We start from the raw sequence: 112,719 nt of genomic DNA on the forward strand, positions 1-112,719 counted from the left end.
AGGATACCTTGAACAATCCCAATAAAACCACCTAGGATTCCGCCTAAATAAGTAATCATTTTTAATTCTCTTCCAGAAATTTCGATAACTAATTTTTCGATTTCAGGTAAAGAGAATGTGGCAATTTGTTTTTCTACAAGCTGGGCTAAATTAAGTCTCCCAACCATTTCCGAGCTATGTTTTGCCACAAAATCAAGTGATCGTTCTACTGTAAAAGGAATGATTTTTTCATTGATGATACTTTCATAATTATGCAAGAATTTTTGGACTGGTTGGTTAAATAATTTTCCAAACGGAATCACTTGAATTATATCTGTTGTAAGCTGCTCTGCTAAATCAGCTTGCTTTTCTACAGGCACAAGTTCTTGTAATTCTTTTGATTTAAAGTTTTGCCACTCTGTCGCTAGCAATTGGTTAAGCATATTTTTAGTCTCTTCTTGGCTAATCAACCTTAGTCCTTCTTGTTGAATTTTTTCTGAAAAAGTATCGGTATTAATAAACATTCTTGCCATACTCCCCATTTTGCCATGTTCTGCAAAAAAATTCTGGAGCATTTGTTTTATTTGAATTTTACCATTTTCACTTGTAATAAAATCACTCATTTTAATTACTATTCTTTCTGTCACATGTGGCAATTTGGCTTGAAGTTCTGATTCCAGCATTGTTGGAATTATATTATCAATGCGAGTATCTTGGTGTTTATAAAAAAATTGATTTAGCTGGTTTTCTAAATTATTTTTCAGCCATGCAACGGAGCGAACTTCTGCATTTTGGTAGCCTAAAATTTCTAGTAACTCATTCGGGGTAGTTTCAAGTGTCATTTTTTCTTGAAACATTTTAATAAAAGTTTCAGTCACTTCTTTTTGTAATTTCGTGTCTAATAAACGACTACGAATAGCATCTTCTGTGAGTAAATGACTAACAACTACGCTTCCGATATGCTCTGCTAATTCATCGCGACGTTTAGGAATAAGCCCTGGTGTAAATGGTAGCCGTTTGTTAAAAAGATAAATGGCTTTATATGGACGAAAAAGCATTCTGATAGCAATAAAATTTGTCATTGCTCCAATAAATCCGCCAATTATAGCCATTAGAATGATAGTAAATAACACAGGCATGGTTTGCATCTCCTCATATTTATCTAGTAAAAGTGTTTTCATTATACGTGAAAAATCCCTAGACAACAATTGTTTCTAGGGAAGTTCATTCTAAAGTATGAGATTACAAATTCGTCATTTTAAGTGGGTCAACCCATAAATCAAATTCTTCTTCGGTTACAAAACCAGTTTTTATAGCTGCTATTTTTAAGGTTGAATTATCGGTAAACGCTAATTTAGCAATCTGTGCTGCTTTTTCATAACCAATATGAGGATTTAAGGCTGTCACTAACATAAGAGAATCATTTACTTTTGCTTCAATCACTGCTTCATTTGCTTCAAGACCTTCTAAGCAGTGAATTCTGAATGAACGCATGCTATCGGAAAGTAATTGAACAGATTCTAGAAAATTAAAAATGATAACTGGTTTATACACATTTAATTCAAAGTTTCCTTGGCTTGCAGCAACATTGATAGTTGTATCGTTTCCCATAACTTGTGCGGCAACCATTGTAATTGCCTCACACTGCGTCGGATTTACTTTTCCAGGCATAATAGAACTACCTGGTTCATTTGCTGGAATTGTTAGTTCGCCAATTCCGCTACGAGGTCCACTTGCTAAGAAACGAATATCATTTGCAATTTTCATTAAATCGGCAGCAAGACTGCGAATTGCTCCATGTACGAAATTAATCGGGCTATGACTTGTTAATGCAAAGTATTTATTAGCATCCGAAGTAAAATTGTAGCCGGTTTGTTTCATTAATTCTTGGGCCACTTTATCACCAAAATCTCGTGATGCATTTAATCCCGTTCCGACAGCTGTTCCACCAATTGCGAGTGGTAAAATTGCTTTCATACTTGTTTCTATATAATTTTTATTGTTTGTAATACTAGCTTCCCAACCACTAATTTCTTGACCAAGCGTCAGTGGAGTCGCATCTTGTAAATGTGTTCGACCAATTTTAACAAGATTCATATATTTTTCTTTTTTAGCCGTTAATACTTGATGCATTTCATTTAACTCTGGTAAAAGTTTGGTCACTAATGCTTGATACGCTGCGATATGCATGGCTGTTGGAAAAGTATCATTTGAACTTTGTGACATATTTACATCATCATTTGGATGAATCACACTTCCTGTTAACTGCTGATTCGCTACATGCGCAATAACTTCATTTACATTCATATTGCTTTGCGTTCCACTTCCAGTTTGCCATACAACTAATGGAAAATGCTCATCTAAATGTCCTTGAATTATTTGATCGCATACTTGAGCAATTGCAACTGCTTTTTCTTGTGATAGTTTCCCTTCCATTGCATTTACTTTAGCCGCAGCTTTTTTCAATTCTGCAAAAGCCCGGATAATTTCTTTTGGCATTTGATTTTCACCAATCGCAAAATTTCTTCTGCTACGTTCGGTTTGCGCCCCCCAAAATTTAGTCGCATCTACGGAAATTTCTCCCAATGTATCTCGTTCTATTCGTTCCACTTCGCCACCCCTTTTTTTCTATTTTATTATACGAAGGCTATTTTCGCAAAGTACTTATAAATTATTTGTTATTCTGTTTTTTGAAGTGGTTTTATTTTCACCATAAAAATAGTTAATATTACTAAAAGGACAATCCATGCTATAGTAATGAAAATGGTTGGCAAATAATAATCCATTGATTGACCTGGCATAATAAGCGCCGTCGCATTTTTACTTAAATATGCTGGATTAAACATTTGTACCCAGCCTCCAAATCCACTAATAACGCCTAGTAATATCGCAATAAATACGCTCACCATTGCAACAATTGCACTACTATCAAAAGCAGCACTGGCAAAAACTACCAAACTAATCACAAAAACAAACCATAATGCGTATACAAAAAAACTTTCTATTAATGTATTTATAGATAATTCTCCAAAAAGGAAATAAGTATAATATGCTGCTAAGATGTAGCCTATTAATAAAGAACCCAGTCCCATGAGACATTGCATTACCCACTTGGATAAAACATATTCTATGGTGTTTACTGGTCTTGTCATAATAAAAGCAAGCATTCCTTTTGTTCTATCACTTTGAATACAAGCCATTAGCGCAACGACAATGATAATTATTCCAAGTTGATCGAACTGAGAACCTAATGTTTGAGCCATTACTGCCTGTGCAGATTGATTTCCCATTAAGTTAATAACTTGTTCAGCCTCATTTCCCGTCCCAAAAGCTTTTAGTATATCTGGTAAGAAATACATCATCATTGGTTGAGTTAGCCCCAGAAGCGCAAAAACAATTGGTAACCAAATGATTTTCAAACTACGCCGTTGCTCTAGCCATTCTTTTCCTATGAGTGCACTAAAATGCGTCATTTACCCACCTGCTCCATAAAGATTTCTTCTAAGTTTTGATGTCTATTCTCCACTCGAATAATTTCACCATTTATATCTAATAACGCTTTTAAAATTGCTTCTGAACAAGCTTTTCTGTTGTTCGAATGTACTTGATATACCATCCCCATTTTTTCGATTTTTTCAATAAAATCATTTTGTATAAGTATTTGTTGCCATGCAGTTGCATCTCCAATAAATTCTACATCAAAAATAGAGGAGCTTTCTTCTTGGATGAGTTGATTTACCGTTTTATCAATTATTAACTCCCCATTTTTTATAATCGCAATACGGTCACAGATTTCCTCTGCATCTTTCAATATATGTGTTGAAAATAAAATGGTGATTTCTTTTTTTAATTCCTCTAACAATAAAATGATTTCACGACGTCCAATTGGATCCAGTGCAGAAACTGGTTCATCTAATATTAGTAATTCTGGTCGATGTAAAATGGCCTGTGCAATCCCTAAACGTTGCCGCATTCCTCCTGAATATGTACTAATTTTCTTTTTAGCACTATCGCTTAATCCTACTTGTAGTAAAACTTCTTGAATACGCGTTTCTAAGTCATGTTTCTCCATATTGGATAACCTTCCCATAAAGCGAAGACATTCTTGTGCATTCATCCAACCATAAAATTCTGGATATTGTGGTAAAAAACCAATTTTTTGACGAACCAATTTTGCTTCTTTTCCATCAAGTGTGATATGCCCTCCATCAGGGGGTAAAGTTTGTACAATCATATTAATAATGGTTGATTTCCCAGCACCATTTGGTCCAATAAGCGCTACACATTCCTTATTATAAATCGTTAAATTAATTTCTTTAACAACCAACTTACCATTGTATTTCTTTTTCAATCCTTGAATTTCTAGTTTTTCCATTAGTTTCCAGCCTCTTTTCGACCAAAAACAAAATAAATTACTGGTCCTAAAATGTTAATAAAGAGAATGACAAATAACCAAATAAGTGGGTTTTTTCGAATTTGCCAATTTTTTCCTAAATCAATAATAGCTGTTAATAATAATGCTAGATACAAAATAATTATTGGAATAATTAATGCTATTTGTGTTTTATCCATTATTTCACCTCGTTTTATTGTTATACATATTGTATAACAGTTATAATAATATAGCAATATAAAAAAGCACTTCACTGAAATTTTCAATGAAGTGTCTTTTTATTAATTCCCGATCGAGTCTAGCATGTTTCCAATGCCATCTGATACTTTACCACCGAATTCTTTTACTTTATCTGCACCTTTTTTAATAGTTTTACCAGCTTCATCTGCTTTTTCTTTGACGCCTCCCCAGAAATCGCCCTCTTCTTCTTCTTTTTCTGCGGCTTCTTTTTTCGCTGCGGTTTCTTGAGCGGCACTTTTCGTATCAAAATCTGTTGCTTTTTGATATTTCAGCCCGCTATTCATCACATAATGTGCGAGGCTAGATACGCCGGATGAACTTGTTGTTGTGAGATAGTGGTCTTTATCAGTCTTATCAAATCCCATCCAAACAGCTCCAACTAAATTAGGTGTATAACCAACAAACCATTGATCTTTTGTACCACTTGTATCATCGAACGGAACTTGTGTTGATCCAGTTTTACCTGCCATTTCGTGTCCTGAAACAGCCGCACTTTGTCCTGTTCCTGTATTGATTACATCTAGTAACATGGACGTCATATCATTTGAAACTGTCTCAGATATAATTTGTTTTGTTTTTGGAACATTTTCATAAACCGTATTACCTGATGGATCAACTATCTTAGTAATAATATGTGATTCAGGTTTTGCTCCATTATTAGCAAATGTAGAATAGGCTGTAGCCATTTGGACTGGAGAGGCTCCTTTACTCATTCCACCTAGAGCAAGTCCGAGTGTACGATCTTCTTCAGGAACTTCAATGCCAAATTTTTCTACTGATTTAACACCTTTATCTATACCAATTTGATCGAGCAACCAAACGGCTGGTGCATTTATAGAATTTGCAACTGCTGTATACATTGGTACTTCTCCACTATAAACCCCACCAACATTGGTCGGTGTGTAGTTGCCTTTATAGGTTGTTTTTTCGTCTTTTAACATTGAATCGACTTCATAACCTGATTGAAGTGCTGGCGTATAGACAGCTAGCGGTTTCATAGTCGAACCAGGTTGGGCTTTCATTTGTGTCGCTCGGTTAAATCCTCGGAAAACATGTTCTCCTCGTCCACCAACTAACGCTCGAATCCCACCAGTTGCCGGATCCATTAGAACTGCACCTGATTGAACTAATGTGCCGTCACTTGCATTAGAAGGGAATAAATAGTCATTTTCATATACGTTTTCTAAAGATGTTTGATAATTTTGGTCTAACTCAGTATAAATTTTATAGCCTTTTTGCATTATTTCGTCTTGCGTTATATCTGCTTCATTTACAGCTTCATTAATTACTGCATCCACATACCATGGATATTTATTTGCTAGCGGATCTTTTGATTGGTCATTTAATACAATTTTAGTTGCTTTGTATTTATCACCTTCTGCTTTTGTGATGTCCCCTGTTTCAACCATAGCGTTTAATACCATATTTCGCCGATTTGTTGCCTTATCAATATGCTCGTATGGATCATATGCGCTCGGTGCTTGGAGTAATCCCGCAATTGTTGCTGCTTCAGGTACATTTAAGTCCGCTGCAGATTTACCAAAATATTTTAAGGAGGCATTCTCAACACCCCACTCCCCATTTCCAAAATAGGAACGATTTAAGTACATTTCCATAATTTCATCTTTAGAATAGGTTTTTTCGATTTCTCTAGCCATGAAAATTTCTTTTGCTTTTCGTGTAAAAGTTTGTTCTTGTGTTAGTAAAGCGTTTTTGGCGAGCTGTTGTGTGATAGTACTTCCGCCACCAGAAATTCCGCCATTTGTAATCAAATTAACACCAGCACGAGCAATTCCTTTTAAATCAAAACCTTTGTGTTCATAAAATCTTCTATCTTCAATTGAAACGACCGCATTTTGAAGATTATCTGAAATTTTATCGATGGAAACAAAGGTAGCATCCGTCGAGGATAATTCTCCTGCTTTATCTCCGTCTTTGTCATAAATAATTGTTGCCGATTCTAACCCTTTCTTTAAGGCATCAATATCGGCAGACTTAGCTACAACTACGAGATAAATAATAAAAGTTAATAAAAATACCAGTCCCGCAAGTAAAAATATCTTTCCAACATGTTTATTTTTACAAAAGCGTCTAAATTTTCGCCAGCCAATACCAATCCATTTACCAATAAATCCAAAAAATAATTTAAGGTATTTTATGAGTTGTTGTTTAAATTTATCCATGTAACTCTCCTATCTTTCTACACGGTATTCAATAACTGAAAACACAGTTATACCCGTATTTTACGTTAAAACACAATTTTATGCCACCAACTTTAGACCGATTTTTGTAATAAATTTGTAATAATCCATATTTCCTACATATTTATTAACCTCTTTTTTACAATTTCTTTATTTTCATGTTTCTAGTGGTTTAAAAAGGGTACATATAACTGTTACCATCACTTATCTTTTTGGTAATAAGAATCACCTTTATGCTGTGTACAACAAGTAAAGGCATCATGTTTTACATGGGTAGCATTATTAAGCCGGAAAGGATTTGGAATATGACGCAAAAGCTAATTTATTTTTTATCACAAACGCATATTCGAAGTGCCATAGCAGAGGCATGGGCGAGACGACTTTCAGTTAGCAATGTTAAATTCATTAGTGGTTCTTGGCTTAAATCAAAAGCAACACCATTTATTGCCGAAGCGCTTAATGAGTTTGCTATTGAAGCGCCTAAAAGCTTATCGTATTCCCCTAGCTCAAAATTACTGGCAGATGCTGATCTCATTGTAACAATTTATGATTCTGCACATGAAATTGCTCCAAATTTCCCTACGGACATCCAAGAAAAAATTATATATTGGGACATTGATGATCCAGAACAGGAATTAGCGTTACCTCAAAAATGGGCGAGTTATCAAGAAGTTTGTGATAACATTGCCTTATCAGTTAAAAATTTAGAGCACGTATTGATAGAGGCTTAAATTTCGTTGTCCCGCCACTCGTAGGCGGGATTTTTATATTAAAAAAAGAGAGGAGTTTACATAGTGGACGGATATAATGATTTAAAAAAAGCAGAGCAAGCTGCATTTTTGAGCATATTTGCTTATATATTTCTTTCCATTTTAAAAATAGTAGCTGGTCATTTCGGTAACTCAGATGCATTACTCGCAGATGGATTAAATAATACGACGGATATTATTGCTTCAGTTGCCTTATTAATTGGCCTTAGAATATCAAGGATTCCTCCTGACGCTGACCATTCTTATGGCCATCGCCGCACAGAAACCATCAGTTCTTTAATTGCTTCTATTATTATGTTTTTAGTGGGTGTTCAAGTAATTTGGAGTTCCATTGTTCATATAATTGAAAAAGACTTTACTTCTCCTTCGATGTTGACAGCAGTTGTTGCACTTTTTTCCGGTGTGTTTATGTATGGTATTTATCTATATAATCATCGTTTGGCAAAAAAACTTGATAGCCAGGCTGTTCGAGCAGCGGCCTATGATAATCGTTCAGATGCATTTGTTAGTTTTGGCGCGTTTATTGGTATTATTGGTGCTGTTTTTGGTGTACCTTGGCTTGATTTAGTTACAGCATTTTTAGTAGGTGTGTTAATCATTTATACCGCAATTAAAATTTTCTATGATGCGGCACATACACTAACAGATGGTTTTGATGTTTCAAAACTAGAAACGATTCATGATTTAATTGCTTCGGTTCCTGATGTTAAAAAAGTGATTGATATTAAAGCACGAATGAACGGAAATCGTATCTGGATTGATGCTACTATTGCTGTTGATCCGGAATTAAATGTAATAAAGAGCCATGAAATCACGGAAATAGTCGAACAAAAAATCCGAAATGAATATAAAGGTGCATTTACTTTAGTCCATATCGAACCATTTTTTGAATAATATTCGTTGTCAATATTCAGAAAGTCCACTATAATTTAGATTAAGTATCATTTGTTGGGAGGGAATATTCGATGGGGCAGAGAAACTAATTCAGTCAAATTATCTAACTAGAATGGAAAATAACATCCTAACCTTGGAGGAGTTCTCTTCCAAAACGTTTTTTCTTCTATTATAGATAGTTTTATCATAAGCTTATTTATATTAAATTAGGAGGTGTTTGCCTTAGCAGAATAATTTCTGTCAAGGCGATTTATTGATATTAACCATTAAATTTTTAATTATAGCTTTACTTATTGCTATATCTGCATTTTTTGTGGCAACAGAATTTGCGATTGTAAAAATGCGACCGAGCCGATTAGATCAACTAATTGCGGAAAAAGATAAGCGAGCGGCACTTGCTAGATACATTTATAACCATTTAAATGCGTATTTATCTGCTTGCCAGTTGGGGATTACAATTAGTTCCCTTGGGCTTGGTTGGTTAGGTGAATCTACCGTAGAAGCTGCGTTACATCCATTGTTTAGCATGATGGATCTACCTCAGTCTGCGATTACAATTCTTTCTTTCACCATTGCTTTTCTTTTTATCACGTTTTTACATGTTGTTGTTGGAGAACTTGTACCAAAAACGCTGGCAATTGATAAAACGGAAACAGTCGCACTTGCTGTAGCGCGTCCGTTGCATATTTTTTACAAAGTCATGTTCCCATTTATTTGGATTTTAAATGGTTCAGCAGTATTTATTGCACGTCTTTTTGGTTTAGAGCCAGCTTCTGAACATGAAATTGCTCATACAGAAGATGAACTAAAAATCATTGTTGGAGAAAGTTATAAAAGTGGCGAAATCAATCAATCGGAATTTCGCTATGTAAATAAAATTTTCGACTTTGATGAACGGATGGCCAAAGAAGTGATGATTCCACGTACAGAAATTGTTACTGTTGATACTGGTTCGACTATCGGTGAGTTATCCGATATTATGCGAAACGAACGTTATACTCGTTATCCAGTAATTGATGGCGATAAAGACCATGTGATTGGGGTACTTAATTTAAAAGAAATTTTGTCAGCCTATGTAGAACACGGTTCGAATCCAAGTTTTAGTATTGATCCATATGTGAAACCAATCATACGGGTTATTGAAACGATACCGATTAAAGAACTTCTTTTCCGGATGCAGCGGGAACGCTCTCATATCGCAATTTTACTTGATGAATATGGTGGTACTTCTGGACTTGTAACTGTAGAAGATATTGTGGAAGAAATCGTTGGAGATATTCGCGATGAATTTGATGCTGATGAAATTCCTGAAATCCGCAAAATCAAGGATGGTCATTATATTGTTGATGCTAAATTATTAATTGATGAAGTAAACAATATTTTAGGTACCGATATTGAAGAAGAAGAAGTGGATACGATTGGCGGTTGGTTCCTCACTCAAAATTATGAAGTAGAAGTTGGGGATGAAATTGACTATGATGGATTCATTTTCCGAGTCAAGCAAGGCGAACCGCACCATATTGAATATATTGAAATTACAAAGAAAAACGACTAATAAAAAGCTATCTGCAGTTTTAGCGCCCTTTGATTACGACACTTTAGAGGGTGCTAAAACAGATTGCTTTTTTTATTTAAGCAAAAAATGAATATTATCCATCTTTTCTGATTCTATCTATATTAAATAAATGCGAGATTTTTGCTTCTATTTTCACAAAGAAATGGTCCAATTAAATTCAGTTAATCAAGTGCCCTACTCCATTTAGACTTGCTGAATAAAACAATAAAAAATGCTTAATCGCTTAATTTTTCTCATCACCAAATAGAATCTATGCATATTTTCTATTAATTAATAGAAAAATACCAATTTGTTTTTATGGAACAGTCATACTACAATTAATATGTAAAGTGTGGTAGTGAAATTAATGCCTAATGAAGTATGTGATAAATTTTACAATCGTTTTTTAGAATACAATACTTGGATGGATTATCACATCTGAAATTTCCTTTAGACGCATAGTTTTATTTTTTTGCGCACACTTGTGAAAATATTATCAAAGTTTTTCAATTTTAATCTAGGGAGGAGAATAAAACCTTACAAGAATACCTTCACTGCACCGACAGCTAGTTAGACGAAAAGGGATATAGAATGGATTTTGAAAAATTTTCAAAACTAAGTAACAAGCGTTGCATACATAATGTCCTGAAACGCATATTTGACACTACGTAAGGTAAGACACCTCGTTTCAGAAAAAAATTATTTTAGTTTAAAAAAATTCATCAGGATTTCGAGAGGAGAAAAAAATGAACGCAAAAAGATTTTATCCAACAGCTATTGCACTTTATTTTACTTATTTTATTCATGGTATTGGGGTTTCTATTATTGGCCAATACAAACAAGATTTCGCCGGAGTTTGGGGCGCTGATACGCTTTCTGATGGTACTTTTGATGTTAGCGCAGTTATCGCAGTTATTGCTGCGTTAGGATTGGGGCGCTTACTTACATTACCTATATCTGGACCTTTTTCAGATAAATTTGGTCGTAAACCTTCTGCGTTGATTGGTGTCGCTTTATATGCGGTTTACTTTATCGGAATTGCTTTTGCACCAAATATGTATATCGCCTATGCCTTTGCTTTTATCGGAGGAGCAGCAAACTCATTCTTGGACACCGCAGTAACACCTTCTGTTTTAGAAATTTTCACTAAAAATGGTGCAATTGCTAACATGTTTACGAAGTTCTCCATTTCTATTGGACAATTTGTTTTGCCCTTTGCAATCGGGATTGTAGCGGCAGCAAACATGTCATTCCGCACACTCTTCATTGTTTCAATGGCCTTAATTGTAATTGATGGTTTAATTATCGCCTTTATGCCATTTCCTCCACTAAACAATAATGTCGGCGGTGAAAAAGCTAAAACTGAAAAAATGAAATTCACTGCAACGAGTTGGGCCATTATTGGTATCGGATTTACTTGTACCGCGACTTTCCAACTTTGGCTAACTTGCAACCAAGAACTCGGAAAATTGTACGGGATGACTGATCCAAGTAAAATTCAATCATTCTATTCTCTTGGAACAATATGTGCGATTTTAATTACAGCTGTTCTTGTGAAAAAATTTATTTTACCAGTTCGTATTCTAATTATTTACCCAGCTATTGCAACTTTGATGTTACTAATTATCTATATTGTTCAAACACCTGCAATTTGTTTGATTGGTGGATTTGTCATTGGATATTCTGCAGCAGGTGGTGTTTTACAACTAGCCGTATCAACTGCCAACGAATTTTTCCCAACCAACAAAGGAAAAATCACATCAATAGTCATGATTTCTTCTAGCCTTGCTAATTATATTGTTTTAAATATTGCCAGTTACATTACTAAAACAGGTGGTATCGAAGGACCAAAATATGTGCTATTATTTAATGTAGTAATAACAATTATTGGTATCTTACTTGCAATCTTTGTTAATATGCGTTATAAAAAAGAAGCTAATCTTGCAATCAAATAAGCTATCCAACCAACTGAGTAGCTAGCTGCTCAGTTGAACTTATATTCGCATTGTGAATAAAAACACAATTATGCACAAGCTGTTTATCTATAAAGAAGATGCATCTAATAACCACCAAAGCACCTGCATAAAGGAGAGCAAACTATGAAAAATAAATATTTATCTACATCACTTGGACTTTATATGAATTATTTCGTTCATGGGATGGCATTAATCATCATTGCACAAAATATTGATTTTTTATCTCAGAAATGGAATACAGATATTGCTGGAGCTGCTGGTGTGGTATCCTCGTTTGGGATTGGGAAATTATTAGCCGTTTTTGTTTCTGGTAAACTATCAGATAAGTTTGGTCGTAAATTATCTGTCATTCTTGGGGTATTCTTTTATATCGTCTTTTTAGGCGGGATTTTGCTAAGTCCGAATACGATAGTTGCTTATGCATTTGGGATTTCTGCTGGTATCGCTAACTCGTTTTTAGATACTGGTACTTATCCAGCTCTTATGGAAGCCTATCCGAAAAAAGCAGCATCTGCAAATATTGTAGTGAAAGCATTCGTTCAAGCCGGACAATTCCTTTTACCATTTATGATTGCTTTTATTTTAGCAAATAACTTGTGGTATGGTTGGAGTTTTATTGTGTTAATTGCTATTTTGCTAATTAACTTACTATATACATTGACTCGACACTTTCCACCAATGACTGTTGGAAAGCCGCTAGATTTGGAAAAAGAAGTAGCCCAAGAAAAATGGTCAAAAATTCATTTTAGTATTGATGAGCTTTGCCTGATTCTATTTGGTTTTGTAGCACAAACTTTGCTTTATATTATAAGCCAATGGATTGCAAAATACGGCTCTGAGGTAATTCATATGACAGATAATGCTTCAAGGTTACTTGTTAGTTATGCAAGTGTTGGCGCAATTTTATGTGTCTGCGTTACTTTTATTCTTGGAAATCGTGGCGTTAAGACGTTATACATATTGATAACATATGTCACTATGACCATGCTAATCTCCTTTGTACTATTCGCCTTCCCAAATGAAATTATCTGTCTCGTCGGGGCTTTCTTGCTTGGTTACTTCTCAGCAGGCGGCATTATTCAACTAGGTCTAACATTACTTGCAGAAGTTTCTGCTCGAGGAAAAGGTTTTGTTACCAGCCTCTATACTATCGCTGAAGGAATTGCCGTATTTAGTATTCCGTTGATTGCAGCAGCTATTTCTCGAATTGATATTGCGGCGATATTTTTATTAAATTCAGGCATAGCACTATTTGGATTGATATTGCTAATGATCGTTTTTGTTCGAAAAAGAAAATTTAGACGCGATACTATTTAATTAAAAAAGTCGTGGCAAAAATAGTACTAAATCGAAGAACAAGCAAGAATCTTGTCTATTCCATTTTTTGAAATGGTTCTATACAATAATTCTTGCTTGTTCTTTTTTCAATTATTTTTCCAGCATTAATAACGCTTCTTTCATTAATAAACCACCACTATAACCAGTTAATTTTCCGTTTTTACCGATGACGCGATGACATGGGATAATGAGCAATAATGGATTTTTGCCAATCGCTGTCCCAATAGCTCGGACTGCTTTTGGACGATTGATTTGTTCAGCAATTTCTGTATAGGTTCTTGTTTCTCCATATGGTATCGTTTTTAATGCTTTATAAACTGCTATTTGTAATTCACTGCCTGTTAGTTCAATTGGAAAATCGAAAACTTTCAATTCTTTGTTTCCATAAGCAACAAGCGCATCTTTATATTTGGTCAATTTGTTACTATTAAATACTGCATCAGCCAGCCATTTTTTATCAGTACCAACATAAATAATCCCCTTATCTGTCGCAACAAGATATAATTCTACATCCATAAACAACATTGAGTCATAATATCTTTTCTCCATTATTTCCACCTCTTTCTATCATTAATTATACGTCATATAATGTTTATTTCCTATTTGTTATTGTTAAAAAAGCAAGATTAGAAAAGTTTTCCTCGCAATTTCCACCAAGAACGTTTATGATTAATAAGAAGTTGAGGTGATAACAGTGTCGGATTATTACTTAACCCAAAAACGTTGGCTAGCGATTACTAACAATGATAAAACTGCAGATGGTAGATTTTTTTATGGAGTAACTTCCACTAAAATATTTTGCTATCCTTCTTGTAAATCCCGTTTACCAAAAAAAGAGAATATCGTTATTTTTAAAAATGCGGAAGAAGCTATTTCACAGGGATACCGGGCTTGTAAAAGATGTAAATCAGGCGGCGCAACACTTCCAGATACAGAATGGGTCGAAAATATCCAAGCTTATATTAAAGATAACTTTGCAAAACCTTTAACACTACAAATAATTGCTGAGGATTGTCACGGTAGCCCTTATCACTTACACCGGACATTTAAACGAATCACTCAAGTTACTCCAATTACTTATTTAGAAAATATCCGGATTGCTTATGCAAAAAAACTATTAGCTCACTCTATCCAATCAATTGAACAAATTGGAAAACTATCTGGCTTTCCAAACCCCGCTCATTTTTCAACAACATTTAAAAGGCACACCGGTTTATCACCATCTCATTTCCGAAAAACTTATCAATAAACTATAGAATGGATGAAATTTATATGACTCATATAACGTTACCAATTATCGAAGACTGGGAAGGCTTAACACTTACCAATATTTTGCAAGAAAAATTCCACTTAGGAAAAAAAGCACGCCATGAAATTAGAATGTCTCATGATGTTTTACTTAACAATAAACCACTAGATGATTGGAACACACCACTTTTTGTTGGCGCTAGTTTATCTTTGCCAATTATTTTACATGAGAAAATTGCTACTTTTGCATATGATTTAGAGATTATTTATGAAGATGATTTTTTACTAGTAGTTAATAAACCAGTGGGCATGAAAACACATCCCAATGATGCTTATGAAACGGATACTTGCGCAAATGCGGTACAATATTATTTAGAGAAAACGAACCAAGAAGCAAATGCGCTTGCCGTTCATCGCTTGGATCAAACAACTTCTGGATTAGTGCTTTTTGCTAAAAATAAACTAGCTATCGCTGGCCTTTCTTGGCAAATGGAAAACAGAACTATTCACCGAACGTATCTTGCAGCAGTTGATGGTACTTGGGGGCTTGTGATGCAAACTATTAATAAACCTATTGGCGAGGATCGACATCATGGTTCTAGACGTCAAATCAGTCCATATGGTCAACCCGCAGTCACTCATGTCACCGTTTTAGAAAATGATACAGAAAAAAACACCTCCCTTGTTGAATGCCAAATTGAAACGGGACGTACCCATCAAATTCGCGTTCATTTAAGTGGTATTGGTCATCCGATTATTGGCGATACGCTTTATGGTGGCACCCCTCGTGCTAATCGAATTATGTTACATGCTGAAAAATTACATTTAAATCATCCGTTTAAAGGCAAAGAAATGAACTTTTCTGCACCAGCTGGAGATGATTGGACATATTAAAAAGCCACAACATTATGTCGTGACTTCTATACAAATTTCTACTTTTATTTTGTCTGGATCTTCAAAAAAGACGGCGTAGTGATTTTCGCCACCAGCAAAGGGGTAACGATTTTCATAAAGAAGCTTTACCCCTTCTGCTTTTAACTTATCTCGAAAAAAATCTATCCGTTCCTTGGATCCACCGTGAAAAGCCAAGTGATTAAGACCAATTCGCTTGCGATGATAACCTTCTTTCAAAAAAGCTTCCTCCGTTTGCACAAAAACTAAATAAGTATCTTCGTATTTATAACTAAATCCTTCATTCCAAGTCTGGTATAACTCATAAGAAAGTAATTCTAGCAATTCTGACCAAAATAGGCGACTTTTTTCTATATCTGTTACATTGAATTCCATATGATGTAACATTTTACCCCTCCCCGATATGCTTTATTGTTTCCCTACGACTAAGTGGCGCAAGTGTATGGCTATTGATAAACTCCCGAACTTCTTCTGGGTTTACTTTTGCGTACTGACGAAGTGCCCATCCAATAGCCTTTTGAATAAAGAATTCTTTGGATTCTAACCATTTTTCGCAATTGGAAAATAATAGTTCCGAATCCGTCTTTTCTTTATATTTGAGTTGAAATAAAATCGCTGTTCGCGCTAACCAAATGTTATCGCCATTAATCCATTGTGCATTATAGTGCGGAATAAGTTCAGGGTAAAGGTTAAAATGTGTGCTTATTACTGTGCCAGCTAGTCCATCCACCGTATCCCACCATGATTTCGTTATAACTAATTTCTCGTATATTTGAATAGCTTCACTTGACTGTTTTTTTCCATAACGACTTAATAAATCAATCGCGATATATTGGAATTCACGTTCTTCTTCATTAAATAATTCGATAACAAGCCGTAACAAATCATTAGGCTCTCCTTGTTCTTTTAAAAAAGTAGTTAGGAGTTTTTTTCGTTTGTCTGCTCTAATCCCTAAAAAAGGGTATTGATTTTTCATATATGCTTCCATTTGGGGAGCATCCGCAGTAGAACGATTTGTGCGAAAAACAACTTGTATTTCTGTCATTCTGTTTTACCATCAGTTAAATACGCCCGTTCTCTTTCAATGCTACTTAAAAAGTACTCTAAGTCATCTGGATCTGGTCCAACCCGTTTGCCAGTTGCTAAACGATCGATTTTTTCCATATCACTTTCATCTAAACGGAAATAAGACAATCTTGAGTTTTCTTCAATTCGGCTAGAAGTAATTGATTTTGGAAAAATAATTGTATTCCGATTCAAATGCCACTGTAGAATAACTTGGTCAACAAATGCCCCATGTTTTTTCGCAATGGCATTAATTACTGGGTTTTGCATTAATATTCCTTTCGCAAGCGGGGACCAAGCGGCATGGGCAATATTTTGTTCTTCTAGATATTTTCTTAAGTCATTTTGTGGTAAAAGCGGATGTGTTTCTACCTGATTAAGGACTGGTTTATGATTTGCAGCAACTAATAAATCACTTAAATGATGTTGCTTAAAGTTAGCCACCCCAATGGATTTAATTAATTTTTCATCATGCAATCGTTCCATTGCTCGCCAAGAATCACGGTACTTACCCGCAATCGGCCAATGAATTAAATATAAATCCAAATACTCCAACTTCAAATTTTTCAGTGTTCGTTCAAAAGCAAATAGCGTTTCATCATAGCCGAGGTCTCCGTTCCAAACTTTCGAACTAATAAATAGCTCTTCCCGCGAAATAGCACTATCCACAATAGCTTGTCCTACAATTGTTTCATTATTATAAACTTGTGCTGTATCAAATAACCGATAACCAACTTCAATTGCCTTTTCTACAGCACCAGCGATAAATTCTTGCTCTGTAACTTGAAACACACCAAGTCCGATATAAGGAATTGATACATTTCCAGGTAGAATCATTCTATCTTGTAATGTTTTTGTCAAACCAAAAACCTCCTCACGAAAATCATTTGTGAACTTTTTCTCTTAAATGAATTATACACTATTTTTACAAATTTATATTTTAAAACCAGTATACCGAAATGAGCCTTACTCTCCTAATAAAAAGTCATAAAAAACCAACTTTTTTTATTCATTTTCTTAAATACCTAAAAACAGCCATTGGAAACGCTGTCAGGACAATTATTTTACTAACTATTAAAAAAAAGTTTCCTATTTATTCCCATCCTATGTTAGTATTAATTTGTGATAAAAATCAATCATATTTTTATTTCTTTTTGTTAACTTATCGTTAAGAAGAAAGCTCCCTTTTCTAAGTAAAAGCGAGCTGATTATTAATGACCAAAAATGATCGGGGGAATTAAGGAAATGGCTTTTAAAAATAAAAAAGACCGTTTTGCTTCGTTGTTACATGACATTGCAGTAAATTTACATGAAGGTGCAAATTTCTTTGCAACGTATAACATCAATTCGGTAGAGGATTTACATACTTTCTCGAATAAAATCAAAGAATATGAGACTGCTGGAGACTCCATGGTTCACAAAATGATTTTGGAATTAAACGACGCTTTCATTACACCAATCGAGCGTGAGGATATGTTAGAACTTACCAACCGCCTAGATGACGTAATGGATGCACTCGATGAAACAGCTTTTTCACTAGAAATCTGCCAAATCACCCATTACGATGAATATATGACTAAATTTATCCAAGCAATTCAAGCAAGCACTGTAGAAATCGAAAAAGCAGTAGACCTTGTTTTTGATAAAAAATTAAAAGATGTTCGTAAACTTGCAATTCAAATTAAAGATTATGAATCTCAATGTGATGATGTTTACCGCGAATCACTTATCCAACTTTTCCAAAACGAAAAAGATCCAATTAAACTTATTCGTTTAAAAGAAGTTTATGAAAAATTAGAAGACATTGCTGATAGTTGTCAAAGTGTGGCTAATACACTTGAATCAATTGTCATGAAAAATGCGTAAGGGGCCTAGATAGATGGAAGGAATGTTTCTTATCACCCTCGTCATCGTTCTTGCAGCTCTGGCATTTGACCTAATTAATGGGTTTCATGATACAGCAAATGCAATCGCGACTAGTGTTTCTACAAAAGCCTTAAAGCCAAGACATGCAATCATTCTTGCTGCAGTTATGAACTTTGTCGGTGCCGTTTCATTTACTGGCGTAGCTAAAACTATTACAAAAGATATTGTTGATCCCTTTAGCTTGGACCACGGAGAGCTTGTCATTTTAGCAGCACTATTATCTGCTATCGCGTGGAATTTAATCACTTGGTACTTTGGAATTCCGAGTAGTTCCTCTCATGCACTAATTGGTTCTATCGCTGGAGCAGCTATTGCCTCTGCTGGTTTTGCAGCTCTCGAATATGGCGGATTTTCAAAAATCATTATCGGTTTACTTGTTTCTCCAGTTCTTGCTTTCGTTGTCGGATATACCATTTATTCTCTCTTTAAGATTTTCTTAAAGAACTTGAATTTAGCGACGACGAATAGAAGATTTAGAATGCTTCAAGTCGGAACTGCTGCTTTACAATCTTATACACATGGTACAAATGATGCACAAAAATCAATGGGTATTATCACCATGGCTTTAATCGCCGGCGGTTTTCAAACTACAGACGATGTTCAATTGTGGGTTCAAGTATCTTGTGCGATTGCAATGGCAGTTGGTACAAGTATCGGTGGTTGGAAAATCATCAAAACAGTCGGTGGTAAAATTATGAAAATCAAGCCTGTTAATGGTGTAGCAGCTGACTTAAGTTCTGTTATCATTATTTTTGGCGCAACATTTATCCACTTACCAGTTAGTACAACACACGTAATTAGTTCTTCTATTCTTGGTGTTGGTACAGCTCACCGTGTTAAAGGTGTAAAATGGGATACTGCGCAGCGGATGATTATTACATGGGTAATCACTTTACCTATTTCTGCAACAATTGCTGCACTTATCTTCTATGTACTTAACTTTTTCTTATAAACAACTAGGAACCTTGCTTAGGCGGGTTCCTTTTTTATGCATATTTTTGAATAAACAAACAAATTTCAGCATAAAAAGAGAATTATTTAAAAACATATTGCATATTTAATCATATTAATGTATTATAATAAGCATCGATAATAACCGTTTATTTATCATAGACAAAAGGGAGTTGTATCCATGCAGAAAAATTTATTACAAAAGCTCATAGCTATCGCACTAATTTTTATATTTGTATTTTCTGGCTTTACTACAGCATTTGCTGCTGATAAACAAGATGAAACATTGACCAAAATTCAAGAAAAAGGTGTATTAACAGTTGGCCTTTCTGCTGACTATCCGCCATATGAATTTCATCAAACCATTGACGGAAAAGATGAAATTGTTGGTTTTGATGTAAGTATTGCCAAAAAAATTGCTAAAGATTTAGATGTTAAATTAGATATTAAAGAAATGAACTTTGATAGTTTATTAGGATCCTTAAAAACGGGCAAAATCGACATGATTATTTCTGGCATGTCCCCAACTCCGGAACGACAAAAAGAAGTGGACTTTTCCGCCCCTTATATGCTAGTCCAACAGCGAGTAGTTGTGCGAAAAGCAGACACAGATAAGTTCACAACTGTTAATGATTTTAGCGGTGTAAAAGTAGGTGCTCAAAAACAATCCACTCAAGAAGAATTAGCGCAAAAAGAGTTAATTGGATCTGATGTTGTTTCCTTACAAAAAGTACCTGATTTAATTCTTAATCTAAAAAGCAATAAAATAGATGCGATTGTTTTAGAAGGCCCTGTTGCAGAAGCATACTTAAGCCAAGATAAAACACTTGCATTAGCTGATGTTAAATTCCAAAATGGTAGTAAAGAAACTGCTATTGCTCTACCAAAAGGTTCTACAGCCCTACAAGAAAAAGTCAATACTTCTATCAAAGAAATTCAAGATACCGGCGCACTAAAAAATTACAAAAAAGAAGCGAATAAACTTATGTTCCAAGACGGTAGCTTCTATGAAAAATACGGTAACTATTTTGTTAAAGGTACTTTAATCACGATTGCACTTGCTGCTATTGGTGTACTTTGCGGGGCTATATTCGGCTCCTTACTAGCACTAATGAAACTAGCGAAAACAAGATGGTTACGCTGGCCAGCATCTTGCTATATTGAATTTGTTCGCGGGACACCACTTCTTATTCAAATTTTCATTGTCTTTTTTGGGACTCAAATTATCGGACTTGATGTATCAGCGTTCGTTTCTGGCTGTATCGCCTTATCGCTGAATAGTGCAGCGTATGTTGCTGAAATTATTCGTGCAGGTATTTCTGCTGTAAACAAAGGCCAAATGGAAGCAGCACGTTCGCTTGGAATGACACAATCAGCTAGTATGCGTTACATTATTTTACCGCAAGCTGTCAAAAATATTCTTCCGGCACTTGGAAATGAATTCGTTACCGTTATCAAAGAATCTTCCATCGTTTCCGTTATCGGTGTGACAGAATTAATGTTTATGACTGGTGTGGTTCAAGGTGCTAGCTTCAAACCGTTTATCCCGCTTGTCATCACTTCATTAATATACTTTGTACTAACATTTAGCTTGTCCAGACTACTAGGTGTTGCTGAAAGGAGAATGAGAACAAGTGATTAATATTAAAAATTTACACAAACATTTTGGCAAATTGGAAGTTTTAAAAGGAATTGATCTTGAAATCTCTTCTGGTGAAGTTGTCGTAGTCATCGGACCTTCCGGAAGTGGAAAAAGTACTTTCTTACGTTGCCTTAACTTATTAGAACAACCAACAGCTGGAAATATTTTATTTGAAAATAATGATTTAATGGCAAAACAAACGAATGTAAACCAGCTTCGTCAAAAAATGGGCATGGTTTTTCAAAACTTCAACCTTTTTCCACATAAAAATGTCCTTGAAAATTTAATGCTTGCACCAATGAAGGTGAAAAATGAAAATACCGCTGCTGCCAAAAAACATGCACTCGCATTACTTGAAAAAGTTGGCTTAGCTAATAAAGCAACCAGCTATCCTTCCCAATTATCTGGTGGTCAACAACAACGGGTTGCTATTGCTCGTGCGCTTGCAATGAATCCAGATGTTATGCTTTTTGATGAACCAACTTCTGCTCTTGATCCGGAAATGGTTGGCGAAGTTCTTAATGTTATGAAATCATTAGCTAAAGAAGGAATGACGATGGTAGTCGTAACACACGAAATGGGCTTTGCAAGAGAAGTGGCTGACCGTGTTGTGTTTATGGATGCAGGAGTTATTCAAGAACAAGGGACTCCAGAAGAAATTTTTGGCAATCCGCAAAATGATCGTACAAAAGATTTTTTAGGAAAAGTATTAGCATAAAGCATATTTGTGTCTTGCCAACTTTTGGTGAGGCATTTATCTGCACTTATAGAAAATGAACAAAAAAGGAGACTACTAAATATGATGAATAATTCAAAAATCGCCAAAAAACATCAACAAATGCCAGTTAATATCCTCGCTGACATAGGAACACTCGCAAAAACTATGCCAGATATCCTTGATTTATCTATTGGAGATCCTGATTTAATTACAGATGAATCCATTATTAATGCGGCATTTAATGATGTTCGTGCGGGACACACAAAATATACCGAATCTGGCGGAGATGTGGAACTTATCGATGCCATTCGTAGCTATTTCAGCCGGAATTATGACTTAGCTTTTGAACGGTCTCAAATTCGTGCAACTGTCGGAGCGCTTCATGGTATGTTTTTAACACTTCAAACAATCCTTGATCCAGGCGATGAAGTCATTATTCATGAACCCTACTTTTCTCCTTACAAAGATCAAGTCTTAAATTCTGGTGGTACACCTATTATCATTCCTACCTACGAAAAAGATGGTTTTGCTATCAATGTAGATATTCTAGAAGCAGCTATTACAGATAAAACCAAAGCATTAATACTCAATTCACCAAACAATCCAACTGGTGCCGTTTTCTCGCCGGAAACATTTGAAAAAATAGCACATCTAGCCAAAAAATACGATTTCTTTATATTATCTGATGAAGTATATGATGGTTTTAGTTTTTATGAACCTTTTATTCCTATGGCAAAATTTGCACCAGATCACACAATTACTTTTGGAAGTATGTCTAAAAACTTTGCAATGACTGGTTGGCGATTGGGTTATATGATTGCACCAACTTATTTAAACGAAGCTGCGAAGATAATTAACGAAGGAATTACTTATTCAGCTCCTACACCTTCTCAAAGGGCAGCTATTTACGCGTTGAATCATTCAGAAGAACTTATTCCTTTAGTAACAGAAACCTTCCAAAAACGGCTAGAATACATCTCAAAACGAGTGAAAGAAATTCCGTATCTCTCTCTTCATCCATTAAAAGGTTCTATTTATGCTTTTATTAATATTACTGGCTCAGGAATGAATTCCGTTTCATTTACAGAATATGTTTTAAAAGAAACACAAGTACTTGTTATTCCCGGACTAGCATTTGGCGAATCCGGCGATAATTATGTACGCCTTGCTGCAACACAAGATATTGGCATATTAGAAGAAGCCTTTAACCGCCTAGCTAAATTAACATTCTAAAAAAAGAGTAAACTTAGAGAAAAAGCAATTTGCCTCCAAGTTTACTCTTTTTATGATAAATTAATTTCAGCAAAAGAAGAAACAACTGTAGCTTCTTTTGGAAATGCAATTGTTTTTGTAGCTTCATTAGGAACAATATAGACTTTTAAACCAGCTTCTATTGCCGATAAAGCACCATTATTTGAGTCTTCAATCGCGATTGCTTCTTCTGGTTTAACTCCTAAAGCTTCTACCGCTTGCATGTAAAGGGCCGGATGTGGCTTAATTTCCTCCACATGATCTGCGGTTTGAATTGTTTCAAAGTCGTCTAAAATCCCCAATCGTTCTAACGTTGATTCAATCCATTGATAACCAGAACTCGTAGCAAGTCCAATCTTGTATCCTTTTGCTTTAACTTCTTGGAAAAAAGCTTCAAATCCAGCTCTAAAACCAAGCAACTCTTGTCCAGTATGACAAGCTTCCGCAACGGTAGTCAAAAATGCTTCTTTATCAAAAGTTCCATTTGTCGCTTCCATCATATATGTAATAATCGGTTCTTCACTCGTTCCAATAATTTGTTGATAAATTTCGTCTGGCAAATCAATTTGATAATTTTTCTTTATATAATTCATTGTTTCGCTATACCATAAATTCTCTGTATCCAGCATAGTGCCATCAAAATCAAAAACTACCGCCTTCATAAGCATCCTCCTAGTATAAATGATAGTTTTATTTTAACATAGAAAAACTATTTAACAAATCTTTCAAAAGGGGTTGCTTTTTTAGCAAAAAACGAATAATATTGAAGTTGTGGTTTTTAATGTTCGTTATTTACCATTTAGTAAGATTTAAAAAAAGGAGTGAAACACACGCATGTTTCAATTAAAAGAAAACGGTACAGATGTTAAAACTGAAGTTATCTCTGGTTTTACTACATTCTTAACGATGGTATATATCGTTGTAGTTAACCCAGCAATCCTTTCTGCAGCTGGTGTGCCTTTCAACACTGTCTTCATGGCAACTATTATTTCCGCAGTTATCGGTACATTATGGATGGCGATTTTCGCTAATTATCCTATCGCTATTGCACCAGGGCTTGGAATGAACGCTTACTTTGTCACAGTGGTTACAACACAAAAACTAGATTATTCGGTCGCATTTGCTGCGGTCTTTGTAGCAGGTATTATTTTCTTATTACTTTCCTTAACACCGCTTCGTGAAAAAATCATTGAAGCTATCCCGCATAATTTAAAAGCTGGTATCACAGCTGGTATTGGTCTATTTATTGCTTTCTTAGGTTTTAGAATGACTGGTATTATCGTTTCTAATGATTCTAATTTAGTAGGCTTAGGTGATTTACATTCTCAAGAAGCGCTTCTTGCAATTGTTGGGCTGCTGATTACTTTAATACTTCTAGCTTTAAACGTAAAAGGTGCTTTATTTATCGGAATGATTGCAACAGGTATTATTGCATTCTTTACTGGCGAACTTAAATTTACAGATGGAATTGTTAAAATGCCGCCAATGCCAGAATTTGTTTTCACCAATCCGCTTCACGCTTTTGGTGATGTGATCAGTTACGGTCTATACGCGGTTGTCCTATCTTTCCTTCTTATAACTATTTTTGATACAACTGGTACAATGATCGGTGTTGCAAAAAAAGCTGGTCTAATGAAGGGCGAATCTTTGCCAAATGCTAAACAAGCTCTAATGGCGGATGCTGTTGCAACTAGTGTTGGTTCGATGTTTGGTACTACACCAACAAGTGCTTATATTGAATCATCTGCCGGAGTTGCAACTGGTGGTCGTACCGGGCTTACAACACTGACTGTCGCAATTTTATTTATGGTTTCCGCTTTCTTTGCTCCACTAGTTGGTGCGGTATCAGGGATTTCAGCCATTACTGCCCCTGCGCTTATTATTGTTGGTAGCATGATGATTGGTGCTGTAAAAGAAATTGATTGGGATACATTAGACGAAGCTTTCCCTGCTTTCTTAGTTATTCTAGCTATGCCACTTACTTCAAGTATTGCAATCGGACTAGCATTTGGATTTATCTCTTACCCAGTATTAAAAGTTTTCACTGGTAAATGGCGTGAACTTAACTGGTTCTTAATTGTTATCGCGATTTTATTCTTTATCCTTGTCGCCTTTTTACCTCATTAACAAACAAGCGTCTGCTCCATTCTGGCAGGCGCTTTTAATTGGACAAAAAACAACTCTTTTGCTATAAAGAAGAGAGAAACTATTTAGAAATGAGTTGAACTTGTTGTGTTTTTAAAATCTTTTTTAGCTGGGATAGGTCTTGCTATCGTTGTTTTTCTAGCAAGCTTTCTAACGTCAAATTATACCTTATCCAGCTTATTTTCCATTGTGACAACCATCCTTGTTTTCGCATCCATCATCTTATCGGCTTTCGTTTCTTTTGGAGGTCGTAGTGGAAATCCTAGTCGAAAGAGCCAATTGCGTTGGAGTATCCTGCTTTTAGTTGTAGCAATTCCTAGTTTTATTGGTTTTATCGTCACATTTTACTTTTAAATAGAAGAAGCATTCCCCAATTGACCGGAGAATGCTTCTTTTATTATTTTTCAAAAGCGGCAATAAGTGCTGGGAGATACTCAGGTAAATCTGGTGGCCGACGACTTGAAATAATATGACCATCCGTTACAACTGGTTGATTATGCCAGATTGCACCAGCGTTCATCATATCGTCTTTAATTCCTGGAGTACTAGTAACATTGATACCTTCCAAAATCCCTGCCGAAATAAGTACCCAACCAGCATGACAAATTTGACCAATTGGTTTTTTGGCTGTATCAAACGAACGAATCAAATTTAAGACACTATCAAATCGGCGTAACTTGTCTGGAGACCAACCACCTGGTACGATAATTCCGTCATAATCTTCTGCACGTACCGAATCAAAATCATAGTCAGAAGTGACAGGAACACCATATTTTCCGTGATAAACTTTCTTCGCTTCTTCTGCTACTAAATGTACAGAAGCGCCTTCTTCTCGCAGTCTAAGCACCGGATACCAAAGTTCTAAATCCTCAAAGTCATCGCTTACTAATGCAATTATTTTTTTGCCTTTCAAAGTCATCTGAATCTCCTCCTATTCTCTACTACAGTATACCAGTAACTATAGGCTTATTAAAATCATTCCGCTTAAAAGAAGACAAAAAAATACGCTGAAAATAAACATTTCCAGCGTTGCCATCATGTTCGGTCGTCTATGCATAACGGGATGAGGCATAAACATAAACTACACGGCTAATGAGATGAATGAAAACAAATAATGATTTTGGTGTCTAAACAGATGTCTGACTAGTTGTTACTCTATTGGAAGATGGATACACCAAAAGTCATTATAACCATGATAGGGTCTTATCCCCATGAAAATCACATTTTTTTAAAGGTAACTTTCATCGAGATAAAACCTTTTCCTATACCTTATTTTACTATTGTTCTTGAAAAAAGCAAGTAAATAAATATAGATTTTTTGTGACAACTTCAAAAACAACTCAAAAGTCTCCGTCCTGCGCTATTTGTGTATAAAATAGATTAAAAAGAAACCAACAAAGGTTCCTTTTAATCCATAATTTCTACAATCATCCAAGAAAGAATAGCAATTAGCGGAATTAATACCCATACATTATGACCAAGTAAACTAGGACGAGCGTTTGGTTTATCTTCTAATAGCTGAATTCTTCCACGTAAATCATGTACTTCTAGTTCTAAATCTTGTACTTTATCTTCAAGTTCATATAAACGTTCTTCCACTTTTTATCCCTCCACACTTTTCTTCTTAATTATACGTGAGAAAAAATGAAAAACATCCTTCCATAGGCTGATTTATTGCTAATTTATTGTCATATCCTTCTAGCTTTTGCTACAATAAAAGAAATAAACTATCAACTGTTGGGGTGGAAAAATGGAAATTCAAGTAGAGGAAGCTGTTGTGAAACTTATTTTGCATGGTGGAAATACACGTAAAGAAGCATATGAAGCAATTGATTACGCTGAAAAATACCAATTTGATGAGGCAGATAAACATTTACAATCCGCTCAAGAGCAATTTCAAGAAGGTCATGTTTGGCAAACAAAATTAGTGTCTATTCGTGATACAGAATCTGTAGCGCATCCATCTTTTTTACTAATTCATGGACAAGATCACTTAATGACTGCTCAAGCTGAACTACAATTAGCTAAAAGAATTGTAAAGCAATATAAACATCAACAGCGATTAGAAGAACGCTTAGCCAAAATAGAGCAACAACCCACTCAAGCATGAGAAGTAGATGGAAATAAAAAATAAGGATTTTCTACAAATATATTCGGACGCATAAATAACATATCTTCTGTCTCGATAATATATGCAGCATCAATAAGTTTATCTTTTTCCGGTGTAAAAGATAAATGAATAGTCTCAATTTCTTTGGTTACTAAATATCTTAAAACATCCACTACATCTAGTTTTTTTGTACTAATAATATCCAATACATATAAATCCGTCTCCTCCTGCTCAAAAAGGACAATTGCATCTAATTCCTCCACATAGTAAGTAGCATCCTTTAAAGCAATTAACAAATAAAACATCAGTAAATCTTCGTTATTTTTTACATCCAAAACTGTAGACAATGGCATTCTATTGGAAACAATTCGATTTATAAGCTGAAAATCCATTTTATTTTTTGGATTCAGCTTTTTTACTTTTGAAAATTGTTTTTTCAAGCTAGTTGCATCTATGGTAAAACTACTTTCATCCACTCGTTCAAATCCAAACTTCGGATAAAAATCAAGCACCGAATCATTCGCAAAAAGATAGAAAAAATCATATTGGTCTTCATATTTGCTTATTACTTGATTGATTAACTTAGTCGCTAGTCCTTGTTTTCTATAATTGGGATGGGTCATAACAGTCCCTATCTGTATAGCTTGGTATTCTTTCCCCTGATATTTTAGTTCCATTTTGTTAATCGAAACATTCGCGATAATGCTCTCATTATGTAAATAAGAATAGCACATATATTTGTCGTTCCAGAAACCTTGTTGATACCATTCTTCCAGATTAATATCAAATGTACTTTCTGCTAGACGGTTAAAACTTGCTCGATATTTATCATTGTCTTTATAATCACTTATCAATTGGTAATCCATCACGTTATCCTCTATTCTGTCCTATAAAAATAACAGGTATGACTAAAAATGTCCTACCTGTTTACTTTTATTTAATTTTAGCGAATGCCTAGCGCTATTTTTGCGTAGCGTGACATACGATCCTTTGTCCAAGGTGGGTTCCAAACAAGGTTAACATTTGTATCCTTCACTTCCGGGATATCACTTAATGCCATTTGTACTTGCTCAGTTAAAATTCCAGCAAGTGGACAACCCATCGTTGTAAGTGTCATTGAAACGGTGCAAAGTCCATCATCATCCAATTCAACATCGTACACAAGACCAATGTTAACAATATCAATACCAAGCTCTGGGTCAATCACTTGTTCCAGTGCGCCCATAAGATTTTCTTTTAGTTGCTCATCCATGAAGTACATGCCTCCTTTTTGCCATTTTGTACATTCATTGTATCATATATGAGAATGATTTTCATTATAAGAATTTCTCGAAAAAACTAACTCCTTCAAGCATCCCTTCTACCGATACTTTATGTTTTGCATTGTCATCAATCACAAATTTAACATTATCTGCCAAACTCTCTTCTACAAGTGTTTGATAAAGTTTTTCACTATACGCAAAAGGCACCACATCGTCCTTTTTACCATGCCACAATAGTAGCGGGCGATCATTAATTTTTGTGAGATTTTGCGTTAAATCGTATTTTTGCAAAGCAAGTATTCGTTCATTCACATCATACGGAAAAGCCATTCCTTGTGCTGTAGCATACTTTGATAATTCTTTTGCAAAATCGACATAGTAGGCACTTCCCATCAAACTAACTGCCACTTTTATTTCATCATACTTACCTAGAAGGCCAAGCGATGTAATAGCCCCCATCGAAACACCACCAACACCAATACGACTAGCATCTGTTTTCCCAGCGTTTATTAATTCTTTCGTAATCAGCGGAAATTCATTGATATTTGCTTCAATAACATCCCAAAAATAAGTTGCTTGATCTTCTGGATTCGCATCCAAAAGCCGCTCTCCATGTAATTTAGCATCTGGCAAAATCACTCGAAATCCTCGTTGTGCTAGTAAATATCCATAATGCAGATACAACTCTTTTTGAGAAGTAAAACCATGATAGAAAATAATAGTCGGCAATATTTCATGTGTATTTTCACTGTTACTAATATGTAATACTGGAATATTCGCAATTTGTTCACTTTCAACATGAATCATTGTAGCGCCTCGTTTCTATAAGAATTATTAAGACTTGGTAAAGGACAGAATCATTTACAAAACAACAGTAAACGTCTATCATTGACTTGTGCCCTTATTTTAGCATGAAGGGCAGTTTTGAACTAAACATATGAATTAAAGGAGCAAACTATGTCTAAAAAATTAATCGTACTAGACCTTGATGGAACAACTCTTAGAGATGACTCAACCATCTCTTCCCATACGAAAAAAACTCTAGAAAAAGCTCGGATGGCAGGTCACGAAGTAATGATTGCTACAGGACGACCATACCGAATTAGCAATTTATATTATGAAGAACTCGAACTAACTACACCTATAGTAAACTTTAATGGCGCTGTCTATCATCACCCAAAGCTAACAACATTTGCTGATGGCTATCATCATGCAATTGATCTACAAGTTGTACGAGAATTACTTGATTTCACCAATGATTTTTCACTTGATAATATTGCAGCAGAAGTGCAGGATAGTGTCTTTTTAAAAGAACGAAATAATAGCATTCCTGAGACATTCCATTTAGGTACTGAAAATGTGGTTTTTGGAAATATTCGCGATACCATTCAGTCAGATGCTACTTCATTATTGTTTTTCGGTAAGCTAGACCAACTTGGCTTAATTAGCAAACATTTAGATGAGTCACTTGCCGATGTTATCTCACATCATACCTGGGGTGCATCCCAATGGCCAGCAGTCGAAATCATCAAATTCGGTATTCATAAAGCAATTGGCGTAAAAGCCGCCGCGAAAACACTTGGATTCGACCAAAAAGACATTATTGCATTTGGCGATGAAAATAACGACTTACAAATGCTAGATTATGCAGGGGTTGGTGTCGCAATGGGAAATGCGACTGATTCTGTCAAAAATGTGGCTAATGTTATTACAGCATCCAATCAAGATGATGGGATAGCTGTATATTTGGAAGAAAACTTGAATTTATAATAGAAGTTTTCAAAAATGGCGTTACAAAAGTTAGAAACTCTAATTTTTTGTGACGCCATTTTTTTGTAGTTTTTTTACATCATTTTATTTTTGTACATCGCCATCGCTAGTTTTTGGTCAGCTTCTGAACGAAAATCTCCAAACACACTTGACGTTTCCATTACATTAATAAATGCCTTCGAATCAAACTCCCCAACAATATGCGTGATATCATACAATTCATATCGAGTAATGACCATGATTAACATTGATACATCTTCTTTAGAATAACCACCCATCGCATCTACAACCGTTATACCACGTACCATATTATCATGGATTGCTTGAATAACAGTGTCAGCATGTTGTGTCATAATCATTACCGTCAGTTTTTGATGTCTTGTATGAATGATATCAATGACTCTACTTTGAACGTATAAAGAGATAAGCGTATAAAGTGCAAATGTCCAATCATAGGCAAAACCTGCTACAATAATAATTACACCATTTAGCAGTAAAAAATACTTTCCAAATGAGCGCCCAGTCTTAATCGTAATGTACATCGCAACAATATCCAGTCCACCTGTAGAAATACCAAACTTCAAAGCTAAACCAATTCCGACAGATGCTATTAATGCTCCAAAAATTGCGTTAAGCAAAATATCATTTGACACCTGTACTTCTGGTATAACAATTAAGAAAAAAGACATAAATGCAACTGTTAAAAAACTAAAAACCGTAAATGATTTTCCTACTTTTAACCAGCCTAAAATTGCAACTGGAATATTTAACAATAGAACAAGTAGCCCTGTTGATATAGAAATATTCATTGAATCTCGCAACATATCCGAACCTAATTGCGCAACCCCATTTAATCCAGCCGCATATACTTGTGCTGGTATTAAAAAGAAGTTCATGCCAATCGCATTTAAAAGTGCTGCTATGATGGCTATAGCAGTTTTTTTAGCATACTCTTTATATACTATATTTGAACTCATTTTCTTCTCTCCTTTTTTTGCCCTCACATAACATACCAACTTTCTGGAGAAAAGAGAAGTCTTTTTGTTTAATTTTTTTATTTTTAATTAAATAATGGATAACCACCTGATAAATAGAACCCTAATGATACTGTAAGAACAACCACGATAACAAAAATCATTAAAAACATTCCTGTTGGCTTTTGTTGTTTTCGATAACTAAGTAACATCTCGACAACCCCAATAACAATAATTCCCATTAAAATTTTAAATATCGCTAAAATCCAACTTTGTTCTATGCTGTATTGAACCATCATAATTCCACTTAAAATAACTAAAATATAAAAAACTCGATTAATCATTTGTATGATTGTAAAGCTTTTGGTTGATTTTGGATAGATGACCAAAGCCACTATCGTCAGTATTACAATTGCTACCCAAGAAATTAAATGAATATATCCCCACATCTGAATCTCCGCCTCTCTCCTTTAAGATTTTCTTACTTTATTTCGCAATGTACCAATTCGATTAATTGTGATTTCAACCATATCTCCTTCTTTTAGAAAACTAGGAGGCTTCATACCACTTCCAACACCACTTGGCGTTCCAGTTGCTATTATATCACCGGGAAGCAGCGTATGTCCTTTTGATAAACTAGAAATAATTTCGGCTAAACTAAAAATAAATTTCTCTGTAGAATCAGATTGCCTTATTTCATCATTTACTTTTGTTTCAATGTGGAAAGTTATATCTTCTTTCGTATCATAAGTTAATACACAAGGACCCATAGGACAGCTTGCATCTAAGCTTTTCCCTAGATAAAATTGTTTATGTCTCTTCTGAATATCTCTAGCGGTAATATCATTAATGATTGTAAATCCAAAGATAGCAGATAAAGCTTCATCTTCTGATACATCTCTGATTTCTTTGCCAATTATTACTGCAAGCTCTCCTTCATAATCAAGTTGACTCGTTATATTTTGATGTAATTCTATTTCACCATTATGGGGTAATAAACTATTTTTACTTTTTGTAAATACTAATATATCATCTGGAACATCTTCTTTTGTCCCCATTTCTAATACATGTTTATAATAGTTTTTGCCAACTGCCATTATATTGTTTGGTGGTAATAACGGAATTTGAATTTCTACTTGCTCGATGGAAATCCTTTCTTTAGTAGCATTTATATCCTGAATAGCTGGTCTTTTTTTTATAAAATCAAGTAACGTTTTAGGGGGATTTACTAAAATAGCTTGTACTGGAACAATTTCATTTTCATCTGTTAAAACGCCATAATTAGCTTGCCCCTTATAATGATAGCTTATCCATTTCATTTAAAAACCTTCCTTTGTGTTTATTTGGCACATATGTTGTCCATCAAAAAAGTATAAATATGCTTGAGATACTTGTTTTCCACTTATTGCTTGGATAGCTTCTGCATAAAGTTTGATTTGTATTTGATAGCGTTCTTTCATTACTTTTTCAGCCACTTCCCAGTTAGCATATCTTCCTGTTATTTTATCTGTTTTATAATCGATTAAGATGATTGAATCCTCTTGTTCAATCATACTATCAACAACACCTTGGATAAGAACATGTTCATCAATATTCGCTTCTTTGTATAGTTTAACTACAGGTAGCAAATAACTAAAAGGAACTTCACGCTTCACATAATCTTTTTCCTTAAGTACTTTTTCACCTAATTCTGATTCAAAGAAACCAATAATTTGTTCTATATTGATAGCCTTGACTTGCGCTTCTGTCAGAATATCTTTTTCTCTCATTGATTGTAAAAGGCGCTTCACATCTTCCTCACTAGGTTTAGCTTCTAAGGAGACTGCCTGCATTAATGTATGCATGGCTGTGCCTATTTCGGTTGCGGATAATTTGTTTTGTTGTAAAAATTTAGGTCGATCTAGTGATACTTTTTGGAAGTCTTTTAAAAGAGTCGTATCACTCCAACTGTCTTGCAAAGTAAATTGTCGTTTTAATTCCGTTACAGACTGTTTGGCGCGAATTTCAGTTGCGGCTTCGTCTTTATACCGATAGTTCATAAATCGCTCAATTTCGTCCTTATACGGGCTTTGAACTGGTACTGGTTGATGAGACCTCACATTTTCGAGCCAATTGCCTTGTTTACTTTCTGTTATTTCACTGGATAGAAACATGTCTTTCATCTTAATTTCTATTTGGAGCAACATATTAGTTGGAAGAGGTTCAATGATTTCTTCGCATAATAGCTCTTTAAAACTAGGGTGGCGAATTAATGTGTGTCCAATCCAATCTAAATAGCATTTTGCTTTAGCCCTTATCGCTGCAGGTAAAATGGTCTTTTTTTCTTTTCCAACTTGCAACCATAGCTTGCTTGTTTTTTCAAAATCAGGAACCGTAGCAGCTAAAATTAGTTTTTCTTCTGCACGAGTGAGCGCTACATATAAAACACGCATTTCTTCTGCAATCATTTCACGCATTTTCTTTTGTTTCATTGCTTGCTGCATAATAGTTGGATATACAACCATTTTTTCTACATCTCTGTAGGCAGATGCAAAGCCATAATCTTTATCTAATAATCTTTTACTATAAATATCTCGCATATTAAATTTTCTACTTAAGCCTGAGACTATTACCACAGGAAATTCTAGTCCTTTGCTTGCATGAATTGTCATCATTCGAACAACATCTTCTTTTTCGCCTAAAGTTTTAGCAGTACCAAGATCATCACCACGAATTTCTAAACGCTCTACAAATCGGACAAATCGAAATAGACCTCGGAATGAAGTTTTTTCATACTGATTAGCTCTATCATATAAAGCTCTCAAATTCGCTTGACGTTGCTTACCACCTGGTAAACCACCAACAAATTCATAAAAATTGGTTTCTTGATAGATTTGCCAAATTAATGAAGTCAGATTCTCACGAATAGATAGTTCACGCCAGTTATTTAATTGATCAATAAACGCACTAATTTTATCTGCTGCTTCCGAAATAACAGTATCTTTAAAAGCTAACATTGCATCAAAGAAATAACCTTTTTTCTTTGCCATCCGAGTTTGTCCTAGTTCTTCTTCTGTTAAGCCAATAATCGGTGACCTTAATACGGCCGCTAGCGGAATATCTTGGTAAGGATTATCAATAACTTTCAAAAGCGCAATCATTGTAGCCACTTCTGTTGTTTCAAAATAACCAGAATTATTATTTGCGTAAAATGGAATGTCTTGAATCTTCATTGCTTCCTCAATATCCGGTGCACCAGTCATTGCTCGTGCTAAAATAACAATATCCCGATATTGAATCGGTCTATTTTGTTGCATTTTTTTATCATAAATCGGGAACTTATTATCTATCATTTCTCTTACTTTCAGCGCAATTGCTCTAGCTTCTACTTGATTTTTCTGGAGTTCTTGTGGTGATAATGCGTCATCTTCCACTTCTTTTTCTTCTGCTTTCATATCAATTAACAACAGCTCTGTCGCCATATCTTTAGACTCTGGAAAATGGGCACCTAATGTTAATTCGGCAGCATTATCATAATCAATTTCCGCTACTTTTTTGTCCATTAACTGATGGAAAATAAAGTTCGTAACATCTAACACTTCTTTCCTACTCCTGAAATTACGGGATAAATCTATCCGTATCCCTCCACCTGATCCATCTTGTTGATATGCTTGATATTTTGTCATAAATAAAGTGGGTTCTGCTAAACGAAAGCGATAAATAGATTGTTTTACATCACCAACCATAAACAAGTTCCCTTGTGCTCCACTCATTGTGCTCACCAACATTAAGATGGTTTCTTGCACCATATTTGTATCTTGATATTCATCAATAAGCACTTCTTTAAATTGTTTTTGATAGCTCTTTGCAACTTCAGAAGGAACACCATCTTTTTGTAAAATTTTTAAAGCCAAGTGTTCTAAATCATTAAAATCTAAGACACCTCGTTTTTGTTTTTCTTCAAAAAAGTTTTGTGCAAATTTTTTCACTAATTCACTTAAAGTTTTAATATCTGGTTTCATTTTTTCTAAATCAGTTAAATAATTAACTTCCATTCTGGAAAACCAGTCAACTAAAATATTTTTGATTTCTTTTTTTGCTGCATCCCGATACTTTTTCGTTTGTTCAACATATTCCTCATCGTAATCACTTTTATTTTTAAGGGTAGGTATCCTCTTAAAATCAACATTTTCGATACTTAGTTTTACGTTTTCCCAACTATCCCAATTCATTTGAGTCAACATACTAAATTGCTCTAAATCTCCTTCTAACGTGCTAAGATATGGCTCTGGTCCGCCAATTTCACTTGCATAATCTATTGCAGTTAATAAGTTGTTTTTAGCTTGGCCAATTCGAAGCTCAATATCTTCTTTAATTATTGGGAAGTAGGGTAGTTCGGTGATAGATGTGATATTTTTCGCATCATATAATTCCACCATTTTTTCTAGCCATATATCTGGAGTAGGGTTAGCTCTTGAAAAATCATACAGTTTGGATATTAGCATATGCAATTCGTTATCAGTTCTGTCTCCTGTAAACGAGTCTACTAGATGGAAGAATGCATCATTATTTTTAGTACCATAAGCTTTTTCTAAAAGGTCTTCAAGCACTTCATCTCTAATCATACTGCTCTCAATGGGTTCAATTAAACGAAAATTAGGATCAATATCTGCTTCAAAATAATGTTTTCGAATGACTTCTAGACAAAATGAATGAAGTGTTGAAATAGATGCATAATTTAGTAGTGCCACTTGTTTTTTCAAATGCTCTGAATCCGGATTTTGGGTAAGTGCTTCTTCTAAAGCTTTACCAATTCTAAATTTCATCTCTGCTGCGGATGCATTTGTAAATGTTACTATCAACAATTCATCCACATTCCAGTTGGTTGTTTCATCAATCAGTTTTTCAATAATTCTTGTAACAAGGACGGCTGTTTTCCCAGAGCCCGCAGCAGCAGCTACTAAAATGTTCTGCCCATCTGCTTGAATAGCTTTCCATTGATCGTCTGTCCATGTTGAATCATTCGGCTTGTCAGGTATATTTAGACTCATGCTACTGCGTTCCTCCTTCTATATCCATTTTCTTTAATATAGTTTCTGTCTTCTCATTTGTTAAATGTCTATATTGATTACTTGTTAATGACGGGTCAAAACTACAAAATGAACGAAATCCACAAAATTGACAAGGTGTTCTTTCTTTTAATTTATATGGATTGATTGAAACTGAACCATCCAAAATTTTATTGCCAGCTTCTTGATATTTATTGCGTACAAATTGACGCATCTTGTCAAAATCACTTCTTGTTGCAGTTCTTGATCTAGCACTAAGTTCTCCGTTTTGCTTAATCTCAGCTGGGATAATAGTTGATGATTTTCCTTTTTCAAGCGTTGTATCCATTAAAGAAACCGCAACTGGGTCAGAGAGAATTAATCCTTTCATTTTAGAACTTTTTTGTATTTCTTTAGCAAGCTGATCTTCCGTTAATTCTTTGTCCGATTCAACAAACTGATTATGCATATGGAAATAAAGCACCCCAGCTGGTTCTGCTTCTTTCCCAAGCATTTTCTGTGCGTTCATTACCACAATATCTAAATATGTGAGCATCTGTAACGCCAGTCCATAATAAACTTCTGTAAGTGCTAAATCATGTGAGCTTGATTTATAATCGATGATACGTAAAAAAGTACGATTATCTTGCTCTGCCACATCAATCCTGTCAATTCGACCTTGTAAAAGTAGCTCACTATTTGATTGTAATGGTATTTTTAATGGTGGAATATCACCTTTTAATCCAAAATCAACCTCTAATCCAACTGGTCTAAAGGCACTACTTTTTGCCTGCTCATTTAAAACGGTTGTTGCTCTCGTGATTATTTGGAGTAATTTGTATTGGATATATTCCATTCGCTTAGAGCTAAGTAAAATTTCATGTTGAATTTTAGGTGCTAAAAATGTCATTGCAAGTTTTGCCAAGTGCTTACAATCTTCTACCTTTAAACTTCCCCAGTCCATATTATTACGTTTCAATTCAGCTGATATCCATTCCATTGCCGCATGAAAAATTTCTCCCATATCTACAGCTTGAAGTTGGAAATGAGCTCGTTCTTCTAATTTTAAGCCATATTGAGCAAAATGCTGAAATTCACAACTAAAAAACTTCTCCATTCTAGAGACGCTTGCATGGATACTATCTCCAAATAAACCTTTTGCAGTCGTTTCTTGCAATGATGCCGTTTTATTTTCATAATATAAACTTGATAATACTTGTTTTGCAGTTGTAGATTCCTTCTTGTCCTTAAAATAACTATTGTATGCATCCCACCAAACATTTGAAATGGGATAGCCACGTTTATACATTTGTAGTTGGCTTGTAAGCAATCCTAATGCGGCTTGTTTCGATCGAATATAACTGCTTTGTTCTTCATCATTTAATAAACTTGGATCTGTTAAATATACAGCTTCACTCAAGTTTTTAAGTTGTCCCTTTATTTTGCGAAGATAATTAGATTCGCTTAATACTTTTCCTTCCTCGTCAGCTGCCGGATAGCTAAGAAACAACTTATCACTTGGCAAACTAATTACTTTATAAGCTAATAAATCTTCCTCCCCAATATTATTTTTAGCGGATGGTTTTAAATTACTATTTTGTTCTCTCAAAAAATCCCTATCTTGATCCGACAGAATTCCTTTGTCTTTTTGACGAAGAGGCATCACACCATCATTCATTCCAATTGCAAAAATAACTTTCATATCTAGCAACATAGCATTTTCCATATCAGATAAAACTACTTGATCTAGTGCTGGTGGTAATAGTGAAAATTCTAGGGCATCAAGTCCTGTAACAACTATTTCTATAAAGCTTGGTAAGTCAAGAGATTCTTCTCCCAAAACCTCGACAAACTCATCCAAAAGTGATGAAACAGAATTCCACGCTTGTTCATGTTCTCGCGCAAGTTCCAAATAACCACTAGCTTCTGCCACTCTTCTCCATGCCTCTAAATGCTCTACAACTTGGACTTGCTCTATATAATGGTATAGTGCTAATGCAAATTCTTGTCCTGTTTTCGCTTTAGTTAAATTTACTTCTAATGTTGAAAGTGGTATTAAAATACGATTTCGCATCTCATTAATAATATTTTGTGTGCTTAACTCTTCATCTGTTTGAGGCAAAACGTTGGTAGAAAGGCCCCGAATTTTCCGATAAACCCAGTCACCTTCTTTTTCCCATTTCCATTTATTTTGAATTCCATTTTCGAGTACATAGTTTTCCAGAATATCTGATTTTCGGCGCATATCTGCTGCATCTTCCGTAACATCAAAGAAGAATTCTGTTTTTACTGCTTGGAAAATCGGCTCATATTTCCAATTAAACTGGATTGCATCTAGGCTGGAGCGAATAAATTCAATAAATGGGTGTTTAGCCATCACACGCTTCTTATCTATAAATATAGGAATATCATACGATTGCATTACTGTTTCAGCTAAAACATCATAGTCTTCTAGATTTCTGGTTAAAATTGCAATATCTTTATACCTGAAACCATTTGAGGTGAGCTTCCGAATTTCACGAGCGATTCCTTCTAATTCAGATCGTCTATTATTAGCTTGATGGATGTTTAAATTGGTTACTTTTCCTTCAAAAACCGCAAATTTATTTTGACCCCAAGTATTAGCTAAAAACTCTAGCGAAGGCGTCCTAGCTCGCTTATTTTCACTCAGCAACTTAGCTTCTTCCACATCAATATTATTTAATTTAGCTATCTCTAATAAAGCAAGATACATTTCTGTACTCGCTTTAAACATACTGTACTCTTCCAACCCTTCTCGAATATTAGGGACATTCAATGTAAGTGAAACAGTCACTTTATCGCATTTTTTCATTAATTTTTCTATAACAGCCAATTCCTGCTTAGAAAATGAATTAAATCCATCAATAATTATTTCTGTATTATTTAAATACTCACTCTCCATAATTTTTTCAGCTAAAAGTCGCAAGTAATCTTCATTTTCAAGAAATTTACCAGCTAAGAGCTCTTCATATTTTTGGTAGATAAGTGAAATATCATGCACTTTATTTGTTATACTCGTTGGTAATGTTCTTGCGCTATCTTCTAAATCATGCATTGAAATTTTTTCTTGCTTCATTTCTTTAAATAAATTGGCCAGCTCTGAATAAAAACCTTTTCTAGAAGTGGCTTTGGAGAAAACTTTTAACTCTTCTTTTTTTTCCAAAGCAGCTTTTCGAATAACCATTTCAATACCAGTCTTACTAAGAAAAGTTTTAGATAATCCACCTGTTTCTTGAAGGATTTTCCACGCTAGCCTACTAAAACTAAAAATTTGTGTTCCCATCATTCCCGCGAGATTTTCTTTATTTAAAAAATTGGTTTCCATTTGAAAAGTCATTTGATCCGGAACAATAAATATATATGTTTTCGAATTTTTTCTTATTTTTGCTCCAACTTCATTCATTAGATATGTTGTTTTACCTGTTCCTGATCTTCCTGCAATTATTTGAAATGTCATACCCTCACCACCGAACATATGTTTTTATTTAGTTTACCACATTTACGCTATCTGTACAGAACTTTTTTCAAAGGATTTTTTCTATGAAAATTTAAAAAACAGCTCAAAAAAACTAAGATAGCACTACTATCTTAGTTTTTCATATATTCTACTCAAAAGCCAGCATTTCCTGTTGGATTTTATTCATTTTTTCTGTAAGTTGGATGAATTTCGCTTCGTTCCTATTATCGAGAGCTTTATCAATTTCAGCTCTAAGTTGTTCTAATTTTCTCTCTTCTAGGAGCATCGTCAGGAAGCATTCAATAAAAACATTTGTTAATTCTTTTTCCCCTTTAAGGACGCCCACCTGATTCATCAATGAATTAGAAAAATCACGCATTTCCACGACTACCACTCCTTCACTTATATTTATTACAATTAAAAAACTGTAATATGGCAAGAAAAAACAGAAAACAGCTAAAAAATACAACTTTACGAAAATCTAATGACTTGTAAATTACCATGTGCTATAATGACAAAAAATAAACTCATAACTAACTTTGATGCTTAGTTGTTACTTAAAATTATTATTTTTGATGGTAATTTTAGGTTTCTTCTTAGACATAAATACAAACATAGGAGAGTTGAATGAAATGAAAAAAGAACCAATTAGTACTCAGTTTTATGAAGTAAACCCGCACACGATGATTATTTTTCCGAAAAAATCAGGAAGTACAGTCTATTCAGAAATTTATGAAGTTGATTCATACTATACTTCTAAATTTACCCCTTTTGAGCTAATTAAAACCAGTTGTAATTTTTTCGGTTCTAGCTATGATGGACGGAGAATAAACGAGATACTAATCCATAATAATAAACAACCTGCCAAATAGGAGGTTGTTTATTATTTATCGAATTTTTACTAATAAGTTACCTTAATATTTCTTCATTGTATACAAATAGCTTTGATTAGCTATTAGCAATTTGATTACCAGTCTTGTGATAAAGTGTCTTTTTATTTTTTGATTATTCGTATTCAATATAGATTTTACTCAAACGATTATTTTCTAAAAATGAAATAATCGCTTGAACTACTTCTTCTAAATCATCTTTCATTGAAGTCTGATTAATTTTGTTAATATCAAAACGTTTTAATTGATCAATAGTAAGAGAATTATCTTTTATCAACCATGGTGAATCATCATACCATCCTTCATGATTAAAGTATTCTTTCACAATTCCCTCTTTTTCTACATTACAATCTAATAAGTTATCTAAAATAGTCTCGAAATAACCGTTCCAAATTACAAGTTTATTACCATCAGCAACAAAGGTAAGCTCTGCTTCGCCCTCAAAACCTTCATAAAACCTACTATCAATCATTTAATTCATTCCTTCCAATGACCCTTATCTAAAATTTTTATTTGTTCTGGAGTAGCATTTCCTGCTTTTCTGGCATTTATAGCATCATACCATTTATATCCTTCTATCCACTCATTATCACCAATTTTAAAGAAAGTTTGTGGCTTGTTCCCTCCATTTCCAGGTACTGTTCTTTGAACAACCCATGTATTACCTTGTTCTATAGGTGCTCCTGGAGTTCTTGTATGCCATCTAACTTCATACTTAAATTGACCATCATTCCACTTATAAGTAATTTGTTCATAGCCAGCATTCATTGTTTTGGCATTGATTTTTGCGCTGTCAGGAATACCTATAGGTGCTGTTTGTTTATATTGATTAGCAATTTTAAGTTTTTCTGCTTCGGATAACGTAGAAAGTTTCGGAACATCAGCCCCACTAGCTTTCTTCGTACTCTTTTCAACATCCTTCACCTTGTCTGCTTTTTTATGGAGCTTATTTAGGTCTTCTACGCCTTCTGTTACAAATTTAAACCCTTTGGCCCCATATTTTCCTATCTTAGCAAGTGGAATGATAAATAACAAGGACAGCCCCCGTTCGCCCCACGATAGCTTGTCTCCGGTTATCGGGTCTTCTCCCGTCACCACTCTAGCACCGTCTCCGAGCGGTGTAAAGAGGTCGGCTATTTCTTTCATTGCTTTCACTGGGTCAAAGTCTTTTGCTTCAGCTTTCATTGCTTCTGCTTGGGCTAGTATTTTCCCTAATCCACCATCTTTTCCTGCCCATTTATCATGTTTTACGGTGAATTGAATATCGTCTTGGGTCAGTGTACGGCCATCTTTGGACCACGCCCATATGTATGTCCCGTTCCCTAAGTCTATTCGTGTATAGGTTCGGCCCGTCGTGTCTGGTTCTTCTTGTGCCTCTTTTTTCTGTTGAAAAGCTCGAATGGTATTGGTCCACCCTAGTTTTTCTTGACTTGGAATCATAAAGGTACCCGATGTTGGATTCCATGCGGTCTTTGTTTGAGCCAAGCCTTGATCAATCGCCTGTTTCAAACTCGCGATTTCGGAAAAAATACTGGGCGAACTTGCGTGAAAGGCGATTAATTTTTGAAGTTTCTCTTCTAATTCTTGTTTGCTTGTCTGATAGGCTTCCAATAGGGCTTGATTAAGTTGCAACTGCATGTGCTGATCTGTTTCGGATAACGGGGATTCCCTCACTTGATTCTCAAGGTCATTCGCTTGGTGGATGAGTTCATTGACTCGTCGTATTTGTTCTTCCAGTTCGGACTGTTTGAGATCCCCACTGTCTACTTCACTTTGATAACGTTCTGGGAATTTTTTAACAGCTGCTTCGGTCGCTTCGGTTAATAAAATCCCTCCCTGCACAAGGGGGTAAAGCACGGTGCTGTAATAAGCTTTGGCCGAGTCATATGCTTGTCCTTTTAAAGACGGCTCTAAGGTAAACTGACTAATCGCTTGTTGGAGTGCTTCATAACCCTCTAAATGTTGTTGGCAAACTTGGCTCGTACTCGTCGCTTGGGCTTTGGATTTTGATACATGCATATCGATACTCATTGTTTTTCCTCCCGTTCCATGTATTCGCATCCTCTCTTCTTTTGTTAGGAGTCCATTCTCCTGTTCTTATTATATCATTCACAAATGGAAATACTAGAAAAAACATGGAGCAAAAAAACTAAATATGTATTTGAACTTTTGTATTCTCTATGCAATAATAAACATGTAGATATTGTCAGTTATCTACATATTAATATTTTCGTTTATCTCTCTTTCTGCTTGATACTATTTCCTTCAATCCCGTTAAAAAGGTTAGTAAATATAGCAGTAACGTCATGTACTTGCATGGCGTATTTTTTATGCAAAAAAAAGCCCTAACGGTGAGGTTAGGACTCTACTTTATAAGATACGCCAATTCCAACGTTTTCAACCTTGCTAATAACTCCATTTTCTAACATTTTATCAATATAAGATTGAGCTATATCATAACTAATTCTGAATTTTCGCGTGATGTGAAAAATACTAAAATATCTTTCTTCTAGTATTTCTGTTGTATGTTCTACAATTTCATCATATGTTACACAATTATTAGATTTCGGAGTCAACGTGTAACCAGCTTGAGAAAAAATATGAATTGCTTCCTCTGGTGTAAGCCAATCTTCCACATTTGTAATATTATCATCTAATATAATACTTCTATTTTCAAATATTTCCAATTTTGACTACCTCCTAAAAAAATACCCCCGCAAAATGCGAGGGCGTTAAGAATTATTTAATTCGAATTTTTTGGCCAGCAAATATTTTATTTGCGTTCTTAATATTATTCCATGCTTGTAACTGCTTCACGGTTGTTTTGTACTTTTTGGCAATGCTACTTAAATTGTCGCCTGATTTTATCGTATAATATTGTTTTGTAGTTTTAACAGGTTTAGCAACAACTTTGCTTTTGCTTAAATATTTTGATGAAACAAAGACTGTTTTTGAACCAGATTTCAACTTAGACCATCCGCCTGCAGAAGAAATTACCTGAACACGATCGTTTTTATTCAATACGCCTAAAATTCTACTATTAGCACTTGCTTTTTCACGAATATTTAAATGTGCTGTATTGACATACATAGAAGTGGTTTTAATTGCCGCAGGTTTTTTAGGAGCTGGCTTGGGCGCCGGTTTAGGCGCAATTGCTGGTTTGGAGTTTGCACCAAAGAACCAATCGATCTTCTTGTTTCCGTTTAAATCAGATAGATCAAGTGGCTTAGCTCCTCCTGCTGTTCCGGCGCTCGTGTACTGCCACAAGTCACAAGATATTGCTGGTTTGTAATTCGTTTGCTTTCTTCCGTCATTTGTTCCGTAGCGTGGCATCCAGCGAAAATCAGCTTTTACATTGTCTAAACCGTATTTTCCGATGTATCTGTGTTCGTAGTAAAATCCAGTTTTCTTCCCTGCTGCCTTTAATGTATCTATAAACGCTTGAGAAGCACTAGATAAATTTTTTGTCCCGCAAGATTCGATTGTGTCCGATTCAACATCCAATACCCAAAATTTAGCAGCGGAATCTCCTCGCTTTAAAAAGTCCTTTGCTTCCACTTTCGCATCAGCTACTGAAACAAATACACCATAAGCGTATAATCCAAATGGTATTTTATACTGTTTCGCTTTTGCAATAAAGTTTTTGTATTGTTTGTCAACAAGATTACTTCCATATTGAACCCGAATGATTATACCATCAATTTCGTTTTTTAATTTATTCCAATCAAAACTATTCGGGCTTTGATGATGAGAAACATCTAAAATTTTAGCCATTTTTTTCATCTCCATCTTTTTTATTTTTTAAACCCTCTTCGATAAGCTCGGCTTGTTCCTTGCCTTTTTGGAACAAAAATGTGTTTTTGAATGTAGCGTATAATGTTCCTGAAAATGCAACTAAAGCAACAATCACAGCTACAATAGCATTAATACTATCTACTGTTAGCCACTCAAAATGTAGATTTAGCGATGCAAATAATGTATAAATTGCCATCAACAATCCTGTAAGTTGTATTGCCCATTGTTTTTTCTTGCTATCCATTTTTATCATCCTTTCCTATAAGCTTAATTTTTGTCCTGTTTTTAATTTAAATGAGGTTAATTTGTTTTTTTCTACTAACTCGCCAACGGACAACTTATTTTCTGTAGCTACTTTTGAAATCCGGTCCTTTTCTTTTACAACATACGTTTTAGCAGTAGATTCTTTTGATTTTTCTTGCACCTCTACAAAATTTTCTGTCTTCATATTTTTTTGTTTTTTTTGTTCTGACATATTTCACAGCTCCTTAATATTTTTATTTGAAAAACGATGGTAATATGCTAATAACAGCAACTATAATCGCTCCTAAGACGGGCAAAACTATTCCCCAAAACGACAATTTTCTTGCTGCTTCTGATTTTTCTTCTCCTTTTTTTACCGACACTGCTTTACTTTCATAACCCATATCAGCAAATTTCACTTCATGCTCCTGCACTTTTTCTTCTGTTGACTCAAACTTACTAATGAAACGTTCCATCTGTTTGTCTATAGATTTTAACGTAGGATTCATGCCAGCGATCGCTACCTCTGTTTGGTGTTGCCTAGTTTTCACTTCTTCAGCGGTCAGAAGAGCTTTGCTCGCTTTATCCTCTGTACTGTTGACTTTTTCATATATCTTTCTTTTATGTTTTTCAAATTCTGTACGATTTACGTACTCTTCTTTTTCACTGACCGCCACAGCTCCACACCTCCAACGAACGCCGTTAATAAATTAAAAACTCCAATGACATAAGAACGCCCATAGCTTGTTGAAGCGCGAATGGCTTCATAACCAGCCGTAGCAAACAAAAACCACAACACTGTTCCAATTGCGCCCGCAACTATGAATAACACTAGCTTTGCTTGCACCTCGTCATTAATGAGCATGGCAATAACATATAAAATCCCGTTAAGTATGAATAACCACGCCCATATTTCTACAGGAATTAACTGTGATAAATAATTATATGTGTGCGAATGCAGTACTACGAAATCAGGCGTAGATAACATCATTAGACCAGTTACGATAGCTAAAGCTGCTAAAAACATCAAAATAGCTTGCTCTGCAAAAGCATATCTATCGAATTTTTCCATGCATCTCACTTCTTTCTATGTGTTGCGAAGTGCATTATAAGACGCACTTCGCAACTCGTTATTTAACGTACTAACTCCTCGCAACCTAACTGAGTTAACAACTCTTTGACTTGATCTTGCAACATTTTCGGAACTTGACTGAACGTCTTAACGCCGTTCAAAATTAAATTTGCATAAATTGCAGCCATCGTTTTCACCTCCTCTCAAATCAATAAAAAAAGAAGGCTATAAACCGCCTTCAAATATTTCTGTAATTGCTACTTGGGTTTCGAGCAGTTGCTGCTGCAAATTATTATTTTGCTCGTGCACGTCCCCTAGTTGTTGTTGCAAATTATTATTTTGTTCATACATATCTGCTAAGGCCATCTGAGTAGTTATTAATTGTTCTGTAGTAGAAGGCATAGCGTCTTTAATTTGTTTTTCCTGAATTATCTCGTTTTCTTTTTCTGCATCATAAGTTATTTTTCCACTATCGAATTTATAGCAAGTAAACATACGCTGAAAGAATAAATCATCTTCACTAATTTGTATTTTTTGTCCCGGGCTAACCTCACTGAAAGAATAGCCATCCACATACCCTGCGCTATCAATTGAAATATAAATTTCCATTTTGTTCACACTCCTACGATGTAGCGCAAAATCGCATCAGTCGCATTTACGCCTGTCCTGTTAGAATCATTTCCTGAAAATGTTGTATCAGTCAAATACATTGTCTTTATTGTGATAGACGCCGTTGTACTATTTATATTTGTTGCTACGGGAACATTTAAATTTGCTCCTGGATGTTTCTCAATGAAAAATTTAGGAATGAATGTGAAATCAAAGTTATAGTTATTTGCTACGCTTGGGTTGCCGTTTGCAAACACATCGTAATCGCTCCAAATCATTACTATTCCTAAATTTTGGTCCGAAATTTTTTGACCTTTTGCAAAAGTGTATGTGCTTGGCGCTGGCCAAGCCGCTCCTTCGAACAAGATGTTTTGTGTTTTAAATTGTTCCTTTATAGAATCTAGAACATTTGCAGGAGTCATTAACTTATCTGTCGCTACTCCTGCAATTGCCTCTGCTACAGTTGCAACTCCGTAGTTTTCCACATCGCTTAAACCCAACTGAGTTTTTGTTACTCCGTGCGGATTTTCAAAACTTGCAACATGTGTTTCAAAATCAATCAAAGACGCTTGCTTTATATTATCTACTTGACTTAGTCCAAGCTGTGATTTTGTCACTTTATGTGGATTCGAAATATTTCCTGTATGACTAACTAAGTCTGCATTTAATGCCGCTAGTTCTTGAATTTCTTTTAGAGCTTGATAGGTGCTGTTGAAATACCAGTTAAACCAGTCAGCGGGCGGTTTTGTGCCAGCAATCCATCCGCTATTTATTGTGCTATCTGGCGGTTTTGTGCCTGCTGCTTCCCATCGTGCTAGGATACTATTAAATCGAGCCATTTTTATTCCTTCTTCCTTGTTAAATTGGTAATTTATAGTCATTTTCAGGTGTAAATAAACCACCGAGTGTTCCGCCAATCCCCTGATTAATGTCTGAAAATCCTGTTTGGCTTGTTTCTACTTCGTTCGCTTTTGCAAAAGAAAAAGAACCTTCTAGTGAAACATATGCGACACGAACGCCAGCAGGCTTTAGAGTTGTTACTAGCTGTAAAAATTGACTTGTGCTTAGCCCTACAGAATTCAAAGCCGACAAAGGTATTTTCTTAATAATGATTGCAGCAGGTTCATGTTCATCTGTAGAAACGGAATCATTCGCATTCACGATTTGAATATCTGAATAAGCACAGTTAAGAGATTTTGCAATAGCATGAATCATCTTGTTAATAGTTCCATCACTTGCATTTCTTGCTACCTTTCCGCGAATTAACACACGATATACCTCATCAGAAGCTTGTCCACGATTCTGACCAACATTTTCACCTAATGAATTCAATGTTTTTCCTTCTGCATAGTCTATATCTCGCCATTCCTCTGCTTTTTCTAAAGTACTTGTTAAGTCAGTAATCTGTTTATCTACTATGATAAACAGATTCCCAATATTGCTTTTTTCTGATTTAGTAAATGCATCTGTTAATTTTTTGATGAAATTTTTAGCTGGCATTTATAATCACCTCAACATCTTCCCACCTGATAGAAGCCGCTTCATCTGTATTAACTACAATATCAGCCGATTCCATACTTCCTAGCTCTTTACCGATTTTTACATTTGCTATTGTAATTCCTGCTATTTTATATAATTCCGGATAGATATATGAATGTACCACCATTTCTCCCATGTTCAGAGAATTTATATAATCTAGTACAGCTTGTTTGATTAGATCAGATCCGTTGCCTTCAAATTTAGAATCTACTGTAACGGTAATTTTTGCATAAATAGCCAACGGAGTCGCTTGATCAAAATATACTGTGTGTTCAAATCCTGATAAATCTTTAACATTAACTGCAATCTCCCCAACGGTTTGTATACCAGCAGCCACGCTGTTAAATACTGCTTCTCCTACTTCTTCATCAATCCCGCCTAAACAATATATGTGAACGGACTTCGCAGGATTATTATATGAATCTGGAATTAAACTATTATTCTCTATAACTGAAACACTTCTTACGCCTGCCACTTGATTTAGTGCTGTGATAATTCCGTTCACAGGAGGACCAGGGCTTGCTTGTGCTGCTACTTTTATTCGTGCTCGATATGTTGTATCGTTTTCTTTTTCTGAGCCACCATCAGCCTTAGCAGGATTATTTACTGTCAAAATATCCTCGCTCGGTTCTGCTACTACAGTAATGGAATTCGCCGGCACATTTGCTTTATCTGAATATATTTGTGATATAGCTTGCCCCGTTCCGTAACCCTCGCTGTCGAGAGTTACTACGTCTACCATTTCAAAAATGATATCGTTCTTTGTTTTAAATTGAACTCCCTCTTCAACCGTGTAGCCAGGATTACCAGTGAGTTCTAAAGTCACCACTGCGGGCATTGCTGGTTCTCGCAAAACACTGATATTACTTCCTAAGCGATCAAGCTGAATTCCATCAGCAGTGCTTATAAACCCACTGCTGTATACTCTTTCAGCTAATTCATGTATAAGTGACATGAACCAAGCAATTATTCTTAAAAATACGCCTAGAGCGGAGTGAGAGCTTAAATTAATATCTTCACCGTATAGCTCTTTTGCTTTTGATTCCATATCAGTCAATAATTCGTCATATGTTTTTCTTTTAAATCCGTGTTCATCAAGCATTTAACGCCACCTCTTCTACACTCACAGGACCATCGATTCCTGTCATTTTTAGACTTACATATAACTTTCTATTATCTTTATCGAAATCAAAAAGAACGCTATCTACGCTAGATATACGTTCTTCTTGTTCTGCTATAGCTACTGTTATATCTTGCTTGATGTAATCAAAATTAGGTTGCTTCACGAAAAGATTTTCGTGATTCATTCCAGAATTCTCGTCAAAGTAAAATTCCCCTTCGCGTGTTTGTAATATCATTCTGACTGACTGAACGATATCACTTACACCGTCAGTCATTAATATGTCATTATCTGAAATAACTATATCTCCGTTGCTGTCTATCAGTAAATCTTTCATACGTCCCACACTCCTACCACAACCGCATCATTAACGCTATGCTGGCGATAACTATCTGGTTTGAAGTCAGATGGTCCTTGAATATTATCCAGCTCGCAATCAGCGAAAACAACAGCAACTACTTTTCCTTGCGCCATATCTTCCTCTACATGTTTTAGCACCAAGGCATCTAGTATCATTCCACGTTTTATGCCGTTTCGCTTTAAATTCAGCGGTTGAACATCCGCGCACTTATTTGCCGCATCATAATTTACAACGCGACACATAAGTAATACTGAAATACTTGAATTTACCAACTGTATGAATGAATCAAAGAACTTAGTATCTTGAGCCATTTAAATAACCTCACATTCTGTTATAAAAGTAGAACCATCGTAGTTGTGAGAACCGTTTTTTACTCGATATGTTCCATTTGCGGTTTTAGATTTCAACGTAATAATAGAAGCTGTTGCAATTCTATGTTGCAATAGAGATTGAAAGCTCCATCCGCTATAATCATCGTTTTCTAAGCGCTCCGGAGATGAAATTAATCCTGTGCTGGTATTTAATGTGAATCGTTCGTCATCACCAGATTTAATAGACCTAATAATTAGATTGCCCCTGCGGTAATATATAGCAGCTTTACAATCTTTTACAACTTCTTCAATTACGGATAGTGCATCGCTATCAGCTGTATATCCAGACTTATAAATTTTATTTGTAGGTAATGAAATTTGATATATTTTAATACCTGCACTTGATGCAATTCGTTGAATAATCGACTTTGCCGAAGTGCCTTTTTTAAAAGTGATGTTCACATCTTTTTTATCTGCATAATCTACACCCTCGGAAAAGTGAATTGTAGTTATTTTGTCTACACCGGACGGTACAGTAGACACTTTTGTAATCTTACCTTGCGACAACAGACCTTTATCTCCTTGATATCCCGCTGTTACTGCGATGGTAGACCCTTTTTTTATTTTATTCGATGAACTACGAGACAAATTATAAATGACAACTTCACATTCCGATGGCTTAGGTTCGTCAGAAAAAGGGATGTTAAAGTTGATTTTTAAACTTCCAGAAGCTTCATTTTTCTCATGTATGGTAGCATACTCACTTCCATTATTTATATGCACATAAATTTCTCTCATCCACTGCATTTGTGTCATACTATATTCACCTCATTGTCTAAAGATGGTAAATCCATTTCGGGTGCCAGATCATCAAAGTATAAAAATACTGTTTTCGTGAAATTTTCTTTTGTGATATGCGTTTCTTTACCAGACTCATCTAGCGGTACTAAATCTACTGAAGGCAACCTATCATCTATAACATCCGCCCAAAGACGTTCGTTTAATACTAGCCGTTCACCAAGGACAATGGGCTCCCCTTCAATATCATATAAATCAACAGAAAATAAGTCTTGCGATTCAGCATAATTAATGCCGAACAAAAAACTTCTATCATCATCAAAATCAAATTCGAATATTTCCGGAATGTTGTCTAGTTCAATCGGTATATAGTTTCTAATAGCCATCTTATTTCACTCTCGCCCTCTTGCCGATAGGTATTCGCCTATCTGGCCATTTATTCCATTTTCTTAACTGAGCGATACTTGTACCATATCGCTTCCACCATTTCCAGTAACAATCCCCTTTTTTCACTGTGATGTAGGTCCCAGCTGATTTTTTAGTTTTAGAAGATTGCTTCTTACCTGAACTTTTCTTCTTTTTCCTCACCCATGGCGTCGATGCGCGCCTTAAATCTCTGAGCGAAACTGTAATCTCGAAACCGTTTTTAACCGTGTTATAACTTTTTGATAAGTTACTGATTAGTACATTTTTAAAATATACACGACCTTTAAACGTTACTATAGTGCCTTTTTCTGCATAACCTTTTAAAGTAGCGTAATCTTTTTCAGCACTAGAACCGAGCAAAAAACCGGATATTTCGAGTGTTTTAGTTTCACGTTGAACGTGATCAGCAACAGGAGAACCCGTTTCAACGGGATTATCTGTGATAGTGAAAGGGGAGGTCTCACTTTCATTTGTGTTTACTAATTTTACTGAACCGATAGTTGCCACCATGTAATTACACCTCCCCAGGATTGTAGATACCTACGAGTTTTTCAAATAGTTTGTCCATCTCTGCTCTAACTGTTTTACGGATTGTTGATTCACTATCGCTTGAACCACCTTCGACAGTAATATTAATCGTAGGATTGAAGTTTATTGTTGCTCCACCTTGACGATTCTTGTTAAGCATTTGTTTTGTTTTTTCAGCTGTATGGATTGTACCTGGCGAATCCGTTTCAAATAGTTCAGGTCCTTCTTCGCCAACAAGGACCGTTTCGGACACGTTTGGACGTCCACCTTTTGCAAATCTTCGCTTACCGCGAGGACCCCAACCACGTTTTCCATATGGCAAATCTCTTTGCCATGTCGAGTTGTTGAAAAACGCGAGCAGTTGGTCATAACCGCTTAGTATATTCCCATGACCTTTGACAGCATAAGATTTGAATGTTTGCGGAATATATTGTAATAGACCTCTCGCTGGATTTCCGCTTAAAGTGTTGACATCAACTACTGCAGATGACTGAATAATTTTTTGATTCCCACCAGATTCGCGCTGTATTTGAGCGATAATCCCGCCTAATTCACCACCGCTTAAGTTAACTCTCATTGCTTTTGCAGCCTTTTGAATTGTTCCAGCCCACGCCTTTGCGCTAGCTCCCGACGGTCCCGCAACGTCTCCGCCAAAGCCAGCGTCTTCAAGTTTGTTTTTCGCAAATTTTGTAAGACCTTTACCAAAGTGATTGAACATGCCTCCAGCTATTCCTTGTAAGTTAGAACCAGAACCGGTTATTCCTTGTTTATCTAGCAAGCTTTTTACTTTTCCGACAGGATCAGATACCCAATCCCACATTGCAGAAGCTCCATCTGCAACTTTTCCACTTACCGATTTCACAGTATCTATTGCACTAGAAGCAATATCGGAAATTGAGCTTGTCCCTTTTGCGAAACCGGGAAGCACCTTACCAGCGCCCATCCCGCCAGCCATCATTTTTTTAGATTCATTATGATTGAGTATTTTCGTTCCCGGCTCTACTGTCGTAATCTCCGGTCCGTTCTTTCCTAGAATTCTTGCTTGCGATAAATTTTTGTTATAAGCAATCTCAAATCCTTCTTCACCAGCCATAATTTGACCAGAAGCATTATCTGAACCTGTATAGTACCCGTTTATAGCTTGATTACCTGATTGAGAAGTAGAATGGTATTTCTTTTTATCCTTTGCAGATAGTTTGTCTTCTTGACTTGCACCTATTTTCCCGTCTCCGATTAGAGGAATTAGAGGAATGTCAAAAAATGATAGAACCTTGTTAACACCTGTTATAACAGTGTTTATCCCTTTATTTAAACTTGTTTTAAAATTATCAAAAACATACAATGACATATCTTTCAAAGTACTAAAGCTATTTATTGTCGCATTTTTCATATCGCCGAATTTAGAGAATGCTGCATCTTTTATATTTGTGAACTTCTCAATAGCTCCATTTTTGAATTGCTCCCATTTGCTAAGACTTTCGCCGGTTTCCCAGTCCGCTTCTCTCAAATGTCCTTTTGCTTGTTTTTGTGCTTGTTTAACCACTTCTTGTTGTGTTTTTTCAGCTTGATCAATTGTGCCGTCTTTTTTCTTTTTCGCTTTTTTTAGCGCTTCTTTATATTCCTTTTCGCTAATTTCACCAGTGACGAATCGTTTTTCATCGAGTATTTTTTTCGTTTGCTTATACTCTTTTTTCGCTTCTTTAACGGTTGCATCACGTTGTTTAGCCGAGTTTTTCACGACTTTTGCAGCAGCTTTCGCTGACATTTTACTTTTAGAGTTTTCTAGATTTCCGAGAATTATTTGCTGTTCTTTAGCAGATTTTGACAGCGCAATAGTAGCTTCTTTGCGCTGATTCTTCTGAATCCTAGCGGTTTTCTTTGAATACACTTCTTCACTCACTTGTATCGCATTCGCTTTATCTTTGTTAATTTGCTCTATTTCTTTTTTCTCTTCTTTAGAAAGTTTGACACCTTTCTTTTTTGCGTTGTTCTTGATTTTAAAAATAGCATCCGCAGCATTTTTTTCTATTTTTTTCTGCTCTTCAAATTTTTCTTCTTCTATTTTCTTTAATTCTTTAGCGTTTTTCTTTATATCAGCAGTATTAATAGAAGCCGTTTCCTTGTTTACATTTTTCTTATTACTAGCAAGAGAATTAGATACAACACCAGCCTTTAATAATTTATCCCAATCTTTGTTACTAGCAGAGGTTTTGTTATTAGTCGCTGAAACAAGTTGATTTTCCATTTTTTCGTATGTTTTTATGTTAGTTTCATACTCTTTAGCTGACATCGCTTTTCCATCTATTTTTCTCGTTGTACTGTCATTTTGAAGTTGTTGCTCAGAAGCCAAGTAGCTATTCATTGCTGTTGCTGTTTGTTTAGATACACCCTTACCGCTAACTTTAGTTGATAACACATCATCGTTAAAGACTTGTTTTGTCGTTTCCCACGCCTTTTTTGACGTGTTAACTACTGAGTTTATTCCTTTTTTCGTCAAATCAATAGTCTTATTAATTGCGTTTACATTAGCGCCAATAAATGGATGTTTTTCTGCAAATTTGCTTAGGCCTTTCCATCCTGTTTTAAATTTATCTAAGAGCTTTGGTCCTTCCTTTTGAAGGTACTTCCCTAAAGATTTCCCTAGTGATGTACCAGCGAACGCCCCAATCGCTCCGCCAATTGCTGTTCCAATGCCCGGAGCTATAAGCGTACCTAACGCTGCGCCTCCAGCCATTCCACCAACAGAACCACCGAATCCACCGACTTTTTCACCGGCATTATTTTTGTTCATGCCGATTAGCTCAGTAGCACTTAATCCAACGCCTACGACACCCGCTCCACTTGCTAACTTACCGAATTTCCCCATCCCTTTAAGACCTGTGCTAGCTTTTTTAAAGAGTGTCATATTTCGCCCTACTCGAGTTTCTTGCGACACATTAAACGCCGCTCTGCTTTTACCAAATGACAACTTAGAGCCTTTTCGTTGTGTTCTGCTAGTTCCTGAATAATTAAGATTATCTGCTCTTGAATTATTAGCTGTAGTTCCGATACTCGACATCGCTACATTAGCTTCTGTAGCTCCCGTAGTTGCGCTTGGTCCAATGTTCAATAGCTTTTTATTCATGTTCCCGATAGCGTCTGTTACCCTATCAATCGTTTTCTTAACCAACTTAAAGCCAACAAATCCAGCGACACCGACCGTTGCGTATTTAGCAAGTTTTCGCATACTGTCCGGATTGTCACGAGTGAATTTTGTAACGGCTTTAAACGCAGGAATTACCGTTGCGTTCAATACTCCACCTAGCGCTTTAAAAGCTAATACTCCGCCTTCCATAAAACCAGGTCCCATATTTTTTGCTAATTCTTTTGCACTCGGAATCAGGTCGTTTTCAAAGAAATCTTTAACGCTCTCAAAAACTTCAAAAGCGGGCTTGAATTTTTCTTTCATTCCTTTTACAGAGCTAGGAATATCGGAAAGTTTTTTAGTAAAATCACTTGCTTTTGTAATTAAAGGTGTGATAACAGGTAACAAGAATTGCCCAGCGTTTGAAGCTAGTTCTTTTAGTGATTCTGAAAACACACGACTAGCATTTGCTGCTTGATCACTTGTGTTTTTAAAATCTCCGTGAGCATTTTTAGTCTGTTTCATCACATAGTTGTAACGTAGTCGAACAAGTTCTTCTTGCGACATATCTTTTAAATTAACTTTTGCTGTCTCGTGTGACTTCGCTTGAACTTCTTGTAATTTATTTTGCGCTTCTCTTGCTTCAAGTGAGTTTTTTCCGTGTTCTTTTATCGCTTCATTTAATTTTTTGTGTGCTTTCTCACGGGCTATGTTTTGTTTTGTCACTTCCGTACTGCTTTTAGCAACCTTCCCAGCTCCGGTTTCTAAAGCAAACTGTTCTAAGTTAGTCTGTGTCATGACAATACCTAAACTTTTTAGTGCCTCTGTTTCGCCTGTAAAAACACCATTTAGAGCGGTATTCGCACGGTCAATATCAATATTTTTAAAAGAAGCCAAGTTACCAGCCAAGTCTACCATCGAAGTGGACATTTTCTCCGCTTCTTTAGTATTTAATCCCATCGAAGTGGACATATCGCCGTAAGTTGCAGCTAAGTCTAGCGCCGTTCCTTGTGCGAGGCCTATATTATCCAGTGTTGATTTGGACCATTTTTTAACACTTTTCGCATTATCTTTAAATGCTACTTCTACTTTGTTTAACGATTCGTTTGTATCTGAGGCGTAGTTAAACATTGCTTTCCCAGCAGCAACTGTTAGCGCTCCTCCCACGGCAACTACAGTGGTTTTTAACGCACTGAATCGAGAATTTGCGTTTTTCGTTGTTTTGTCAATTTCATTATCTAATTTTCTTACGCTGTTATTAGCTGAATCTACAGCACGTCCTGTCTTGTCTACTGCACTTTTTGAGTTATTTCCAAACCTACGCGCCGAGCTATCCGCTTCTTTGAAATTTCTTTCTAACTTATCTACCTGTGTCGCGCTTTCTCGCACACCACTTGCTTGTTTATGTATAGAGCGAGTGGTGCCATCAACAGCTCTAGCAGATTGATTGAAATTACGTTCCATCTTGTCCGCAGAACGAACAATGCGGTCCGTTTCTTCGTCTGCACGTTCTAGCATTCGATTATTTATTTTCCAGTCAATTTCGATAGTTGTTTTTCTCAATGCGCCTGCCATGTCAGACACCACCTCTCATTAGTTCTATTTTTTGCCTAGCTACCTCACACCAGATTGCTAATTCGTATGATGTAGCAGCTTCTACTTCTTCTTTTGTCGCTATGCCAGCGATTACAGGAAGCCAGATATTAAAATGTCTCTCCACTTCCCGTTCTGCTTGCCGAGGCGTTGGGAATTTAGTTAAGCAATCTTCCAAGAAAGTTGTCGGCCGCGTTCATAACCTCGCGATACCCTTCGTGCTCATCCCAATAATCCAAATTCAACCCTTTGGGCTCAACAATTACCTCTCTCATAATTCGTTCATAATAAGCAGAGTCTACTACTACACCATAGCCATTTTTAGATTCGTCTAAGATTTCTTGCGCTCTACGAGTCCCCGGAAATTGGAATGTATATTCAGTGTCATCATTAGCAATAAATACTTCTTGTTTCCCAAATTTATCTAAAGTTTTTTTTACTGATTTTGGGATTTTTTGTGCCGTTTGTGCCGCTTCTACATCATTTTTAGTTGCGTTATTTTTCTTTTCTGCCATGTTAATTTCCTCCTAAAAAAGCGGTCTCTATGGACCGCTTAGTATAATTTTTTTACGCTGTGTGAGAGTAATCTAGCACTTTAAGCGTGAACGAACGAGTGCCAACGCTCTTACCAAATCCAGCGTTCGGTAATTTTTCGATAAATGCTCTTGATCCACCAATTTTTTCATTTCCGTTAATAACATATACAGAAACCTCTAATTGGCGATTAGCGAAATCTATCAATTTTGCATAGCAAGGTGATGTTTGCGCTAGATCAATTTGTACCGTTCCGGATTTGTCATTGCTAACAGCTGCAGAAGCATTTCCTTGCGCGTCTGACTTGATTTCAATATTATTAGCATCTTTAGAACAAGTCACCATATCCCCGTCAGCAAATCCGAATAAAGAAATTCCGTTTACAATAATAGACACATCTGCAGCATCATAAGTTTCCATCTGATTCATGTTTTTTCCTCCTCCTCTTAAACTTCTACTTCGCCGTAAACGTCAACGGAATGAATAGCTCCAGAGCGTTTGTAGCGGAACGAAAGTCCTTTATAATTTCTTTTTGCAATATCGTCTTCACTTAAATCCGCACGTTGAAGCGCTGTAATAGAATAATTTGCTTCTCCTGTTTCGTCGTTGCGGTCGATAATTCCGTTTGCAAATCCTTCGTTTAACACGGTAGTTAGCTCGCCTTGCAGTAAAGCGATACCCTGCGCGTCAAAAGTAAGTTTGTCGGTTTCAGTGAGAAGTTTTTGTAAACGCGTTTCAATTGTGGATTTAATCCAATCATCACCGTGGATCGCGTCAATAAATTCACCGGAAACAGTTTTACCGTCAGATGTTTGTGCAATTCCAGCTTTCTCGATGTAGCAAAGACCTCCCGCTTGTTGAATAGCGTCGATTTCTGTCGCCTTTAAGTCTGCTGCTGTCACACCTTTTAAGTCGTAGCGACCTTTCCAAGTTACAGAACCGACTGGAAGGTTAGCTACATTGCCAAGCAGTGCAGCATCGACCTTTTCATCTACTTTGCTATGAACAATCACGATAGTTCTAGTATTTTTCACCAGTGGTGTAATTTCAGTAGCAGTAGCTACTTGGAACACCGCAAACTTGAATTGTTGTTCCTCAACAAAGTTAGATAGTGCTAATGCGTCAGTAGCATTATATTCTGCTAAAATAGCAAAATGCCATGATTTCAAGAAATACGCTTCTGCAGCATCTAACATTTTTCCTTCCTCATACGTAACAACAGCAACTAGATCCGGTGCATTCTTTTGCAAGAATACCGCTTTTGCTTTTGCATAAACTGCTGTTGTTTCGTCAAATGTTCCCTTTAATGCTTCAATGCTTGTATACTCTTTGTAATCCATCGCCGTACCTTGAACAAAAATCGCAGGGCGACCTAATCCAATCCGTGGCGATGGATATAGTACAGAGATATGAACTCTTACATCCGAAATAGTTTCAACCATTTTCTTATCCTCCTAATTTTCATTTTCATTTGTAAAGCTAATATTTTCGATTTCTTGTATTTCACTTGAATACGAATCAGTTACGCGCAGTCGCAAGTCAATGCCTGCCGAACGTTCATATTCTATGCTAATGAAAGTATCACGCAGTCCGCTATTTTGCACACTAACAACGACAATACCCCCATTTTCTTGCATGAAAAAACGCCCCTTTTGGGAGCGGAAATACTTATTCGTTATGTTGGCTAAGTTTAAAACTTGATGACCGGATAATCCGCGCCAAGTTAGAGATACGACAATTTCAAACTGTTCTCCTTCAACCACATCCGGACTAATAGTAATATAAGGTGACGTAATAGTATACTGGCAAAATGGATATTCCGGCTGTTCTCCTCCACTTGCGCTTTCAATAAGTTGCAAGCCACCTGACAATTCACTAATAGCTTTTATTAATGTATTAACTAGGTTCCCATAGTCATAACCTGGATTACTTGTCATTAATACTCACCGCCTTGCAAGCGTATTGCGTAACATCCGAGTAATCTGTGTAAGGTATTGCATCCTCTACAGAATACGTAATGCCTCTATGGACCACTTTACTTTTCAATGGTAATACTTGACTAGAAAACCAAATCATTTCGTATTTTTCTAACCGGGCTGCCATATAAGCAGATGTTTGAGGCATTTGGGTCATTAGCGATGATGGGATAAACGGCTCATTCACTTCCACTTTAGTAGTTTCGTCAACTTGTGCCGATACCCACTCACCGTTAACATACTGCCCACCCTTTTCTTGCCGGGGATAGACTACCAAATGAACTCCGAAGCTATCCAGCAATGATTGAAATATCATTTTTTCCATCGTTATTTCCTCATCACCTTCCACGTAACGCTGTTTTTCATTCTTCCCGATACGACTAACGGATTATTTTTTTGAGGGTTCATAGCTAATGTTGCCCCTGATTTGGCCGGGGTTTGTATTTCTACTATTTTCATTTGAATATCGTCCACAATCTTAGCGCCGAGCCTGTTATACACTTGTTCAGCAGTAAGTTCCCCTTGAACAATATTATCAATCCAACCCTCAAATAACTCTCCCCATTTATTACTTTTTTCGTCGAACGTAGAACGTAGAAAAGACCGCTCAGGAATATTAACTTCAGTTTTTAAATAAAACATGACAGTCAATTTTCCGTCCGGCCCTGCTACAGCAAGAATATTTTTGCCCTTAGGCTTAAACAATCCTGGTATATCTCTAGCTCTACGTTCTCCTGCTTCCGGCGTTGGAATGGTTAGGTATTTGCCTTTAGGTCGGATTGTCAAACCAAACTCATGAACGCCAGCAATCATTTGAATAAATGAATCATCTTCACCAAATAAGCCAATTTGCAGACTATAACGGTCTAATTGATCTAACTCCCTAATAGCTTTATTCATGACTGATTTATCAGTAGTTACCTTCATCAGACCACCACCAAATTTAGACCAGACCCACCATTCGCCTCTTTTAACAATCGAGCATATTCTTGTCCGTATTCTGTAGATAAAAGCCCAGTTTCACCTTTGACCTCGTAATACTCACGTTTTAACGAACCTACCGCTTCGGATTTAACGTCCTTATTTGCCAAAGTCGCAAGATGTGCAGCAAGATACCTATTTGCTCGTTCTTCGAGGTTTTCGGGAAAACCTTTTGCTTGTACTTCTGAATAAGCGTCATCAATATGCAGTTTCAAAGAATCATTTGACACATTTACTAGTTCTGGCGCCGTCAACTTCAATCTTTCAACGTCTGTTTTCATGAGTTACCCTCCTACTTGCCAGAGTCCTCTTCCGGATTGTATCTGTCTTCTTGCGGTGGGTTACTAATAGATTCAATTTGTTTATTAATCGCGTCTATTACAGTTTTTCGATTTGTTCCACCTGTTTCTTGTTCGAGAAATTGATTCAAGGTTTCAAGACTAAATGTATCCTTGATTAAAATACCTGCTTTTGTAGCATTAACATCACAAATACCGTCTTGCTCAAACAACGCATCCGGAACAATAATCTCGTGAGAGTCCGTTAAATATTGATTGAGTGGATGTTTCAAAGCTTCCGTTATTTCTTCCTCATGCTCTTTAGAAATATCGTTTGTTCCTGGAATTAGTCTCACGTTTCCTAAAAAACGTACATAATCACCTTTGTTTTCAATTATCATCGGTTATTCCTCCTAATTATTCTTAGATACCATCCACACGAACAATAGCAGCTGGGAATCGAACAACAACGCCCGCCGTGCGCTCTTCAAACGGTACTTTAGTGCGAGGGAAAGCATATTCCTCTGGATGACGAGTGATGTCCATCGGAATAATTAATTCCGCTGTTTCGTTAGAATCGTGAATAACCGCAAAGCTATCAGAGTCAGCTGTTCCAATGCCTACTAGGTCGGGAACTCGAACGATAGCAGAGAACCATGCGTTGTCTTGAAGAACTTTCAAAACAGAGCGAGAATCTTCGTTACTGTAACGTTTTTTGTTGATTAGTTCGTATTGCTTAGGTGGTAAGCATAGTTTAAGTGAAGCTGTGCCGTAACCCGGAAGTACGGTGATTTTTGTATGCGCTTCTCCGATTTCATCGATGATTTGTTCAGCTGTTTTTTTAGCCCAGCTAGAAGCGCCTCCTTCACCAGTAGTAGGTGAAGTATCAACTTGAATGCCTGTCGCTTCAAACGCGCCTTTGATAGCATGTTTTTTCTCACCTCTGAAAGCAATGGAGTTTTCTTTTTCTGCAATAGCTCTGCGGACAGTTGCAGCTTTCGCGGCATCTACTGTAGTCCCTTGCATACGTGCAGCACGAAGGTCTTGAACAGTGTAAGATAGACCAACAGCGATAGAATAAATAGGTACTGACTTACGCACCATATCAACATCAACAAGTTCTAAATCATCCGCTCCATTTGCAATGATTTTGGCAGCTCCTGAGCGTGTCATTACGTCATAGGAATAAGATTCTGCTCCTTCGTTTACGTCGTATTTTTGCGGGAATACACTTCGCGCAGTTAGTTCTTCTGTCTTCGGTTCATAGATAATATTATCAATTGCTTCTAAATCTCTTGATTCAATTGTTGCTGTAATTTGTCCTGTCATCATTTTTTCCTCCTCTTAGCCTTTAAGGCAAATTGATTTCTAGTTTCGCTAGTCCTTCTGCAGCTGTTGTTGACTTAAACACGCCGACTACATCGGTTTTAGTAGTTAATGCTGTTGTCGATGGCAAAAAGTTAGCCGTATCAGTATTTACTACCGCTTTTTCTCCTGATTTTACATCTTCATCAACAATAACTGTAATAGTCCCTTGACGTAGCACCGGAACCGCCTCAGAAGGTTTATAAATTCCTTCTTTGTTACTGCTGTATTCTCGTACATAGTTTTTAGCAACAGCCACACCATAAAAATCACCTGTTGTTAGCGGGCTTGCTTCATCATCTAATACTTGAACAGCTTGTCCGAAACGAATGTCCGTTTTAACTGCTGCACTATCCACTTGTGAACGTTGATAAGAAGCTATTTTTCCTAGACCTAACTCTGGCATCATATACTCTTGACCTACTGGAATACTCATTTTTCGTTAACCCCTTTCTTAGTGAAATTTTGTCGAGCAGCTTTTTTCTTTTCAATTTCTTCTAATTCTTTTGCTGTAGGTTTCCCCTTGCTAAAATTAGCATCTGCTGTATATCCTTTTGCATCTGCTGTAACGGTCATTGCGTCGTAAAAAGCATTAACATATTCATCTGATTTATCTTTTGAATCAAAAGAATCATTTGAGCTTTTAATCGCAGCTTCTTTGATTTCACGAGCTGTTTTCCCTTTAAAATCAAACGAATCGCCTAGCATAACTTTAGCTGAATCTAGTAATGCAGCTCGTTCTGTTACCGCATTTTCAATTTCTTCTTCTGTCATCGCTTTTTTATTAGCTTCTGCAAGATCGCTTTCTGCTTTATCCAACTTTGTTTTTAATCCGTCCCGCTCTCCCTCTAATGTATCAACTTGTGCTGCTTTAGCGTTCGCAGCGTCCAGTTTTGCTTCTAATGCTTCAAAACGTGACTTAACAACGGAATCTACTTCATATTCTTTGCTATCAATTTTTAGTGTTGTCATATTCATATTTCCTCCTTCTTCTTGAGTGTTTTTTGTATCAATCATAAAAGCAGCAGAGTCCCCTCGTATAGCAATTTCGGGACCCACTCGCCCTTCATCTACTATTGCTAGATGATTGATTAATACAGATTTTTGAACCGCATCGTAACGTTCTCCTGCGTACGTGCCACTTTCTTTTACCACTTCTGATTCAAACCCTAGCGACAGCTCACGCTTGCCATCTTGAACCGCTTTGATTGTCTTAGAGTCTGTAATGGTAAAAGATACGAATAACTTGTTATCACTTACGCATGCATCTGTATGAGTCGTTCCTTTTGCATATTTTTGATGATTGCTTGCATTAACTGGTTCGGCGGGATGGTCATTAGTAACTGGCTTTGCGTTCAGCGATTGAATAGTTTCGCTAGAAAAAAGATTTTCTGGCAACTTTGCTTCTAGCTGTATACCGCCGTCTGCTCGTTGATACGGAAAAACCCCCGGACGAGTAACCGGCGCCTTAACAGTTAAGTAACCTTCGTCACTTAACTGCATATTTGAATCTGTGATAAATGATTTATCAAATCGTTGCACTTTCATTTCATATTCTCACCACCTTTCAGTTTTCGGCGTAAAAAAAGACGCTGAATTATTTTTCAGCATCTCTAATTAATTGTTTAATTTCGTTCCATTGTTCTTTCTCAGTACTATCTAGTAAGAATGGCGGATACTTACCATAGAGTTCTTTGTATCTTTCAAAAATCTGCTTTCCGGTCGGTGTGCTCATCATACTTTCAAGCCACGTTTTATAATCAATCACTTCAGTTCCCCCTCTAGCATATTAATAAATGAACCGTAAATCATCGGGAATTGTTTTCGGACCATGTCTAGTGATTCTTGCTTGTTCATTGCTAGCATAGCAAATAAATTAGCGAAAATCTCTTTTTCCACGCTTCCTTTTTGTTTCCAATAAGAGGCAGCATGACCAGCGTTTCCTTTTATTTTATTCCCTGTCAACCCTGAACAAATATCACTGAAATAGTCATCGTCTGCCCATTTTTCATGTTTAAATAGTTCTTCTATTTCATCCCATTTCGCTACCTTTTTTTCTATTTGTGTAGCTACTTTAAATCTATGATTTTCCCACGATTTGTATTTTGCAAAATCAATTAGATGTCCAGATTCATGAAGTAATACTTCTTGCTTATTATAATACTTCATAGCTTTATTTTGTGGATTGATTATGATTCTTTTGGAGGATGGTCGATAAGCATAAGCAATATTAACATCTCTTGCAATTTCAAATGAATCTGCTGTTACGTTGTTACTTAAAAGTTTCTTAATGTTGTTAGGTGCTTCTTGAGCAGCCTTTGCAACTTCTTTAAACGCTCCTTTTAAAGTAGCATTGTCTTCTGCTTCTTGTTTCTTTCTCTTATTAGTAGAAGCTTTAATTACTGACTCGTCAAATTCAGGTCCTGCTGTACATCTACATCTATAATCAGTACCTGGGATTGGAGCATTTGGATCATCATAAGAATAAATATTCCCATTTCGTGCATGGTGTGCCGGTCTAACTGAAGCATCTCCTGAATCTCTCCAAATAAAACCAGGTATCCCTGCTTTCTTGTGTCTCTCGGCTGTCATTTGTCCGAAAATAGTTCCTGTTTGGTCATTAGCAATAAATTCCGCCTTATTCTTAGATGTTCCAACTTGCTTGACAAGCTCATCTCTCATATCTTTAGCAGATTGCCCACTTTTGACCCCACGCATGATTATTTGCTCTGTTTTTGCGTTAAAATCATCGGAAATAGAGCCAATATAGCTAACATTCTCAGCGATGGACGCGTCCATAAATTCACTTAGCCACGGCTCGGACTGAGTGGGGTCAATACCTTGTGACCGCAATTGATTACCTATTTGTGCTTTATTTGTTGTATTCACCGCTCTAACGTGTTTGCTAGCGATAGAATATTTCTCCGATGGATTGAATAATCCAAAACTTAAAGCTTTCACTTTGTTTAACACCGCTTGAACTGCGTCACTTATTCCGTCTTCTCTGAGGTCGTCAGCGCGATTCTGAGAGGTTTTTAGTATTACATTAATATTCGTATCAAATTCATGTAAAAGCATGTCAGAAAGCGCTGTGGTAAGTTTTACTAGCTGTTTTTTGTAACTCTTTTCTAAATTATGTGGATAGCGAGTTATAGGAACACGTCTTTTAGCCATCCGCGTTCATCTTCACGTATGCGTCATATAAATGCTTAGCTAATTTATCAAGTTCTGTGCTATCACCACTAAATTTAGAAGAATTCTCTAATCCGAAACGGCCAAAACGTGTTTCTTGGACTTCTTCCGGGTCTAGAACACCATTCACAATGTAAATCTGGTCTGCTTCTGCTGTTAATTTCCTTACTTCCGCATCTGTTTTTCCGTCTAGATTCCACAGTGGGTTAAATTCAATAGCCCATTCAAATGAATCGGGGTCAATACTTGGTCCACAGTCATCACTTGCCCACATGAGCAATCTAGTTAGATACTCTAGTTGCGGTCTTAACCTATTTTCTTGGATAGAAGATACACGAGCATAGTAGTTCATAACGTCATATTGTGCGCCTGTCAGTGTGCCTGCTTCTTGTCCTTTTAGAACCGTCTTAGGCATTCGTACAGCACCAGCTAAGTAATCCCATCCGTAATCAAGCAAATCCTTCATTCCGCTAACGTTAGTCGATTCTTTAGAAAGCTCTTCATCAGACTTAATAATGGCTAGTGCCTCCGTGCGGAACATGAAGTCTAGCATTGCCGTTAGGTTAGCTTTATCGTCCTTATCTAGCCCGTCCACTCCGTCAGTCTTGTATACCTTAAATGCGAAGTCATAAAGAATTTGACCCACGCTCCAAAGCGACGTATCCATGACTGTGATAATGTCATACAGCGACTCAAATATGGACCTTCCTTTTGTCTCTCCCTCAAAGCGCAAACCTTGCTCATGAATTATCCTAGAACGATGAATTTGTTCAGAAGTAGAAGCTGTTGTTCCAGATAATATTTCTTCACCAAGTTGCGACACTCTATTAACCCCGAAAAACTCGACTTCACCAAAATGTTCACTGAACATATCTTGATTAAAGTAGAGTTGTGTTACTTTCTGTGTGTTAAAAGTGTTAATGTATGGAATACTCCTTATTTTCCTTATATCAATAGGTGTATTTAAATATGCTTGGTCGGGACTATTTGATACAACGCCGATGCTTAAAAATCCGTCACCGTAAAGCCTTTGGTCTGCATATAATTTTTGAAAACGGTCTTTTGTTTTTAACTTGCGCCATTTTGATTCAATAGCTTTTTTTATTTCTTTGTTTTCCGTTTTCAAAGTCCATCCGGCACGTACCATATCTTCCGCGATAATGTCTACTATATTCATTGCAACGCTGTTAGTAGCATATAAGTTCTCACAAGCTTTAATATCTAACTTTTGCCCATTTCCTGGCGTCTGCCTTGTGAGTTTATCGCGGGAATTTGCTTTTCCGTGGCCACTCATGAAATCGTTCCTATTTACTATTTTGCTGTCAATCTTTGCTTGCTTCGCTTTGTCAATTGAGTACATTCACTCACCACCTCACATCATTTTTTTGTATCTATCTAATAACGATTGTTGCCCTACCATCAGCTTAACAAGCGCTTGTGTTAGCGCATCTACATCATCATCATGACTAGTATTCGGAAATGCCACCAATTCTTCTACAACATCATCTGACCATGATTTGTATAATGGGTGTGGAAAATATACATTTCCAGCTTCAAAAAGCGGAGAAACCGCATTCGCTCTTGCTTCTTTTCCACCTTCTGGATCAACTGGAATCATACCAGTTAACCTGCCCTTTAACACCTGCATTACAGCTGGACCATTTGCTTTATCTTCAATGTACTTAGCAATTACATCTGGGTGTTTTGTTGTCATTCTGTTAATAGCGTTTATACTCGCAGGTAAGTCCATTCTGTCGTGTTCTCTGTCAATGAAAAAGAACTCTCCTTGCTTTCGTTTCCACACGTGACCAGCAACGAAATCGCTGTTTTTTGTGTCCTTGAATGTTAAGTCCCAAGATTGTGCTGATTTATCGAAAAGACGTGGTAATATTTTCACCTCATCACCTAAGCCATATTTCTTTTTAAAATCATTATCAGGTACATAGTACTTAATCCACTGTCGCTTGAATATATTCCCGTCAGCTGGGCTTGGCCTTTGTTGATACAATGCTGTCCAACCTCGGGATCCAGTAACTTCTTTAGTCTGTGCTGCCCATTTTTCATCTTTGCCGATTTCAGGAGCTAACGCTTCGCCAATTTCTCTACCCAGCAAATCATTTTCCTCTGCGATAGCGGGTATTTTTATTTCTTCCCACGGTAATGACATTTTCTTTAGTAGCCTTCCCGCCAAATCATCCTCATGCCAACGAGTCATAATTATAATTACGCTCCCACTAGCGGATAGTCTAGAATAAAAAGTATCTTGCCATTCTGAATACACCTTATCTCTCATCGTTTTACTGTCAGCATCTGCCCTATTTTTAACCGGGTCATCTACAATTAACAAATCACTTCCGCGCCCAGTTGCACCACCTAAAATTGAGGTACTATATAGTTCGCCTAAATGGTCCTCAATTCCCCAGTTACTCACACTAGATGACATAGAACTTATATTTAATCCAAATAAATTATTTGCGTACATTCTAAACTTTTCTCTGTTTTTTCTCCCGAATTTCTTGAAAAGTTCTTCTGAATAAGAAACAACCATAGCCAACTTATCCGGATTCCTCATTAAGAAATAAGCGGGAAAGGTCTCAGTGATTACTGTCGATTTACCATGCTGTGGTGGGATTTCAATAATATAATGTTTTTGCTCTCCATCGATTATTTTCTGAAGTTTTTCCGCAATCAATTTTTGATGCCTTAACAAGTTATATCTTTTCCCGTGCGACAAGTAAAAGAATTCTGCAAATTCCCTTCTTGCTATTTCTCTGATAGCTTCGTCGTAAAGATATTCTCTGTCCAATTCCTTGTTATTTGAGGCTAGCAGCATACTCCTTCAACTCCTCCGTAGACATTTGCGAGAAATCAGGGGAAGTACTAGCAGCTTCCGGTTTGATAATTCGTTCTTTATTTAAGCTCGTTTGAGAACGTATAAGACTTTTTTTAATTTCCGCTTGTTCTAAGTCGCTTTGCTGCTTAATCGCCCTAATAAGCTGATTGGTTATGTTGTTCAATGAATTCTCAATGCTTAGTATTCGATCTATCTTAGCAGTTACCTTCTCGCGTTCCTCGACCGTTACAAGCTCTTGTTTAAACAGGCGAACCTTTTTACCATCTTTTTCACCTATATATTCCTTGTCCCGCAACTGTTTAAGTGTGCTTTTCTCGACATCTGACATGGATTTTTCAATGTTTGCGATGCGCTCCATCATCCGGCGCTTTCTGATTTCCAGTTCTCGGATGGTTTGGTTAATGTGTGTTACTAAATTACCGTCCATGCTTTCGTATAGTTGCCGTTCCCTTTCAGTCATAAACTCCCAAGACAGAGTTTCGTATTCGCCAGTAGTGACAGCGTTTTTATTGCCAGGCGGGGCGCTACCTCCTACGTTGCCCACTGCATTGCTATTGCCAGGCGGGGCGCCTCCACGATTTCCTATAGCGTTACCGTTTCCTTTAAGTTTATGGTAACGTTCCTTTTCATTAGTAACGTTACTATTCGATTTAGGAACGCTTTCCACTTCATCGTCAATGGACCATTTTTCTGTCGATTTCCATTTTCGTATCTGATTAGAGGAACAACCTAATTTATTTGCAATATCAACCAGTTTCATTTTTCCAGCTGACTCTATCCACATATTTTTTGCTTCAATCCTACGTGGGTCACGTTTTCTTGCCATATCACTGTCACCACCTGTCTGTGTTGAGTTTGTTTTCTAGTTTCTTAGTATTTTATCCGCTTCAATTAAAATCTTTAAATCACTGACTGACACGCTCAGTTTTTCCGGATTTCCCTCGAGTAAAATTTTAAATCGCTGATGGCCACCGACTAAATTCCCTGTTTGCTTGTTCCAGATAAGTGGGTCGATGTATCCAAATTCTTCAATCGACTTTTTCAGCTTTTCGTATTCATGATCTCCAGCCTGCAAATCTATGCGAGGATTGTATGCTGCTGGATTAATTTTACTTACTTCTATTTCTTGAATATTCATTGTCTCGACTCCTTATACAAGTTGCTAAGTCTTTCACGCATTAAAAAAAACCTCCATTCTTATACGGAGGTTTTGTGTTTTTCTTATTTTCTCAACAATAACATCTTACCATGTAAATATTGCTATTTTTCTCGCAATTATTCCCGAAATATACCACTAATATTCCTAATTTATTCCACCCATATTCCACTTTTTCTTTTTGAACTTTGGTGAGAAATAGCAAAACAGTCCATCCTTACAGCAAACTGCTTAATTGCTTCTTGTTCCTCTTTATAATATAGCGTTTCGCTTATAGCTAGCTTGTAACAAATCGCATGGCGTGTCATACCTTTTAAAAATGTCATTTTAAATATTTCTCGTCTTCTTGATCTAACTTCTGCATTTGTAGTTTTGTAGTTAGTTAACGCATCAATAGCTTCATCAAATTCTTCAATATATAATTTTGCTTCTTCTAGTTCGGTCTGCGCAGTTATAATTGCTCTTTCCACATCAGATTGAAATTCTTTAAAACCGCCTCCAGGCATATCACTTATAGAAGTCGCCTGCAGTCCAGCTACGGCACGGCCATTTTTTTTGACAACAAATTTAGCGTACTGATATTTTTCTAATTCAATCCAAATGTTGCGTCTAGTAGAAGTAATATCAATTTCGAAATTAGTAGATTTAAATAATGAAAGTTGTTTCACCTGAGCGCCCTCCCGTGCTATAATTCAATTAACCACAATTGATTAGTAGCACGGGCTGGAGCAAACGCTCTGGTCTTTTTTTATATATTCAATTCTTTTACAGTTTCTGGACTTAAATAGATTCCGTCAACATGATACTTGTTTTTGAATGTTATCCATCCATTTTGGTGGGCTTCTGTGTGCATTTCTCTTGTTAAACAAATTAATCTTGATTTGCTATGATCATAATTCCGTCTATCTCTTCCAGCTCCGACACTATCAACGTGGTGTATTTCGCCTCTGCGACCTGTTACAGCGCATTTTCTGTATTTGATACATAAGAACAGGTAACGGTTAATATCGTCCGTCATTTGTAATCCTGGGAGCGACAGCGGTACGTCAAATTGAAAGCAGAACTCTATAATGGAACTTATGAAGTCACGAGCTTGTACTTTCGACATCTTCGCAGTACTGAAATCCGCTGGCAAATTTGCTTCTGCAGCATAGGCTACTTTCAAGGTGTCCTTTACTACTTTGCAATCATTTTTGAAGCTCTGAGGTCTTGTAGCCTCTGAATCATTGTACGTATGACGGACTATATCGCTAATCAAAGCATGAATCATTTTATTTTGACGTAATGTCCTGCTTTCTGTTTTATACATATCTATCACTCCTAAAAAGGAAATTCTCGCTCGTTTGGTTGCGTTCCTAATACCACAACACCATCTTTTTGAAGATAATCAGTAATATAAACAACATCTTCCCAGTACTCACGACCAGTATATGTTCCATTCTTATATTCTTGTAATACAAGCGTGTCTCCCACTTCAAAATTTCGATCGTTATTTCTTATTTCAAAGTTTTTCTTAAGAGCCCATTTTTCTTGAAAAAATTCTGGTAAGATTTTCAATTTATGCACCGTCATTTTGAAATCACCCGCTTATTCCCAGTTTCACGATGAATGATTTCCATTGTGTTGTTGAGATTTTTCACAACTAGCCAGTTTTCCGGGTTTAAGTTACTTTTTTTAAGTAATTTCGCTTGATTACGCGTTAACTTTTTACCATTTTTCAATATTACGACCTCCTAAATCTTTGTTATTTCTATTTTTAATATCCATTTTGCTTGACCAAAAATATTTCTCTTAAGCATCAATTCATGCTCAAATTCAATTGCTGGATTCTCTAAAATAAATCGATAAACAGCATTATCAAGCGCTTGTTTAGATTTTTCTTTTATGATTATTTTTCTCCCAATCTTAAGTTTCATTCCTCATCCTCCCATTTATAAGCAATTTCCTTCATAAATTCATCTGCATTTTGATAGCCAACTTCAATAAGCCAATTTTTTATTTCTGCGTAAGTGGAACAACAAGGTCCTAACAAATATATAGCATTTTCAAACTCATAACCATGTTTTAAAAACCATCCTTCTGATGATTGATCGCGGTAATCATATTTGCATGTTTCACTTAAATAATCATCTAATTCTTCGCGAGTCATGTTATAATCTGTTGGCGCTTCTATTACTGTAGAAATACGACAGAATAAACCGTTTGGTTGTTTTGAAATCATTCCTGGCATTTTTGTTCTACTCCCTGACATTTCGGACATTTTACATATTGTTCTTTTTTCAGTGAATTGGCATCGTATCTTGCGTAACTAACGAACATTTTTACAATTCCAGTTCCGTGACATAACTCGCACGTATTTATATTTGTAAGTTCTATTTTTGTATTTATTTTGAATGTCATTCTACCATCTCTAAATCTCTTACAAAGTAACAAACCGCCGAATGTCTAAAATCTACTAATGCTGTAACTGGAATGTTTTCAACGTCATAGATTTCTTTCACTGTTCCATACTCGCCCTTTTTAACAAGCTTTGTTTTGTATGTTGTTTTTACTTTGCTTCCTAATTGTATGTTCATTCTGACACCTCTCAAACTTCCTCAAAATCTCTTATATCAATTGCTTCCGTTCGAGATATTGTGAAATAATTTGGTAAATAATCATGTCGTTCAGCCCATTCCACAATTAACTCTTGCAATTCTAATTGGTGTCCCTCGTCTACATAATCCAAATAGTCCTCTGCCCAATCCCCGACTTCATCGCATACATCTTCTGCTATTCTTTCTAACAAATCGTTTGTTCGGTCTGGGATTGAAACATCTGATCTTTGCTGTGTATTTTAGTCATTCCGCTACCTCTTTCACCTTTTATTTTTGCTTACACCTAATGCATAAGCTCGACTTTTTATACCGTTATAACTTCTGTTCAATCGCTCAGTCATAACTTTTAATGTCAAAGAGTTATAATATTTTTTAATAAATTCGTCTTCTTGTTTTGTCCATTTGGATATTAGCGTCATTACATGAAACAAAATGAGCTAAATAGTCGTCTTCATCTTCTGTCCAGTTTCTATATTTACTTTTCACCTTTTTTAATTCGCGATTTGTTTTTTCGTATAATTTAAGCGCTTCTTTCAAGTCGCTTTCTGTTATTTCTTCGTCGTTTTTTAGTTTGTTACGTAATTCTTTATATGTTTCGTCAATTGTGTTTCGCGTCTTTGTTTGTGTCATTTTTAATCCTCCTTAATTAAGCTGATTGCAATTCCTTCACTTTAATTTTTAATGATTTGACCCATTTGTCTGCTGCTTTTTTTACTTTTTCAGGTGGTGTGCAATTGTGTTTCCCTCGCAATTGCACAATGTATCCATTTTTGTATTCCAGTGTGTAAAATGATTTCTCAATATTATTTTTTTCTCTAATGAAAATAATTGTGCTCTTGCCTTCGATATGCTGTTTAACGTAAGTACTACCACCAACGCAATGACTTAATGCCTTACCTTCTTTTATTAATTCTGATGCGAGTTTAGGAACAACGAACGCATAATCATCAATCACTTTTTCAAATGATTTTATTTTTTCAAAACGTGCTTTATACTTTTGTTCTTCAATTTCATGTTTCATTTGATATAGTAATTTAACTGCATTATCATGTGCTTTCACTAGATTTTTGGGCATTATAATGTTCTCGCTATCAATTGCTATATTTAAATCTCGCATTAAATTTAAGTAATCTAAGTAAAAAGAGAAGTCCACTTTGTTTTTAATAACCCAATTTTGAAAACGAACTATTCCAACGCCTTCCGGAATTTTGTTTATATCTCGATAATCAAGATATTCTTCGATCCCATGAACAACCTTTCCACGCCGTTGTTTAACTCTTCTTGCAAGCTCGAATTCCATAAAACCTTTATCTGAGTTCTTGAAAAATGGTTTGTTTTCTTTTAACCATCTTGCGTTAATTGTTCGCATGTCTACGGTTTTTCTGAAAGAGCCATTTGTATATTTCGTAACGGGGTACATAACTTCTTTGGCCAGCTGTCTAGCTTTTATTTTCTGCAAAAATTCGATTTCTACACGATACTTATACATAGTTTCGATTTCTCCAAATTCTAAGCGAGGGATTTCTAAGTACTTAAGTTCTGATTTTGTTCTTATTTTTTCTTTCCAATCATTCGAAAAAAATTCAATTGTTGAGTAAGGACCCCCATTCAAGCCACCATGAATTGCTGTTAAGCCAAACCAGTATTTATTATTGTGCCTCGTAACCTTCACATGTTCTCCTTCAGCGAATTGTTCCAAATTGACAAGTTCGAATTCAATTTTTTCTTTGCCTTCCTCTACGCTGTTCCAAAAAGCAAAACTTTGAATCTCGATTCGCTTGCTTGTAACTAATATAATTCCGAACACTCGAAGCTTTTCAAAAAATGTCAACCTTGAATTTTTTCTTAGTTTCTGCTCGAAAATTGGACAGTCCTTGCGATTAGACGATAGTATTGTTTCATTTTTGTTTGACCATTTAAAAATCGGTATTTGTGAGAAGCACCAGTTGAAAAAAGATTTCGGAGGCGTTAATTTATTAGCTATATAATAACTAGGTTCTTTCATCATCATAGGAAGTCCAGCAAATCTAATTGCTCAAATCCTTCTTGTAATTTTTCGTCTTTCTTTTTTTGCTTTGGTTTTGGCTTCTCAGCTGTAGTTTTAACAGTCGCTTTTGTGCTGCTTTTTGGCACTTTATCAGCTATAAAATACTTCCTTACCCACGAAAAAACCGTTTCATCATCAATCATGGCCACGCCTTCATGCTGTTGTTTTGAAGCTCTTGAGGAGCAGTATTTAACCGCCCCTTTGATACTTCTGCCCTCTTTTAAGACTCCTTCAAATATCGCTGATTCTTCTTGATCACAAAGCCAGTTATGAATAACGTCCTCAGCTCCCGAATGTATACCATTCATTTCATCCAACATTTTCTCTAGTGCCTTTTCTTTGAAATTTACTGTTTCAATTGTTGTCATGGTTATCCTCCTAACTGTCTAACTCCATTCTCATTTCGTTATATTCTGCCTCAACTTCTTCATCCGTCATATTGAGTGTTTCTTGCAAATTGAACTTTTCCGTATGCACAAGGGAAGCGATTTGATGCTGTGTCCCTATTCTCCGCTTACTCAACTGTTCCAATAGATTTTTTTCTTTCGTCTGCATTGTAAAAAACCTCCTCATGTACTTTTCCTCTGTATTGGAAACTCCTTAGACCTGGTTGCATTTCATATAATTCGCACTTGTCATTGATATAGCAAAAACCTGTTTCAAAATTAAATATCCAACGAATTTCTTTATTTAAAATGTGATTATAAAAACCGCAAACGTGTGTCACTTTCTTGCCGATTATCCTTTCTATTTCAGCGATAGCAACGGGATAATCCAACCTATCATTCTCATGAGTTTTAATAGGTTTTAGCTTCTCTTCTCTCCGCTTTTTTTCTTCTTGTTGCGTCGGGTAATAGTCCATTAAGTCGAATAAACTCAGCTCTTCATAATCCATTTTTCCACCTGCCATCATCATCTATAGGTTTCACAACTTCCAGCGCCTCTTTAGGGATTTGGTAAATACTATGTTGGAATCTAACCCTCGCATTAGCTGAACCCATTCGTTCAAGTTCGTAAATGTTTCCAACGCTAAAAGGTGCCCCCGGTATTTTTTTAGTAATTTCAACGTAATTTACTTTGTCCAAATTTTTCTACTCCTCTCACTGATGGATCATAGATATAGCCAATAACATTGGCTTGCAAGCGTTTTACTTTCTCGACTTTGCTTTTTGGCAACATTTTCTCAGCTTTTTTAAAAGCTTCATGAAACGTTCTAGCCTCCACTTCCAAACTGACATTTTTGCAAAGTCCTGATTTCCATGTGACTTTTAACCAGATTTTAAATGTCTTCCGCATTTGCAATAACCTCGTATCCATCAAATTTCCACGAATGCAGTTTTAATTGCTCCTCTAAATCTGTTTCTGAATAGCAGATTGTTTTGCTCATGTTTCCGCCTGGAAGCAACTTCCACAAAATAATAAACTTTGGAGTTGGACCATTAAATCCAATTTCTTGTACTCTTCCTTTAGTCGCCATTACCATTTCGTAATCCTCCTATCCCTTCCTGTCAGTACTATCGGTCTCGCATTCTTACTCATTCGGGAAACTATCCTCTGACCATTCAATTTCCCATATTTCGCCTCTATTTCTTTTGCTTTTAGATTCGTAGTAAATATAGTTGGCTTATCCGTACGACCGTTAGTAATATTGAATACTATTTCAGAAACCCACTCCCTATTTTTTTCGTTAACTGTTTCGACACCAAAATCATCAAGTATTAATAAATCTGCTTTGATATACCAGTTAATTAATTCCGATTTGCTAACTTCGCTATCTCTTGCAAAAGTTTCTCTTACGCTGTCTAACATTTGAGATACTGTTACAAACAAAACTAGATGACCTTGCTTAAGTAATTCTCTAGCAGCTGCATATGCCAAGTGAGTTTTTCCAGAGCCTGTTTTTCCTTGAAAAATAATTTTTTCGTTTGATGGGAAATTTTTTATAAATTCTTTTGTTTCAGCTAGCGCCTTTCGCTCTTCGTTCGTCTCTGGATCAAACGTTTCAAATGATTCGCTTTTTATTTCATCAGGAACATATGAATAACGTTCAATAATTCTAAATACGCGCTTTTTTTCTGTTTCATCATGTCGCTTCTGCATTTCTTGACGTATCTGTTTGTTATCACAATGAATGCAGATACTTGTTTCTTTTCCTTTGCGTTCGTAAACCGGAAATATATTTCCGCATTGATTACATGTTCTGTTTTCAACAAAACGAATATCGTTAAAGTTCACTTTTTCAAAATCACCAGCTGTACTCTTGCCCTTCTCTTGCAAACTCATTCTCAGCACCTCCGCTTTGGAACTTATTTGTAGGTTTCCTTTGCTCCTCATAATTTTTAGCTTTGTCTACTGTGTCGATATTGTGCTTAGTCCAATCCTTGAGAAGGTTTTGAACAAATCCATAGTATTTTGCGCTTTTTATTGCTGCATGTTCAACAGCAAATATAACAAGCTCTTTTCCTACTTCGTCTTGCCACTTAAATAAATCGTCAATTTGAAGTGGGGTTAAGTTTCCAATATTGGATTCAAAAATTCCAATTACATTTTTCTCCGCAGCCTCATCTGCTACTGCTATTTCTTTTTCTATTTCTTTTTCTTTTTCTAGTTCTTTTTGCGTTTCTGTATCTATACTGTATAGATACTCTATGGATAGCTTATCTATTTTGCATCCTTGTGATTTTGCTTGTTCGATATATTCCTTTGCGAACTCAGTGTTTTTCACACCTTTAAGTTCCTTATTCACAAGAGAAACCACCTTAGGACTCCCCGACCAGTTGTATTTACACCAATTTAGTAACATTAATTCTTTAGTCGACTCAGAATAGAGTATTTTTTCATATTCTATAAACTTTTTTAACAGTTTAGATACAGTATCCATACTGTATCCTGATTCTATTTCCATGATTTTTTTGGATATTTCGTATATACCGATTTGATTTGTTTTACTGTTAGTCATTAAATATAAGTAAAAATATTTTTCTTCTGCCGTTAAATCTAAGACAAAAGAATCTTGCCAAAAACTAACATGTATTTGCCTATAAACTGCCAAAAACGCTACCTCCTTTCACACGTACACAGGTATTCCAGTCATTGCTTGAATTTCTTTTTTAAATCGTTCTTTATCTCCGTTTTTATCAGAGATGTGCAACAAATGAATTTCTCTAAGTTGTGATAAATCGTTCGCTTTTAAAAAGTCTTTTACGTTTTCTAAGCTAAAATGTGATTGTAAAACACGCTTTTTTTGTACCGGATGTACAACTTTATTTATTACATTTTCTTCTAAAATATCTGCTGAATAGTTACACTCAATCATTAGATAATTGATGTTTTTGAACTTATATCTGACATAATAGCTATCTGTAATAAAAAGCAGTCTTTCGTTTTTTTGTTGAATCATAAAACCCAAAGGCTCTTCTGCGTCGTGTTCCGTTCTGAAAGGTAATACTGTCCAATCTCCGACGTTTTGAGCTTGCTTTTCTTTTAAAATGAACTGTCGGCTGTCTGGAACATTTAAAGCGGACAAGGTGCCTTCTGATGCATATATTTTAATATTTGAAGTTCGTAACATCTTTTTAACTCCTGCTGAGTGATCTCCATGTTCATGACTAATTAAACAACCTTCTACTGTTGATAAATCAAAGTTTAGTGCTTTTCTTATTTTGTCGAAGTTTATACCACATTCAATTAGCAATCGGGAGCGCCCGCTACTGATTACGTAGGCGTTCCCTTTGCTTCCACTTGCAATTGTCTTAATATTCATCAGTAAGGCCTTGCTGGCGGTTCTTCGTATGGTGCGTCCGCAGGTTCTGGTTCCAATTCATCCGGCTCTTTTACTTCTTCAAATTTAGGCATTTCATTTTTTTGTGTAGGCATATCTAGCACTTCTGAATTGGCATTTGCTGAAATTTCTTCTTGAACATTTCTTTCGATAGATGGCGTTGTACCTTGTTCTTCTTCTGTATACATAGCACCCAGATTATCCGGGAAAGCTTCGCGCATTGCGTTAACAATTGCTGTTTTACGAATCATTGTAAGGGGCATAGAGTTCCAAGTTGATTGTCGTTTGTTAAACTCTTTTTCACTTATTCTTACGCATACAGGTCTGGATCTATCTTTTCTAAAAATCTTTGCCCAGCCACCTAATAATTTGTCCTTATCTAGAGAAACCGCTCCTTCTATTTCAACAACTTCACCATTACGCTCGACAATAATTCCCGCTTCAAAACCGTCGTACTGTTCATGTGTTTCAGCACGTTTCATAAATGCCTCTTTCGAAACGATAATTTGTGCAGATGATCCTTTGAATTTTACCAAGTATGCCTCGTTTAAAAATGGGTTTAATTTTTGATACCTACAGAGTTGTAAAAACATTACTATTTCTTGGTCAGTAACTTCAGCTTCGCCGCTTACAAGATATTTTTTTATAATATTGCCAGAAAGTTTTACCTCCTCACCATTTACTTCAAAAACTGTCGATTTATTAAGCAAATCTACATTTGCAATATTGCTTACTTCATTAGTCATTACTTATGCCTCCACTCTCAAATTTTTATCGGATTCAGAAACAATTAAGCTTACTAATTGTGATTCTGTGTCGATTAGTTCCGTTATCGATTCCCGATTATCTACAAAAATCGGTGCTATTACTTGAACATGTTCGGTTAGCGCGTTGATGATGTCCAAACCGCCATTTACCCTTGCTGCATTGTTCAATCCAGAATTGTAAGGAACTCCGTTGTAAATCGTCTCGCAGCACTCATCAATACCACCGTTGATTTGAGTTTTAAATAGTTTAAATGAAACGTATTTGAATTTGCTGTTTATCTTGTCTTCAAGCAAATTGCATTTTGCTTTGTTGAATTTCTCGATTAGATATAAACCTTTTTCTAACTCGTTGTACATAGCGCTCTTCTCTGCTGATTCTTCTTCTAATTCTTGAATGCGTTTGTCTTGTTTTTTATTGCTATCAAATTTCGATAAATCCGCTTTTAAGTCGTTCGCTTCTGCTTGTAGTTCATCAATTTTTAATTGAATTTCTGCTACTGCAGTTACAGAAGAACCTTTTTCGTCACGCAATTTTTCTTCAATCATTTCCAGTTCTGCCTGTTTTTCGATGTAAGTAGTTGAATTTTCGACTTGCTGTAGCAGTTGATCAAGCTCTATTCTTTGTTGTTCTAACAATTCTAAGTTAGTTTGAAATACTTCTTGTTCTTTTCTGCAATTTGTAATGTCCGTTTCCAGACCTTCTATTTCTGTTTCAAGTTCATTTATTTTTACTTTAGTGTCCTTACCAAGTTGTTCATTTTCTTTGATTTTTTCAGCTTTTTCTTGATTAAACTTTGCAATCATTTCATTTATACGGTCTACTGGAAATTCTTGCGAACAGGTTGGACATGTTTTTCTATGCTCGTCAAAGTGCTCTAGTTGTAGAGAGTCCCATTCTGTTCCTAATTTATTTAGTTCTTGCTGTTTTGTAGCAATTTCACCTTTATTGTGCGTGACACAATTAGTTATCCTAGTAATTTCGTTTTCGACATCAGCTAACTTATTCTTTTCGTTAAAAATTTCTTCTCTTTTGTTCGCTAGTTTTTCTTGAACTTCTTTCTGCTCATTAGATTTAATTTTCGTGAGTTCGAGTTCAATGTTTACTTTTTGTTTATTAAGTTCTGTTTGCAATCCACCAGTTTTCAATACTGCTTTTTCATCTTCATACACGTATATTTGATCTTCAATAACATAAATTTCTCCTGAAAGGTCACTAGGACTCAAACCAGTTACATCTTGTTTTGCTTTAGTAGCTTCGTTTACCAGCTCGGGTATAAGTTCTAATCTTTTTCGTAAGTTCTTGCGTTGCTCATTAATCTGAATTAACTTATCTTCAATCGAATGCTTTCCAAGAAAAGCACTTAAATCATTTAATGATTTGTCTGAGTTAATAACATCTGCGTCGGTTACATCGCCGGCTACCTTAATTAACATTTCACGACGTTTCTTCCAGTCGAATTGCTCGTTAAAATACAATGGGTTTGTAATCAACTTAAAAAGTTCTTCGTCTAGTAACTCACTTATGAAAGTTTTGTATTCATTCGCTTTCTTTTTGATCTCGTCGATATAATATTCTGTTGTATGACTAGTTAATTCATGCTCTAACTTTCCTTTTGATTTGGTCCATTTTTCCATATATTTTTTCGATAATTCGATTTGTTCACCATCAATATTTAACTGTGCCGTTACGACATGATTTAATTTATGAATCACATTGCCTGATGTATCTAACGTTTTAATTGCGAAGTCTTTTTTATTCGTGCTGTCCTTGTCGAATAATAACCATGTGAAAGCATCCAAAATGGTTGTTTTACCCGAGGCATTAGCCCCGTAGATGGATGTGTTATCTTGAAAATCAATTTCTAACTCCTTAATTCCTTTGAAATTTTCGAGTTGCAATCTCAGTAATTTAATTGTTTTCATCTGCTTGCTCCTTTGCTTCCGTCTTAAATTTGTTATAGCCTTCTACAGACCCTCGAATGGCACTTTTAACCATTGCATCAATTTGACAATCGCAATCATGCTCATGCATAAATTCATATACAAGCGCTCTTGCTATATCATGGAACATTTCTAGTAATTCCTCTCTACTTCCTACTGCTGATGTTTCGCTAATCAGCCTTTCATCACGCTTAAAACCAAGCACTACAGTACAAGTTATATGTTCATTACAGAATGCTAGGTGATTTAATTTGGCCACAAGCTCCCTGGCTTCTTTTGATGCTTGTTGTTCTATATATTCTCTCGTCATTTCATTTCCTCCAGTTTTTAAATTCTCCATGAATTTCTATTAGAATTTTTTATTTCATTTTCAAGTTCATTCAGTTCTTGCAATTTATTTGTATGATTTTCTATACGGCTCAATAATTGTGCAGGCGGTTTAGAATTTGCTTGCTTATACTTGTGCAGGTTTATTCCTAGTGCTTTAATACGTTCTTCTGAATGTATTCTTGCGCTTTTTACTAGATCAAGTAATACTTCTCTTCCCAAGAGCATAATAAAAACCCTCCATTCCTTGTAAATTCGGGGCTAATCGCATATAATATAAGTAACTTAACTCTTATATTTAGCGAATAGCTATATAGATTAGACTCGTGTTAGCGCACGAGTTTATTTTTTTGTCGCGATTACCAATACTCATTTAATTCGCCATCCCATTCTGAAAATGCTGTCATTGTGTTCTGTACTTTCTTACTTGCGTTATGCATGTTAGCAATCCACGTTTGAATAATCCCTGGACTAACAGTTGATGCAAATGTATCTTGTGCAAAATGTTCCCAGTTTTCGTGAAGCATATTTACTTTTATGCCCTTAAATGTCTTTCTGCCACTTGAATCGTCCACTGGTGTAATTCGTACGATATATGACTTCTCATTATTAACATTTACAAGTTTTTGAACTGGTCTTATTTCTTCCATTTTCGAAATCCTCCTTCTTCGCTTTTAAAAGCTACTATTAATGCTACGAATATTCCAAACCCTACGAAAAGTAGTCCTACACTCATTTGTACATCCAACTTTCATACCAATTAGAAAATCCAACTTTTTTTATCTTCTTATACCAGTTTTTAACGTTTGTTATTACGGACATTATTCCGAGCAACACGAGTATCCAGATTATTACTATCCAAATCGGTATTGACATCTTCTTTTTCACTCCTTTTTTGACACGCATATATTGAAAGATTTAATATTATTCCTAGCACGATAGCTATATTTACAACTGTTAACATTTACTCACCACCTATTCTTCGTGGCACGATAATTTCACGTAAGTGCCCATCTACTATATTTTTAGTCACTTCAAATTTTTGATTAAACTTATCTGCTCTTTTTTTCTGTTCTTCTTGATTAATGTTTTTAAATCGTTCTTTAACAACATTATTTAGTTCTGTAAAATTAATATTTTTCGATTCGTAACCTTCGTAGTTAGCAGATACAAGAACTTTATTCATTTTTATCACTCCTTATTAAATCCATTTTTTTTGCTTCCACTTCTTGTCTTGCTCACTAATCAATTGATATGCATCAATATTTAAATGATCACTTGCATAAAACAAAAGATTGTAGCCCCAACCTAGCACGTCTATAAGCTCTTTTAAGTTATTCCTTGCCGTCAATCTCTCATTGCTAGTTAACTGATTAGCTGGCTTTACAAAGACTTTCATTACTTCATCAATACTTGCATTAAACTCGTTAGCTTCTTGCTCGTACATCACTAGAAAGCTCAATGGATTATGATTGACCGCTTGTCCTGCGAAAACATCCGGAATAAGTTCACTAAATTCGTGTGATAACGCTAATTTAAATAAATTACTTTCTACGTTCTTTAATGCTGTTGTAGCAACATCTTTTTGCATTTTTCGTCTTCCTGTCATCATGTGGCTAACATTTGCCCGGCTTGTTAAAAATTTATCTGCTAATTGTTTTTGTGGTATGTTGCCTGTATACCTCATCACTTTTGAGGCATTTATTGATTCTTTTATTACCGTTGCCACTTTTTCACTCCTTTCAAATTTTATTTTTATTTGTGATATAATCACTGCATTAGGAGGAATTCAAATGAACATAATCATTTTATTTATAACTACATTTCTATCATTTTGTGCAGGTCTTGGATTAAATATATTTAAAGAAAGGCAAACACTTAAAATGAAGGCTACTCGTCTTAAACATGAGGAGCTTTACCTACCCTTATCTCTTTTCTTGGATGAACTTTTTTATAAATATGGCGCGTATAATTTCAATGACTTAACTTCCAATGAACAAACAGAAATCATCAATTTTCTAAGACATAATGCACAGTATATGAATTCTAAAATAATGACTGCATATTACGAGTTTCGTTCATCATTAGCACATCAAAAAAATGAGGATGATATCGAATTGACCAATAAAATTTTTGAAATATTGAGCGGAAGAATTTTTACATACTTTTTAAAACTTCAACGAAAACTAGGTTTGCCAAAACCAGTAATTAATCCCAACTATTCCTCACTTGATAAAATAGAAAATAGTACAAATAATCCAGCCAATTAAACTTATTAAACTAACAATTTGATACTTAATTCTTTTGCGATATTGAAAATTTGCTTCTGCTAAACCAGCGAATACTACTGGGTTTCTCAGCACAAAATGTTTGCAGGTTCGCATGGCAGAAGTTTTCTCAGCAGTTGATGCTTTGACATACCACTCTTCAAGTTCGGTGGTTCTTTTTATTCTTTCTTCTCTATTTAGTGTCGGTGAGTAACCACATGTTTTTAACATCCAAATAAATTCTCTAGATGTTATAGGTTCAACCTCGAAATATTCTCGCCTTTTTATTATTTTCATTTTCTCACCTCTAATTCTTGTTTTTATTTGTGATATACTTCCCGTGAAGGGAGGTATATACATGGACCTTGATAAAGAATTAAATAAGTTAGCCTTAACAAATCTTGAAAATTTGAAAGAAGAAATATATAAAGCAGTTTCTGAAGCAGTTAAAGATGTTAAAACTTCAGAAGATAAGGAAAACGAAATATTTGCTTTAATCGCTAAACTTTCAGTGTTATCTGCTCACCATAGTATTTCTTTTACAAAAGAAGCTATAAATGTTGTTAAAAACGTAAATCAATAGCTTTCTTAACCGTTTCAAGTATTTTTTCCTTTGAAACGATTTCATATTGTCGTAACAAGCTATTTCGTGTTGCCTCACGGGTAGCTTGTTTTCGCATTTTTGCTTTATATCTCGTTGGTTGCATCTCCTTCACTCCTTTCCGATGTAGAATTTATCGGGTTTATCAAAGAGTCGTAATTAATTTTGCTGTGGATTCAACAAGTTTTGAAAGGGTCTCAATCTCTTTATCACTTGTTGAATTCTTTTCTATTCCAATTGATAGTCTTGTGATTGCTAAAAGCAGTTCCTTTTGTGTAAGTACTATTAGTTCTTGATTTTCTATCAACTTTCCTCAACCCCTAATTCTTATTTTCATTTGTGATATACTTCCCATGAAGGGAGGTGAAAATAATGGACAAAGAACACCTTGAACTTCTTATTGAAATAGCAGCGGCTAACGCAACAGCCGATGTGTCTGAAATGACGCTAGACGCTCTGAAACAACAGCAAGAATCCGGTAATAGTCAAGACTTGAACGATATTCTCGCTCTGCGAGATCAGTTATTTGTTCAAAGACTTCTCTATCATGTTCTAGTTGATATTGGAGTAACAAAAGAGTAATTTTTTCTTTCACTTTTTTATTGGAAACTTCAAGAATGCTAGCCTCCTGACTTAGCTCTAAACTACTCACAATAGTTTGGAGCATTTTGTTTTGTTGAATTAATAGCTTTTCAAGTTCATTTACTAAATGATTTAGATTTTCCATTTCCTCACCCCTCTCGATGTATCATTTTCGTTGAGCAGGCTACCATTCAAATAGCTATACTTACTTAAGTCGTCTGAGCCTCTCGTAATAAGTCATCTGTTGTTACTCCTAAGGCGTCTGCTAATTTTTTAGCGATAATTAAGCTTGGCATAACATTTTTATTTTCAATCCCACTAATCGTTGTTTGTGGAACACCGCTTTTGTCACAAAGCATCGATTGAGACCACCGTTTTTGAATCCTATACATTTTCACTGTTTTCCCAATGGACAAGTCACTCACCACCTAACTATATATCGTTAATATATTTATATAATAAACGATATATTGTTAATTGTCAACTATATATCGTTATTTACCGTTTCTTTTTAATTTTCTGTCCTATACTAGAATTAACTATATTTCGCTAGGAGTTGTTTTTGATGAAAACTGATGCTGATTTAATTTCGGAAAAATTATTAATTCTAATAGAAGAGAAAAACTTAACAATTAATCGCCTTGCTACTTTAGCTGGATTAAAACAATCAACACTGAACTCCATTTTTACTGGCGCTAGCAAGCGTCCTACCATCACGACCGTTCGTAAACTGTGTCAAGCCTTAGAAATTTCTGTACATGAATTCTTCGACTTCCCACCATACAATGAGGTGGAGAAATGAAAGGAGGTGGTACATATGGCTAAAATTCCTTATGTTGATTCTAATGGTAGTATTTCGGTTGAAGTCGAATTGCAACATGCTTCTGATGTGTTCTTAGTAGATTCTTATAACTATCAAAAAATGAATTCCGGGAAGAAGTTCAACTATTTCGGTGGTCACTTTAAAAGAAACCCTGTTAGAATCTCAGTAGAAGGCACTGGCAGATGGTATTTGATTGTTCGTGGTGGCGGACAATACAAATATCGTTTCTACTAATTTATAGAGAGGGCTTCTTAGTCCTCTTTATACACGGCGTTATCTTCTAATACTTCAATCACTTCCTCCACAATCTCTTTTAAATTTGAGATTGTAAGCCCTCCTTTTTTACAATGATCAAGAATCATTATCTTTAGACTCGTTTTATCACTTTCTAGTGCTGCCTTTTTTATATTAATTTCCATTCTCTTCACCTCATTCTTTTGTATATTCTTTTGCGACTAATTAACCCAATATATGTTTTTACAATCTTGACTCATTTCCTTCAAATAATAAGTAAGTAATTCTGCAATTTCCGATGTATCATTTTCGTTGAGCATGATACACAAATGTAAATTAATATTGATTCATTAAGTTACATGTTTCTTTTCGTTACATTCATTGCCAAAAAAAAGAGTCCAATTAAATCCAAGTTCTTTACCTATTTTTTTAGCAACTTCTACACTTGGATTACGACTACCTAATTCATACGAAGTATATGTTACTCTGCTAATGCCAACTTTGTTTGCTACATCCTTTTGACTTTTATTATTTTTGGTTCGTATTTCTTGTAACCATATACGCATTACATCACCTCCAAAAAGTTACGATTCGTTACTATTACAGTATATGTCACAATTAGTAACTTGTCAACAGTTATTTGTTACAAAAAGAAACTTTTTTATTTGTTACTATATGTTACCATATCATTAAGAATAGAGGTGTGCATATGTTCGCAGAAAGATTACGAGAACTTAGAAAAGTTGATAGTAAAACGCAACAACAAATGGCTGATCTCCTAGGAGTATCCAGACCTGCATATACTGCGTATGAGCTCGGAAGAAGAGAACCGGATTTTGAAACATTGAATAAGCTAGCTCTTATATTTGGAGTGACTGTAGATTATTTACTTGGAAGAAGTGATTTAAAAGACATTAGTGCAGATGGCTTTACAGCTAAAGAGGAAATGGATATGAAAAAGCGCATGGATGCGCTTAGAAAAGATTTAAAAAATGGAGATGGATTACTGTACGACGGAGAGCCGATTTCTGAGGAAGCAATGGAAAGCATATTGGAAGCAATGGAATTTGCTGAAAAACAAGCGACTCGTATTAATAGAAAATACGCACCTAAGAATAAAAAAAATAATATAGAGTAAAGCGAGGTATTCTATATGTGGGTAAATGAGATGGTGAAAACGCTCAAAAATAAACATAATACATCTGATCCATTTGAATTGTGTGGATTACTTAATATAATTGTTACGCCTTGGAATCTGTCTGAGGATACTAACGGTTTCTATAAATATGTACGAAGAAACAGATTTATCTTCTATAACAGTAACCTTCTAGAACATCAAATCAAATATGTTGTAGCTCACGAACTAGGGCATGCATTGATGCACACTAGATTAAATGCAACTTTTACTAAATCAATCCATTGGTCTAGTTTAAGCAAAATAGAATTGGAAGCGCATCAATTTGCTGTAAATTTGTTATTATCTGATTTAGATATTGAAAATTTTAATACAAAAAAAGAAATATGCCTATATGCTGGCATACCATTAGAGATGGAAAAATATATAAAGGTATAAACGCATTGCGATTATATAAATAACACAATAAGGGAGAAGATGGCATGAAGAAGTTGTTTATACTGATTTTTATTTTTTTGTTATCTGGCGTTCTTGCGTCTTGCGGGGGAAACAATAATGACACGAAGGACAATGATAAAACGAATAAAAATGAAGTGGCTGCGAAGAAAAAGAAACCAGACTCAACAAAGATAAACGAAAAATACCAGGAGCTTTCAAAACCAATTGAACTTGAAGGAATAGGAACAGCTACATTAATTAAAGCTGGATATTCCGATACATTTAATTTAGATGGAACTGATAAACCTATTAAAGCTTATAAATTCTCTGAACTAGACTTCACTGTGTTAGAAACTCACATTTTTAACTTAGACTTAAGCGAAGAGGGGAAAATATCTTTTAATGAAAACGGTCCTTTGCAGTGGATTAGCTTTAAAGTCAGATACTATAATCACTCTAACTCTGATGTAGTAATCGATAATTCTTACACCAGTTTAACAACAACGGGATTTAAAGACCTGGCATACTACTCTACAATGAGTGATGATTTCGGAGGAGTGGAAGATCCTATTAAACCAAATGAAACAAGAGAGGGTCTTATTAATTTTATAGATGATGGGTACAATGATTTTTCAAAAGCTACACTTAATGTGGCTATAAAGTACAAAGAACGAAAAGCCTTTGAGTTTGAATATTTACCCTTGAAAGAATCTATTCAAAAAGATATGCAGAATTAATTAGAACCGCCCTACGGGGCTTTTCTTTTACAAACAAGGAAGAACATACGTACGAAAGGGGAACAAAAATGAAAGCAGCTATATATATAAGAGTATCTACACAAGAACAAGTAGAAAACTACTCTATTCAAGCGCAAACTGAAAAGCTAACAGCTTTGTGTCGTTCGAAGGATTGGGATGTATATGACACGTTTATTGACGGTGGATACAGCGGTTCAAATATGAATCGTCCTGCTTTAAATGAAATGTTAAGCAAATTGCATGAAATAGATGCAGTAGTCGTTTATAGATTAGATCGCCTATCCCGCTCGCAAAAAGATACTATTACACTAATTGAAGAGTATTTCTTAAAAAACAATGTGGAGTTTGTTAGCTTATCGGAAACGTTAGACACTTCTAGCCCTTTTGGACGCGCAATGATTGGTATATTGTCCGTGTTCGCGCAATTAGAACGTGAAACTATAAGAGATAGGATGGTTATGGGGAAAATAAAACGCGTTGAATCTGGACTTCCTCTCACGACAGCGAAAGGGCGTACTTTTGGTTATGATGTAGTTGATACAAAGTTATATATCAATAAAGAAGAAGCACAACATTTACAATTGATATATGATATTTTCGAAGAAGAGAAAAGTATTACTTTCTTGCAAAAAAGACTTAAAAAATTAGGTTTCAAAGTAAAATCTTATAGTAGTTACAATAAATGGCTTATGAATGATTTGTATATTGGCTACGTATCCTATGGAGACAAAGTTCACGTTAAGGGCGTTCACGAAGCTATAATTTCAGAAGAACAATTTTATAGAGTCCAAGAAATATTTTCCCGAATGGGTAAGAATCCGAATATGAATAAAGAATCATCTTCGTTATTAAATAATTTGATAGTCTGCGAAAAATGCGGGTTAAGCTTTGTTCATCGCGTGAAAGACACTGTATCCCGCGGTAAAAAGTATCGTTATCGCTATTATAGTTGCAAAACGTATAAGCATACGCACGAACTCGAAAAATGCGGTAATAAAATTTGGAGAGCTGACAAATTAGAAGAAATAGTAATCGATCGTGTGAAAAATTACAGTTTTGCTACTAGAAATTTAGATAAAGAAGATGAATTAGATAGTATAACTGAAAAGCTTAAAACAGAACATTCGAAGAAAAAAAGATTATTTGATTTATACATGAACGGCTCATATGAAGTTGCTGAACTGGATAAAATGATGGCGGATATAGATGCGCAAATTAATTACTATAATTCGCAAATAGAAGCAAACGAAGAATTAAAGAGAAACAAGAAAGTACAAGAATCATTAGCAGAATTAGCTACTGTAGATTTCGACTCATTAGAATTTAGAGAAAAGCAAATATATCTTAAATCGATTATTAATAAAATCTATATTGACGGTGAACAAGTCACTATTGAATGGATTTAGTGGCTTATTTTTAGTTCCTCGCTTTCTCTCGCTGGTCGTAAGGAGGGAACAAAGCATCTGATTGGTGTAACTCATAAGCCACCTATCATTGTTGACCCTGTAACATCCACATATGCATTTCCAACTGCCTCGCCTACTACCTCAGAGTGCATTTGGATTTTCCCGCAACATATTAAAGAATACCAAACAGTAGGCTATAATCACACTTTAATTAGATTTTCTAATCAACAAACTTTTGAAATTGATATGTCGTTAGCCTCTTTTAATAATCAAATTGCTAGAACTTCCATGCTACATATGAAATTTTCTCAAAAAATGCGTATGATGGAGAGCAATTTCCCTTCGATGAATATGTTTTTCCCACCTGCCACGCTTGCAGCAGAAACAAGACGTTATTACAATACAATGATTTTGGAAAATGATGACCCTACTAACTCAGACAAGCCTAAAAATTAATTAAAGAAAAACCAGGTATACAAAACTACTTGTATATCTGGTTTCCTCTATTATTTCTTATTTTCAATCGCATCTGCAATTCGTTTTAACATTAATAATTCTTCTTCTGAATATGTATATGGCAACTCTAAATACCATTTCTCTAGTTCTGGATTACCAATTAAAGGAAAGGCATTCACTGAATTTTTTTCTCGTAATCCCGCTACATCATCTAATAAGAAATCTGTTGTTGTTCCGAGTGTTTCCGCTAATTTTGCCAAAATAAAGATTGGCGGTCGGTGGTTATCATTCTCATATTTACTAATGGTTGATGCAGTTGTACCAATTTTTGCTGCCAATTGCTTTTGGGTTAATCTATTTTTCTTTCGTAAATGAATTAACTTTTCTCCAAATTCCAATATGCCACCTCTCTTCATTTCTATTATAGCAATTTTTCGGAAAGAATTCGAGAAAACAAAAAAGAAATCGTCTTTTTTGTTTCAAAAGACGATTCCCCAATTTTATACAGTTGGTTTCTTTCGTAAAAATCCGATTAAGGCTGCACTTATTAACGTTCCAATAACAATTGCAATAATATAGAACCATGGTTGAGACACTAAGAAAATAACGAACACTCCACCATGTGGTGCTAATACTTTAATATTTAGGAACATAACGATTGCGCCTGTAATTGCACTTCCAGCAATAAAACTCGGAATCATTCGAAGTGGATCTGCTGCCGCAAAAGGAATAGCACCTTCTGTAATAAATGATGCCCCTAGAATAGAGTTTGTCAATCCCGCATCACGTTCTTGCGCTGTAAATTTATTTTTAAAGACCCTAGTTGCGACAAAAGTTGCAAGCGGTGGAACCATCCCTGCCGCCATTGTAGCTGCCATAATTGCGCTTCCGCCAGTTGCTACACTTGCAGCTAAAGTTCCTGTTGCAAAAATATAAGCGGCTTTATTGATTGGGCCACCTAAGTCTGCCGCCATCATCGCCCCAAGTAACAAGCCTAAAATAACAGCATTTGTTCCACTTAAACTATTTAAGAAATCATTTAACCATGTATTAAGAGCGCTCATTGGTACATTCAATAGCAACATTAATAGACCAACAATCAAAACAGATAAAACTGGATAAAATAGAACTACTTTGATGCCATCTAATGTTTTTGGTAATTTCTTAAGTGCTAATTTCACTAATTCAACAGCATAACCTGCGAGAAAACCACCTACTAACGCACCAAGGAATCCTGCTCCACCAACAGAAGCAACTCCACCTGCTACAAAACCAGCAACTAATCCTGGTCTATCCGATATACTGTAGGCAATATAACCTGCAAATACTGGAAGCATGAAACCGAATGCCACATCACCAATTTGTTTTAACAATGCTGGGATTTCATTATATGAACCTAATTTAGCAAGCTGATCTTGCGGTACTCCAATTAATTGATCCAACATAAAAGCTATCGCAATTGCAATACCTCCACCAATAACAAATGGTAACATATGCGAAACGCCACTCATTAAATGTTTATAAATTTGTTGTCCAATAGAAAGCCCATCAGAACTACTTGTTGTTTCACTACCTTCTTCTGCTTTATAAACAGGTGCTTTACCTGAAATTGCCTCGTTTATTAGCTCTTCTGGTTTGTGAATTCCTGCTGCCACTGGTTTAGCAATAAGATGTTTTCCATTAAAGCGAGGCATATCAACTTGTACATCCGCTGCGATAATTACACCATCTGCATCAGCAATTTCTTTATCAGTCAAACGATTTTCGACACCTCTCGAACCATTTGTTTCAACTTTAATTTTTACGCCTAATTTATTTGCTGTTTCTTGCAATTTCTCTGCTGCCATATACGTATGCGCAATGCCTGTTGGACACGCAGTAACAGCTACAACAGATTTACCAGTATCTGCATTTGAGCTAGGAGTAATAATTGCTTCTTCTGCATCTCCTTGTTCTTTATTGAAGAGGTTTATTACTTCTTCAGGTGTTTTAGCATCTTTTAAACTTTGAACAAATGTTGGGTGAACTAGCAATCTAGAAAGCGCCGCTAAAGTTTCTAAATGAGTTGCGTTAGCACCATCCGTCGCTGCAATCATAAAGAAAAGATGTGCTGGTTGACCATCTAAAGAGTTATAATCTAAGCCATTTTCACTTTTTGCAAAAACAACAGTGGGTTCATCAACTGCCTTTGTCTTTGCGTGAGGCATAGCAATTCCTTCGCCAATACCTGTCGAACTTTGCGCTTCACGTTTCATAATTTCTTCTTTAAAAAGTCCCGCATCATTAATTTTCCCTTTACTCTTTAAGGAAGCAATCATTTCGTCAATCGCCGCTTCTTTTGTCGTTGCTTTTAAAGACATAATCATCACATCTTTACTAAGTAAGTCCGTAATTCTCATTTTAGTTCCTCCCTGCTATTTTAGTTATCTTCACTTGTGGTAATAATTTATTTATCAATTCTGCTTGCGCTAAATCCGTTGAGAATGCTGTAGCTCCACCCGTTGCAACACCTGCTTCAAATGCTTTCAATGGATCTCTTGTCTTATCAAAAGTTCCAATAAATCCAGCAATCATGGAGTCACCTGCTCCAACTGAGTTTTTCAGCTCTCCATTTAAAGCTTTTGCAAAAAATACTTCTTCACCAGTAAATAAAAGTGCTCCGTCACCAGCCATGGATACAATTACATGTTGTGCACCTAACTCCAAGCATTTTTTGCCGTATGGAATAAGTTCTTCTACACCACTCAATTGAACATCAAATAATTCGGCCAGTTCATGGTGATTAGGTTTAATTAAAATAGGTTTATTTGGAAGTGCAGCTAATAATTCTTGTCCAGTTGTATCAATCATAAATTCAGCTTGTTTATCTTGACAGATTTGTATTATTTTATTATAAAAATCATTTCCTAGTGATGGTGGGACACTGCCAGATAAAATTACAATATCATCAGCTGTTATATTATCCATCATAGCCAAAAATTCTTTGATTTCATTTTCTGAAATGGCAGGACCTAAGCCGTTGATTTCAGTTTCTTCTCCATGCTTTAACTTAATATTAATGCGAGTATCATCTTTTATTTTCACAAATCCAGTTTTCACACCTTCATTTTTAAGCCAATCATTAATAAATCCACCAGTAAATCCACCAGTAAATCCTGTAGCTAGGCTTGGGACATTTAATTGATTTAGTACGCGACTGACATTAATACCTTTGCCACCAGGTAATTTGTAATCCTGTTTCATGCGATTTAATTCACCAAGATTTAACTGGTCGATTTGTACAATATAATCAATGGATGGGTTTAAAGTAATTGTATAAATCATTTTTCTACCTCGATTATTTTAGTCTTTTGGATAAAGGATTCTTTTACTTCTAGAGGAATGTAGTCTGTAATGATTGTTGCTTCATCTAAAGAGAACATTTTAGAAAATTTAACTTCTGCAAATTTAGTATGATCTGCTACTACAAACACACGATCAGCTCGTTCTTTTGCGGCACGTTTTACAAAGGCTTCTTCCATATCAGGTGTAGTATAGCCATGTTCCGGATGCATGGCATTTGTACCAATAAAAGCTTTATCAAAATGATAGTTTTTGATGTTATCTAAGGCAACCGCACCAATTATTGCTTTTGTATGCACTTTCATTTTGCCTCCTAAAAGATACGCATCTATACTTTGATGAACTAATTCTTCAATATGTGTTAAACCATTTGTAACTACAGTAATATTTCGATTTGCTAAATGTTTAATTATTTCTAATGTAGTTGATCCTGCGTCTAAATAAATACAATCATTTTCTTCGACTAAACTAGCGCAATACGCTGCAATTTCTTTTTTATTTTGAATGTTTTTGAATGATTTTTCATTCATACTTGGTTCTTGGTTATGCGAGTTAGTAATCTTCGCACCACCATGAACGCGCTCAATGAGACCTTGTTGTTCTAGTTCAATTAAATCACGCCGAATAGTTGATTCAGATGTACTTAACCCTTCCACTAATTCCTGTAATTTAATGACACCAAGTTGCTCAATACGCTCCATAATAAGCTGTTTTCGCTCTGCACTTAACATACTTGTTCCTCCATCCAAAGTTAGTTTATCATCTTTTTCTTTCAAAATCAACCGTTTTCATTCAAAAACAATCATCCATTTCCAAATCCATTCATATTATAGCATAAAAGCCTTTATAAACCGCCATAAAAGTTCAATCATTTATTTTCTTATGCAGTTTTTATTTTTAGGAGTATACTTAATTGGAAGATATATTTGTATATAGGAGGAATAAATATGAGTACAGATTTAACATGGAGTCAATTGGAAAAGTTTTCTAAAAAATGGCGGGAAAATCCTGATAATCTGGTAATCCAAGCTAGTATTATGAAGAATGGGATTAAAGCTGCTACAGAAAACCCAGAATCAAAAGTGGCTGTTCAACCTATCTTTTCTCATGAAGTAACAACAGATAAGGTTTCTAATCAACAACAAAGTGGACGGTGTTGGATGTTTGCAGCACTAAATACATTCCGTCATAAATTGAATGGAACGCTTGGTTTGAAGGATTTTGAGCTGTCACAGAATTATACTAATTTTTGGGATAAGTTAGAGAAAGCAAATTATTTTTTAGAGAATATCATTGAAACTGCACAGGAGGATGAAGATAGTCGTCTAGTTTCGTGGTTGCTTGATACACCTCAACAAGATGGTGGTCAGTGGGATATGTTAGTTTCTATTATTGAAAAATATGGGGTTGTTCCAAAAACAGCTATGCCAGAAACTTTTCAAAGTAGCAAATCCGCTGATTTAAATCATTTATTAAATGAACGCCTTCGTACAGACGCCGTTATTTTAAGAAAAGCAGTTAGGGAGAATACTTCTGTCGCACAATTAAAGGAAGATATGCTTGCAGAAATTTATCAACTTTTAGTGATGTCGCTTGGTGAACCACCAAAAACTTTTGACTTTGAATATCGTGACAAAAATAACGAATTTAAACAAGATTTACAAATTTCACCTACAGATTTTTTCAAACGGTATATTGATATTGATTTAAAGGATTATATCCCACTTATTAATGCCCCAACAAAAGATAAGCCATTTAATCAAGTTTTTACCGTAGATTATTTAGGTAACATTGTTGGTGGGACACCCATTAAATATCTAAATGTTGAAATGGATGTATTGAAAAAAGCTGCTGCAGAGCAAATAAAAGGTGGCGAAACAGTTTGGTTTGGTTGTGATGTTGGCCAGCTTTCAGAGCGAACTAGTGGTATTATGGATACCAATATTTTCTTATTAAATCAAGCTTTTGGTTTTAATACTACGATGACTAAAGCAGAGCGTCTTGATTACAAACATAGTATGCTTACACACGCCATGGTACTAACAGGAATTAATATTGCCGATGGAAAAATCAACCGCTGGAAAGTAGAAAATAGTTGGGGAGAAGCTATTGGCAATAAAGGTTATTTTGTTGCGAGTGATTCGTGGATGGATGAATACACATTCCAAGTAGTTGTTCGGAAAAAATATTTACCTAAAGAATTATTGAATGCCTTTGAACAAGAGCCAATTGTCTTAAAACCTTGGGATCCAATGGGGTCACTTGCTTTTAAATAGCAAATTCTGACTCAACTTCAATTCCATTCGCTATAAAAAGCGCTGCTGCTACGCCGGTACCTTCTTTCGTTTTTCCAGAGAAGGTACCGTCGTAAATAGCACAGCTACCACATGATGGACTATTCTCTTTCATAATTATTTTAGTGATATTAAGTTGCTTCATTTTTGTAAGCGTTAAGGTGGCACCGCGCTTATACTCTTCGGTAACATCGTTTCCTTCGTTATCCATAACTTTTGCACGACCACACCAAACATCTTTACCATCTCCGCCAACTATTTCTGCTGGGTTTCTTGGTATTTCAAGACCTCCAATAATTTCAGGACAAAATGCAATTGCTTCTCCATTCTCAACCATTTGTTTTATTTTTGTAATTTCTTTATCTTGTCCATCATATCTGCATGCAATTCCGGCAAGACAGGCACTTACTGCAATCATTTTGATTCCTCCTTTATTCTTTCTTTTATTTTAACATAAAAAGCCGCCATCTTTATAGAGATGACAGCTTTCAAATGATTAGCTGTTTTGGTAAGCTACAGCAATTTGAGCACCAATTAATGCATTATGTTTTACAAGTTCAATATTTGCTTCCAAACTTTTACCATCTGTTAATTCTTTTACTTTTCCAAGTAAGAATGGTGTTACATCTTTACCGTGAATGTGATTTTCTTCTGCTTCTTTTAAAGCAGTTTGAATAACATCATTGATTACTTTTTCATCCATTGCAAATTCTTCCGGGATTGGATTTGTGATTACTGCTCCACCTTCAATTTGAAGATCCCATTTTGCTTTAAGAGAAGCTGCGATAATTTCTGGTGAATCTGCGCGTAGAGTTAATTCCACATCACTTGAACGTGTGTAGAATGCTGGTAATACATCTGTTTGATAACCAATTACTGGAACGCCTTTTGTTTCTAGGTATTCCATAGTTAAGCTTAAATCGAGAATAGATTTAGCTCCAGCACAAATGACTGCCACATTTGTTTTCGCTAGTTCCTCTAAATCAGCCGAAATATCCATTGTCGTTTCAGCTCCACGGTGTACACCTCCAATTCCACCAGTTACAAAAATGCCAATTTCTGCTAATTCCGCGCAAATCATTGTTGCCGCTACTGTTGTTGCTCCTAATTGTTTTGTTGCAACAAGATAACCAATGTCACGACGAGAAACCTTTGCTACATTTGTGCTTTTTCCGAATAATTCTAGTTCTTCATCAGATAAACCAATTTTTATTTTACCATCTATAAGTGCGATGGTTGCTGGAACTGCACCGTTATCACGAATGATTTGTTCTACATCGCGTGCCATTTTAACATTTTGCGGGTAAGGCATGCCGTGAGAAATAATCGTTGACTCAAGCGCTACAATTGCTTTTCCTTCCGCCTTTGCTTGTTTAACTTCTTCAGATAATGATAGATAATTTTTCATTTGAATTCCTCCAGATCTTTTTGTAGTTGGGAAGTGGATAAATTTTGGCGAACGGTGTATTCTGATTCCAGTGTTCGCGCAGCATTAACGCTCCCTGTCTTTAAAATTTCCTGCAATGATTTTCTTTCTAACCATGCGTAGATAACTGCTGAGCAAAATGCATCACCTGCTCCAGTCACGTCAACGATATCTTCAATCACTATTGCTGGTTCAAAAATGATTCCTTCTTCTATATTTGCAGCTACTGCACCTTTACTACCATTCGTGATAATGACATTTGTTACCCCTAAATCAAGCCATTTTTTTGCAGCTAAATGCCAATCTTCCTCGTTCTCAATTGTCATTCCTAAATGTGTTTCTGATTCATCTCGATTACAAATTAGCCAAGTTACATGATCAAGCCGATCTGGTAAATGAGACATTTTAGGAGAGGATACAGGTACCAAAACTAAGGGGATCATATTAATTTCTGCAAAATTCCCTAAATACTCCAATGTTTCTTTCGGGCAATTCAAGTCAGCAATAATTGCACTTGCTTGACTGAGTAAACCTTCATTTTTGGTTAGTACATCAGGAGTTAGGTGGTTGTATGCATCCATGTCAGCTAGTGCAACCAGTAAATCTCCATTGTTTTCGAGTACAGCTGTATAAGACCCTGTTGCAATACTTGGAAATGCAGCAACATAATCTAAATTCATGTATGTATTACTAGCGCTTTTGACAGCTTCCCAATCTGAATCCGTACCACAAGCTGTGAGTAAAATAACTTCTTTTCCCAGACGCCCTAGATTTTCACCAACATTTCTGGCAACTCCGCCGGCACTTTGCGTTGAACGCACTGGGTTAGACGTAGCCAATTGTGCTTTATCTTTAATATAAAACTTTCGATCAACATTCGCCCCGCCTATACAAACAATCTGCTTTGCTTCATTTAAAATATAGGCTTTACCTAAGATACGACCTTTTTTAATTAGACCGGAAATAAGGTTTGCTACTGTTGGTCGCGATAAATCAAGAATATCAGCAAGCTCTTGTTGAGAAATGTAAGGATTTTTACGGATGGAATTGAAAATTATCTCTTCCTTTTCGTTCATTTTCGCTTTATTATTCTCCACGATATAATGCACCTCCGTTACCAAACTTTTGTTTCTTTTTCAAACACAAGTTTATTATATATGTAAAAGCTTTTATTTGCAAATAAAAAAACGAAAACCCACTTCTCTTTAGAAGAAAATTTTCGCTTATTTTATTTATTTTGTAAAAGGGCTAGTTCTTCATCGGTTAGCGGGCGGTATTCACCTAAGTCAAGTGATTCATCTAACTTCAGATTTCCCATAGAAATTCGTTTTAAATATGTGACTGTTTTTCCTGTTGCTGCAAACATTCTTTTCACTTGATGGAATTTACCTTCTTGTATCGTTATGTTGATTTCGTTTGGCGTAATAATTTCTAATTGAGCTGGTTTGCAGGTATAGCCGTCATCTAATGTAATTCCGGCTTGAAATATTTCTACATCAGCCGCTGTCACATCGCCTTCGATTTTGGCATAATATGTTTTATTGACATGCTTTTTTGGAGATAATAAATTGTGTGCTAATGTTCCGTCGTTAGTAATAATTAATAGTCCTTCTGTATCTTTATCTAACCTGCCTACAGGAAAAGGATTTGTTAGCGTATCTTCTTGTGCCAATAAATCAATGACTGTTTCCGATAGATTATCCTCTGTTGCACTAACCACATTTTGCGGTTTATGTAGCATAAAATAAACAAATTCTTGATAGATAACGGGGTTTCCATGAACTGTAATTTGATCTTTTTCTGGATTTACTTGTCGTTTGCTATCTTTTTGGATGGTACCATTTACTACAACTGAACCAGATTTCAGGAGTGGTTTTACTTCTCTTCGGCTTCCAAAACCTGTGTGAGACAATAGTTTATCTAAACGCATCATCAAGCTCCTTTTTCTTTTATTGTAACAAAAAAGTAGTGTTTTCTCAAAAAGTTCTGTTAAAAAAATTCAGCTAGACCGCAGAATTGGCCTAGCTGGTTTTCCTATATAACTCGCACCTTATTATATGCCTCTTCCCTGTATTACATTTGGAAACTAGCTTCTATTGCAAGTAAATTATCCCGGTATACTTTCATTTCTTTTCGTGTAATCTCGCCTTTTTCAAAATATCGTTGAATTGTTTCTCGTTCAATTTGGGATGCAAGATCAATGGTGGTTTGCAACTCTTCTAGGTCACTTTCTCTTCTAGCATTTTTGCCGAAAAGCGACTGTTCAAAGGTCATCAAATACTGCGAGATAATTTCTGGGCTATATTCCGTATTGTCTAACTCGTATAATTTTTGTACGATAAATTCGTTGTTTTCCTTTTGTAATTTAATGCGCTCATTTTTGCGCTCTTCAAACGATAAAGGAACAATACGAAAGCTACGAAAACGTTGATGCAACATTTGACGATATCGGACTCTAGCACGATATTTCTGTTCTCGTGTTTGGACGTATAATCTTTTTCCAAGTCGCATCATTATAGATAACCCGACACCTGTATCAATTTTTCTTTCAAAAACAAGTCTCCTAGTATTTTCAAGTTGCCATTCTTGTGTCAAACGTCGAAGCTCTTTTTCTGTTGCATTTAAATCTTTATGCTTCATCAGTGAAAAAATTCGGTCATTATACATTTTTAAGACTTTACTCATCTCGACAATATTTTCGTCTGTTTTATATGTTTGTAGTTGCTTTACTACATCGCGCAATAAAGTGATATCGGCTTTGTGGTCTGTAACCGTCACATCTTTTTTTGCGGCAAAAAGTGGTAAGGTAAAATTGGCAAGTAGAAGCGTGGTGATTATAACGCCAGCCGCAATGAAAATAAGCAAGTCTCGCTCTGGAAAGGCATTCCCATTACCAAGCACAAATGGAAGCGAAAGTGCACTGACCAAGGTGATTGTTCCCCTTACACCAGCAACTGTATAGAGAAAAGTGTTTTTTAGTCTGCTAATCAAATCATTTTTCGGTTGCTCATCAAAGTTTCGGAAAAACAAAATCCAAAGAAAACGGAGACCAAGTAATAAAATGGTAATTCCTAAAATATATACAAATAGCATACTTTTATGAATACCTGAATCTAACCAAATCGTCTCCATAATTTGTGGTAGCTGCGTTCCTAGCAAAATAAATACCAATCCATTTAAACTAAAAGTAATGACAGACCAAGTGCTTTTTGAGAGTAAATTCAACTGGGCAATTTCAGGATTGATTTTCTTATAGCTGAAAGAGTGAACTATGCCACCACTTACAACTGCTAAAATTCCGTTAACCCCCACTTTTTCTGCCACCATAAAGATTAAAAACGGCAATAATATTTCCATCAGCATAAAGGAGGTAACATTTTCAATCCCCATTTGCCGTAAACTACGCATTAGCATAATTTTAAGCAAACTCATTACAGCCCCAAGCGCAATCCCGCCTAAAGATAATAATAAAAAGCTTGTTCCAGCCGTCATAAATGAAAAAGTACCTGTTACAAGTGCCAGTACCGCAAATTGGAACGAAACTAGTCCCGAAGCATCATTTATCAAAGACTCTCCTTCTAAAATATGCATGATTTTATGTGGGATTTTTACTTTTTCTGCCAAAGCACCTACTGCAACTGCATCTGTTGGGGCAAGTGCAGCAGCAAGTGCAAATGCGGCTGCAAAAGGGATTACTGGAATTAAATAATGAATAAATGTTCCAAGTATCCCAACTGTCACAAACACTAATCCAATAGATAATGACAAAATTGCTTTTCGGTTTTTCCATAATGATTTTTTATCCGTATTCACCCCGTCATTAAAAAGTAGTGGTGCCATAAAGAGTAGTAAAAACAACTCTGGATTTAAATCTATCGTATGGTTCCCAAGTGGAATTGCCAAAATAATTCCTAATAATACTTGTATTAAAGGCACTGCAATACTAGGCAAAAACCGACTTAATACGTTCGATAAAAATACTGCACTTAACATTAATAAAATAAGCTCAAAAATCTCCATTGTTACATCCCTCGTTTTCTATCACACTCTGATGTATCTGCGCTATAAAAATTCCCTTTTAGCGCATTTGCTTCGTTTCCCATGCTAGCAAAAAAGCTATTCGAAAACATCCGTCTTAGTATGGAGTTTTTTGATAGACGATTCGCTCATTTACAACAGTCATTTCTACTGCAATATCACGGATTGCAGCTGGTTCTATTTGAAATGGATCTGCAGTCAAAATGGTGAAATCAGCGACATAACCTGGTTTGATTTGCCCACGAGAACTTGTTTTATAACTAGCAAAAGCAGCTCCTGTTGTATATAACTGAATTGCTTCGTATACGCTTAAAGCTTCTTCTGGCCAATACTTAACTCCATTTAAATCTGCATTTGCGGTTCTCGTGACAGCAGCATGAATCGCCCAAAATGGATTAGGCACTTCAATTGGCGCATCGCTTCCCCCTGCCAAATGAAGTCCGGATTTAATCAATGATTTCCAGGCGAATGCTAATGGTGGATGTGTTTCTCCAAGGACATCGATTGCCCACGGAAGATCACTTGCCATAAATTGTGGTTGAATATCAAATAGTACTGGCAATTTAGCGGCCTCGGCTACTAATTTTTTTGTAAGCCATGGGGTATGAATCAAGCGGTCGTATTGTCCGGCTTTCGGTGGATTAGCACGCAAACAACGTATCACATTGGAAAATGCTAAATCACCGAGAATATGAATGGCAACTGGCAGACCTTCTTTTCTGGCAAGTTTAACTAAATTTTCAAAACTTGCGTCTGAATGGATTTGCAAGCCTTTTTCATTAGGATTATCTGCATAACCAGCACTCATTAAAGCCGTCCGTGATCCAACAGTACCATCATAAAAAATTTTCATCGCACCCAGTTCTACAAATTCATCGCCATTAATAAAGCTTTCATTTGAAGAAATAAATGCCTCCCATTCTGCATGATGAATTAAAAGCTGCGCGCGAAATGGTAACTTTTCTGCGCCTAACGTTTCTCTAAAAGCAGCTAGTGTTGACTGAAAGCCTGTAAAATAATGTAAATCTTCTGAGTGAGCGCCTGTAATTCCTTTTGACCATAAATCTTTAATAGCTATTTCTAACCATGCTGTTAATTCAGATGGTGTAGCTGGTGGAAAAGCATCAATTGCGAGTGTAGTTGCATTATCTCTTAATACTCCCGTAAAATCTCCCATATTATTTTGAACAATTTCGCCTCCGCCATCAAAGCCATTATCCGAAAAATCGTTTATATGTGCTAATAAAGCTGAATTAATCGATACACTATGATAATCAATTCGTCTCACTAATATTGGATTGGTACTACTTACTCCATCTAAATCTACTAATGAAATAAAGGTTTGTTCATCAGACCATTTGTTTTCATCATAACCTTCAACAAACAGCCATTCATTTTCTGTTAGTTGCTTTACTCGTTCTGAAATAAGTAATATTGCTTCTTTTTTTGTCGTAGTTTGATTTAAATTCAGTCGCTCTAATGCTTGTCCATACCATAATAAATGGATATGCGCATCGACAAAGCCAGGAAAAATTGTTTTTCCAGCAAGATCAATTGTTTCTTCAATTTTATTTCGATAGTTAGTTTCTAATTCTGCCGTTTCACCAATTGCAAAAATCCGACCATTTTCAGTTAATACAGCCGAAACTACTTCACCTTCAGCAGTCATTTGATAAAATTGACCATTTTTCCATAATTTCATTTTTATTCCCCCTGGCTCATAGAAATTTTCATTGTTGCTTTTTCTTGTTGGTCTTTTTTCTGCAGAATTTGTTGTAATGTGATACTAATAAGCGCACAGCCAAGTAAAATAAATGCGCCAATGAACAAAGCTTTTATTCCACCTAAATTTTGAACGACAATAGCTCCTGCAAATGGCGCCAACATTCGAGCAGCAGTCGCCATTCCGTTGACTAACCCTTGATATAGTCCTGCCGCGCCTTTTGGAGCAAGTTGATAGGCAATAGTTGGAATGGCTGGCCAAGCAAACATTTCTCCAAATGTTAAAAAAATCATCCCAAGCACAAAGCCACTATAAACACTAGCATTCATTGCTACAACAAAAGATAAAATAAATAAGGAAATCCCAATATATATCTGTGCTAACAAGTGTTTTTTAAATCTATTTACCACTGGAATTAAGATAAATTGTCCAAGTACGATAAGTGCACCATTTAAACTCCATAAGTTACCATATTGGCTTGCTGTTACACCTTTTATTTCTGTCATATATGTGGACAAATTGGATTGCCACTGGACATGCGGTAATTGACACAGCAAGTAGGTAAGCAATAACAATACAAATGACCATAGTGCTAATTTAGTCGGAAACTCTCGCTTAGCATTTTTCTTACGATGCTTCGTTTCCACAACGACTTTTTCAGATTTCCAGTCAATTTTATGGAAGAAAAAGAAAAAATAGCCAGCAAAAACTAGTGCAAAAACAAATGACCCAATATACACTTGGCTCATTCCTTGTTTTGCGAGTATGCCTGCTAATAACGGTCCGATTGCAACGCCGATATTTTGTGCTACATAAATGGCATTAAAACCAGTTCTCCCACCAGTTGGATGCGTTAAACCAGCTGCTGCATAAAGCCCTGAGAAAACCATTCCCATCGCAACTCCTACAGCCCATAAGTTCCAAATAAAAAATGGAAAGCCGTGAAAAAAACATAGTGAAGCAGTAGCAAGTACAAGTATAACTGTTCCAATCGTAAGTGAAATAAACCCAGAGAAGCGGTCAAAGATTAATCCCCCAATGATACTTGACACAATCCCTACTCCTGAGTTAATTAACAAAACTAGTGATGCATCTGTTGTTGTCATACCTAGCTCTTGCGTCATATAAATCATATTAAAAGGCCATATAAACGAAAGCCCTGTATAAAGTAACACCATCCCAATAATAACAATCCATAAATCCCTTGGTAACCATTTTGTCATAACTACACTTTCCCTTCCTTAAAACTCACTTTTTTAGGTTATCACAACTAACCCCATCCGAAAAGGAAAATTTCATTAAAAAGGCCACCTAGCAAATTTTGCTGGTGGCTAAAAAGAGACTGGCGATAAATTCCTATCATGGTTAATATAAGTCTACTATGAATCTTACTTTTTGTCTGTTAAATTAAGAAAAATAGTTCAATTATTTTTTGGGGTAAGTAAATTATAGTTTAATTGCCTAACATATGCATGTAATAGCAGCAAGTTCACTTCAAGATAGTAACCTAGCTCTTTAATAATATTTAATTCCTTCAAACTGTTTAATTGTTCACGCCATACTTCATTCGATATAGATTTTGTTATATCTTTTCGAACAGATTCTTTTTCTATTTTCCAAGTTGTTGCTCGAATTTTTCCCGGAATTTTATCGATAAACCACTGAACACTATCATTTTTTTGGTAATTACTTAGAGAATTTGTCTCTATTTCAATTAAACTCTCCATACTTATGTTCTTTACATCTTTTAAAGTTTCTTCCACATAGATTAACGGGATTTTCCAAACAACCGTTTTGCTGAGGGGTTGAATTTTTGTCGCTTCTCTTGTAAAGCCAAAAACCATCCCTTTCCCCCATGAAGTGTTTTTTTGCGCGTACTGCATCACAATACCTTCATCGATTGCGTATACATATTGGCCGTTTTCTGGACAATCGATAATTTCCTCTTTTTCCCAGTAAACTAGTTTTGCTACTTCTTGAAACATAGGATTACCAGTTAAAAAAAACATTATCTCCATAGTAAACGCTCCTTTCATTAGTTCCCCCTCTATTTGAATCTTTTTATATCATAATAAAAAAAAGAGAAGAAAAAAGTTCTTAAAGAACCCTCTTTCTTCTCCTTTTGTCTATTTTGTGACAATTCCCTCAGTTTTGTACTTTATATTAACCTTTTCTTATTACTTTCCAAAGTGATAAACAAGTTACACCTTGCAAAATGAAAAAGATTCCTAAAATAAGCCCAACCGCAATTGCTACTAATGTATTGGTAAATAGTGAAACAATGGCAATGATTAAACCAAGAATCCCCATTACAAGTAATAGTGTCCAACCTGGCAGACCTTTCACAGAAAATGCAGTTAAAATTCGTAATACTGCTGAGGCTAAAATCCAAATTGCAAATATAATGATAAAGATACGTTCTGCCATGTTAGATTGGAAAATTGCAAAGGCACCAACCGCTATGGATAGGACCCCATCAAGCAATATCCATTTAGAAATACTCCAATATTTCCGTTCACCAAAATAAGATACAGCTTCATTAATACCATTTAAGACTAAAATAATCCCAATAAAAATAGTTAGAGCTTTTAATGATGTGCTTGGGTTAAATATTAGATAGATACCAAGACCTATCATCACTATGCCTAAAAGTAACACAAAATATAAATAAATCTTCCTCATACTACCACTCCTTTTTAATGTTCTGTAAGTAATGATCCTGCCGCTTCATCAATTATGAACACAACATTTGGATGATTACGTAAAATAGACGCTGGGCAGCTCTCATCAATCGGTCCCTCTAGCAAGCCTTTTACCGCTTCTGCTTTACGCTCGCCTGATGCGGTTACGAGAATTTGTTTTGCATCCATCATATCAGCTAAACCAAGTGTTAACATTTGTGATGGTGCTTCGTCTTCTGTTAAATTATTGTACATGATAGTGCTTTTTATGGTCGATTCATCGCTGTCTGCTAAAAATAATCGTGCGTCAAATGGGGTTCCTGGCTCATTTGCACCAAGATGCCCATTTACACCCAACCCTAAAATCTGTAGGTCTCGTTGATTTTCTTTTAAAATTTGTTTATAACGAGCAATTTCATTTGTAAAATCAGCTAAACTACCATCTAATAATTCCACTCTTTTTGGCATTTTAGTAATTAAATCATAAAATTTTTGATGCATATAAGTGTATACCGTAAAAGATGCATCTCGTTTCGCAACATATTCATCTAAATTCATTAAAAATACTTTTTCGATTGGGATTTCTCCGGCATTAATTCCCTTTACAAGTCCTTCAAACATTCCGTCAAAACTAGCACCCGTTGTTGTATTAATAATTGGATTTTCATTAGTTTCAATTACTTGTTTTACAACTTCTAGCGCTTGTTGTGACATTTCATCATATGTTTTTGTTTTAATTAGTTTCATCAAATATTCTCCTCCAATTGAGCTGTCCTATTTTTATCTTACCCTAACAATTCCTTTCTAAATCAAACCATGTTTTTGAAAACTTGCAAATAAGCCATCTTCATTAACTGAATTTGTCACTTCATCTGCCAATAGTTTTAAGTCATCTTTAGCATTTCCCATTGCAATGCCTACTTCACAGAAAACGAGCATTTCGGCATCATTCATACCGTCACCGATACCAATTGTGTCTTCTTTATTTCCACCAATGTGTTCAAGTAATAATTCAATTGCGGTCGCTTTATGAATATTAGGAACCATTAATTCACCACTATCGTCTCCAAAAATAGGAACTGTGCAATGCATTACTTCAAACTTCCCGCTAAATTCATTTTTGATTTCCTCAAAAGGGACTGCCTTATTTTCTAAAAAACACGCTTTATTAACATCTGTACGATAAAGATTACTTTCGCCAAAAGTTAAGCTTTCTATAAACAGATGGGGGTTGTTTTTTTGTTTTTCGCGAGCTTTTAGATCATTTTCTAAATCCCCATAAACTAATTGATTTAAATGTGCCTCTAAATTTTTACTAGCAAATAAACCACCATTAGATTCTAAATAAAAATCTAATTCCTTCTTATTAAAAAAATCAACCATATGAATAACATCTTCATCAGCTACTTTTTTATGGTAAATAATTTGGTTATCTACTTCTACATAACCACCACCTGCACCAATAATTCCATCAAAGCCAATGGATAGAATAGATTCGTATAATTCAGGTTTGGAACGCCCTGTGCATAAATAAACTTGGTGTCCCTTGTTACGCGCTTTTATAATGGCTTCTCTAGCTGACTCCGGAACTAAACCGTCGTCGTTTACTAATGTGCCATCTACATCTACAAATACAATTTTCTTCGTCATGTAATACCTCTTTTCGTTTGTTAATATCTTAATTATAGCATTTCTTTGAAAATAAAACGTCCTAATAAAAAAAAGCAAGAACCTATGACGAAGGTTCCTGCTTTTAGTTATTTTATTAGTTTTCTAATGCCATTAATTTTTGATTATCATCAAGAGCAGATTCATGTGCATCGTGCCGTTTTTTCAAATGACTCATTGATAGATAAAGTAGGCCAATACAAGCAATTAAAATAATTGTTAAGACTATGATAGACATCGTAAATACATTGGTTCCCATACCCGCTGCAAGTGATTCTCTAAAGGCATAAATCGAATAAGTCATCGGTAAGAATGGATGAATTAAATTAAAGAACCAACCTGTAAGTGGCATTGGGAATGTTCCACCCGATCCAGCTAATTGTACGATGAGAAGTACCATTGCGATAAATCGACCTGGATTATCAAATGTCATTGCCAGAAGCATAATTAAGAACATATATGCAAGTGCTGTGATAATGGCTGTTCCAAAGAATTCTAGCATATTGTCCGGTCTAAGCCCAAGTGCTATCATAATACCACCTTCAAGTAATGCCATCGCAATAGCAGCAACGAATCCAAGTGATAATTTACTTAGCCACCATTTGTACGCTGGCTGTCCCTCCATTGATACACGTCTAATTGGCATAATAAAGTTAAATACAAGTGCACCAACATAGAGTGCTAATGATAATACGTATGGTGCTAATGCATGACCATAATTGCTAACATGTGTGTATTCGTTATGCGCTAATTTTGTTGGAGAGGCAATCATATTGAATGTTTTATCTGTCCCGTTTGTATCTTTGATTTGTGTTGCCCCATCAGAAAGTTTAGTTGTTAATTCATTACTACCATCTGATAATTTTGTTAAACCATCACCTAATTGGAAGGATCCATTTGCGAGTTTGGAAGACCCATTGGCTATTTGAGAAGAACCATCTGCCAATTGATTGGTACCAGCTAATAGTTTAGGCGAATTGACTGCTAATTGATTTAAACCATTAGCTAGTGCACCAGTTCCAGATTGCAATTGAATTACTCCGCCGGCAAGCGTTGGTACTTTTGCTGCTAATTGATTAGTTCCATTTTCTAGTTGAGATGCTCCGGATTGAAGCGCTGATGAATTGGTAGAAAGTTGATTTCCGCCATCATTTAATTGACTCAAGCCATCTTCCATATCAGCACTACCACTAGCAAGTTGATTTACACCATTTGAAAGTGTTGGGATTTGATTATTTAATGTATTGGTTCCCGCTACTAATTTAGCATTTCCAGCTTGAGCTGATTTTAATCCTGCAGTTAATTGGTTCGCACCGCTGATAAGTGTTTGATTGCCTGATCCATTCAGTGCTTGATGAATGCCATTAAAAGCATCTGTCGTACCTTGATTTACGGTGGAGTATCCTGCTGAAATTTTTGCAACACCTGTTTGTAGTTCTGATACCTGTGTTTGAAGCGCCGCTAAATCTAGTCCAGATAAGCCATTTTGCAATTTATCAATCGTAGCCATTTGAGTAGCTGATTTTTGACTTTCATTATCTAGGTCAGCTTGAATCGAAGCGATAATTTTTTGTTTATCTGTATCACTAACACCATCTGTTGCATTAATTTTTGCCTTTATTGATTCAGCATCAAAGTTTGCATTTTCTTTCATAAAAGTAAGGCCTGATTGCAGATCTGTTAAACTTTTTTGTAAAGCTTCTAACTGCTTAGCTAATGTTGCATCTTCTCCATTAACACTTTGATTTAGCTGATCAATTCCTTGTTGTAAGTCATTCATACCTTGTTTTAGTTGTGTGATTTTACTTTGTTTGTCCGTTAAATTATTATCTAGTTGATTTAGTCCCGCGGATAACTTATTACTACCAGCTACCAATGTATCTAATCCGTTCGCAAGACTTTCTTGCCCATCATTTAGTTGTGTTACGCCAGTTGCTAATGCTGGAACGCTGCTGTTCATTTTATTTAGACCATTTGTTAATGCGCTTGAACCAGAATAAGCTTGATTAATTCCTCCTGCAAGTGTATCTACACCATTAGTATAAGTCGAAACACCATCTGCTAATTTTGTTGCGCCATTATCTAGTGCTTGTACGCCTTCTTTTAATGGTCCTACTCCAGCAGCTAATGTTGACACCCCTGCATTTAGTTTTTCGCTACCAGCAGAGGCGGTTGTTACACCGTCTGTATATGTTTTGAGTCCCACTTCCAAAGTATTAGCACCATCTTTAAATGTTAAGGAGCTGTCTGCAAGTGTTTTTAAATTTGTTGAAATGGTTTTATTACCTTCTTGTGATTTTTCCAGTCCATCTTTTAATTTCTTAGATCCATCAGCAGCTTGGGCAAAACCATTACCAGTTTCTTTAATTTTATCAAATATAGCTTCTGCGTAGGATTTAGTTACTTCTGCTGAAACCTCGCTTTTAAGTTGTTTTGCCCCTTGCTCACTTACTACTTGCCCTAAATAGTTAAGCGATCCATTTGTTTTATAGGATAATTCCATTTTTTTCGGGTTTTTATCTAAAACTGTTGCTGCGTTTTTGGAGAAATCTTTTGGAATCGTGACAATCATATAATATTTGCCATCTTTTAAACCTTTTTCAGCTTCTTTTGCTGAAAGAAAATTCCAATCCAGTTCATCGTTACTTTTTAATTTGGTTATTAATTGGTCGCCTACATCCATGGTTTGACCATTGTAATCCACAGCTACATCCTTGTTAACAACAGCTACTGGCAATTCACCTGCTTTACCATATGGATCCCAAACAGATTTTAAGAAAAAGCTTGCATATAAGAGTGGAATAAATAAAATCACTACAAATGATAATAATAGTATTTTATTTTTAAATAGTTTTTTCCACTCATTTTTTACCATATCCATTTTATTACTGCACTTCTTTCTGTTTCAAAATTTATTACGCTTCGTTCCAATCTATGATAGTTGTCCGTTCTTTCCCAATAACTTGCTCGACTAAAACAGATAATTTTTGTGAGTATAGATAGTTAGCGTATTCTTTATCCGCATTTCTAAAAGCGCTTGTAATGGTATGAATGCCGGACTCTGCAAATTCATGATAGTCAGAGAAAACAGTGTGGATTAAGTCTGAATCTGGATATGTATCAATTTTCCCTTCCACTGCTTCTACAATGTCTAACAGATTGATTTCTTCTGGATCTTTGGCAAGTGTAAAACCACCGTTATTTCCTGATACCGAATTAATCAAACCACCAACAACCAGTTTTCTTAAGATTTTACTAATGTAAGAAGATGACGAATCACGTAAACGGTGATGAATTGTTACGGAAGAAATGGGAACATCTGCCTTCTGGGTGTACAACATCGTCATAATACAAAATACCTGGTCCATACTTTTACTTAGCTTCATAATAAAATCCTCCCTCTCCCCATCATTGCTTTTCAATATCCTTAATAGACATTTAACATCTATATACAATACACCCTTTTTTTTAATAACGCAAGTGTTTTTTCCTATAAATAATAATGCAAAAAAACAGAAATTCTTATTGTGTCATTCTCCTTTAAAATTAGCATTTAATATATCTAACTTTAAGGATAGGTGACACTAAAAGAATTTCTGTTTTCTATATTTTTAACTAGTCTTTCTTTGCGCTAAAAAATGTAGCATTAAAGCAAGCGTTCCTATAGTATTTAAGAGATATGTTTCATTCAAAACCTATTATTATAATGAGATGCGTTTAGTTGCTTGCTTATTTATTATGTTTAGGGGATAAATACTTTTTATATCTTAGCGTAACAAAAACAAGCAAAAGAAAGATACCAATTAAAATTGTACTAGCATTTGATTGATCGCCTGTTTCAGGAAGACTTTTAATTGTTATTTTCTGTTGACTATCAGCTCCTTTTTGTTTTGAGTGAGTTGCTTTTGTTTTTGAATTTGTAAGCTTGTTTTTAGAATGCTCCTGTTTCGTATTCGCTGGTGCTTTGTTTGGGCCTTTCACTGGTTTTTCATCATCTACAACAGCAACTTGCACTACACCATTTAATTTCACTTTAACTGTAGATAATCCAGTTCTAGCTACTAATAACTTAGACGAATCTTCGTTTTCCGCAAGCAATTCTTTTTCATAACTTAGTAATACTTGATATTTTCCAGCTTTTGCTTTTACAGCACTGTTCTCCATCAAGATACTTGTGTTATCATCAATAATTTGTCCGCTTTTTTCACTAACAACAGTTGGGTTTGCTTTTTGGCGAATAAGATTTTCTAGCATATTTGCTGATTTAGCTTCTTTTACTTCACTTAGTTTGAACTGAATATTTGTCGCCTTAATTCGCCAACTATCCCTTGACCATTTTGCGATAAGTTTCATACCTCCAACTGGCATGTTAAACGAGTTGCTAACTTTTCCATTTTCATTGTACCAGCCTTCAAATGTATATCCTACACGAGTTGGTTTAGCAATAGTATCCAAGTTTACTGAGCTATCTGTTACTGCGACTAAATCAACTGGTTGCGTAGATAAGTCTCCACCATTTACATCAAAAGTAATTGTTTGTTTGAGTGCCTTCCAGTGTGCAACAAGTTTTGCGCCACCTGCTGGCATATTTATTTTATTAGAAATTGGTTCATCTCCAATATACCAACCTAAAAACTTGTAGCCTGAACGAGTAGGCTCAGCTGTTGTACTTAAGTCAACGCTACTATCTGTTGGAGCTATAATATCTGCTGGTTTGCTAGCATCATCTCCGCCATTTACATCAAAAGTGATAGTTTGATCCAGTGCTTTCCATTTGGCTGCTAATTTCAAACCACCAACTGGTATTGCAATCGTTCCACTTTTTTGATTATCTTTTTCATCAAACCACCCTAAAAATTCATATCCTTTTCGTGATGTTATTGCTTTGTCGAGATCCACTTGTGAATTTGTTGGTGCGACAATTGGTGAAACACTTGTGCCACCTTTTGTATCAAAGGAAATAATTTGTTCAGAGGCCGACCATACTGCTTGTAAATCTAAACCTCCTGCTGGCATGTTGATTTTTCCAGTTACAAATTTCCCATCTTTTTTACTCTTCCAGCCAACAAATTGATATCCTGAATAAATAGGATCTGGAATTTTGCTAAAATCTATCTCGCTATCAGTTGGTAGTGTAATGCTAGCTGGCTGGGATGCTAAGTCTCCTTCATTAACGTCGAATGTAATTGTTTGATCCAGCGCTTTCCATTTTGCTTTTAGTGAAAGTCCACCGGCTGGAACAGTGATAATTCCAGAGATTTTATTCTCTCCTTGATACCAACCTAAAAACTCATAACCCGCTCTAACTGGGTCAGCTATTGTACTTAAATTTAGCTGACTGTCTGTTGGCGCAACAATATTACTTGGTTTACTTGCTTCTTCGCCTTCATTGACATCAAAAGTGATTGTTTGGTCTAATGCTTTCCAATGAGCCTTTAAGTTTAAACCACCAATCGGCATAGTGAAGGTATCAGGCATTTTAGTTGTTCCATTATACCAGCCTGTAAAAGCATAACCTGGCCAAGTCGGTTCATTAATTTTATTTAATTCTACTTTATCTCCTGTTGGAAGGGTTATATCAGCTGGTTTACTCGCTACCTCCCCGCCCATTACATCAAAAGTGATTGTTTCGGGAATTCCAATATAATGTGCATATAATACCGTATCAAGCTTTCCAACTATATATGGAAATTCCACTTTTTCGCCATCTGTTTTTGCTGTATACCATCCCGAAAATGTATACCCTGCTTTGCTTAAAATTTGTTCTGTTGAAATTTCGTCTCCAGGGTACTTAAATACTTCAACTGTGCCAAGTCCCGTTCCGCCTTGAGCATCGTAACTTATTTTTGTCGGAGTCATCAATCCTACATTGATATTAATGGCGCTTTTCGAACTTGGCTCAACTTCACTAATTTTCGCTTCTTTTTGATCTGCAGAAATTGTAACTTGATCGGTCGCAACAAAACGTTTACTATCATCATTTATAGGGTTTGTTATCACAATATCTATCCGTCTTTCTTTTTCCAATCCGGCAAAATTATAACTACCAGCTTTTCCATTAATTGATTTCGTTGTCGCAGAAGCAACTATATTTTTTGTCCCACTTTCATAGGCAGTGACCTTTACTCCATTTAAACCAGCTTCGTCAGTATCCACCACTCCATCTCTATTTTTATCTTGAAAAATTTGTCCTTTGATTACTCCAGTTTGTAATCGAATGGCAACTGCTTCACTCGGAGCAGTTGTAACAATACCATCTAGCGACCGACGAACCAGCGCTTTATAAATATTTACATTTCCTGCATCCTCATCTGCAGTTTTCTTATCCATATCAATATTAAAAGCAATTAAGTCCTCACCGGGATTATCTACTGTTGCTTTTTCAACCGAATTAATTTTATCTTTTGTTTGAATATAAACAGCTCGAATTTCTGTTTTATCGTCAATTTCATCCCACTTTTTCCAATTTGAAGAATTGAACTGCAATTCATATTTAGTTGCATATAGTACCGTATAGTTATACTTATTGGAAGATAAATCTAAAGGCTCTGTTAAATTCACTGTCCAACCAAATTTTTCACTTTGCAATTGATAAGACGGATCTGTGGTCTCTTTTCTTTTAGGGATAGGTATAATTGTTTGATAGCCATCCACTGTTTTTCCGGATGAATTTAAAATTTTAAGCCCATACTGCGATTGACTAACAGGATTTAAATCTATAATCGTGTTTGGTGTCCCATCATAGTTGATAAATGGACCCCCATCTAAATTCGCTGCTGTCGTAACATTAAAATCAATGTTTGCTTGAATAATTAAA

The 112,719-nt window shown here is 35.7% G+C and carries 137 protein-coding genes and 2 pseudogenes (2 of these 139 running past the window's edge); 27 read left to right on the top strand and 112 right to left on the bottom strand.

The annotated features are described in order from the left end of the window. From HCJ50_RS04705 to HCJ50_RS04730, 6 genes are all read right to left on the bottom strand, one after another. A protein-coding gene (locus HCJ50_RS04705) for a DUF445 domain-containing protein (protein ID WP_185346756.1) crosses the window boundary here: on the bottom strand, window positions 1-1,118 show its 5' portion. The gene continues 16 nt to the left of window position 1, outside the view; the window shows 1,118 of its 1,134 coding nt (coding positions 1-1,118); it begins with the start codon at window positions 1,116-1,118; the stop codon falls past the left edge of the window. A gap of 103 nt (window positions 1,119-1,221) precedes the next feature. Next, the gene (gene fumC / locus HCJ50_RS04710) at window positions 1,222-2,589 is read right to left on the bottom strand and encodes a class II fumarate hydratase (protein ID WP_185346669.1); all 1,368 of its coding nucleotides are present in this window, start codon (window positions 2,587-2,589) and stop codon (window positions 1,222-1,224) included. 68 nt (window positions 2,590-2,657) lie between these two features. After that, window positions 2,658-3,452, bottom strand: coding sequence for an ABC transporter permease subunit (locus tag HCJ50_RS04715; protein WP_185346667.1), 795 nt, complete (start codon window positions 3,450-3,452; stop codon window positions 2,658-2,660). Next, the gene (locus tag HCJ50_RS04720; RefSeq protein ID WP_185346665.1) at window positions 3,449-4,354 is read right to left on the bottom strand and encodes an ABC transporter ATP-binding protein; all 906 of its coding nucleotides are present in this window, start codon (window positions 4,352-4,354) and stop codon (window positions 3,449-3,451) included. The genes HCJ50_RS04715 and HCJ50_RS04720 overlap by 4 nt, the downstream gene beginning before the upstream one ends. Then, window positions 4,354-4,551, bottom strand: coding sequence for a PLDc N-terminal domain-containing protein (locus HCJ50_RS04725; RefSeq protein WP_185346663.1), 198 nt, complete (start codon window positions 4,549-4,551; stop codon window positions 4,354-4,356). The genes HCJ50_RS04720 and HCJ50_RS04725 overlap by 1 nt, the downstream gene beginning before the upstream one ends. A 102-nt stretch (window positions 4,552-4,653) precedes the next feature. Then, window positions 4,654-6,795, bottom strand: a complete 2,142-nt coding sequence (locus HCJ50_RS04730) for a PBP1A family penicillin-binding protein (protein ID WP_185346661.1) — start codon at window positions 6,793-6,795, stop codon at window positions 4,654-4,656. 323 nt (window positions 6,796-7,118) lie between these two features. On the opposite strand from HCJ50_RS04730, the gene HCJ50_RS04735 reads away from it, so the two are divergent. The 5 genes from HCJ50_RS04735 to HCJ50_RS04755 all read left to right on the top strand — a co-directional run bounded on the left by HCJ50_RS04735 (window position 7,119) and on the right by HCJ50_RS04755 (window position 13,325). Continuing rightward, on the top strand, window positions 7,119-7,544 hold the full coding sequence (locus HCJ50_RS04735) for a low molecular weight phosphatase family protein (RefSeq protein ID WP_185346659.1): 426 nt from the start codon (window positions 7,119-7,121) through the stop codon (window positions 7,542-7,544). Between the two features lie 63 nt (window positions 7,545-7,607). Then, a complete protein-coding gene (locus tag HCJ50_RS04740; RefSeq protein ID WP_185381085.1) occupies window positions 7,608-8,477 on the top strand; it encodes a cation diffusion facilitator family transporter in 870 nt (289 codons plus the stop codon). A 253-nt stretch (window positions 8,478-8,730) separates the two neighbouring features. After that, a complete protein-coding gene (locus HCJ50_RS04745) occupies window positions 8,731-10,032 on the top strand; it encodes a hemolysin family protein (protein ID WP_185346655.1) in 1,302 nt (433 codons plus the stop codon). A 746-nt stretch (window positions 10,033-10,778) separates the two neighbouring features. Continuing rightward, on the top strand, window positions 10,779-11,987 hold the full coding sequence (locus HCJ50_RS04750) for an MFS transporter (RefSeq protein ID WP_185346653.1): 1,209 nt from the start codon (window positions 10,779-10,781) through the stop codon (window positions 11,985-11,987). Between the two features lie 144 nt (window positions 11,988-12,131). Further along, window positions 12,132-13,325 (top strand): MFS transporter, encoded by a 1,194-nt coding sequence (locus HCJ50_RS04755; RefSeq protein WP_185346651.1) that lies wholly within the window; start codon window positions 12,132-12,134, stop codon window positions 13,323-13,325. Between the two features lie 111 nt (window positions 13,326-13,436). Here the strand turns inward: HCJ50_RS04755 and HCJ50_RS04760 are convergent, their stop codons facing one another. After that, window positions 13,437-13,895 carry a methylated-DNA--[protein]-cysteine S-methyltransferase gene (locus HCJ50_RS04760; protein ID WP_185346649.1) on the bottom strand — a complete coding sequence of 153 codons (459 nt, stop codon included), beginning with the start codon at window positions 13,893-13,895 and terminating at the stop codon, window positions 13,437-13,439. A 145-nt stretch (window positions 13,896-14,040) separates the two neighbouring features. Here HCJ50_RS04760 and HCJ50_RS04765 point away from each other — a divergent pair, with 145 nt between their 5' ends. Both HCJ50_RS04765 and HCJ50_RS04770 read left to right on the top strand, forming a co-directional pair. Beyond that, window positions 14,041-14,595 carry a bifunctional transcriptional activator/DNA repair enzyme AdaA gene (locus HCJ50_RS04765; RefSeq protein WP_185346647.1) on the top strand — a complete coding sequence of 185 codons (555 nt, stop codon included), beginning with the start codon at window positions 14,041-14,043 and terminating at the stop codon, window positions 14,593-14,595. A gap of 23 nt (window positions 14,596-14,618) precedes the next feature. Next, window positions 14,619-15,488: an RluA family pseudouridine synthase gene (locus HCJ50_RS04770; RefSeq protein WP_185346645.1), complete on the top strand. Its 870-nt coding sequence runs from the start codon at window positions 14,619-14,621 to the stop codon at window positions 15,486-15,488. A gap of 12 nt (window positions 15,489-15,500) precedes the next feature. On the opposite strand, the gene HCJ50_RS04775 is transcribed toward HCJ50_RS04770, so the two are convergent. The 3 genes from HCJ50_RS04775 to HCJ50_RS04785 are packed head-to-tail and all read right to left on the bottom strand — an operon-like array spanning window position 15,501 to window position 17,432. Next, on the bottom strand, window positions 15,501-15,893 hold the full coding sequence (locus HCJ50_RS04775; RefSeq protein WP_185346643.1) for a VOC family protein: 393 nt from the start codon (window positions 15,891-15,893) through the stop codon (window positions 15,501-15,503). Between the two features lies 1 nt (window position 15,894). Beyond that, entirely contained in the window at window positions 15,895-16,551 is a 657-nt protein-coding gene (locus HCJ50_RS04780; protein WP_185346641.1) for a DNA alkylation repair protein, read from the bottom strand. Then, window positions 16,548-17,432: an aldo/keto reductase gene (locus tag HCJ50_RS04785; RefSeq protein ID WP_185346639.1), complete on the bottom strand. Its 885-nt coding sequence runs from the start codon at window positions 17,430-17,432 to the stop codon at window positions 16,548-16,550. Before HCJ50_RS04785 ends, HCJ50_RS04780 begins: the two co-directional genes overlap by 4 nt. A 384-nt stretch (window positions 17,433-17,816) precedes the next feature. Between HCJ50_RS04785 and HCJ50_RS04790 the strand changes: the two genes are divergently transcribed. The 5 genes from HCJ50_RS04790 (at window position 17,817) to HCJ50_RS04810 (ending at window position 23,041) form a co-directional block, all read left to right on the top strand. After that, complete coding sequence (locus tag HCJ50_RS04790) at window positions 17,817-18,437, top strand: DUF47 domain-containing protein (RefSeq protein ID WP_185346637.1); 621 nt, start codon at window positions 17,817-17,819, stop codon at window positions 18,435-18,437. Window positions 18,438-18,450: 13 nt separating this feature from the next. Further along, window positions 18,451-19,449 carry an inorganic phosphate transporter gene (locus HCJ50_RS04795; RefSeq protein WP_185346635.1) on the top strand — a complete coding sequence of 333 codons (999 nt, stop codon included), beginning with the start codon at window positions 18,451-18,453 and terminating at the stop codon, window positions 19,447-19,449. A 180-nt stretch (window positions 19,450-19,629) separates the two neighbouring features. Beyond that, a complete protein-coding gene (locus HCJ50_RS04800) occupies window positions 19,630-21,090 on the top strand; it encodes an ABC transporter substrate-binding protein/permease (protein ID WP_185346633.1) in 1,461 nt (486 codons plus the stop codon). Further along, window positions 21,083-21,808, top strand: a complete 726-nt coding sequence (locus tag HCJ50_RS04805; RefSeq protein ID WP_185346631.1) for an amino acid ABC transporter ATP-binding protein — start codon at window positions 21,083-21,085, stop codon at window positions 21,806-21,808. The genes HCJ50_RS04800 and HCJ50_RS04805 overlap by 8 nt, the downstream gene beginning before the upstream one ends. 84 nt (window positions 21,809-21,892) lie before the next feature. Next, on the top strand, window positions 21,893-23,041 hold the full coding sequence (locus HCJ50_RS04810) for a pyridoxal phosphate-dependent aminotransferase (protein ID WP_185346754.1): 1,149 nt from the start codon (window positions 21,893-21,895) through the stop codon (window positions 23,039-23,041). Window positions 23,042-23,091: 50 nt separating this feature from the next. Here HCJ50_RS04810 and HCJ50_RS04815 read toward each other — a convergent pair whose 3' ends face one another. Then, the gene (locus HCJ50_RS04815; protein WP_185346629.1) at window positions 23,092-23,721 is read right to left on the bottom strand and encodes an HAD family hydrolase; all 630 of its coding nucleotides are present in this window, start codon (window positions 23,719-23,721) and stop codon (window positions 23,092-23,094) included. A 172-nt stretch (window positions 23,722-23,893) separates the two neighbouring features. Between HCJ50_RS04815 and HCJ50_RS04820 the strand changes: the two genes are divergently transcribed. Both HCJ50_RS04820 and HCJ50_RS04825 read left to right on the top strand, forming a co-directional pair. Further along, window positions 23,894-25,186 (top strand): NCS2 family permease, encoded by a 1,293-nt coding sequence (locus HCJ50_RS04820; protein ID WP_185346627.1) that lies wholly within the window; start codon window positions 23,894-23,896, stop codon window positions 25,184-25,186. A gap of 105 nt (window positions 25,187-25,291) precedes the next feature. Then, window positions 25,292-25,558, top strand: a complete 267-nt coding sequence (locus HCJ50_RS04825) for a hypothetical protein (RefSeq protein WP_185346625.1) — start codon at window positions 25,292-25,294, stop codon at window positions 25,556-25,558. 43 nt (window positions 25,559-25,601) lie between these two features. Here HCJ50_RS04825 and HCJ50_RS04830 read toward each other — a convergent pair whose 3' ends face one another. From HCJ50_RS04830 to HCJ50_RS04840, 3 genes and pseudogenes are all read right to left on the bottom strand, one after another. Next, a complete protein-coding gene (locus tag HCJ50_RS04830; RefSeq protein WP_185346623.1) occupies window positions 25,602-26,123 on the bottom strand; it encodes a type 1 glutamine amidotransferase domain-containing protein in 522 nt (173 codons plus the stop codon). 162 nt (window positions 26,124-26,285) lie between these two features. Then, a pseudogene (locus tag HCJ50_RS16070) lies at window positions 26,286-26,672 on the bottom strand (hypothetical protein). Continuing rightward, window positions 26,612-26,803, bottom strand: coding sequence for a hypothetical protein (locus tag HCJ50_RS04840; protein ID WP_185346621.1), 192 nt, complete (start codon window positions 26,801-26,803; stop codon window positions 26,612-26,614). Before HCJ50_RS04840 ends, HCJ50_RS16070 begins: the two are co-directional and overlap by 61 nt. 151 nt (window positions 26,804-26,954) lie before the next feature. On the opposite strand from HCJ50_RS04840, the gene HCJ50_RS04845 reads away from it, so the two are divergent. After that, window positions 26,955-27,314 carry a PTS lactose/cellobiose transporter subunit IIA gene (locus HCJ50_RS04845; protein WP_185346619.1) on the top strand — a complete coding sequence of 120 codons (360 nt, stop codon included), beginning with the start codon at window positions 26,955-26,957 and terminating at the stop codon, window positions 27,312-27,314. Here HCJ50_RS04845 and HCJ50_RS04850 read toward each other — a convergent pair. From HCJ50_RS04850 to yjfP, 3 genes are all read right to left on the bottom strand, one after another. Further along, complete coding sequence (locus HCJ50_RS04850; protein ID WP_185346617.1) at window positions 27,305-28,180, bottom strand: GNAT family N-acetyltransferase; 876 nt, start codon at window positions 28,178-28,180, stop codon at window positions 27,305-27,307. The genes HCJ50_RS04845 and HCJ50_RS04850 overlap by 10 nt on opposite strands. A gap of 77 nt (window positions 28,181-28,257) precedes the next feature. Next, window positions 28,258-28,566 carry a metal-sulfur cluster assembly factor gene (locus HCJ50_RS04855; RefSeq protein WP_003720638.1) on the bottom strand — a complete coding sequence of 103 codons (309 nt, stop codon included), beginning with the start codon at window positions 28,564-28,566 and terminating at the stop codon, window positions 28,258-28,260. A gap of 64 nt (window positions 28,567-28,630) precedes the next feature. Continuing rightward, the gene (yjfP, locus tag HCJ50_RS04860; RefSeq protein WP_185346615.1) at window positions 28,631-29,383 is read right to left on the bottom strand and encodes an esterase; all 753 of its coding nucleotides are present in this window, start codon (window positions 29,381-29,383) and stop codon (window positions 28,631-28,633) included. Between the two features lie 150 nt (window positions 29,384-29,533). Here yjfP and HCJ50_RS04865 point away from each other — a divergent pair, with 150 nt between their 5' ends. Next, window positions 29,534-30,346 (top strand): Cof-type HAD-IIB family hydrolase, encoded by an 813-nt coding sequence (locus tag HCJ50_RS04865; protein ID WP_185346613.1) that lies wholly within the window; start codon window positions 29,534-29,536, stop codon window positions 30,344-30,346. A 74-nt stretch (window positions 30,347-30,420) separates the two neighbouring features. On the opposite strand, the gene HCJ50_RS04870 is transcribed toward HCJ50_RS04865, so the two are convergent. The 6 genes and pseudogenes from HCJ50_RS04870 to HCJ50_RS04895 all read right to left on the bottom strand — a co-directional run bounded on the left by HCJ50_RS04870 (window position 30,421) and on the right by HCJ50_RS04895 (window position 40,328). After that, entirely contained in the window at window positions 30,421-31,323 is a 903-nt protein-coding gene (locus HCJ50_RS04870; RefSeq protein ID WP_185346611.1) for a YitT family protein, read from the bottom strand. A gap of 83 nt (window positions 31,324-31,406) precedes the next feature. Further along, window positions 31,407-31,769: a YisL family protein gene (locus HCJ50_RS04875; protein WP_185346609.1), complete on the bottom strand. Its 363-nt coding sequence runs from the start codon at window positions 31,767-31,769 to the stop codon at window positions 31,407-31,409. A gap of 21 nt (window positions 31,770-31,790) precedes the next feature. Next, window positions 31,791-32,639 (bottom strand): fumarylacetoacetate hydrolase family protein, encoded by an 849-nt coding sequence (locus HCJ50_RS04880; protein ID WP_185346607.1) that lies wholly within the window; start codon window positions 32,637-32,639, stop codon window positions 31,791-31,793. After that, window positions 32,640-36,350 carry a helicase-exonuclease AddAB subunit AddA gene (gene addA / locus HCJ50_RS04885; RefSeq protein ID WP_185346604.1) on the bottom strand — a complete coding sequence of 1,237 codons (3,711 nt, stop codon included), beginning with the start codon at window positions 36,348-36,350 and terminating at the stop codon, window positions 32,640-32,642. A gap of 1 nt (window position 36,351) precedes the next feature. After that, window positions 36,352-39,825: a helicase-exonuclease AddAB subunit AddB gene (gene addB / locus HCJ50_RS04890; RefSeq protein WP_185346602.1), complete on the bottom strand. Its 3,474-nt coding sequence runs from the start codon at window positions 39,823-39,825 to the stop codon at window positions 36,352-36,354. 148 nt (window positions 39,826-39,973) lie between these two features. Then, window positions 39,974-40,328 (bottom strand): annotated as a pseudogene (locus HCJ50_RS04895) (IDEAL domain-containing protein). 129 nt (window positions 40,329-40,457) lie between these two features. Between HCJ50_RS04895 and HCJ50_RS04900 the strand changes: the two are divergent. Further along, on the top strand, window positions 40,458-40,697 hold the full coding sequence (locus tag HCJ50_RS04900) for a competence protein ComK (RefSeq protein ID WP_187127466.1): 240 nt from the start codon (window positions 40,458-40,460) through the stop codon (window positions 40,695-40,697). Window positions 40,698-40,830: 133 nt separating this feature from the next. Here the strand turns inward: HCJ50_RS04900 and HCJ50_RS04905 are convergent, their stop codons facing one another. The 64 genes from HCJ50_RS04905 to HCJ50_RS05220 all read right to left on the bottom strand — a co-directional run bounded on the left by HCJ50_RS04905 (window position 40,831) and on the right by HCJ50_RS05220 (window position 81,759). Continuing rightward, window positions 40,831-41,187, bottom strand: a complete 357-nt coding sequence (locus HCJ50_RS04905) for a hypothetical protein (protein WP_185338408.1) — start codon at window positions 41,185-41,187, stop codon at window positions 40,831-40,833. A 5-nt stretch (window positions 41,188-41,192) separates the two neighbouring features. After that, window positions 41,193-42,746 carry a T7SS effector LXG polymorphic toxin gene (locus HCJ50_RS15635; protein WP_222713050.1) on the bottom strand — a complete coding sequence of 518 codons (1,554 nt, stop codon included), beginning with the start codon at window positions 42,744-42,746 and terminating at the stop codon, window positions 41,193-41,195. 326 nt (window positions 42,747-43,072) lie between these two features. Further along, window positions 43,073-43,402 carry a hypothetical protein gene (locus HCJ50_RS04925; RefSeq protein WP_261983647.1) on the bottom strand — a complete coding sequence of 110 codons (330 nt, stop codon included), beginning with the start codon at window positions 43,400-43,402 and terminating at the stop codon, window positions 43,073-43,075. A gap of 52 nt (window positions 43,403-43,454) precedes the next feature. Continuing rightward, complete coding sequence (locus tag HCJ50_RS04930) at window positions 43,455-44,489, bottom strand: GH25 family lysozyme (RefSeq protein ID WP_187127467.1); 1,035 nt, start codon at window positions 44,487-44,489, stop codon at window positions 43,455-43,457. After that, a complete protein-coding gene (locus HCJ50_RS04935; protein WP_187127468.1) occupies window positions 44,482-44,754 on the bottom strand; it encodes a hypothetical protein in 273 nt (90 codons plus the stop codon). The genes HCJ50_RS04930 and HCJ50_RS04935 overlap by 8 nt, the downstream gene beginning before the upstream one ends. Before the next feature lie 15 nt (window positions 44,755-44,769). Then, window positions 44,770-44,985: a LysM peptidoglycan-binding domain-containing protein gene (locus tag HCJ50_RS04940; RefSeq protein ID WP_061664632.1), complete on the bottom strand. Its 216-nt coding sequence runs from the start codon at window positions 44,983-44,985 to the stop codon at window positions 44,770-44,772. Window positions 44,986-45,007: 22 nt separating this feature from the next. After that, a complete protein-coding gene (locus HCJ50_RS04945) occupies window positions 45,008-45,430 on the bottom strand; it encodes a hypothetical protein (protein WP_187127469.1) in 423 nt (140 codons plus the stop codon). Then, the gene (locus tag HCJ50_RS04950; protein ID WP_097529777.1) at window positions 45,400-45,825 is read right to left on the bottom strand and encodes a hypothetical protein; all 426 of its coding nucleotides are present in this window, start codon (window positions 45,823-45,825) and stop codon (window positions 45,400-45,402) included. Before HCJ50_RS04950 ends, HCJ50_RS04945 begins: the two co-directional genes overlap by 31 nt. A 62-nt stretch (window positions 45,826-45,887) precedes the next feature. Further along, a complete protein-coding gene (locus tag HCJ50_RS15730) occupies window positions 45,888-46,013 on the bottom strand; it encodes a CD1375 family protein (RefSeq protein WP_253247809.1) in 126 nt (41 codons plus the stop codon). Between the two features lie 37 nt (window positions 46,014-46,050). Continuing rightward, window positions 46,051-46,434, bottom strand: coding sequence for a hypothetical protein (locus HCJ50_RS04955; protein WP_187127470.1), 384 nt, complete (start codon window positions 46,432-46,434; stop codon window positions 46,051-46,053). Between the two features lie 5 nt (window positions 46,435-46,439). Beyond that, window positions 46,440-47,273, bottom strand: a complete 834-nt coding sequence (locus tag HCJ50_RS04960; RefSeq protein ID WP_261983648.1) for a hypothetical protein — start codon at window positions 47,271-47,273, stop codon at window positions 46,440-46,442. 19 nt (window positions 47,274-47,292) lie between these two features. Continuing rightward, the gene (locus HCJ50_RS04965; protein ID WP_187127471.1) at window positions 47,293-47,934 is read right to left on the bottom strand and encodes a hypothetical protein; all 642 of its coding nucleotides are present in this window, start codon (window positions 47,932-47,934) and stop codon (window positions 47,293-47,295) included. After that, the gene (locus HCJ50_RS04970; protein ID WP_261983658.1) at window positions 47,924-49,021 is read right to left on the bottom strand and encodes a baseplate J/gp47 family protein; all 1,098 of its coding nucleotides are present in this window, start codon (window positions 49,019-49,021) and stop codon (window positions 47,924-47,926) included. The genes HCJ50_RS04965 and HCJ50_RS04970 overlap by 11 nt, the downstream gene beginning before the upstream one ends. Before the next feature lie 46 nt (window positions 49,022-49,067). Continuing rightward, window positions 49,068-49,430, bottom strand: a complete 363-nt coding sequence (locus HCJ50_RS04975; RefSeq protein ID WP_187127473.1) for a DUF2634 domain-containing protein — start codon at window positions 49,428-49,430, stop codon at window positions 49,068-49,070. Next, the gene (locus HCJ50_RS04980) at window positions 49,427-49,696 is read right to left on the bottom strand and encodes a hypothetical protein (RefSeq protein WP_261983649.1); all 270 of its coding nucleotides are present in this window, start codon (window positions 49,694-49,696) and stop codon (window positions 49,427-49,429) included. Before HCJ50_RS04980 ends, HCJ50_RS04975 begins: the two co-directional genes overlap by 4 nt. Window positions 49,697-49,765: 69 nt before the next feature. After that, window positions 49,766-50,581, bottom strand: a complete 816-nt coding sequence (locus HCJ50_RS04985) for a phage protein (protein WP_261983650.1) — start codon at window positions 50,579-50,581, stop codon at window positions 49,766-49,768. After that, window positions 50,578-50,949, bottom strand: a complete 372-nt coding sequence (locus tag HCJ50_RS04990; RefSeq protein WP_187127475.1) for a phage baseplate plug family protein — start codon at window positions 50,947-50,949, stop codon at window positions 50,578-50,580. Before HCJ50_RS04990 ends, HCJ50_RS04985 begins: the two co-directional genes overlap by 4 nt. Before the next feature lies 1 nt (window position 50,950). After that, window positions 50,951-51,499 (bottom strand): LysM peptidoglycan-binding domain-containing protein, encoded by a 549-nt coding sequence (locus HCJ50_RS04995; protein WP_096827095.1) that lies wholly within the window; start codon window positions 51,497-51,499, stop codon window positions 50,951-50,953. Window positions 51,500-51,503: 4 nt separating this feature from the next. After that, on the bottom strand, window positions 51,504-56,216 hold the full coding sequence (locus tag HCJ50_RS05000) for a lytic transglycosylase domain-containing protein (RefSeq protein WP_187127476.1): 4,713 nt from the start codon (window positions 56,214-56,216) through the stop codon (window positions 51,504-51,506). A gap of 1 nt (window position 56,217) precedes the next feature. After that, window positions 56,218-56,361 carry a hypothetical protein gene (locus HCJ50_RS05005; RefSeq protein ID WP_261983651.1) on the bottom strand — a complete coding sequence of 48 codons (144 nt, stop codon included), beginning with the start codon at window positions 56,359-56,361 and terminating at the stop codon, window positions 56,218-56,220. 31 nt (window positions 56,362-56,392) lie between these two features. Next, window positions 56,393-56,749, bottom strand: coding sequence for a hypothetical protein (locus tag HCJ50_RS05010; RefSeq protein ID WP_187127478.1), 357 nt, complete (start codon window positions 56,747-56,749; stop codon window positions 56,393-56,395). Between the two features lie 52 nt (window positions 56,750-56,801). Further along, window positions 56,802-57,197: a phage structural protein gene (locus tag HCJ50_RS05015; protein ID WP_061664604.1), complete on the bottom strand. Its 396-nt coding sequence runs from the start codon at window positions 57,195-57,197 to the stop codon at window positions 56,802-56,804. 17 nt (window positions 57,198-57,214) lie between these two features. Continuing rightward, the gene (locus tag HCJ50_RS05020; RefSeq protein ID WP_187127479.1) at window positions 57,215-58,210 is read right to left on the bottom strand and encodes a DUF3383 family protein; all 996 of its coding nucleotides are present in this window, start codon (window positions 58,208-58,210) and stop codon (window positions 57,215-57,217) included. A gap of 12 nt (window positions 58,211-58,222) precedes the next feature. Next, complete coding sequence (locus HCJ50_RS05025) at window positions 58,223-58,705, bottom strand: phage neck terminator protein (RefSeq protein WP_187127480.1); 483 nt, start codon at window positions 58,703-58,705, stop codon at window positions 58,223-58,225. Further along, a complete protein-coding gene (locus HCJ50_RS05030; protein WP_261983652.1) occupies window positions 58,695-59,021 on the bottom strand; it encodes a hypothetical protein in 327 nt (108 codons plus the stop codon). The genes HCJ50_RS05025 and HCJ50_RS05030 overlap by 11 nt, the downstream gene beginning before the upstream one ends. Before the next feature lie 50 nt (window positions 59,022-59,071). Then, window positions 59,072-59,671 (bottom strand): hypothetical protein, encoded by a 600-nt coding sequence (locus HCJ50_RS05035; protein ID WP_187127482.1) that lies wholly within the window; start codon window positions 59,669-59,671, stop codon window positions 59,072-59,074. Further along, a complete protein-coding gene (locus HCJ50_RS05040) occupies window positions 59,671-60,006 on the bottom strand; it encodes a DUF4054 domain-containing protein (RefSeq protein WP_187127483.1) in 336 nt (111 codons plus the stop codon). The genes HCJ50_RS05035 and HCJ50_RS05040 overlap by 1 nt, the downstream gene beginning before the upstream one ends. 11 nt (window positions 60,007-60,017) lie before the next feature. Further along, a complete protein-coding gene (locus tag HCJ50_RS05045; RefSeq protein WP_187127484.1) occupies window positions 60,018-60,404 on the bottom strand; it encodes a hypothetical protein in 387 nt (128 codons plus the stop codon). Between the two features lie 22 nt (window positions 60,405-60,426). Continuing rightward, a complete protein-coding gene (locus HCJ50_RS05050) occupies window positions 60,427-61,332 on the bottom strand; it encodes a DUF2184 domain-containing protein (RefSeq protein ID WP_187127485.1) in 906 nt (301 codons plus the stop codon). A 22-nt stretch (window positions 61,333-61,354) separates the two neighbouring features. Next, entirely contained in the window at window positions 61,355-61,804 is a 450-nt protein-coding gene (locus tag HCJ50_RS05055) for a structural cement protein Gp24 (protein ID WP_185467583.1), read from the bottom strand. After that, window positions 61,801-62,916, bottom strand: coding sequence for a DUF2213 domain-containing protein (locus HCJ50_RS05060; protein ID WP_187127486.1), 1,116 nt, complete (start codon window positions 62,914-62,916; stop codon window positions 61,801-61,803). Before HCJ50_RS05060 ends, HCJ50_RS05055 begins: the two co-directional genes overlap by 4 nt. A 49-nt stretch (window positions 62,917-62,965) precedes the next feature. Further along, on the bottom strand, window positions 62,966-63,136 hold the full coding sequence (locus HCJ50_RS05065) for a hypothetical protein (protein ID WP_187127487.1): 171 nt from the start codon (window positions 63,134-63,136) through the stop codon (window positions 62,966-62,968). After that, entirely contained in the window at window positions 63,133-64,542 is a 1,410-nt protein-coding gene (locus HCJ50_RS05070) for a phage head morphogenesis protein (protein WP_187127488.1), read from the bottom strand. The genes HCJ50_RS05065 and HCJ50_RS05070 overlap by 4 nt, the downstream gene beginning before the upstream one ends. Beyond that, on the bottom strand, window positions 64,535-65,920 hold the full coding sequence (locus HCJ50_RS05075; protein WP_187127489.1) for a DUF1073 domain-containing protein: 1,386 nt from the start codon (window positions 65,918-65,920) through the stop codon (window positions 64,535-64,537). Before HCJ50_RS05075 ends, HCJ50_RS05070 begins: the two co-directional genes overlap by 8 nt. 12 nt (window positions 65,921-65,932) lie before the next feature. Next, on the bottom strand, window positions 65,933-67,393 hold the full coding sequence (gene terL, locus HCJ50_RS05080; protein ID WP_222713051.1) for a phage terminase large subunit: 1,461 nt from the start codon (window positions 67,391-67,393) through the stop codon (window positions 65,933-65,935). Beyond that, window positions 67,374-68,240 (bottom strand): phage terminase small subunit, encoded by an 867-nt coding sequence (terS, locus tag HCJ50_RS05085; protein WP_187127490.1) that lies wholly within the window; start codon window positions 68,238-68,240, stop codon window positions 67,374-67,376. The genes terL and terS overlap by 20 nt, the downstream gene beginning before the upstream one ends. A 36-nt stretch (window positions 68,241-68,276) precedes the next feature. Further along, window positions 68,277-68,552, bottom strand: coding sequence for a ParB N-terminal domain-containing protein (locus HCJ50_RS05090; RefSeq protein WP_261983653.1), 276 nt, complete (start codon window positions 68,550-68,552; stop codon window positions 68,277-68,279). 170 nt (window positions 68,553-68,722) lie between these two features. Further along, entirely contained in the window at window positions 68,723-69,238 is a 516-nt protein-coding gene (locus tag HCJ50_RS05095; protein WP_187127491.1) for a DUF1492 domain-containing protein, read from the bottom strand. A gap of 80 nt (window positions 69,239-69,318) precedes the next feature. Further along, window positions 69,319-69,879 (bottom strand): putative HNHc nuclease, encoded by a 561-nt coding sequence (locus HCJ50_RS05100; RefSeq protein ID WP_187127492.1) that lies wholly within the window; start codon window positions 69,877-69,879, stop codon window positions 69,319-69,321. Window positions 69,880-69,890: 11 nt separating this feature from the next. Next, window positions 69,891-70,142, bottom strand: a complete 252-nt coding sequence (locus tag HCJ50_RS05105) for a DUF3850 domain-containing protein (protein WP_187127493.1) — start codon at window positions 70,140-70,142, stop codon at window positions 69,891-69,893. Next, window positions 70,139-70,291, bottom strand: coding sequence for a DUF6906 family protein (locus HCJ50_RS05110; protein WP_187127494.1), 153 nt, complete (start codon window positions 70,289-70,291; stop codon window positions 70,139-70,141). The genes HCJ50_RS05105 and HCJ50_RS05110 overlap by 4 nt, the downstream gene beginning before the upstream one ends. Window positions 70,292-70,303: 12 nt before the next feature. Continuing rightward, window positions 70,304-70,486 (bottom strand): hypothetical protein, encoded by a 183-nt coding sequence (locus tag HCJ50_RS05115; RefSeq protein ID WP_187127495.1) that lies wholly within the window; start codon window positions 70,484-70,486, stop codon window positions 70,304-70,306. Continuing rightward, window positions 70,483-70,800, bottom strand: coding sequence for a hypothetical protein (locus tag HCJ50_RS05120; RefSeq protein ID WP_187127496.1), 318 nt, complete (start codon window positions 70,798-70,800; stop codon window positions 70,483-70,485). Before HCJ50_RS05120 ends, HCJ50_RS05115 begins: the two co-directional genes overlap by 4 nt. A gap of 166 nt (window positions 70,801-70,966) precedes the next feature. After that, complete coding sequence (locus HCJ50_RS05125) at window positions 70,967-71,146, bottom strand: hypothetical protein (RefSeq protein WP_102585853.1); 180 nt, start codon at window positions 71,144-71,146, stop codon at window positions 70,967-70,969. A gap of 11 nt (window positions 71,147-71,157) precedes the next feature. Continuing rightward, window positions 71,158-71,358: a hypothetical protein gene (locus HCJ50_RS05130; RefSeq protein ID WP_187127497.1), complete on the bottom strand. Its 201-nt coding sequence runs from the start codon at window positions 71,356-71,358 to the stop codon at window positions 71,158-71,160. Between the two features lie 181 nt (window positions 71,359-71,539). After that, window positions 71,540-71,797, bottom strand: a complete 258-nt coding sequence (locus HCJ50_RS05135; RefSeq protein WP_187127498.1) for a hypothetical protein — start codon at window positions 71,795-71,797, stop codon at window positions 71,540-71,542. A gap of 16 nt (window positions 71,798-71,813) precedes the next feature. Further along, window positions 71,814-72,974, bottom strand: coding sequence for a PcfJ domain-containing protein (locus HCJ50_RS05140; protein WP_315984907.1), 1,161 nt, complete (start codon window positions 72,972-72,974; stop codon window positions 71,814-71,816). A 200-nt stretch (window positions 72,975-73,174) separates the two neighbouring features. Further along, window positions 73,175-73,582 carry a Cas9 inhibitor AcrIIA9 family protein gene (locus tag HCJ50_RS05145; RefSeq protein ID WP_187127499.1) on the bottom strand — a complete coding sequence of 136 codons (408 nt, stop codon included), beginning with the start codon at window positions 73,580-73,582 and terminating at the stop codon, window positions 73,175-73,177. 10 nt (window positions 73,583-73,592) lie between these two features. Continuing rightward, on the bottom strand, window positions 73,593-73,769 hold the full coding sequence (locus tag HCJ50_RS15640; RefSeq protein WP_194334190.1) for a hypothetical protein: 177 nt from the start codon (window positions 73,767-73,769) through the stop codon (window positions 73,593-73,595). Further along, window positions 73,729-74,109, bottom strand: coding sequence for a hypothetical protein (locus tag HCJ50_RS05150; protein ID WP_187127500.1), 381 nt, complete (start codon window positions 74,107-74,109; stop codon window positions 73,729-73,731). Before HCJ50_RS05150 ends, HCJ50_RS15640 begins: the two co-directional genes overlap by 41 nt. Continuing rightward, window positions 74,099-74,299, bottom strand: coding sequence for a hypothetical protein (locus HCJ50_RS05155; protein WP_187127501.1), 201 nt, complete (start codon window positions 74,297-74,299; stop codon window positions 74,099-74,101). Before HCJ50_RS05155 ends, HCJ50_RS05150 begins: the two co-directional genes overlap by 11 nt. Continuing rightward, window positions 74,277-74,510, bottom strand: a complete 234-nt coding sequence (locus HCJ50_RS05160; protein ID WP_261983654.1) for a hypothetical protein — start codon at window positions 74,508-74,510, stop codon at window positions 74,277-74,279. The genes HCJ50_RS05155 and HCJ50_RS05160 overlap by 23 nt, the downstream gene beginning before the upstream one ends. After that, entirely contained in the window at window positions 74,494-74,697 is a 204-nt protein-coding gene (locus HCJ50_RS05165) for a hypothetical protein (RefSeq protein ID WP_187127503.1), read from the bottom strand. The genes HCJ50_RS05160 and HCJ50_RS05165 overlap by 17 nt, the downstream gene beginning before the upstream one ends. After that, window positions 74,691-75,497 (bottom strand): ATP-binding protein, encoded by an 807-nt coding sequence (locus HCJ50_RS05170; protein WP_187127504.1) that lies wholly within the window; start codon window positions 75,495-75,497, stop codon window positions 74,691-74,693. The genes HCJ50_RS05165 and HCJ50_RS05170 overlap by 7 nt, the downstream gene beginning before the upstream one ends. Next, window positions 75,460-76,266, bottom strand: coding sequence for a DnaD domain-containing protein (locus HCJ50_RS05175; RefSeq protein WP_187127505.1), 807 nt, complete (start codon window positions 76,264-76,266; stop codon window positions 75,460-75,462). The genes HCJ50_RS05170 and HCJ50_RS05175 overlap by 38 nt, the downstream gene beginning before the upstream one ends. A gap of 15 nt (window positions 76,267-76,281) precedes the next feature. After that, window positions 76,282-76,977 (bottom strand): MBL fold metallo-hydrolase, encoded by a 696-nt coding sequence (locus HCJ50_RS05180; RefSeq protein ID WP_187127506.1) that lies wholly within the window; start codon window positions 76,975-76,977, stop codon window positions 76,282-76,284. After that, window positions 76,977-77,741 (bottom strand): phage recombination protein Bet, encoded by a 765-nt coding sequence (bet, locus tag HCJ50_RS05185; RefSeq protein WP_187127507.1) that lies wholly within the window; start codon window positions 77,739-77,741, stop codon window positions 76,977-76,979. Before bet ends, HCJ50_RS05180 begins: the two co-directional genes overlap by 1 nt. 3 nt (window positions 77,742-77,744) lie before the next feature. After that, window positions 77,745-79,685 carry an AAA family ATPase gene (locus HCJ50_RS05190; RefSeq protein ID WP_187127508.1) on the bottom strand — a complete coding sequence of 647 codons (1,941 nt, stop codon included), beginning with the start codon at window positions 79,683-79,685 and terminating at the stop codon, window positions 77,745-77,747. Further along, window positions 79,672-80,013: a hypothetical protein gene (locus HCJ50_RS05195; protein WP_187127509.1), complete on the bottom strand. Its 342-nt coding sequence runs from the start codon at window positions 80,011-80,013 to the stop codon at window positions 79,672-79,674. The genes HCJ50_RS05190 and HCJ50_RS05195 overlap by 14 nt, the downstream gene beginning before the upstream one ends. 17 nt (window positions 80,014-80,030) lie before the next feature. After that, entirely contained in the window at window positions 80,031-80,258 is a 228-nt protein-coding gene (locus HCJ50_RS05200) for a hypothetical protein (RefSeq protein ID WP_187127510.1), read from the bottom strand. Between the two features lie 131 nt (window positions 80,259-80,389). Further along, complete coding sequence (locus HCJ50_RS05205) at window positions 80,390-80,680, bottom strand: hypothetical protein (RefSeq protein WP_187127511.1); 291 nt, start codon at window positions 80,678-80,680, stop codon at window positions 80,390-80,392. A 149-nt stretch (window positions 80,681-80,829) separates the two neighbouring features. Continuing rightward, window positions 80,830-80,994 (bottom strand): hypothetical protein, encoded by a 165-nt coding sequence (locus tag HCJ50_RS05210; protein ID WP_187127512.1) that lies wholly within the window; start codon window positions 80,992-80,994, stop codon window positions 80,830-80,832. Next, entirely contained in the window at window positions 80,995-81,216 is a 222-nt protein-coding gene (locus HCJ50_RS05215; protein ID WP_187127513.1) for a hypothetical protein, read from the bottom strand. 15 nt (window positions 81,217-81,231) lie between these two features. After that, window positions 81,232-81,759, bottom strand: coding sequence for a hypothetical protein (locus HCJ50_RS05220; RefSeq protein WP_315984908.1), 528 nt, complete (start codon window positions 81,757-81,759; stop codon window positions 81,232-81,234). A gap of 64 nt (window positions 81,760-81,823) precedes the next feature. On the opposite strand from HCJ50_RS05220, the gene HCJ50_RS05225 reads away from it, so the two are divergent. Next, window positions 81,824-82,300: a hypothetical protein gene (locus tag HCJ50_RS05225; protein ID WP_187127514.1), complete on the top strand. Its 477-nt coding sequence runs from the start codon at window positions 81,824-81,826 to the stop codon at window positions 82,298-82,300. On the opposite strand, the gene HCJ50_RS05230 is transcribed toward HCJ50_RS05225, so the two are convergent. Then, window positions 82,256-82,594 (bottom strand): hypothetical protein, encoded by a 339-nt coding sequence (locus HCJ50_RS05230; protein ID WP_187127515.1) that lies wholly within the window; start codon window positions 82,592-82,594, stop codon window positions 82,256-82,258. The two genes, HCJ50_RS05225 and HCJ50_RS05230, sit on opposite strands and share 45 nt — an antisense overlap. Window positions 82,595-82,655: 61 nt before the next feature. On the opposite strand from HCJ50_RS05230, the gene HCJ50_RS05235 reads away from it, so the two are divergent. Then, window positions 82,656-82,880: a hypothetical protein gene (locus tag HCJ50_RS05235; RefSeq protein ID WP_187127516.1), complete on the top strand. Its 225-nt coding sequence runs from the start codon at window positions 82,656-82,658 to the stop codon at window positions 82,878-82,880. Here the strand turns inward: HCJ50_RS05235 and HCJ50_RS05240 are convergent. The 4 genes from HCJ50_RS05240 to HCJ50_RS05255 all read right to left on the bottom strand — a co-directional run bounded on the left by HCJ50_RS05240 (window position 82,861) and on the right by HCJ50_RS05255 (window position 83,905). After that, window positions 82,861-83,004: a hypothetical protein gene (locus HCJ50_RS05240; RefSeq protein WP_187127517.1), complete on the bottom strand. Its 144-nt coding sequence runs from the start codon at window positions 83,002-83,004 to the stop codon at window positions 82,861-82,863. The two genes, HCJ50_RS05235 and HCJ50_RS05240, sit on opposite strands and share 20 nt — an antisense overlap. Window positions 83,005-83,043: 39 nt before the next feature. After that, entirely contained in the window at window positions 83,044-83,205 is a 162-nt protein-coding gene (locus HCJ50_RS05245) for a hypothetical protein (protein ID WP_187127518.1), read from the bottom strand. A 108-nt stretch (window positions 83,206-83,313) separates the two neighbouring features. Beyond that, a complete protein-coding gene (locus HCJ50_RS05250; RefSeq protein WP_187127519.1) occupies window positions 83,314-83,625 on the bottom strand; it encodes a hypothetical protein in 312 nt (103 codons plus the stop codon). A 64-nt stretch (window positions 83,626-83,689) separates the two neighbouring features. Beyond that, entirely contained in the window at window positions 83,690-83,905 is a 216-nt protein-coding gene (locus HCJ50_RS05255; RefSeq protein ID WP_315984909.1) for a helix-turn-helix domain-containing protein, read from the bottom strand. A gap of 140 nt (window positions 83,906-84,045) precedes the next feature. On the opposite strand from HCJ50_RS05255, the gene HCJ50_RS05260 reads away from it, so the two are divergent. Further along, window positions 84,046-84,282, top strand: a complete 237-nt coding sequence (locus tag HCJ50_RS05260; RefSeq protein WP_185363014.1) for a helix-turn-helix domain-containing protein — start codon at window positions 84,046-84,048, stop codon at window positions 84,280-84,282. A gap of 15 nt (window positions 84,283-84,297) precedes the next feature. After that, on the top strand, window positions 84,298-84,537 hold the full coding sequence (locus tag HCJ50_RS05265; protein WP_187127532.1) for a DUF1883 domain-containing protein: 240 nt from the start codon (window positions 84,298-84,300) through the stop codon (window positions 84,535-84,537). Window positions 84,538-84,554: 17 nt separating this feature from the next. Here the strand turns inward: HCJ50_RS05265 and HCJ50_RS05270 are convergent, their stop codons facing one another. Both HCJ50_RS05270 and HCJ50_RS05275 read right to left on the bottom strand, forming a co-directional pair. Further along, a complete protein-coding gene (locus HCJ50_RS05270; protein ID WP_187127521.1) occupies window positions 84,555-84,722 on the bottom strand; it encodes a hypothetical protein in 168 nt (55 codons plus the stop codon). A gap of 165 nt (window positions 84,723-84,887) precedes the next feature. Next, on the bottom strand, window positions 84,888-85,103 hold the full coding sequence (locus HCJ50_RS05275; RefSeq protein ID WP_187127522.1) for a helix-turn-helix transcriptional regulator: 216 nt from the start codon (window positions 85,101-85,103) through the stop codon (window positions 84,888-84,890). A gap of 143 nt (window positions 85,104-85,246) precedes the next feature. Between HCJ50_RS05275 and HCJ50_RS05280 the strand changes: the two genes are divergently transcribed. From HCJ50_RS05280 to HCJ50_RS05300, 5 genes are all read left to right on the top strand, one after another. After that, window positions 85,247-85,675 (top strand): helix-turn-helix domain-containing protein, encoded by a 429-nt coding sequence (locus HCJ50_RS05280; protein WP_187127523.1) that lies wholly within the window; start codon window positions 85,247-85,249, stop codon window positions 85,673-85,675. Between the two features lie 15 nt (window positions 85,676-85,690). Then, complete coding sequence (locus HCJ50_RS05285) at window positions 85,691-86,110, top strand: ImmA/IrrE family metallo-endopeptidase (protein ID WP_185395616.1); 420 nt, start codon at window positions 85,691-85,693, stop codon at window positions 86,108-86,110. Between the two features lie 44 nt (window positions 86,111-86,154). After that, on the top strand, window positions 86,155-86,847 hold the full coding sequence (locus HCJ50_RS05290) for a hypothetical protein (RefSeq protein ID WP_187127524.1): 693 nt from the start codon (window positions 86,155-86,157) through the stop codon (window positions 86,845-86,847). A 68-nt stretch (window positions 86,848-86,915) separates the two neighbouring features. Further along, window positions 86,916-88,274, top strand: a complete 1,359-nt coding sequence (locus HCJ50_RS05295; protein ID WP_187127525.1) for a recombinase family protein — start codon at window positions 86,916-86,918, stop codon at window positions 88,272-88,274. A gap of 6 nt (window positions 88,275-88,280) precedes the next feature. Further along, window positions 88,281-88,730 carry a competence protein ComK gene (locus HCJ50_RS05300; RefSeq protein WP_187127533.1) on the top strand — a complete coding sequence of 150 codons (450 nt, stop codon included), beginning with the start codon at window positions 88,281-88,283 and terminating at the stop codon, window positions 88,728-88,730. A gap of 50 nt (window positions 88,731-88,780) precedes the next feature. On the opposite strand, the gene HCJ50_RS05305 is transcribed toward HCJ50_RS05300, so the two are convergent. From HCJ50_RS05305 to HCJ50_RS05320, 4 genes are all read right to left on the bottom strand, one after another. Further along, the gene (locus tag HCJ50_RS05305; protein ID WP_185346596.1) at window positions 88,781-89,128 is read right to left on the bottom strand and encodes a helix-turn-helix domain-containing protein; all 348 of its coding nucleotides are present in this window, start codon (window positions 89,126-89,128) and stop codon (window positions 88,781-88,783) included. Window positions 89,129-89,230: 102 nt separating this feature from the next. Next, complete coding sequence (locus HCJ50_RS05310; protein ID WP_185346594.1) at window positions 89,231-91,129, bottom strand: PTS fructose transporter subunit IIABC; 1,899 nt, start codon at window positions 91,127-91,129, stop codon at window positions 89,231-89,233. Window position 91,130: 1 nt separating this feature from the next. Next, window positions 91,131-92,054 carry a 1-phosphofructokinase gene (gene pfkB / locus HCJ50_RS05315; RefSeq protein ID WP_185346592.1) on the bottom strand — a complete coding sequence of 308 codons (924 nt, stop codon included), beginning with the start codon at window positions 92,052-92,054 and terminating at the stop codon, window positions 91,131-91,133. Further along, window positions 92,051-92,803: a DeoR/GlpR family DNA-binding transcription regulator gene (locus HCJ50_RS05320; protein ID WP_185346752.1), complete on the bottom strand. Its 753-nt coding sequence runs from the start codon at window positions 92,801-92,803 to the stop codon at window positions 92,051-92,053. The genes pfkB and HCJ50_RS05320 overlap by 4 nt, the downstream gene beginning before the upstream one ends. 216 nt (window positions 92,804-93,019) lie before the next feature. Between HCJ50_RS05320 and pepC the strand changes: the two genes are divergently transcribed. Next, window positions 93,020-94,348, top strand: a complete 1,329-nt coding sequence (pepC, locus tag HCJ50_RS05325) for an aminopeptidase C (protein WP_185346590.1) — start codon at window positions 93,020-93,022, stop codon at window positions 94,346-94,348. On the opposite strand, the gene HCJ50_RS05330 is transcribed toward pepC, so the two are convergent. The 14 genes from HCJ50_RS05330 to HCJ50_RS05395 form a co-directional block, all read right to left on the bottom strand. Further along, complete coding sequence (locus HCJ50_RS05330) at window positions 94,341-94,784, bottom strand: DUF523 domain-containing protein (protein WP_185346581.1); 444 nt, start codon at window positions 94,782-94,784, stop codon at window positions 94,341-94,343. The genes pepC and HCJ50_RS05330 overlap by 8 nt on opposite strands. Before the next feature lie 78 nt (window positions 94,785-94,862). Further along, a complete protein-coding gene (locus HCJ50_RS05335) occupies window positions 94,863-95,774 on the bottom strand; it encodes a pseudouridine-5'-phosphate glycosidase (RefSeq protein ID WP_185346579.1) in 912 nt (303 codons plus the stop codon). Beyond that, window positions 95,771-96,889 carry a carbohydrate kinase gene (locus HCJ50_RS05340; protein ID WP_185395612.1) on the bottom strand — a complete coding sequence of 373 codons (1,119 nt, stop codon included), beginning with the start codon at window positions 96,887-96,889 and terminating at the stop codon, window positions 95,771-95,773. Before HCJ50_RS05340 ends, HCJ50_RS05335 begins: the two co-directional genes overlap by 4 nt. A 131-nt stretch (window positions 96,890-97,020) precedes the next feature. Next, the gene (locus tag HCJ50_RS05345; RefSeq protein ID WP_185346576.1) at window positions 97,021-97,722 is read right to left on the bottom strand and encodes a pseudouridine synthase; all 702 of its coding nucleotides are present in this window, start codon (window positions 97,720-97,722) and stop codon (window positions 97,021-97,023) included. Between the two features lie 143 nt (window positions 97,723-97,865). Beyond that, window positions 97,866-99,812, bottom strand: a complete 1,947-nt coding sequence (locus HCJ50_RS05350) for a Na+/H+ antiporter (protein WP_185346574.1) — start codon at window positions 99,810-99,812, stop codon at window positions 97,866-97,868. A 115-nt stretch (window positions 99,813-99,927) separates the two neighbouring features. Further along, entirely contained in the window at window positions 99,928-101,532 is a 1,605-nt protein-coding gene (locus tag HCJ50_RS05355; RefSeq protein ID WP_185346572.1) for an amidohydrolase, read from the bottom strand. A 2-nt stretch (window positions 101,533-101,534) separates the two neighbouring features. Then, window positions 101,535-102,776, bottom strand: a complete 1,242-nt coding sequence (locus HCJ50_RS05360; protein WP_185346570.1) for an MDR family MFS transporter — start codon at window positions 102,774-102,776, stop codon at window positions 101,535-101,537. Between the two features lie 198 nt (window positions 102,777-102,974). Continuing rightward, window positions 102,975-103,589: a hypothetical protein gene (locus HCJ50_RS05365; RefSeq protein ID WP_185346568.1), complete on the bottom strand. Its 615-nt coding sequence runs from the start codon at window positions 103,587-103,589 to the stop codon at window positions 102,975-102,977. Between the two features lie 127 nt (window positions 103,590-103,716). Beyond that, window positions 103,717-104,235 (bottom strand): HdeD family acid-resistance protein, encoded by a 519-nt coding sequence (locus HCJ50_RS05370; protein ID WP_185346566.1) that lies wholly within the window; start codon window positions 104,233-104,235, stop codon window positions 103,717-103,719. A gap of 14 nt (window positions 104,236-104,249) precedes the next feature. Further along, the gene (locus HCJ50_RS05375) at window positions 104,250-104,981 is read right to left on the bottom strand and encodes a glucosamine-6-phosphate deaminase (RefSeq protein ID WP_185346564.1); all 732 of its coding nucleotides are present in this window, start codon (window positions 104,979-104,981) and stop codon (window positions 104,250-104,252) included. Between the two features lie 57 nt (window positions 104,982-105,038). Beyond that, window positions 105,039-105,884 (bottom strand): Cof-type HAD-IIB family hydrolase, encoded by an 846-nt coding sequence (locus tag HCJ50_RS05380; RefSeq protein ID WP_185346562.1) that lies wholly within the window; start codon window positions 105,882-105,884, stop codon window positions 105,039-105,041. A gap of 115 nt (window positions 105,885-105,999) precedes the next feature. Beyond that, entirely contained in the window at window positions 106,000-108,783 is a 2,784-nt protein-coding gene (locus HCJ50_RS05385) for a YhgE/Pip domain-containing protein (RefSeq protein WP_185346560.1), read from the bottom strand. A 34-nt stretch (window positions 108,784-108,817) separates the two neighbouring features. Beyond that, the gene (locus HCJ50_RS05390; protein WP_185346558.1) at window positions 108,818-109,288 is read right to left on the bottom strand and encodes an Rrf2 family transcriptional regulator; all 471 of its coding nucleotides are present in this window, start codon (window positions 109,286-109,288) and stop codon (window positions 108,818-108,820) included. Between the two features lie 343 nt (window positions 109,289-109,631). After that, window positions 109,632-112,719: the 3' portion of an InlB B-repeat-containing protein gene (locus tag HCJ50_RS05395; RefSeq protein WP_185346556.1), read on the bottom strand. Its footprint extends 2,336 nt past the window's final position; 3,088 of the gene's 5,424 nt are visible here — the last part of the coding sequence; the start codon falls outside the window, past its right edge — the gene reads right to left on this strand; it ends in the stop codon at window positions 109,632-109,634.

Origin of the sequence: Listeria immobilis, from assembly GCF_014322765.1 — a bacterium.
In the GTDB taxonomy this organism is placed as follows: domain Bacteria; phylum Bacillota; class Bacilli; order Lactobacillales; family Listeriaceae; genus Listeria; species Listeria immobilis.

What these genes read in the sequence shown, in the direction of transcription:
- HCJ50_RS15635 (WP_222713050.1), bottom strand. Translation starts at nt 42,746, where the DNA reads ATGAGTATCGATATGCATGTATCAAAATCCAAAGCCCAAGCGACGAGT.
- HCJ50_RS05280 (WP_187127523.1), top strand. Translation starts at nt 85,247, where the DNA reads ATGTTCGCAGAAAGATTACGAGAACTTAGAAAAGTTGATAGTAAAACG.
- HCJ50_RS05015 (WP_061664604.1), bottom strand. Translation starts at nt 57,197, where the DNA reads ATGAATCAGATGGAAACTTATGATGCTGCAGATGTGTCTATTATTGTA.
- HCJ50_RS05380 (WP_185346562.1), bottom strand. Translation starts at nt 105,884, where the DNA reads ATGACGAAGAAAATTGTATTTGTAGATGTAGATGGCACATTAGTAAAC.
- HCJ50_RS05210 (WP_187127512.1), bottom strand. Translation starts at nt 80,994, where the DNA reads ATGTTAACAGTTGTAAATATAGCTATCGTGCTAGGAATAATATTAAAT.
- HCJ50_RS05335 (WP_185346579.1), bottom strand. Translation starts at nt 95,774, where the DNA reads ATGAAAAATTATCTATCATTATCTGAAGAAGTTAAACAAGCAAAGGCG.
- HCJ50_RS05360 (WP_185346570.1), bottom strand. Translation starts at nt 102,776, where the DNA reads ATGACAAAATGGTTACCAAGGGATTTATGGATTGTTATTATTGGGATG.
- HCJ50_RS05230 (WP_187127515.1), bottom strand. Translation starts at nt 82,594, where the DNA reads ATGAAAATAATAAAAAGGCGAGAATATTTCGAGGTTGAACCTATAACA.
- HCJ50_RS04780 (WP_185346641.1), bottom strand. Translation starts at nt 16,551, where the DNA reads ATGACAGAAATACAAGTTGTTTTTCGCACAAATCGTTCTACTGCGGAT.
- HCJ50_RS05055 (WP_185467583.1), bottom strand. Translation starts at nt 61,804, where the DNA reads ATGAGTATTCCAGTAGGTCAAGAGTATATGATGCCAGAGTTAGGTCTA.
- HCJ50_RS05020 (WP_187127479.1), bottom strand. Translation starts at nt 58,210, where the DNA reads ATGGTTGAAACTATTTCGGATGTAAGAGTTCATATCTCTGTACTATAT.
- HCJ50_RS04760 (WP_185346649.1), bottom strand. Translation starts at nt 13,895, where the DNA reads ATGGAGAAAAGATATTATGACTCAATGTTGTTTATGGATGTAGAATTA.
- HCJ50_RS04880 (WP_185346607.1), bottom strand. Translation starts at nt 32,639, where the DNA reads ATGAAATGGATAAGCTATCATTATAAGGGGCAAGCTAATTATGGCGTT.
- HCJ50_RS05060 (WP_187127486.1), bottom strand. Translation starts at nt 62,916, where the DNA reads ATGAAAGTGCAACGATTTGATAAATCATTTATCACAGATTCAAATATG.
- HCJ50_RS04875 (WP_185346609.1), bottom strand. Translation starts at nt 31,769, where the DNA reads ATGTGGGGATATATTCATTTAATTTCTTGGGTAGCAATTGTAATACTG.
- HCJ50_RS04830 (WP_185346623.1), bottom strand. Translation starts at nt 26,123, where the DNA reads ATGACTTTGAAAGGCAAAAAAATAATTGCATTAGTAAGCGATGACTTT.
- HCJ50_RS04845 (WP_185346619.1), top strand. Translation starts at nt 26,955, where the DNA reads ATGGAAATTCAAGTAGAGGAAGCTGTTGTGAAACTTATTTTGCATGGT.
- HCJ50_RS04725 (WP_185346663.1), bottom strand. Translation starts at nt 4,551, where the DNA reads ATGGATAAAACACAAATAGCATTAATTATTCCAATAATTATTTTGTAT.
- pfkB (WP_185346592.1), bottom strand. Translation starts at nt 92,054, where the DNA reads ATGATTTATACAATTACTTTAAACCCATCCATTGATTATATTGTACAA.
- HCJ50_RS05225 (WP_187127514.1), top strand. Translation starts at nt 81,824, where the DNA reads ATGAACATAATCATTTTATTTATAACTACATTTCTATCATTTTGTGCA.
- HCJ50_RS05195 (WP_187127509.1), bottom strand. Translation starts at nt 80,013, where the DNA reads ATGACGAGAGAATATATAGAACAACAAGCATCAAAAGAAGCCAGGGAG.
- HCJ50_RS05365 (WP_185346568.1), bottom strand. Translation starts at nt 103,589, where the DNA reads ATGAAAGGAGCGTTTACTATGGAGATAATGTTTTTTTTAACTGGTAAT.
- HCJ50_RS04735 (WP_185346659.1), top strand. Translation starts at nt 7,119, where the DNA reads ATGACGCAAAAGCTAATTTATTTTTTATCACAAACGCATATTCGAAGT.
- pepC (WP_185346590.1), top strand. Translation starts at nt 93,020, where the DNA reads ATGAGTACAGATTTAACATGGAGTCAATTGGAAAAGTTTTCTAAAAAA.
- HCJ50_RS04870 (WP_185346611.1), bottom strand. Translation starts at nt 31,323, where the DNA reads ATGAGTTCAAATATAGTATATAAAGAGTATGCTAAAAAAACTGCTATA.
- HCJ50_RS05355 (WP_185346572.1), bottom strand. Translation starts at nt 101,532, where the DNA reads ATGAAATTATGGAAAAATGGTCAATTTTATCAAATGACTGCTGAAGGT.
- HCJ50_RS04815 (WP_185346629.1), bottom strand. Translation starts at nt 23,721, where the DNA reads ATGAAGGCGGTAGTTTTTGATTTTGATGGCACTATGCTGGATACAGAG.
- HCJ50_RS05215 (WP_187127513.1), bottom strand. Translation starts at nt 81,216, where the DNA reads ATGAATAAAGTTCTTGTATCTGCTAACTACGAAGGTTACGAATCGAAA.
- HCJ50_RS04955 (WP_187127470.1), bottom strand. Translation starts at nt 46,434, where the DNA reads ATGGAAATTTATATTTCAATTGATAGCGCAGGGTATGTGGATGGCTAT.
- HCJ50_RS05035 (WP_187127482.1), bottom strand. Translation starts at nt 59,671, where the DNA reads ATGAAGGTAACTACTGATAAATCAGTCATGAATAAAGCTATTAGGGAG.
- HCJ50_RS04980 (WP_261983649.1), bottom strand. Translation starts at nt 49,696, where the DNA reads ATGTGTCGCGTTGTAAATTATGATGCGGCAAATAAGTGCGCGGATGTT.
- HCJ50_RS04770 (WP_185346645.1), top strand. Translation starts at nt 14,619, where the DNA reads ATGACTCATATAACGTTACCAATTATCGAAGACTGGGAAGGCTTAACA.
- HCJ50_RS05180 (WP_187127506.1), bottom strand. Translation starts at nt 76,977, where the DNA reads ATGAATATTAAGACAATTGCAAGTGGAAGCAAAGGGAACGCCTACGTA.
- HCJ50_RS05200 (WP_187127510.1), bottom strand. Translation starts at nt 80,258, where the DNA reads ATGCTCTTGGGAAGAGAAGTATTACTTGATCTAGTAAAAAGCGCAAGA.
- HCJ50_RS05350 (WP_185346574.1), bottom strand. Translation starts at nt 99,812, where the DNA reads ATGGAGATTTTTGAGCTTATTTTATTAATGTTAAGTGCAGTATTTTTA.
- HCJ50_RS15730 (WP_253247809.1), bottom strand. Translation starts at nt 46,013, where the DNA reads ATGGCTGCAATTTATGCAAATTTAATTTTGAACGGCGTTAAGACGTTC.
- HCJ50_RS04990 (WP_187127475.1), bottom strand. Translation starts at nt 50,949, where the DNA reads ATGGCTATTAGAAACTATATACCGATTGAACTAGACAACATTCCGGAA.
- HCJ50_RS05390 (WP_185346558.1), bottom strand. Translation starts at nt 109,288, where the DNA reads ATGAAGCTAAGTAAAAGTATGGACCAGGTATTTTGTATTATGACGATG.
- HCJ50_RS05170 (WP_187127504.1), bottom strand. Translation starts at nt 75,497, where the DNA reads ATGAGTTTGCAAGAGAAGGGCAAGAGTACAGCTGGTGATTTTGAAAAA.
- HCJ50_RS05090 (WP_261983653.1), bottom strand. Translation starts at nt 68,552, where the DNA reads ATGAATATTCAAGAAATAGAAGTAAGTAAAATTAATCCAGCAGCATAC.
- HCJ50_RS04965 (WP_187127471.1), bottom strand. Translation starts at nt 47,934, where the DNA reads ATGCCAGCTAAAAATTTCATCAAAAAATTAACAGATGCATTTACTAAA.
- HCJ50_RS05285 (WP_185395616.1), top strand. Translation starts at nt 85,691, where the DNA reads ATGTGGGTAAATGAGATGGTGAAAACGCTCAAAAATAAACATAATACA.
- HCJ50_RS05105 (WP_187127493.1), bottom strand. Translation starts at nt 70,142, where the DNA reads ATGACGGTGCATAAATTGAAAATCTTACCAGAATTTTTTCAAGAAAAA.
- HCJ50_RS05045 (WP_187127484.1), bottom strand. Translation starts at nt 60,404, where the DNA reads ATGATAATTGAAAACAAAGGTGATTATGTACGTTTTTTAGGAAACGTG.
- HCJ50_RS05050 (WP_187127485.1), bottom strand. Translation starts at nt 61,332, where the DNA reads ATGACAGGACAAATTACAGCAACAATTGAATCAAGAGATTTAGAAGCA.
- HCJ50_RS04790 (WP_185346637.1), top strand. Translation starts at nt 17,817, where the DNA reads ATGGCTTTTAAAAATAAAAAAGACCGTTTTGCTTCGTTGTTACATGAC.
- addB (WP_185346602.1), bottom strand. Translation starts at nt 39,825, where the DNA reads ATGACATTTCAAATAATTGCAGGAAGATCAGGAACAGGTAAAACAACA.
- HCJ50_RS04975 (WP_187127473.1), bottom strand. Translation starts at nt 49,430, where the DNA reads ATGAAAGATTTACTGATAGACAGCAACGGAGATATAGTTATTTCAGAT.
- HCJ50_RS04750 (WP_185346653.1), top strand. Translation starts at nt 10,779, where the DNA reads ATGAACGCAAAAAGATTTTATCCAACAGCTATTGCACTTTATTTTACT.
- HCJ50_RS15640 (WP_194334190.1), bottom strand. Translation starts at nt 73,769, where the DNA reads ATGCAGACGAAAGAAAAAAATCTATTGGAACAGTTGAGTAAGCGGAGA.
- HCJ50_RS04775 (WP_185346643.1), bottom strand. Translation starts at nt 15,893, where the DNA reads ATGTTACATCATATGGAATTCAATGTAACAGATATAGAAAAAAGTCGC.
- HCJ50_RS04850 (WP_185346617.1), bottom strand. Translation starts at nt 28,180, where the DNA reads ATGGATTACCAATTGATAAGTGATTATAAAGACAATGATAAATATCGA.
- HCJ50_RS05160 (WP_261983654.1), bottom strand. Translation starts at nt 74,510, where the DNA reads ATGCGGAAGACATTTAAAATCTGGTTAAAAGTCACATGGAAATCAGGA.
- HCJ50_RS04800 (WP_185346633.1), top strand. Translation starts at nt 19,630, where the DNA reads ATGCAGAAAAATTTATTACAAAAGCTCATAGCTATCGCACTAATTTTT.
- HCJ50_RS05240 (WP_187127517.1), bottom strand. Translation starts at nt 83,004, where the DNA reads ATGCAACCAACGAGATATAAAGCAAAAATGCGAAAACAAGCTACCCGT.
- HCJ50_RS04995 (WP_096827095.1), bottom strand. Translation starts at nt 51,499, where the DNA reads ATGGTGGCAACTATCGGTTCAGTAAAATTAGTAAACACAAATGAAAGT.
- HCJ50_RS04970 (WP_261983658.1), bottom strand. Translation starts at nt 49,021, where the DNA reads ATGGAATCAAAAGCAAAAGAGCTATACGGTGAAGATATTAATTTAAGC.
- HCJ50_RS05145 (WP_187127499.1), bottom strand. Translation starts at nt 73,582, where the DNA reads ATGACAACAATTGAAACAGTAAATTTCAAAGAAAAGGCACTAGAGAAA.
- HCJ50_RS04755 (WP_185346651.1), top strand. Translation starts at nt 12,132, where the DNA reads ATGAAAAATAAATATTTATCTACATCACTTGGACTTTATATGAATTAT.
- HCJ50_RS04930 (WP_187127467.1), bottom strand. Translation starts at nt 44,489, where the DNA reads ATGGCTAAAATTTTAGATGTTTCTCATCATCAAAGCCCGAATAGTTTT.
- HCJ50_RS05135 (WP_187127498.1), bottom strand. Translation starts at nt 71,797, where the DNA reads ATGACACAAACAAAGACGCGAAACACAATTGACGAAACATATAAAGAA.
- HCJ50_RS05385 (WP_185346560.1), bottom strand. Translation starts at nt 108,783, where the DNA reads ATGGATATGGTAAAAAATGAGTGGAAAAAACTATTTAAAAATAAAATA.
- HCJ50_RS05075 (WP_187127489.1), bottom strand. Translation starts at nt 65,920, where the DNA reads ATGTACTCAATTGACAAAGCGAAGCAAGCAAAGATTGACAGCAAAATA.
- HCJ50_RS05275 (WP_187127522.1), bottom strand. Translation starts at nt 85,103, where the DNA reads ATGCGTATATGGTTACAAGAAATACGAACCAAAAATAATAAAAGTCAA.
- HCJ50_RS05250 (WP_187127519.1), bottom strand. Translation starts at nt 83,625, where the DNA reads ATGGAAAATCTAAATCATTTAGTAAATGAACTTGAAAAGCTATTAATT.
- HCJ50_RS05290 (WP_187127524.1), top strand. Translation starts at nt 86,155, where the DNA reads ATGAAGAAGTTGTTTATACTGATTTTTATTTTTTTGTTATCTGGCGTT.
- yjfP (WP_185346615.1), bottom strand. Translation starts at nt 29,383, where the DNA reads ATGATTCATGTTGAAAGTGAACAAATTGCGAATATTCCAGTATTACAT.
- HCJ50_RS04720 (WP_185346665.1), bottom strand. Translation starts at nt 4,354, where the DNA reads ATGGAAAAACTAGAAATTCAAGGATTGAAAAAGAAATACAATGGTAAG.
- HCJ50_RS05235 (WP_187127516.1), top strand. Translation starts at nt 82,656, where the DNA reads ATGGACCTTGATAAAGAATTAAATAAGTTAGCCTTAACAAATCTTGAA.
- HCJ50_RS05120 (WP_187127496.1), bottom strand. Translation starts at nt 70,800, where the DNA reads ATGCCAGGAATGATTTCAAAACAACCAAACGGTTTATTCTGTCGTATT.
- HCJ50_RS04810 (WP_185346754.1), top strand. Translation starts at nt 21,893, where the DNA reads ATGAATAATTCAAAAATCGCCAAAAAACATCAACAAATGCCAGTTAAT.
- HCJ50_RS05375 (WP_185346564.1), bottom strand. Translation starts at nt 104,981, where the DNA reads ATGAAACTAATTAAAACAAAAACATATGATGAAATGTCACAACAAGCG.
- HCJ50_RS04900 (WP_187127466.1), top strand. Translation starts at nt 40,458, where the DNA reads ATGAAAAAAGAACCAATTAGTACTCAGTTTTATGAAGTAAACCCGCAC.
- HCJ50_RS04935 (WP_187127468.1), bottom strand. Translation starts at nt 44,754, where the DNA reads ATGGATAGCAAGAAAAAACAATGGGCAATACAACTTACAGGATTGTTG.
- bet (WP_187127507.1), bottom strand. Translation starts at nt 77,741, where the DNA reads ATGACTAATGAAGTAAGCAATATTGCAAATGTAGATTTGCTTAATAAA.
- HCJ50_RS05115 (WP_187127495.1), bottom strand. Translation starts at nt 70,486, where the DNA reads ATGAAACTTAAGATTGGGAGAAAAATAATCATAAAAGAAAAATCTAAA.
- HCJ50_RS05165 (WP_187127503.1), bottom strand. Translation starts at nt 74,697, where the DNA reads ATGGTAATGGCGACTAAAGGAAGAGTACAAGAAATTGGATTTAATGGT.
- HCJ50_RS05345 (WP_185346576.1), bottom strand. Translation starts at nt 97,722, where the DNA reads ATGCGTTTAGATAAACTATTGTCTCACACAGGTTTTGGAAGCCGAAGA.
- HCJ50_RS04730 (WP_185346661.1), bottom strand. Translation starts at nt 6,795, where the DNA reads ATGGATAAATTTAAACAACAACTCATAAAATACCTTAAATTATTTTTT.
- terL (WP_222713051.1), bottom strand. Translation starts at nt 67,393, where the DNA reads ATGCTGCTAGCCTCAAATAACAAGGAATTGGACAGAGAATATCTTTAC.
- HCJ50_RS05190 (WP_187127508.1), bottom strand. Translation starts at nt 79,685, where the DNA reads ATGAAAACAATTAAATTACTGAGATTGCAACTCGAAAATTTCAAAGGA.
- HCJ50_RS04950 (WP_097529777.1), bottom strand. Translation starts at nt 45,825, where the DNA reads ATGGAAAAATTCGATAGATATGCTTTTGCAGAGCAAGCTATTTTGATG.
- HCJ50_RS05040 (WP_187127483.1), bottom strand. Translation starts at nt 60,006, where the DNA reads ATGAAAACAGACGTTGAAAGATTGAAGTTGACGGCGCCAGAACTAGTA.
- HCJ50_RS04940 (WP_061664632.1), bottom strand. Translation starts at nt 44,985, where the DNA reads ATGTCAGAACAAAAAAAACAAAAAAATATGAAGACAGAAAATTTTGTA.
- HCJ50_RS04820 (WP_185346627.1), top strand. Translation starts at nt 23,894, where the DNA reads ATGTTTCAATTAAAAGAAAACGGTACAGATGTTAAAACTGAAGTTATC.
- HCJ50_RS05100 (WP_187127492.1), bottom strand. Translation starts at nt 69,879, where the DNA reads ATGTATAAAACAGAAAGCAGGACATTACGTCAAAATAAAATGATTCAT.
- HCJ50_RS05070 (WP_187127488.1), bottom strand. Translation starts at nt 64,542, where the DNA reads ATGGCTAAAAGACGTGTTCCTATAACTCGCTATCCACATAATTTAGAA.
- HCJ50_RS05125 (WP_102585853.1), bottom strand. Translation starts at nt 71,146, where the DNA reads ATGAACATACAATTAGGAAGCAAAGTAAAAACAACATACAAAACAAAG.
- HCJ50_RS04795 (WP_185346635.1), top strand. Translation starts at nt 18,451, where the DNA reads ATGGAAGGAATGTTTCTTATCACCCTCGTCATCGTTCTTGCAGCTCTG.
- HCJ50_RS05010 (WP_187127478.1), bottom strand. Translation starts at nt 56,749, where the DNA reads ATGGCAGAAAAGAAAAATAACGCAACTAAAAATGATGTAGAAGCGGCA.
- HCJ50_RS05295 (WP_187127525.1), top strand. Translation starts at nt 86,916, where the DNA reads ATGAAAGCAGCTATATATATAAGAGTATCTACACAAGAACAAGTAGAA.
- HCJ50_RS05270 (WP_187127521.1), bottom strand. Translation starts at nt 84,722, where the DNA reads ATGGAAATTAATATAAAAAAGGCAGCACTAGAAAGTGATAAAACGAGT.
- addA (WP_185346604.1), bottom strand. Translation starts at nt 36,350, where the DNA reads ATGAGTCTAAATATACCTGACAAGCCGAATGATTCAACATGGACAGAC.
- HCJ50_RS05330 (WP_185346581.1), bottom strand. Translation starts at nt 94,784, where the DNA reads ATGATTGCAGTAAGTGCCTGTCTTGCCGGAATTGCATGCAGATATGAT.
- HCJ50_RS05320 (WP_185346752.1), bottom strand. Translation starts at nt 92,803, where the DNA reads ATGTTAAGTGCAGAGCGAAAACAGCTTATTATGGAGCGTATTGAGCAA.
- HCJ50_RS04985 (WP_261983650.1), bottom strand. Translation starts at nt 50,581, where the DNA reads ATGACACAAATGCAGTGGATGAGAGAAATTTATGTGCATATAAATAAT.
- HCJ50_RS05000 (WP_187127476.1), bottom strand. Translation starts at nt 56,216, where the DNA reads ATGGCAGGCGCATTGAGAAAAACAACTATCGAAATTGACTGGAAAATA.
- HCJ50_RS04960 (WP_261983648.1), bottom strand. Translation starts at nt 47,273, where the DNA reads ATGGCTCGATTTAATAGTATCCTAGCACGATGGGAAGCAGCAGGCACA.
- HCJ50_RS04905 (WP_185338408.1), bottom strand. Translation starts at nt 41,187, where the DNA reads ATGATTGATAGTAGGTTTTATGAAGGTTTTGAGGGCGAAGCAGAGCTT.
- HCJ50_RS05310 (WP_185346594.1), bottom strand. Translation starts at nt 91,129, where the DNA reads ATGAGAATTACGGACTTACTTAGTAAAGATGTGATGATTATGTCTTTA.
- HCJ50_RS05370 (WP_185346566.1), bottom strand. Translation starts at nt 104,235, where the DNA reads ATGAGGAAGATTTATTTATATTTTGTGTTACTTTTAGGCATAGTGATG.
- HCJ50_RS05025 (WP_187127480.1), bottom strand. Translation starts at nt 58,705, where the DNA reads ATGACAAGTAATCCAGGTTATGACTATGGGAACCTAGTTAATACATTA.
- HCJ50_RS05260 (WP_185363014.1), top strand. Translation starts at nt 84,046, where the DNA reads ATGAAAACTGATGCTGATTTAATTTCGGAAAAATTATTAATTCTAATA.
- terS (WP_187127490.1), bottom strand. Translation starts at nt 68,240, where the DNA reads ATGGCAAGAAAACGTGACCCACGTAGGATTGAAGCAAAAAATATGTGG.
- HCJ50_RS04715 (WP_185346667.1), bottom strand. Translation starts at nt 3,452, where the DNA reads ATGACGCATTTTAGTGCACTCATAGGAAAAGAATGGCTAGAGCAACGG.
- HCJ50_RS05205 (WP_187127511.1), bottom strand. Translation starts at nt 80,680, where the DNA reads ATGGAAGAAATAAGACCAGTTCAAAAACTTGTAAATGTTAATAATGAG.
- HCJ50_RS04855 (WP_003720638.1), bottom strand. Translation starts at nt 28,566, where the DNA reads ATGGATGAGCAACTAAAAGAAAATCTTATGGGCGCACTGGAACAAGTG.
- HCJ50_RS05265 (WP_187127532.1), top strand. Translation starts at nt 84,298, where the DNA reads ATGGCTAAAATTCCTTATGTTGATTCTAATGGTAGTATTTCGGTTGAA.
- HCJ50_RS05150 (WP_187127500.1), bottom strand. Translation starts at nt 74,109, where the DNA reads ATGGATTATGAAGAGCTGAGTTTATTCGACTTAATGGACTATTACCCG.
- HCJ50_RS04865 (WP_185346613.1), top strand. Translation starts at nt 29,534, where the DNA reads ATGTCTAAAAAATTAATCGTACTAGACCTTGATGGAACAACTCTTAGA.